This is a genomic window from Microbacterium sp. CIAB417 (genome assembly GCF_022788845.1).
The window spans coordinates 282,112-393,653 of the sequence record NZ_JAHZUT010000004.1 but is presented as its reverse complement, the minus strand read 5'-3'; the positions used below and the strand labels follow the sequence as shown (position 1 = coordinate 393,653).

General features: G+C 70.0%; 111 protein-coding genes (2 of these 111 only partly in view). 50 read left to right on the top strand and 61 right to left on the bottom strand.

What is annotated here, in order from left to right; genetic code table 11:
- The 10 genes from KYX17_RS19330 to KYX17_RS19285 all read right to left on the bottom strand — a co-directional run.
- A protein-coding gene (locus KYX17_RS19330) for a DUF4091 domain-containing protein (protein WP_243228662.1) crosses the window boundary here: on the bottom strand, positions 1-923 show its 5' portion. It extends 778 nt beyond the left edge of the window; only the first 923 of its 1,701 coding nucleotides appear in the window; it begins with the start codon at positions 921-923; its stop codon lies off the left edge, out of view.
- Between the two features lie 37 nt (positions 924-960).
- The gene (locus KYX17_RS19325; protein ID WP_243228660.1) at positions 961-1,845 is read right to left on the bottom strand and encodes a carbohydrate ABC transporter permease; all 885 of its coding nucleotides are present in this window, start codon (positions 1,843-1,845) and stop codon (positions 961-963) included.
- On the bottom strand, positions 1,835-2,728 hold the full coding sequence (locus tag KYX17_RS19320) for a carbohydrate ABC transporter permease (protein ID WP_243228658.1): 894 nt from the start codon (positions 2,726-2,728) through the stop codon (positions 1,835-1,837). Before KYX17_RS19320 ends, KYX17_RS19325 begins: the two co-directional genes overlap by 11 nt.
- Positions 2,729-2,786: 58 nt before the next feature.
- Positions 2,787-4,046 (bottom strand): sugar ABC transporter substrate-binding protein, encoded by a 1,260-nt coding sequence (locus tag KYX17_RS19315; RefSeq protein ID WP_243228656.1) that lies wholly within the window; start codon positions 4,044-4,046, stop codon positions 2,787-2,789.
- A gap of 160 nt (positions 4,047-4,206) precedes the next feature.
- Positions 4,207-4,983, bottom strand: a complete 777-nt coding sequence (locus KYX17_RS19310; RefSeq protein WP_243228654.1) for a DeoR/GlpR family DNA-binding transcription regulator — start codon at positions 4,981-4,983, stop codon at positions 4,207-4,209.
- On the bottom strand, positions 4,980-5,825 hold the full coding sequence (locus KYX17_RS19305; protein WP_243228652.1) for a class II fructose-bisphosphate aldolase: 846 nt from the start codon (positions 5,823-5,825) through the stop codon (positions 4,980-4,982). Before KYX17_RS19305 ends, KYX17_RS19310 begins: the two co-directional genes overlap by 4 nt.
- Positions 5,826-5,897: 72 nt before the next feature.
- Positions 5,898-6,815 (bottom strand): 1-phosphofructokinase family hexose kinase, encoded by a 918-nt coding sequence (locus KYX17_RS19300; protein WP_243228650.1) that lies wholly within the window; start codon positions 6,813-6,815, stop codon positions 5,898-5,900.
- Positions 6,812-7,762 carry an ROK family protein gene (locus tag KYX17_RS19295; protein ID WP_243228648.1) on the bottom strand — a complete coding sequence of 317 codons (951 nt, stop codon included), beginning with the start codon at positions 7,760-7,762 and terminating at the stop codon, positions 6,812-6,814. The genes KYX17_RS19300 and KYX17_RS19295 overlap by 4 nt, the downstream gene beginning before the upstream one ends.
- Positions 7,759-8,655, bottom strand: coding sequence for an SIS domain-containing protein (locus tag KYX17_RS19290; RefSeq protein ID WP_243228647.1), 897 nt, complete (start codon positions 8,653-8,655; stop codon positions 7,759-7,761). The genes KYX17_RS19295 and KYX17_RS19290 overlap by 4 nt, the downstream gene beginning before the upstream one ends.
- Positions 8,656-8,729: 74 nt before the next feature.
- Positions 8,730-9,734, bottom strand: coding sequence for an N-acetylglucosamine kinase (locus tag KYX17_RS19285; protein WP_243228645.1), 1,005 nt, complete (start codon positions 9,732-9,734; stop codon positions 8,730-8,732).
- 101 nt (positions 9,735-9,835) lie between these two features.
- Here KYX17_RS19285 and KYX17_RS19280 point away from each other — a divergent pair, with 101 nt between their 5' ends.
- Genes KYX17_RS19280 through KYX17_RS19260 form a run of 5 tightly spaced genes read left to right on the top strand, consistent with a single transcriptional unit; the run spans position 9,836 to position 14,893 of the window.
- A complete protein-coding gene (locus KYX17_RS19280; protein ID WP_243228644.1) occupies positions 9,836-10,765 on the top strand; it encodes a MurR/RpiR family transcriptional regulator in 930 nt (309 codons plus the stop codon).
- Positions 10,762-11,514, top strand: coding sequence for a sugar isomerase domain-containing protein (locus KYX17_RS19275; protein ID WP_243228642.1), 753 nt, complete (start codon positions 10,762-10,764; stop codon positions 11,512-11,514). The genes KYX17_RS19280 and KYX17_RS19275 overlap by 4 nt, the downstream gene beginning before the upstream one ends.
- Positions 11,515-11,553: 39 nt before the next feature.
- Positions 11,554-12,972, top strand: a complete 1,419-nt coding sequence (gene ngcE / locus KYX17_RS19270) for an N-acetylglucosamine/diacetylchitobiose ABC transporter substrate-binding protein (protein WP_243228640.1) — start codon at positions 11,554-11,556, stop codon at positions 12,970-12,972.
- The gene (locus KYX17_RS19265) at positions 12,969-13,994 is read left to right on the top strand and encodes a carbohydrate ABC transporter permease (protein WP_374208972.1); all 1,026 of its coding nucleotides are present in this window, start codon (positions 12,969-12,971) and stop codon (positions 13,992-13,994) included. The genes ngcE and KYX17_RS19265 overlap by 4 nt, the downstream gene beginning before the upstream one ends.
- Complete coding sequence (locus tag KYX17_RS19260; protein ID WP_243228638.1) at positions 13,991-14,893, top strand: carbohydrate ABC transporter permease; 903 nt, start codon at positions 13,991-13,993, stop codon at positions 14,891-14,893. Before KYX17_RS19265 ends, KYX17_RS19260 begins: the two co-directional genes overlap by 4 nt.
- A gap of 44 nt (positions 14,894-14,937) precedes the next feature.
- Here the strand turns inward: KYX17_RS19260 and KYX17_RS19255 are convergent, their stop codons facing one another.
- Together KYX17_RS19255 and KYX17_RS19250 are read right to left on the bottom strand one after the other, a co-directional pair.
- A complete protein-coding gene (locus tag KYX17_RS19255) occupies positions 14,938-15,507 on the bottom strand; it encodes a dihydrofolate reductase family protein (RefSeq protein ID WP_243228636.1) in 570 nt (189 codons plus the stop codon).
- 96 nt (positions 15,508-15,603) lie between these two features.
- Complete coding sequence (locus KYX17_RS19250) at positions 15,604-15,900, bottom strand: chorismate mutase (protein ID WP_243228634.1); 297 nt, start codon at positions 15,898-15,900, stop codon at positions 15,604-15,606.
- 58 nt (positions 15,901-15,958) lie between these two features.
- On the opposite strand from KYX17_RS19250, the gene KYX17_RS19245 reads away from it, so the two are divergent.
- Entirely contained in the window at positions 15,959-17,182 is a 1,224-nt protein-coding gene (locus KYX17_RS19245; RefSeq protein ID WP_243228632.1) for an AI-2E family transporter, read from the top strand.
- Between the two features lie 70 nt (positions 17,183-17,252).
- On the opposite strand, the gene KYX17_RS19240 is transcribed toward KYX17_RS19245, so the two are convergent.
- The 11 genes from KYX17_RS19240 to KYX17_RS32090 form a co-directional block, all read right to left on the bottom strand.
- Positions 17,253-18,170 (bottom strand): ABC transporter substrate-binding protein, encoded by a 918-nt coding sequence (locus KYX17_RS19240; RefSeq protein WP_243228630.1) that lies wholly within the window; start codon positions 18,168-18,170, stop codon positions 17,253-17,255.
- A 25-nt stretch (positions 18,171-18,195) separates the two neighbouring features.
- The gene (locus tag KYX17_RS19235; protein WP_243229204.1) at positions 18,196-18,918 is read right to left on the bottom strand and encodes an ABC transporter permease; all 723 of its coding nucleotides are present in this window, start codon (positions 18,916-18,918) and stop codon (positions 18,196-18,198) included.
- Entirely contained in the window at positions 18,915-19,592 is a 678-nt protein-coding gene (locus tag KYX17_RS19230; protein WP_243228628.1) for an ABC transporter permease, read from the bottom strand. The genes KYX17_RS19235 and KYX17_RS19230 overlap by 4 nt, the downstream gene beginning before the upstream one ends.
- Entirely contained in the window at positions 19,589-20,410 is an 822-nt protein-coding gene (locus KYX17_RS19225) for an ABC transporter ATP-binding protein (protein WP_243228627.1), read from the bottom strand. The genes KYX17_RS19230 and KYX17_RS19225 overlap by 4 nt, the downstream gene beginning before the upstream one ends.
- Before the next feature lie 172 nt (positions 20,411-20,582).
- Positions 20,583-22,004: an NAD(P)/FAD-dependent oxidoreductase gene (locus tag KYX17_RS19220; RefSeq protein WP_243228625.1), complete on the bottom strand. Its 1,422-nt coding sequence runs from the start codon at positions 22,002-22,004 to the stop codon at positions 20,583-20,585.
- Positions 22,005-22,145: 141 nt separating this feature from the next.
- Positions 22,146-23,549: an MFS transporter gene (locus KYX17_RS19215; protein ID WP_243228623.1), complete on the bottom strand. Its 1,404-nt coding sequence runs from the start codon at positions 23,547-23,549 to the stop codon at positions 22,146-22,148.
- Between the two features lie 148 nt (positions 23,550-23,697).
- Positions 23,698-24,819, bottom strand: a complete 1,122-nt coding sequence (locus KYX17_RS19210) for a beta-propeller fold lactonase family protein (RefSeq protein WP_243228622.1) — start codon at positions 24,817-24,819, stop codon at positions 23,698-23,700.
- Entirely contained in the window at positions 24,819-26,105 is a 1,287-nt protein-coding gene (locus KYX17_RS19205; protein ID WP_243228620.1) for an adenylosuccinate synthase, read from the bottom strand. Before KYX17_RS19205 ends, KYX17_RS19210 begins: the two co-directional genes overlap by 1 nt.
- A gap of 103 nt (positions 26,106-26,208) precedes the next feature.
- Positions 26,209-27,633, bottom strand: a complete 1,425-nt coding sequence (locus KYX17_RS19200; RefSeq protein WP_243228618.1) for a mechanosensitive ion channel domain-containing protein — start codon at positions 27,631-27,633, stop codon at positions 26,209-26,211.
- Position 27,634: 1 nt separating this feature from the next.
- Positions 27,635-29,791, bottom strand: a complete 2,157-nt coding sequence (locus KYX17_RS19195; protein ID WP_243228616.1) for an adenylate/guanylate cyclase domain-containing protein — start codon at positions 29,789-29,791, stop codon at positions 27,635-27,637.
- An 84-nt stretch (positions 29,792-29,875) separates the two neighbouring features.
- Complete coding sequence (locus KYX17_RS32090; protein ID WP_283818184.1) at positions 29,876-30,568, bottom strand: GntR family transcriptional regulator; 693 nt, start codon at positions 30,566-30,568, stop codon at positions 29,876-29,878.
- 83 nt (positions 30,569-30,651) lie between these two features.
- Between KYX17_RS32090 and KYX17_RS19180 the strand changes: the two genes are divergently transcribed.
- Complete coding sequence (locus tag KYX17_RS19180) at positions 30,652-31,386, top strand: Pr6Pr family membrane protein (RefSeq protein WP_243228614.1); 735 nt, start codon at positions 30,652-30,654, stop codon at positions 31,384-31,386.
- Here the strand turns inward: KYX17_RS19180 and KYX17_RS19175 are convergent.
- Positions 31,371-32,027: a response regulator transcription factor gene (locus KYX17_RS19175; RefSeq protein WP_243228612.1), complete on the bottom strand. Its 657-nt coding sequence runs from the start codon at positions 32,025-32,027 to the stop codon at positions 31,371-31,373. The genes KYX17_RS19180 and KYX17_RS19175 overlap by 16 nt on opposite strands.
- Position 32,028: 1 nt before the next feature.
- A complete protein-coding gene (locus KYX17_RS19170; protein ID WP_243228610.1) occupies positions 32,029-33,519 on the bottom strand; it encodes a cell wall metabolism sensor histidine kinase WalK in 1,491 nt (496 codons plus the stop codon).
- Between the two features lie 142 nt (positions 33,520-33,661).
- On the opposite strand from KYX17_RS19170, the gene KYX17_RS19165 reads away from it, so the two are divergent.
- Entirely contained in the window at positions 33,662-34,198 is a 537-nt protein-coding gene (locus KYX17_RS19165; RefSeq protein WP_243228609.1) for a hypothetical protein, read from the top strand.
- Positions 34,199-34,316: 118 nt separating this feature from the next.
- Positions 34,317-34,613, top strand: coding sequence for a DUF503 domain-containing protein (locus KYX17_RS19160; protein ID WP_243228607.1), 297 nt, complete (start codon positions 34,317-34,319; stop codon positions 34,611-34,613).
- 13 nt (positions 34,614-34,626) lie between these two features.
- Here KYX17_RS19160 and KYX17_RS19155 read toward each other — a convergent pair whose 3' ends face one another.
- Positions 34,627-34,818: a hypothetical protein gene (locus KYX17_RS19155; RefSeq protein WP_243228605.1), complete on the bottom strand. Its 192-nt coding sequence runs from the start codon at positions 34,816-34,818 to the stop codon at positions 34,627-34,629.
- Between the two features lie 184 nt (positions 34,819-35,002).
- Between KYX17_RS19155 and KYX17_RS19150 the strand changes: the two genes are divergently transcribed.
- From KYX17_RS19150 to KYX17_RS19105, 10 genes are all read left to right on the top strand, one after another.
- On the top strand, positions 35,003-35,704 hold the full coding sequence (locus KYX17_RS19150) for a hypothetical protein (RefSeq protein WP_243228603.1): 702 nt from the start codon (positions 35,003-35,005) through the stop codon (positions 35,702-35,704).
- Entirely contained in the window at positions 35,704-36,351 is a 648-nt protein-coding gene (locus KYX17_RS19145) for a polymorphic toxin type 15 domain-containing protein (RefSeq protein ID WP_243228601.1), read from the top strand. The genes KYX17_RS19150 and KYX17_RS19145 overlap by 1 nt, the downstream gene beginning before the upstream one ends.
- A 9-nt stretch (positions 36,352-36,360) precedes the next feature.
- A complete protein-coding gene (locus tag KYX17_RS19140; protein ID WP_243228599.1) occupies positions 36,361-36,921 on the top strand; it encodes a GAD-like domain-containing protein in 561 nt (186 codons plus the stop codon).
- 69 nt (positions 36,922-36,990) lie between these two features.
- The gene (locus KYX17_RS19135; protein ID WP_243228597.1) at positions 36,991-38,145 is read left to right on the top strand and encodes a MoxR family ATPase; all 1,155 of its coding nucleotides are present in this window, start codon (positions 36,991-36,993) and stop codon (positions 38,143-38,145) included.
- Between the two features lie 3 nt (positions 38,146-38,148).
- Complete coding sequence (locus KYX17_RS19130) at positions 38,149-39,036, top strand: DUF58 domain-containing protein (RefSeq protein ID WP_243228596.1); 888 nt, start codon at positions 38,149-38,151, stop codon at positions 39,034-39,036.
- Complete coding sequence (locus tag KYX17_RS19125; RefSeq protein ID WP_243228594.1) at positions 39,023-39,514, top strand: hypothetical protein; 492 nt, start codon at positions 39,023-39,025, stop codon at positions 39,512-39,514. Before KYX17_RS19130 ends, KYX17_RS19125 begins: the two co-directional genes overlap by 14 nt.
- A complete protein-coding gene (locus KYX17_RS19120; RefSeq protein ID WP_243228592.1) occupies positions 39,505-40,491 on the top strand; it encodes a VWA domain-containing protein in 987 nt (328 codons plus the stop codon). Before KYX17_RS19125 ends, KYX17_RS19120 begins: the two co-directional genes overlap by 10 nt.
- A complete protein-coding gene (locus KYX17_RS19115; protein ID WP_243228590.1) occupies positions 40,488-41,498 on the top strand; it encodes a VWA domain-containing protein in 1,011 nt (336 codons plus the stop codon). Before KYX17_RS19120 ends, KYX17_RS19115 begins: the two co-directional genes overlap by 4 nt.
- Positions 41,495-42,250, top strand: a complete 756-nt coding sequence (locus tag KYX17_RS19110; RefSeq protein WP_243228588.1) for a hypothetical protein — start codon at positions 41,495-41,497, stop codon at positions 42,248-42,250. Before KYX17_RS19115 ends, KYX17_RS19110 begins: the two co-directional genes overlap by 4 nt.
- Entirely contained in the window at positions 42,244-43,338 is a 1,095-nt protein-coding gene (locus KYX17_RS19105; RefSeq protein ID WP_243228586.1) for an LppA family lipoprotein, read from the top strand. Before KYX17_RS19110 ends, KYX17_RS19105 begins: the two co-directional genes overlap by 7 nt.
- A gap of 47 nt (positions 43,339-43,385) precedes the next feature.
- Here KYX17_RS19105 and KYX17_RS19100 read toward each other — a convergent pair whose 3' ends face one another.
- Both KYX17_RS19100 and KYX17_RS19095 read right to left on the bottom strand, forming a co-directional pair.
- Positions 43,386-44,087: a ZIP family metal transporter gene (locus KYX17_RS19100; protein WP_243228584.1), complete on the bottom strand. Its 702-nt coding sequence runs from the start codon at positions 44,085-44,087 to the stop codon at positions 43,386-43,388.
- A 49-nt stretch (positions 44,088-44,136) separates the two neighbouring features.
- Positions 44,137-44,673, bottom strand: coding sequence for a hypothetical protein (locus KYX17_RS19095; protein WP_243228582.1), 537 nt, complete (start codon positions 44,671-44,673; stop codon positions 44,137-44,139).
- 115 nt (positions 44,674-44,788) lie between these two features.
- Here KYX17_RS19095 and argG point away from each other — a divergent pair, with 115 nt between their 5' ends.
- Positions 44,789-46,237 carry an argininosuccinate synthase gene (gene argG / locus KYX17_RS19090; RefSeq protein WP_243228581.1) on the top strand — a complete coding sequence of 483 codons (1,449 nt, stop codon included), beginning with the start codon at positions 44,789-44,791 and terminating at the stop codon, positions 46,235-46,237.
- A gap of 125 nt (positions 46,238-46,362) precedes the next feature.
- Here the strand turns inward: argG and KYX17_RS19085 are convergent, their stop codons facing one another.
- Both KYX17_RS19085 and KYX17_RS19080 read right to left on the bottom strand, forming a co-directional pair.
- Complete coding sequence (locus KYX17_RS19085; protein ID WP_243228579.1) at positions 46,363-46,968, bottom strand: hypothetical protein; 606 nt, start codon at positions 46,966-46,968, stop codon at positions 46,363-46,365.
- Positions 46,969-47,026: 58 nt separating this feature from the next.
- Positions 47,027-49,612, bottom strand: coding sequence for an immunoglobulin-like domain-containing protein (locus tag KYX17_RS19080; protein WP_243228577.1), 2,586 nt, complete (start codon positions 49,610-49,612; stop codon positions 47,027-47,029).
- Positions 49,613-49,772: 160 nt separating this feature from the next.
- On the opposite strand from KYX17_RS19080, the gene KYX17_RS19075 reads away from it, so the two are divergent.
- From KYX17_RS19075 to KYX17_RS19060, 4 genes are all read left to right on the top strand, one after another.
- Entirely contained in the window at positions 49,773-50,396 is a 624-nt protein-coding gene (locus KYX17_RS19075; protein WP_243228575.1) for a TetR/AcrR family transcriptional regulator, read from the top strand.
- Positions 50,393-51,241 (top strand): hypothetical protein, encoded by an 849-nt coding sequence (locus KYX17_RS19070; protein WP_243228573.1) that lies wholly within the window; start codon positions 50,393-50,395, stop codon positions 51,239-51,241. Before KYX17_RS19075 ends, KYX17_RS19070 begins: the two co-directional genes overlap by 4 nt.
- Complete coding sequence (locus KYX17_RS19065) at positions 51,238-53,079, top strand: YhgE/Pip family protein (protein WP_243228571.1); 1,842 nt, start codon at positions 51,238-51,240, stop codon at positions 53,077-53,079. The genes KYX17_RS19070 and KYX17_RS19065 overlap by 4 nt, the downstream gene beginning before the upstream one ends.
- Before the next feature lie 118 nt (positions 53,080-53,197).
- Positions 53,198-55,855, top strand: a complete 2,658-nt coding sequence (locus tag KYX17_RS19060; protein ID WP_243228569.1) for a penicillin acylase family protein — start codon at positions 53,198-53,200, stop codon at positions 55,853-55,855.
- A 261-nt stretch (positions 55,856-56,116) separates the two neighbouring features.
- On the opposite strand, the gene KYX17_RS19055 is transcribed toward KYX17_RS19060, so the two are convergent.
- Positions 56,117-57,871, bottom strand: a complete 1,755-nt coding sequence (locus KYX17_RS19055; protein WP_243228566.1) for a heparinase II/III family protein — start codon at positions 57,869-57,871, stop codon at positions 56,117-56,119.
- A gap of 89 nt (positions 57,872-57,960) precedes the next feature.
- Complete coding sequence (locus KYX17_RS19050; RefSeq protein ID WP_243228564.1) at positions 57,961-59,286, bottom strand: MFS transporter; 1,326 nt, start codon at positions 59,284-59,286, stop codon at positions 57,961-57,963.
- 60 nt (positions 59,287-59,346) lie between these two features.
- Here KYX17_RS19050 and KYX17_RS19045 point away from each other — a divergent pair, with 60 nt between their 5' ends.
- On the top strand, positions 59,347-60,105 hold the full coding sequence (locus tag KYX17_RS19045; RefSeq protein WP_243228562.1) for an alpha/beta fold hydrolase: 759 nt from the start codon (positions 59,347-59,349) through the stop codon (positions 60,103-60,105).
- A gap of 129 nt (positions 60,106-60,234) precedes the next feature.
- Here the strand turns inward: KYX17_RS19045 and mnhG are convergent, their stop codons facing one another.
- From mnhG to KYX17_RS19015, 6 genes are read right to left on the bottom strand one after another with little or no spacing between them, the layout of a single operon-like run.
- Positions 60,235-60,624 (bottom strand): monovalent cation/H(+) antiporter subunit G, encoded by a 390-nt coding sequence (mnhG, locus tag KYX17_RS19040; protein WP_243228560.1) that lies wholly within the window; start codon positions 60,622-60,624, stop codon positions 60,235-60,237.
- Positions 60,621-60,890, bottom strand: a complete 270-nt coding sequence (locus KYX17_RS19035) for a monovalent cation/H+ antiporter complex subunit F (RefSeq protein WP_243228558.1) — start codon at positions 60,888-60,890, stop codon at positions 60,621-60,623. The genes mnhG and KYX17_RS19035 overlap by 4 nt, the downstream gene beginning before the upstream one ends.
- Positions 60,887-61,459: a Na+/H+ antiporter subunit E gene (locus tag KYX17_RS19030; protein ID WP_243228556.1), complete on the bottom strand. Its 573-nt coding sequence runs from the start codon at positions 61,457-61,459 to the stop codon at positions 60,887-60,889. Before KYX17_RS19030 ends, KYX17_RS19035 begins: the two co-directional genes overlap by 4 nt.
- On the bottom strand, positions 61,456-63,009 hold the full coding sequence (locus tag KYX17_RS19025) for a Na+/H+ antiporter subunit D (RefSeq protein ID WP_243228555.1): 1,554 nt from the start codon (positions 63,007-63,009) through the stop codon (positions 61,456-61,458). Before KYX17_RS19025 ends, KYX17_RS19030 begins: the two co-directional genes overlap by 4 nt.
- On the bottom strand, positions 63,006-63,632 hold the full coding sequence (locus KYX17_RS19020) for an NADH-quinone oxidoreductase subunit K (protein WP_243228553.1): 627 nt from the start codon (positions 63,630-63,632) through the stop codon (positions 63,006-63,008). Before KYX17_RS19020 ends, KYX17_RS19025 begins: the two co-directional genes overlap by 4 nt.
- Positions 63,632-66,562, bottom strand: coding sequence for a Na+/H+ antiporter subunit A (locus KYX17_RS19015; protein ID WP_243228551.1), 2,931 nt, complete (start codon positions 66,560-66,562; stop codon positions 63,632-63,634). The genes KYX17_RS19020 and KYX17_RS19015 overlap by 1 nt, the downstream gene beginning before the upstream one ends.
- Before the next feature lie 113 nt (positions 66,563-66,675).
- Here KYX17_RS19015 and KYX17_RS19010 point away from each other — a divergent pair, with 113 nt between their 5' ends.
- Positions 66,676-67,077 carry a phage holin family protein gene (locus tag KYX17_RS19010; protein WP_243228549.1) on the top strand — a complete coding sequence of 134 codons (402 nt, stop codon included), beginning with the start codon at positions 66,676-66,678 and terminating at the stop codon, positions 67,075-67,077.
- Between the two features lie 4 nt (positions 67,078-67,081).
- Here the strand turns inward: KYX17_RS19010 and KYX17_RS19005 are convergent, their stop codons facing one another.
- On the bottom strand, positions 67,082-68,398 hold the full coding sequence (locus KYX17_RS19005) for a hypothetical protein (protein ID WP_243228547.1): 1,317 nt from the start codon (positions 68,396-68,398) through the stop codon (positions 67,082-67,084).
- Positions 68,395-68,652 carry a hypothetical protein gene (locus KYX17_RS19000; RefSeq protein WP_243228546.1) on the bottom strand — a complete coding sequence of 86 codons (258 nt, stop codon included), beginning with the start codon at positions 68,650-68,652 and terminating at the stop codon, positions 68,395-68,397. Before KYX17_RS19000 ends, KYX17_RS19005 begins: the two co-directional genes overlap by 4 nt.
- Before the next feature lie 127 nt (positions 68,653-68,779).
- Here KYX17_RS19000 and KYX17_RS18995 point away from each other — a divergent pair, with 127 nt between their 5' ends.
- Together KYX17_RS18995 and purB are read left to right on the top strand one after the other, a co-directional pair.
- On the top strand, positions 68,780-69,304 hold the full coding sequence (locus KYX17_RS18995) for a low molecular weight protein-tyrosine-phosphatase (protein WP_243228544.1): 525 nt from the start codon (positions 68,780-68,782) through the stop codon (positions 69,302-69,304).
- Between the two features lie 14 nt (positions 69,305-69,318).
- A complete protein-coding gene (gene purB, locus KYX17_RS18990) occupies positions 69,319-70,701 on the top strand; it encodes an adenylosuccinate lyase (RefSeq protein ID WP_243229200.1) in 1,383 nt (460 codons plus the stop codon).
- A gap of 119 nt (positions 70,702-70,820) precedes the next feature.
- Here the strand turns inward: purB and KYX17_RS18985 are convergent, their stop codons facing one another.
- Genes KYX17_RS18985 through KYX17_RS18975 form a run of 3 tightly spaced genes read right to left on the bottom strand, consistent with a single transcriptional unit; the run spans position 70,821 to position 73,336 of the window.
- Positions 70,821-72,254 (bottom strand): MFS transporter, encoded by a 1,434-nt coding sequence (locus KYX17_RS18985; protein ID WP_243228542.1) that lies wholly within the window; start codon positions 72,252-72,254, stop codon positions 70,821-70,823.
- A 39-nt stretch (positions 72,255-72,293) separates the two neighbouring features.
- Entirely contained in the window at positions 72,294-72,707 is a 414-nt protein-coding gene (locus KYX17_RS18980; RefSeq protein ID WP_243228540.1) for a hypothetical protein, read from the bottom strand.
- Positions 72,704-73,336 carry an acyl-CoA synthetase gene (locus tag KYX17_RS18975; RefSeq protein WP_243228539.1) on the bottom strand — a complete coding sequence of 211 codons (633 nt, stop codon included), beginning with the start codon at positions 73,334-73,336 and terminating at the stop codon, positions 72,704-72,706. Before KYX17_RS18975 ends, KYX17_RS18980 begins: the two co-directional genes overlap by 4 nt.
- Positions 73,337-73,639: 303 nt before the next feature.
- On the opposite strand from KYX17_RS18975, the gene KYX17_RS18970 reads away from it, so the two are divergent.
- Entirely contained in the window at positions 73,640-74,539 is a 900-nt protein-coding gene (locus KYX17_RS18970) for a hypothetical protein (RefSeq protein WP_243228537.1), read from the top strand.
- 163 nt (positions 74,540-74,702) lie between these two features.
- On the opposite strand, the gene KYX17_RS18965 is transcribed toward KYX17_RS18970, so the two are convergent.
- The gene (locus KYX17_RS18965; RefSeq protein ID WP_243228534.1) at positions 74,703-75,539 is read right to left on the bottom strand and encodes a sulfurtransferase; all 837 of its coding nucleotides are present in this window, start codon (positions 75,537-75,539) and stop codon (positions 74,703-74,705) included.
- 475 nt (positions 75,540-76,014) lie between these two features.
- Positions 76,015-77,325: a DivIVA domain-containing protein gene (locus KYX17_RS18960; protein WP_243228532.1), complete on the bottom strand. Its 1,311-nt coding sequence runs from the start codon at positions 77,323-77,325 to the stop codon at positions 76,015-76,017.
- A 254-nt stretch (positions 77,326-77,579) separates the two neighbouring features.
- Between KYX17_RS18960 and KYX17_RS18955 the strand changes: the two genes are divergently transcribed.
- Positions 77,580-78,425 (top strand): PhzF family phenazine biosynthesis protein, encoded by an 846-nt coding sequence (locus tag KYX17_RS18955; protein WP_243228530.1) that lies wholly within the window; start codon positions 77,580-77,582, stop codon positions 78,423-78,425.
- 90 nt (positions 78,426-78,515) lie between these two features.
- On the top strand, positions 78,516-78,839 hold the full coding sequence (locus KYX17_RS18950; RefSeq protein WP_243228528.1) for a helix-turn-helix domain-containing protein: 324 nt from the start codon (positions 78,516-78,518) through the stop codon (positions 78,837-78,839).
- Positions 78,840-79,057: 218 nt separating this feature from the next.
- On the opposite strand, the gene KYX17_RS18945 is transcribed toward KYX17_RS18950, so the two are convergent.
- Both KYX17_RS18945 and KYX17_RS18940 read right to left on the bottom strand, forming a co-directional pair.
- The gene (locus KYX17_RS18945; protein WP_243228526.1) at positions 79,058-79,648 is read right to left on the bottom strand and encodes a ClpP family protease; all 591 of its coding nucleotides are present in this window, start codon (positions 79,646-79,648) and stop codon (positions 79,058-79,060) included.
- Entirely contained in the window at positions 79,645-80,259 is a 615-nt protein-coding gene (locus tag KYX17_RS18940; protein WP_243228524.1) for a ClpP family protease, read from the bottom strand. Before KYX17_RS18940 ends, KYX17_RS18945 begins: the two co-directional genes overlap by 4 nt.
- 142 nt (positions 80,260-80,401) lie before the next feature.
- Here KYX17_RS18940 and KYX17_RS18935 point away from each other — a divergent pair, with 142 nt between their 5' ends.
- From KYX17_RS18935 to KYX17_RS18920, 4 genes are all read left to right on the top strand, one after another.
- Positions 80,402-81,316 carry a metal ABC transporter substrate-binding protein gene (locus tag KYX17_RS18935; RefSeq protein WP_374208971.1) on the top strand — a complete coding sequence of 305 codons (915 nt, stop codon included), beginning with the start codon at positions 80,402-80,404 and terminating at the stop codon, positions 81,314-81,316.
- Positions 81,313-82,044: a metal ABC transporter ATP-binding protein gene (locus tag KYX17_RS18930; protein WP_243228522.1), complete on the top strand. Its 732-nt coding sequence runs from the start codon at positions 81,313-81,315 to the stop codon at positions 82,042-82,044. The genes KYX17_RS18935 and KYX17_RS18930 overlap by 4 nt, the downstream gene beginning before the upstream one ends.
- Positions 82,041-82,907 (top strand): metal ABC transporter permease, encoded by an 867-nt coding sequence (locus tag KYX17_RS18925; RefSeq protein WP_243228520.1) that lies wholly within the window; start codon positions 82,041-82,043, stop codon positions 82,905-82,907. The genes KYX17_RS18930 and KYX17_RS18925 overlap by 4 nt, the downstream gene beginning before the upstream one ends.
- A 151-nt stretch (positions 82,908-83,058) precedes the next feature.
- Positions 83,059-84,969 (top strand): M3 family metallopeptidase, encoded by a 1,911-nt coding sequence (locus KYX17_RS18920; protein ID WP_243228518.1) that lies wholly within the window; start codon positions 83,059-83,061, stop codon positions 84,967-84,969.
- A gap of 73 nt (positions 84,970-85,042) precedes the next feature.
- Here the strand turns inward: KYX17_RS18920 and KYX17_RS18915 are convergent, their stop codons facing one another.
- Entirely contained in the window at positions 85,043-86,236 is a 1,194-nt protein-coding gene (locus KYX17_RS18915; protein WP_374208970.1) for a PLP-dependent aspartate aminotransferase family protein, read from the bottom strand.
- A 114-nt stretch (positions 86,237-86,350) separates the two neighbouring features.
- On the opposite strand from KYX17_RS18915, the gene KYX17_RS18910 reads away from it, so the two are divergent.
- Both KYX17_RS18910 and KYX17_RS18905 read left to right on the top strand, forming a co-directional pair.
- The gene (locus tag KYX17_RS18910; protein WP_243228504.1) at positions 86,351-86,830 is read left to right on the top strand and encodes an Lrp/AsnC family transcriptional regulator; all 480 of its coding nucleotides are present in this window, start codon (positions 86,351-86,353) and stop codon (positions 86,828-86,830) included.
- Positions 86,831-86,857: 27 nt separating this feature from the next.
- A complete protein-coding gene (locus tag KYX17_RS18905; protein ID WP_243228503.1) occupies positions 86,858-88,555 on the top strand; it encodes an AMP-binding protein in 1,698 nt (565 codons plus the stop codon).
- Here the strand turns inward: KYX17_RS18905 and KYX17_RS18900 are convergent.
- Positions 88,523-88,936, bottom strand: a complete 414-nt coding sequence (locus tag KYX17_RS18900) for a hypothetical protein (protein ID WP_243228502.1) — start codon at positions 88,934-88,936, stop codon at positions 88,523-88,525. The genes KYX17_RS18905 and KYX17_RS18900 overlap by 33 nt on opposite strands.
- A gap of 199 nt (positions 88,937-89,135) precedes the next feature.
- On the opposite strand from KYX17_RS18900, the gene KYX17_RS18895 reads away from it, so the two are divergent.
- Positions 89,136-89,906, top strand: a complete 771-nt coding sequence (locus tag KYX17_RS18895; protein ID WP_243229196.1) for an alpha/beta fold hydrolase — start codon at positions 89,136-89,138, stop codon at positions 89,904-89,906.
- Here the strand turns inward: KYX17_RS18895 and KYX17_RS18890 are convergent.
- A complete protein-coding gene (locus tag KYX17_RS18890) occupies positions 89,845-91,350 on the bottom strand; it encodes an MATE family efflux transporter (protein WP_243228501.1) in 1,506 nt (501 codons plus the stop codon). The two genes, KYX17_RS18895 and KYX17_RS18890, sit on opposite strands and share 62 nt — an antisense overlap.
- 246 nt (positions 91,351-91,596) lie before the next feature.
- Here KYX17_RS18890 and KYX17_RS18885 point away from each other — a divergent pair, with 246 nt between their 5' ends.
- The gene (locus KYX17_RS18885; protein ID WP_243228500.1) at positions 91,597-92,646 is read left to right on the top strand and encodes an NAD(P)-dependent alcohol dehydrogenase; all 1,050 of its coding nucleotides are present in this window, start codon (positions 91,597-91,599) and stop codon (positions 92,644-92,646) included.
- A gap of 18 nt (positions 92,647-92,664) precedes the next feature.
- Here the strand turns inward: KYX17_RS18885 and KYX17_RS18880 are convergent, their stop codons facing one another.
- Genes KYX17_RS18880 through KYX17_RS18870 form a run of 3 tightly spaced genes read right to left on the bottom strand, consistent with a single transcriptional unit; the run spans position 92,665 to position 96,010 of the window.
- The gene (locus tag KYX17_RS18880; RefSeq protein WP_243228499.1) at positions 92,665-94,014 is read right to left on the bottom strand and encodes a hypothetical protein; all 1,350 of its coding nucleotides are present in this window, start codon (positions 94,012-94,014) and stop codon (positions 92,665-92,667) included.
- An 8-nt stretch (positions 94,015-94,022) separates the two neighbouring features.
- Positions 94,023-95,105: an NAD(P)-dependent oxidoreductase gene (locus KYX17_RS18875; RefSeq protein ID WP_243228498.1), complete on the bottom strand. Its 1,083-nt coding sequence runs from the start codon at positions 95,103-95,105 to the stop codon at positions 94,023-94,025.
- Positions 95,102-96,010 carry an MTAP family purine nucleoside phosphorylase gene (locus KYX17_RS18870; RefSeq protein WP_243228497.1) on the bottom strand — a complete coding sequence of 303 codons (909 nt, stop codon included), beginning with the start codon at positions 96,008-96,010 and terminating at the stop codon, positions 95,102-95,104. Before KYX17_RS18870 ends, KYX17_RS18875 begins: the two co-directional genes overlap by 4 nt.
- Before the next feature lie 153 nt (positions 96,011-96,163).
- Between KYX17_RS18870 and KYX17_RS18865 the strand changes: the two genes are divergently transcribed.
- Genes KYX17_RS18865 through KYX17_RS18855 form a run of 3 tightly spaced genes read left to right on the top strand, consistent with a single transcriptional unit; the run spans position 96,164 to position 97,579 of the window.
- The gene (locus tag KYX17_RS18865; protein ID WP_243228496.1) at positions 96,164-96,766 is read left to right on the top strand and encodes a cytochrome b/b6 domain-containing protein; all 603 of its coding nucleotides are present in this window, start codon (positions 96,164-96,166) and stop codon (positions 96,764-96,766) included.
- On the top strand, positions 96,759-97,367 hold the full coding sequence (locus tag KYX17_RS18860; RefSeq protein WP_243228495.1) for a molybdopterin-dependent oxidoreductase: 609 nt from the start codon (positions 96,759-96,761) through the stop codon (positions 97,365-97,367). Before KYX17_RS18865 ends, KYX17_RS18860 begins: the two co-directional genes overlap by 8 nt.
- On the top strand, positions 97,367-97,579 hold the full coding sequence (locus KYX17_RS18855; RefSeq protein ID WP_243228494.1) for a hypothetical protein: 213 nt from the start codon (positions 97,367-97,369) through the stop codon (positions 97,577-97,579). The genes KYX17_RS18860 and KYX17_RS18855 overlap by 1 nt, the downstream gene beginning before the upstream one ends.
- 43 nt (positions 97,580-97,622) lie before the next feature.
- On the opposite strand, the gene KYX17_RS18850 is transcribed toward KYX17_RS18855, so the two are convergent.
- From KYX17_RS18850 to KYX17_RS18840, 3 genes are read right to left on the bottom strand one after another with little or no spacing between them, the layout of a single operon-like run.
- Complete coding sequence (locus KYX17_RS18850; protein ID WP_243228493.1) at positions 97,623-98,306, bottom strand: bifunctional 2-polyprenyl-6-hydroxyphenol methylase/3-demethylubiquinol 3-O-methyltransferase UbiG; 684 nt, start codon at positions 98,304-98,306, stop codon at positions 97,623-97,625.
- A complete protein-coding gene (locus tag KYX17_RS18845) occupies positions 98,303-99,001 on the bottom strand; it encodes a DUF2064 domain-containing protein (RefSeq protein ID WP_243228492.1) in 699 nt (232 codons plus the stop codon). Before KYX17_RS18845 ends, KYX17_RS18850 begins: the two co-directional genes overlap by 4 nt.
- On the bottom strand, positions 98,998-99,660 hold the full coding sequence (locus tag KYX17_RS18840) for a glycosyltransferase family 2 protein (protein ID WP_243228491.1): 663 nt from the start codon (positions 99,658-99,660) through the stop codon (positions 98,998-99,000). The genes KYX17_RS18845 and KYX17_RS18840 overlap by 4 nt, the downstream gene beginning before the upstream one ends.
- A gap of 122 nt (positions 99,661-99,782) precedes the next feature.
- Here KYX17_RS18840 and KYX17_RS18835 point away from each other — a divergent pair, with 122 nt between their 5' ends.
- From KYX17_RS18835 to KYX17_RS18825, 3 genes are read left to right on the top strand one after another with little or no spacing between them, the layout of a single operon-like run.
- Positions 99,783-100,505, top strand: coding sequence for a response regulator transcription factor (locus tag KYX17_RS18835; RefSeq protein WP_243228490.1), 723 nt, complete (start codon positions 99,783-99,785; stop codon positions 100,503-100,505).
- 1 nt (position 100,506) lies between these two features.
- Positions 100,507-101,649: a sensor histidine kinase KdpD gene (locus tag KYX17_RS18830; RefSeq protein ID WP_243228489.1), complete on the top strand. Its 1,143-nt coding sequence runs from the start codon at positions 100,507-100,509 to the stop codon at positions 101,647-101,649.
- 53 nt (positions 101,650-101,702) lie between these two features.
- Positions 101,703-102,620, top strand: coding sequence for a DUF808 domain-containing protein (locus KYX17_RS18825; protein WP_243228488.1), 918 nt, complete (start codon positions 101,703-101,705; stop codon positions 102,618-102,620).
- A 112-nt stretch (positions 102,621-102,732) separates the two neighbouring features.
- Here the strand turns inward: KYX17_RS18825 and msrA are convergent, their stop codons facing one another.
- A complete protein-coding gene (msrA, locus tag KYX17_RS18820) occupies positions 102,733-103,260 on the bottom strand; it encodes a peptide-methionine (S)-S-oxide reductase MsrA (RefSeq protein WP_243228487.1) in 528 nt (175 codons plus the stop codon).
- Between the two features lie 171 nt (positions 103,261-103,431).
- On the opposite strand from msrA, the gene KYX17_RS18815 reads away from it, so the two are divergent.
- From KYX17_RS18815 to KYX17_RS18800, 4 genes are all read left to right on the top strand, one after another.
- Positions 103,432-103,944, top strand: coding sequence for a GNAT family N-acetyltransferase (locus KYX17_RS18815; protein WP_243228486.1), 513 nt, complete (start codon positions 103,432-103,434; stop codon positions 103,942-103,944).
- 60 nt (positions 103,945-104,004) lie between these two features.
- Positions 104,005-104,907, top strand: coding sequence for a J domain-containing protein (locus KYX17_RS18810; RefSeq protein WP_243228485.1), 903 nt, complete (start codon positions 104,005-104,007; stop codon positions 104,905-104,907).
- Positions 104,908-104,999: 92 nt separating this feature from the next.
- Positions 105,000-106,661, top strand: coding sequence for a SulP family inorganic anion transporter (locus tag KYX17_RS18805; protein WP_243228484.1), 1,662 nt, complete (start codon positions 105,000-105,002; stop codon positions 106,659-106,661).
- Entirely contained in the window at positions 106,658-107,329 is a 672-nt protein-coding gene (locus tag KYX17_RS18800) for a GAP family protein (RefSeq protein ID WP_243228483.1), read from the top strand. Before KYX17_RS18805 ends, KYX17_RS18800 begins: the two co-directional genes overlap by 4 nt.
- A 59-nt stretch (positions 107,330-107,388) precedes the next feature.
- On the opposite strand, the gene KYX17_RS18795 is transcribed toward KYX17_RS18800, so the two are convergent.
- The gene (locus KYX17_RS18795; protein ID WP_243229194.1) at positions 107,389-107,775 is read right to left on the bottom strand and encodes an SHOCT domain-containing protein; all 387 of its coding nucleotides are present in this window, start codon (positions 107,773-107,775) and stop codon (positions 107,389-107,391) included.
- Between the two features lie 38 nt (positions 107,776-107,813).
- Here KYX17_RS18795 and KYX17_RS18790 point away from each other — a divergent pair, with 38 nt between their 5' ends.
- Complete coding sequence (locus KYX17_RS18790) at positions 107,814-108,857, top strand: FUSC family protein (RefSeq protein ID WP_243228482.1); 1,044 nt, start codon at positions 107,814-107,816, stop codon at positions 108,855-108,857.
- Here the strand turns inward: KYX17_RS18790 and KYX17_RS18785 are convergent, their stop codons facing one another.
- The 3 genes in view from KYX17_RS18785 to KYX17_RS18775 are tightly spaced (at most 27 nt apart) and all read right to left on the bottom strand, a layout consistent with a single transcriptional unit that may run on beyond the window.
- The gene (locus KYX17_RS18785; protein ID WP_243228481.1) at positions 108,858-109,037 is read right to left on the bottom strand and encodes a hypothetical protein; all 180 of its coding nucleotides are present in this window, start codon (positions 109,035-109,037) and stop codon (positions 108,858-108,860) included.
- 27 nt (positions 109,038-109,064) lie between these two features.
- Entirely contained in the window at positions 109,065-111,482 is a 2,418-nt protein-coding gene (locus tag KYX17_RS18780) for a TIM-barrel domain-containing protein (RefSeq protein ID WP_243228480.1), read from the bottom strand.
- Positions 111,483-111,484: 2 nt separating this feature from the next.
- A protein-coding gene (locus KYX17_RS18775; protein WP_243228479.1) for a carbohydrate ABC transporter permease crosses the window boundary here: on the bottom strand, positions 111,485-111,542 show its 3' end. The gene runs 758 nt beyond the window's last position; the window shows 58 of its 816 coding nt (coding positions 759-816); its start codon lies beyond the right edge, outside the window; its stop codon occupies positions 111,485-111,487.

Sequence of the window (111,542 nt, the reverse complement as noted above, 5' to 3'; positions counted from 1 at the left end):
GCGACGTGCCACCCGAACCGGTGCTCCAGCCGGTCACCCGTCGTCACGTAGATCGCGGGCGTCGTCTTCGCCCCCCATTGTGAGAAGAGGTGGGCGATCTCGAGGTAGCGGATGCCGTTGCTGCGGCAGAGTGCGATCCACCGGCGCAGCAGACGGAAGTCGAACGCGTACCGTCCGTCGCCGGCATCGCTGATCCCCACGAGCTGCGTCGGTGTGCGCACACCACCGACCTCGGTGTCCAGGGGTGGAGTCCACACCGGTGTCAGAACGGCGTTGATGCCCGCTCGGGCCGCGGAGCCCAGGAAGCGATCGATGGCGGCCCAGTGCTGTTCGTCGAACACCTCGTATCCGTAGTGGTCGGCCAGGCCGTCGCAGTGGAACCACTCGGCATGCGGGATGTCCAGGTCCGGGAGGCCTGCCTCCGGAACGTGCAGGGCGAGGCTCGACGGGTCCGCGACAGCCTCCCCCGTGACCTCGGACAGCACCCGGACACCGATCTCGTGCCGGCCGCTCTCAGCCCCGGCCTCGATGCGCAGGTCGATCCAGGCGGCCCGCCACTGACCGGGGACCGGGGCGATCGTCGCTTCCGCGACGGGACGAAGGAGGTCGGGATAGAGGCCGGGGGCGGTGCGCAGGTAGTGGTCGTCCGCGTCCTCGAACGCCGGCAGCTCGACCGGGACGAGCTCCACGCTGCTGACGGCTGCGCGCACACCCTCGGGCAGCTGCAGCTCCAGCCGCACGCCTCCCAGTCGCACGGCATCCGCGAGGTACGGCGGAAGCACGGCGACCTGGAACGACGCGACCTCGCCGCGGAAGCCCACGAGCGGTATCGAGCGATCCAGCTCGCGCGGAGGCGCGTCGGGGAACACCTTCTCGAGCGAGTCGCACAGGACGACGGACCATGCGGGGCGTTCGGATGTCATCGGCTCTCCTGGAGTCTTGTCGATCGGTCGCAGGCGCTCAGCCCTTGACGCTGCTGGATGTGACGCCCTCGACGAACTGGCGTTGAAGGATGAGGAAGAGGACGAGCGGGACGATGAACGACAGGGTCGCGCCCGCCATGACGAGCCCGTAGTCGGTCGCGAACCGGCCCTGCAGCTTCGCGACCGCGAGCGTCACCGTCTGCAGCTGGTCGTTGGTGATCGAGACGAGCGGCCAGAGGAAGTCGTTCCAGGTCGTGAGGAACGTGAAGACCGTGAGGGCGACGATGACCGGCCGCACGACCGGCAGGACGACCTCGAGGAAGATCCGGAACTCGCTCGCGCCGTCGATGCGCGCCGCCTCGATCATCTCGTCCGGGATCGACGTCATGAACTGGCGGATGAGGAACACTCCGAAGGCGTTGATCACCGGGAGGAAGAGCGACACCCAGGTGTTCAGGAGGCCGATCTCGCGCATCATCGTGAAGAGCGGGATCAGGGTGACCTGTGCGGGGACCATCATGGTGGCCACATACAGCCAGAACAGTGCTTCCGACCCCGGAAACGGCTTCTTGGCGAACGCATAGGCCGCGAGCGAGCACACGATCGCGTTCACCACGCAGGCGAGGATCACGACGCCCAGACTCGTCAGCAGGGCGGCACCGAAGCCGTTCTCGGTGAACAGGCGCACGTAGCTGGTGAGGTCGATCCTGTCGGGATCGATCGCGATCGTGATCGTGGTCGTGCGCTGGATCGACGTCACGGCCATGAACAGGAACGGGACGATGGCCAGCAGTGCGAAGGCCGACAGGACGATCGCACCGCCCGCATCGCCGAGGCGCTCCCAGGGCCCCTTCCGCGCGGTTCGGCGCGGTCCGGACGGTCGAGGGCGGGATGTCGTGACCGTGTAGGTGTCAGCGACCATTGCTCTTCACCACCTTGCGCTGGATGATGGCGATCGCGAGGATCAGCACGAACAGGATGATCGCCATGGCGCTGGCGTACCCCATCTGGAAGTTCTTGAACCCCGCTTGGAAGATCATCATGACGATCGTCGTCGTGGCGCCTCCCGGCCCGCCGCCCGTCATGACGTAGACGAGATCGAACACCTGGAACGACCAGATCGTTCCCAGGATGATCACGAGCAGCGTGACAGGACGCAGAGCGGGAATCGTGACGTGCCAGAGCTGCTGTCGACGAGAGGCGCCGTCCAGCGCGGAGGCCTCATACAGATCGGTCGGGACCTCCATGATTCCCGCGTAGTAGATCACCAGGAAGTAGCCGATGTTCTTCCACACGGTGACCAGCGCGACCACGAGCATCGCCAGGGTCGGGTCTCCGAGGAAGTTCGCCCGGTCGAAGCCGAGGACGTCGATCACGTTGTTGACGACGCCGTCGTTCGTGCCGAGGATGGTCCGCCAGACGACGGCGACGACGACCATCGACGACATCACGGGGATGAACAGGGCCGAGCGGACCACGGATCCGAACCTGTTGCGGAACCGCTTCGCGATCAGATCGGCCAGGACGAGCGCGATGATCGTCTGCAGCGGCACGGCGATGACCGTGTAGACCAGGGTGTTGACCAGCGAACGCAGGAACGCGTCATCGTCCAACAGCTTGAGGTAGTTGTCTGCGCCGATCCAGCTGGGGCTGCCGAGCACGGAGTACTTGGTGAAGCTGAAGTACAGCGACATCACGATCGGGATGATCACCACGAGCAGCAGGATCGCGAAGCTCGGGATGATGAAGGGGACTCCGCCGAAGGACTTCAGCGGAGATCGGCGCTTCGGGCGCACGTCTGTCATCGGTCTTCTCTCGTCTGTGGTGCGGGTCCGCCGCCGCGCGACGGACCCGCGTCCCGGATCACTGAGCTTCGGCCAGGGCCGCGTCTCCGGCGTCCGCAGCATCCTGCAGAGCCTGCTCAGGGGTCTTCTGCCCGAGCAGCATCTGCTGGAGGTTCTGGTACAGGGAGTTGTAGACCGCGGCCCCGCCGGCAGCGATCGGCAGCGAGTGAAGGACGTCGGCCTTGTCCTGGTACGCCTGGGCGAACGCCGAGCTCTCATCGGGTTCCTCATCCGTGGCGATCGGCGGATAGGCGACGATCTCGTCGTGGAAGACCGCCATCTGGTCGCCGTCGAGGATGTACTCCACGAGATCCGTGCACAACTGCTTGTCGGGGCACGCCTCGAGCATCACGAGAGCGTCGCTCGCGACGAACGTGCCCTCCTGCTCACCCTTCAGCGACGGGACGAACTCGGCGTTGATGTCGGTGCCCTCGAGTTCGGGGAGCGTTCCGTCGCTGCCGTACATGAACGCGGTCTCACCGCCGAGGAACGCGGCCTTGACCTCGTCGGTGCTGAGCCCCAACACCGTGTCCGGCATGTAGCCCTCGTCGAGCAGGGTCATGAGGTACTCGGCCGCCTCGAGCCCTTCGGGACTGTTGAACGCCGTCTTCGAGCCGTCCTCCGTGAGGATGTCGCCGCCTGCCTGCCACAGCAGCGGGAAGAAGGTGGAGTTCATCATGCCGCGGTCCGGCGCGCCCCACTCCTGGAGCAGCGGCGTGATCCCGGCGTCCACGAGCTTCTGGGAGTCTGCGAGGAAGTCGTCCCAGGTCTCCGGGAGCTCGGTGATCCCCGCCTGCGCCAGGAGGTCCATGTTCGCCCACAGGACGCGCATGCCGCCGACGACGAAGGGCATCGCGTACTGCTGCCCGTCGACCTGCCCCTGCGGCAGGTACAGCATCCGGTCCTGGACGTCGTCGGAGAGGTAGTCGTCGAAGGGCACCAGCGCACCGTTGGTGACGTAATCACCCATCATCTCGGTGTACATGTAGCCGACCGCAGGTCCCTCGCCGCTGGAGACCCCGGTGAGGTACTTCTCCTCGTAGCTCGCCCAGGGGATCAGCGTGACGTTGAGCTCCACGCCGTGCTCCTCCTCGAACGGCGCGAGGATCTTCTCCCACGTGGCCTTCTCGTCATTGCTGCTGGCCGAGGCGAACGCGGTCGGAAGCCAGACCTCGAGCGAGTCGGCGTCCCCTCCCGCTCCGCTGCCGCATCCGGTCAGAGACAGGATCAATCCCGCCGTGACTGCGGCTGCACCGAGGGCAGTGTGCTGTGACTTCATCGTTTTCGCGCCAATCTCTCCGTCGAGTCGTCCTGCGGAATCTCTTGCACGGCCGGCGTCAGCGTCGGCGTGTTCTGACTATATACGAGTTTCTTGCATCATTTCGAGCAATATCAATCATTTTTTGCGGGCACACGTCGTCGTGCCCGAGGAGCGCTCCTCAGCGGGCGATCAGCACCTCGTAGCCGGCGGTCTCGAGGGCCGCACGGGTGTCGTCATCCAGTCCGGAATCCGTGATGACGGTCCGGAAGAGCTCGGCATCCCCGATGGCGGCGAAGGCCGAGTGACCGATCTTGCTCGAATCGGCGACGATGACCGCTCGGCGCGACCGCAGCGCCATGAGGCGGTTCACGGCGGCCTCGCGTTCGTCGTGGGTGCTGGCGCCGACCTCGGCATCCAATCCGTTGATCCCGATGAACGCGATGTCGAGTTGGATGCCGCTCAGCAGCTGCTCCACGAAGGGTCCGACGAGCTCGTAGCTGCGCGAGTGGATGACACCGCCGGTCACGACCACCTTGATGTCCGGACGCGTCGCCAGCTGTGCCGCGATGTTCACGGCGTTGGTCACGATCGTGAGCCCGTGCAGCGCGACGTCCTCGCTCGCCGCCAGGGCAGCGGCGATCGCCGTCGTGGTCGTTCCTCCGGACAGCCCGACGACGGAACCCGGTGCCACCAGCTCTCGGGCCGCCTGGGCGATCATCGCCTTCTCGTGGGTGCGCTGGTGGCTCTTGTATCGGATCGGGAGCTCGTACGCCACCGACTGCGCCACCGCACCCCCGTGAGTGCGGATGAGCAGACGCTGCTCCGCCAGGCTGTCGAGATCCCGCCGAGTGGTCGCCGGCGATGCGTCCAGCTGCTCGACGAGCTGGTCGACAGACACCTCCCCCTCCGCCGCCAGCAGATCGAGGATGGCGCTCAGCCGCGCCGCGCGCTTCATCTCGCGTCCTCGAGGGCGAACAGACGCAGCATCCTGGCAGCCTCGGCCGCGACGGCGTCGCGTCCCGGTGCGATGTATCTGCGGGAATCGACGAGATGCTCGTCCGCGGCGAGACGCTCGCGGACCGCGCGGGTGAAGAAGCCGTTCAGGTGAGTCGAGACGTTGATCTTCGTCATTCCGGCGCGCACGGCATCCACGATAACGGCATCGGGAACGCCGGACGATCCGTGCAGCACCAGGGGGACGTCGAGGGCGTGATGCAGCCGTCGGATGAGGTCGAGGTCCAGCACGGCGCGGCGATCGGTCATCGCATGGGAGCTCCCCACCGCGACGGCCAGGGCGTCGACTCCGGTGGCCGCGACGAACGCCCGCGCCTGCGCCGGGTCCGTGCGGACTCCGGGCGCGTGCGCCCCGTCCTTTCCGCCGACCTCGCCCAGTTCTCCCTCGACGTGCACCCCGGCGGAGCGGGCGCGGGCGGCGACCTGAGCAGTGAGCGCCACGTTCTCGTCATAGGGCAGCGCTCCTCCGTCGAACATGACCGAGCCGAAGCCGAGGTCGATCGCCTCGTCGACCAGTTCCGGCCTCTCGGCGTGGTCGAGGTGGACCGCGACCGGCGTCTCCGCACGCCGCGCGATCGCGAGCGTCGCCAGGGCGATCGGTTCCAGCCCGCCGTGATACGCCGCGCAGTTCTGCGAGATCTGCAGGATGACGCCGATTCCGGCGCGAGCGGATGCCGCGACGAGCGCCTCGGCGGTCTCGAGGTGGATCACGTTGAACGCCCCGACCCCGCGACGGGCTGCGGCGGCGTCGGAGACGAGTTCACGGGCGGGGACGAGGGGCATGCGGAGTCCTTTGTACGGATCGGATGCCGGGAAACCGCTCCGCGCGCGAGAAACCGTCGCTGGGGCGGTTTCTCATACGGCCGGTGGTTTCTCGACGATGAGGGAGCGCTCGAGGTCCCGCCACCGCGGGGAGATCTCCCCGGCGAGCGGCATGAGCACGGCGGCGGCCGACCAGGCGGCGGCTCGGCGCAGGATGACCTCGGTGTCCCGGATACCGGCGTCCAGCAGACATGCTGCCGCGGCGACCGCCGCATCCCCGGCACCGGTGGGATTGCCGGCGAGCGGCGCGGGCAGCCGCGCGCGCCACTCCCCCGTCGAGGTGACGGCGCAGAGCCCGTCGGAGCCGAGCGAGAGGAGCACCACGCCGGCGCCGCGGCGCACCAGCTCACGCGCCCCTTCGGCCGGATCGACGATGCCGGTCGCCTCGACCACTTCGACGCGATTGGGCTTGAGGACGGCGGCTCCGGCATCCGCGGCCGCCAAGAGCCCGGGGCCGGAGGTGTCGACGATCACGTCGATGCCGTCCGCCGCGGCGATCAGAGCGGGCAGCAGATCCGCGGGAGCACCGGGCGGAAGACTCCCCGCGATGATGAGCACGGAAGCCGCGGCCGCCTCCTCCCGCACGGCGGCGATCACCGCCGCCCATTCCGCGGGTGACGGGTTCACGCCCCGCTCGTTGACGATCGTGCTGTCCCCGAGCGTCCGGTCCACCCAGGCCGCGCTGCGGCGCGTCGGAGCGTCCACCGGGATCAGCCGATGCGGCACTCCGCTCGCCTCGAGATCCGTGCGCAGCTCATCTCCGGTCCGTCCGCCGGCCGTGGTGAGGGCGAGCACCGGTGCCCCCTGCGCGTGGGCGACGCGGGCGACGTTCAGACCCTTTCCCCCGGCGCGGGCGGCGCCGGTGTCCGCGCGGTGCGAACCGCCGATCTCCAGGCGATCGACGACCCAGGTGAGATCCAGCGCCGGGTTCGGCGTGACGGTGAGGATCATGTCAGCTCCCTGGCACGCAGCGCCGCGCCGATCAGACCCGCGTCGCCCTGCAGCTGCGCCGGGATCACCTCCGGCATGCGGTGGAAGCTCAGCCGCGCGGCGAGGCGCGTGCGCAGCTCGCCGAACAGCGCGTCGCCCGCGCGCGAGAGTCCGCCCCCGATGACGATCGCTCCGGGAGCGACGACCGCGGTGAGCTGGGCGAGGGAGAGCGTCAGGGCGTCCAGCGCCTCCTCCCACACACGTGCGGCAATGCGGTCTCCCGCCGCCGCACGCGCGATGACGGCCCGCGCGCCGTCGAGCGGCGTTCCGGACTCCGCGGCGTAGCGGCGGGCGATCGCTCCGGCCGAGGCGACGGCCTCCAGGCATCCCCGCGCCCCGCAGGCGCACTGCGGACCGTCGGCGATCGGCGCGTGACCGATCTCGCCCGCGTAGCCGCCCGCCGTGTGGGGCCGGCCGCCGATGAGGATCGCGCCCGCGATGCCGGTGCCGATGATGAGGAAGACGACGTTCGCGTGGCCGCGCGCGCCGCCGAGGCGGTGCTCGGCCCAGCCCGCCGTGCGCACGTCGTGGTCGAACGCGACCGGCAGACCGAACGACTCCTGCGCCAGGGATCGCAGCGGCGCGTCGCGCCAGCCGAGGTTGCTCGAGAACACGCCGGTCCCGGCATCCGCGTCGACGATGCCGGGCACCACGAACCCGAGCGCCTGCGGCACGACATGGGGATGCCGCGAGCGCAGGTCCTCGGCGAGGACGCCGAGCTCCCGGATCAGTCGCCGGGCTGGGTCCTGGCCGGAATGCGGGGTCGGCGTGCGGCGCAGCTCGAGCGCCGCCCCGTGCTCGTCGAACAGCGCCGATTTGATGTCCGTCCCTCCCACGTCGAACGCGAGCACGGGTGCGCCGGCCCCGATCGCGACGGAGGCCTCGGCGGACGACGCGGAGGTGCTCACGCGTCCAGGATGACCGAACGGGTGAGGTTGCGGGGCTGATCCGGATCGAGGCCCCGGGCGAGGGCGCGCTCCAGGGCGACGCGATGCAGCCGGGCGAGGTCCGCCATCGGATCGATGTCCTGCTGCACGAACCGCCCGCCGGTCGCCCGCACCTGTTCCGCGAGACCGTCGGGGGCGCTGCCGAACTGCCACGTGATGCGACCGGGGGCCGCGATCGCGATCGGGCCATGACGGTAGTCCATCGACGGGTAGGACTCGGTCCAGCTCTGCGAGGACTCGCGCAGCTTCAGTGCGGCCTCGTGCGCCAGGCCGATGGTCCACCCGCGCCCGAGGAACGTGTACTGCTCGGCATCGGTGAGTGAGAGGTCGGGCTCCGCGGCCAGCACGGTCGCCGCATCGGCGATCGCGGCGCCGAGGTCTTCTCCGAGCGACGCGCGGAACAGGGCGAGCGCCGTCGTCGCGAAACGGGTCTGCACGACGGATTCCTCGTCCGCGAAGGGCAGCAGCACCGCATCGTCCGCGAGGTCGACCAGCGGCGAGGCCGGGTCGCCGATCACCCCGATCACGGGGATGCGGCCCCTCACGCGTTCGGTGAGCTCGAGCACCTCCGTCGTCGTGCCCGAGCGGGTCAGGGCGACGATCGCGTCGTAACCGCGGTCCACGAAAGCCTCGGATGCCGCGAAGGCATCGGTCTCGCCGGCACCCGCGGTCTCCCGCAGCGCCGCGTAGGACTGGGCGATGAACCAGCTCGTGCCGCATCCGACGACCGCGACCCGAGCACCGGAGCCCGGCAGCCGCTTCTGCTCGTCGCGCAGGTCAGCCGCGCGTGCCCAGGTCTCGGGCTGCGAGAGGAGTTCGGCGCGCATGTGCGCGCCGGCCGGCGTTTCGGTCATCGAGGAGCTCCTTCGAAAGAATGCGCAGTTGTGATTGTTTCTGCTGAATTAGATCATAGAGTAGCGGGAGGAGCTCAGAGAGGAGCACCATGCACGGAGGATCGACGCACCAGCGCCAGGGTCTCAGTGAGCCGGGCGAGTGCTTCTCGGGTCGGAGGCAGGCCACCGGCGCGCAGGGCGAGCAGCCCCGCCCCCACGACGCCGTCCTCCACGGGGATCACATCGAGACGGTCCGCCGAACCGCCCAGCCGACCGGTGAAGGCGTCGCGCACCGGACCGGAGCGGAACAGCACGCCACCGCCGACGACCAGCGGTCCCGGCTCGGTCAGCACTGCCAGCAGCGACTCGGCGAGACGCTCGCCCGCGCGGCGCAGGATGCCCGCGGCCACCGGGTCCTCGACGCAGCGGAACGCCAGCGGCGCGAGCGATGCCAATTCGATCGGCGGCAGGGCATACAGGGCGGAGACGAGTTCTTCGAGCTCCGGCGACCGCTCCGCTCCCGGGCGGGGCTGCGGATCGATGCCGAGATGATCCAGAACCGCGCGCGTCAGGGCGGTCATGCGGCCGACGCCGTCCAGGTCCCGGATCGCCGCCTCGGCGACGCGCTGCCCGATCCAGAATCCGCTGCCCCGATCGCCCAGCAGCCAGCCGAGGCCGTCGGCCGTCGCCTCGATGCGCCCCTCGGCGACCCGGATCGCGCACGCGCCCGTCCCCGACACCACCGCGTAGCCGTTTCCGGACGCCGTGGCGCTGAAGTACGTCGCGAGCAGGTCGGACTCGAACACCACCCGCCCGGTGAATCCGGCGGCGCTCAGCTCCGCCTGGAGCGACTCGGCTCCCGCGCCGGATGCCGGTTGCCCCGCCACGGCGGCGGCGATCACGGACACCTCGCTCAGCGCACGGCCCGCGGATACCGTCGCCGCGCCGACCGCCTCGAGCACCGCGCCGACGGCGCTCGGGCGCCCCGCGGAGACCGGATTCCCGCGTCCCGCGACGCCGTATCCGACGCATCGTCCGTCCAGCGTCGTGACCACGGCCCTGGTCGCCGTCCCACCGGCGTCCACTCCGATCGCCAGCATGTCGTGACCCATATGTTATGCGTCCTAACTTGACCTTGGTCGGCGGTGAGAATAGTTTTCACCCCAGCAGGAACTTTCAACGGCGAGTTCTGGAGGCAATGGTGCCACGCAGCCTGAGCGCCGACAACGGCGCGATCATCGGCCGCATCGCCGCGCGCCGGCGCGGCATGCCCGTGGCGCTGTCGAGGATCGCGGATCTGGTCAGCGCAGAGCCGACCGCCGCCGTGGAACTGAGCATCACCGAGCTCGCCGAACGGGCCGGCAGCTCGCCCGCGAGCGTCACGCGTTTCTGCCGCTCACTCGGCTTCGACGGGTACACGCAGTTCCGCGTCGCGATCGCGACCGAGCTGGGGCGCGGCAGTGCCGAGCAGACCTGGCGCACCGACATCGGCGCGGAGTTCGCGCCCGACGATTCGCCCGAGAAGATCCTGCGCACCCTCCTGAGCGCGCACGTGCGCGGGCTGGAGACGACCGCGGAGGGCATCGACCTGGAGGCCGTCCGCCGGGCCGCGCACGCGGTCACGGCCAGCCGGCACGTCGACATCTACGGGCTCGGCGGCAGCGCCGGCATCGCCGAGGAGTTCCAGCGCCGTCTGCACCGGATCGGGATCAGTTCGCACGCCTGGTCGGACGTCCACGACGGGCTGGCCAGTGCGGTGCTCCAGGACGAGAGCTCGGTCGCGATCGGGGTGTCCAGCACCGGCCAGACCACCGAGACGGTCCAAATGCTCGACCAGGCCGGTGCCGTCGGCGCGTTCACCGTCGCCATCACGCACGACGATGAGAGCTGGATCGCGGACGTCGCCGAGGTGTCGATCACGACGGCCGCACCGGTGGGCTATCTGCGCCCGGACGACATGTCGGTCAAGCACGCGCAGCTGTTCGTGATCGACCTGCTCTACCTCTTCATCGCGCAGCGGATGTTCGATCCGGCCGCCAAGCGGCTCGCCGCGACGGCCATGGCGGTGTCGGGTCATCGACGCCCTCGCACAGCGCCTCGGCCGGATGAGACCCGGGAGGCCGTCGGATGACCGCGACGCCGTCCGACCTGTTCCGCGAGGCGCACGAGCGCCTGGCCCGCCTCACCGCGGATGCCGAGGCCGGCGCCCACGACGCCGCGATCGACCTGCTGGTCGCCTGCGTCGACGCCGGCGGCGTGATCCACGCCTTCGGGACCGGGCATTCCGAGGCGTTCGCCATGGAGATCTCCGGCCGCGCCGGCGGGCTGATCCCGACCAACCGCTTCGCACTCCGCGACCTCGTGATGCACGGCGATCGCGAGGCGGAGGTGCTCACCGGCGCCCTGGAACGAGAACCGTGGGTGGTGGACGAGCTCATGGCGACGGTCCCGGTCGGCGAGGACGACGTGTTCCTGATCGCCTCGAACTCCGGCGTGAACGGGTCGATCGTCGGGACGGCCCTGTGGGCGAAGGAACGCGGGCACGACGTCATCGCAGTGACCAGCCTGGAGCACACCAGGCGCGTTCAGCCGAAGCATCCGTCCGGCAAGCGGCTCAGCGAGATCGCTGACGTCGTGATCGACAACCTCGCCCCTTACGGCGACACGACGCTCGAACTCGCCGACGGCGTCGGCGCCGGAGCGATCTCGTCGATCACCGCCGCGTACATCGCGCAGCTGCTCACGCTCGGCGTGGCGGGCCGGATCGTCGCCCGCGGGGAGACCCCGCCGATGTACATCTCCGCGAACATCCCGGGCGGGGACAAGCACAACTCCGCCCTCGAGGACCGCTATCTCGGACGCATCCGGCGCGGAGCCTGACCGCTGAGAGCCGAAAGAACCCCTACGAAAGGTACGAAGATGGAACTCACCGAATCCTCCATCAGCCGCCGCACCCTGTTGCGCGGCGCGGCAGCGACGGCGCTGCTGCTGCCCTTTGGGCTGTCCCTCGCATCCTGCGCCGCACCGGGCGGCGGTGGCGGAGGCGGCGGTCCCGCCGGCGAGGTGACCTCGGACAACCCGTTCGGCGTCGCGGCCAACACGACCGTCGACGCGGTCATCTTCGACGGCGGGTACGGCGTCGACTACGTCGAGAACGCGGCCGAGATCATGTCGGGCAGCAAGGGGCTCGACGGCGTCACCGTCAAGGTCTCCGCCTCCACCAAGATCGCTCAGGAGCTGCAGCCGCGCTTCGTCGGCGGCAACCCGCCGGACCTGGTCGACAACTCCGGCGCCAACTCCATCGGCTGGAACACGATCCTCGACCAGCTCGAGGACCTCAGCGACGTGCTCGAGGCCGACAACCTGGAAGGGCAGAAGATCGCCGACACGCTGTTCGACGGCGTCAAGGCCCCTGGTACCTTCGGGGACAAGTTCGCCGCGATCAACTACGTGTTCACCACGTACGGCGTCTGGTACTCCGGCAGCCTGTTCGAGGAGAACGGCTGGGAGCCGCCGCAGACCTGGCAGGACCTGAAGCCCCTCGGCGAGGCCGCCAAGGCGAAGGGCAAGTACCTGTTCCTGTGGGGCAAGGAGGCGGCGACGTACTACCAGACGTTCGTGGTCGACTCCGCGGTCATCCAGTCCGGTGACGACGTGCGCCTTCCGCTGGAGAACCTGGAGGAGGGCTGCTGGTCGCACCCGACACTGCAGTCGATCCTGACGATCCTGCACGACCTGATCCAGTCCGGCTACGTCAAGCCCGGCGGCGGCGGCACGCAGTTCACGCAGGCGCAGGCCCAGTGGAGCCTCGACCAGGAGGCGCTGCTGTACCCGTCCGGGTCGTGGATCGAGAACGAGATGAAGAAGACCACGGCCGAGAACTTCCAGATGAAGGGCGTCCGCGAGATGCCGCTCGACGGCAACGCCACGACGCCTGCCGGATTCATGCGGGCCGAGGCCGGCGAGCCGTTCATCGTCCCCTCCAAGGCGAAGAACGTCGCGGGCGGCAAGGAACTGCTGCGCACGATGCTCTCCAAGGAGGCGGCGTCGGCCTTCTCGAAGTCGAAGCTCGCCCCGACCGTCGTCAAGGACATCGTCCCCGAGGACGGCTTCGGCTCCACGGCGCTGGTGTCGCAGGTGGAGATGATCGCGGCCGCCGGAACCGGCATGTTCACGATCAAGTCCTTCAACCTCTACGGCATGAACTCCGACCAGCTGCCGATCTGGAACTCGTTCCTCGACGGCAAGATGACGGTCGCCGAGATCACGTCGCAGCTGCAGGCGCTGACCGACAAGATCCGCGAGGACGACTCCATCGAGAAGATCGAGATCAAATGAGCCTCAGCGCTCCTCCTCTCGACGCGGCTCCCGACACCAGGGCCGTCGTCACCACCCGCACGGGGCGCCGCAAGGCGCCCCGTGCGGGCCTGCGCAGGAGGATGACCTTCGACTACGTCTCGTTCCTGCTGGTCTTCCTCGGGCTGCCGGTGGCGATCTTCCTGGTCTTCGTCATCTCGCCGTTCGTCCAGGCCGTGTACTACGCCATGACGAACTGGACGGGCTTCTCGCCGACGATGGACTTCATCGGCGTCGACAACTTCGTGAAGCTGTTCCAGGACCCGACGTTCCTGCAGGCCATGGGCAACAACATGCTGCTGGCGATCGTCGTGCCGCTGATCACCATCGTGATCGCCCTGATCTTCGCGAGCATGATCACCGTCGGCGGGCCGAGCCACGGCCAGGTGCGGGGGCTGCGGGGGTCGAGCTTCTACCGGGTCGTCTCGTTCTTCCCGTACGTCATCCCTGCGATCGTGATCGCGATCCTCTGGAACATGATCTACACGCCCAGCGGCCTGCTGAACGGCCTGCTCGGCGCGGTCGGGGTCGACACGAACGGCTTCGCCTGGCTCGGCGACGAGCGCACCGCGATGGGCGCGACCATCTTCGTCATCGTCTGGAGCATGGTCGGCTTCTACATGGTGCTCTTCATCGCCGCGATCAAGGGCATCCCCGCCGAGACCCTCGAGGCCGCACGGATCGACGGAGCCGGACGCTTCCGGACGGTGACCTCGATCGTCCTCCCGCAGATCCGGGACAACGTGCAGACGGCGTACATCTACCTCGGCATCCTCGCCCTGGACGCCTTCGTGTACATGGCCGGCCTCAACTCCACCGGCGGCCCGGGCAACAGCACTCTGGTGATGAGCCAGTACCTGTTCCGCACCGCCTTCGAGAAGGGCCAGTTCGGCCTGGCCAGCGCCATGGGCGTGGTCTTGGCCGTCATCACCCTGCTGTTCGCCGCGATCGTGATCGGCGTGTTCCGCCTCATCGGCGGCAAGGACGAAGGAGGTCGCTCATGACGCTCGACACACGTGCGGCGGTCACGATCGACCCCGCGGCGAAGAGCCGGCCGACGACACCGAAGTCCACGACCGGCGACAAGGCCGTGGGCGGTGCGTCCCACGTCGTCCTGGCCGTCTGGTCTCTCGCCGTGATCCTGCCGATGCTGTGGACGTTCATCGGCTCCTTCAAGACCACGACGGAGATCTTCGCCTCCCCGTTCGGCCTGCCGGCGAACTGGAACTTCGACAACTACATCAACGCCTGGGTAGGCAACAACTTCGGCGGGATGTTCCTCAACACCGTCATCGTCGTCGGCGTCTCGCTCGTGCTCGTGATGGTGCTCGGGGCGATGTGCGCCTACGTGCTGGCCCGGTTCTCGGTACCCGGCAGCCGGGTCATCTACTACCTGATGCTCGCCGGACTCACCTTCCCGGTGTTCCTGGCGATCGTGCCGTTGTTCTTCATCCTGCAGAACATGGGGCTGCTCAACACCCTTCCCGGCCTGATCGTCACCTATGTGGCGTTCGCGCTGCCGTTCACCGTGTTCTTCCTGTTCTCTTTCTTCAAGTCCCTGCCCTACGAGATCCAGGAGGCCGCATACGTGGACGGGGCCAGCGAATGGCGCACGTTCTTCCAGGTGATGCTGCCGATGGCCAAGCCGGGGATGGCGGCCGTGGCGATCATGAACTTCCTGGGACTGTGGAATCAGTTCCTGCTGCCGATCTCGCTGAACACGGACCAGAGCAAGTACGTCCTCTCCCAGGGCATGGCGTCCTACGCCTCGTCGGCGGGCTACGCGCTCGACTTCGGCGAGATGTTCGCGGCCGTGATCATCACGATCGTCCCGGTCCTGATCGTGTACATCCTGTTCCAGCGCCAGCTGCAGGGATCGGTGTCGCAGGGCACGTCTAAGTGACCTGTGATGCGGGCCCCGGAACGCTCAGCGGTCCGGGGCCCGCATCACTTCGGGGACGTCGCCCGATAGGTGATCCCGATGTGGCCGCTCGGGTGCGAGACCACCCGGACGAGCTCGAGGCGCCGCTGGCTCAGTGCTGCCGGAGTGAACGAGCGTCCCTTGCCGATGAGCACCGGCACGACGCGCAGGCGCAGCTCGTCGACCAGGTCGAGCTCGAACAGCGCGTCGGTCAGAGCGAGGCTGCCCCAGACGACGATCCGGTCGCAGCGCTTCTTGAGGTCGGTGACCGCGTCCCTCGCGTCGCCCGAGAGGATCTCGATCGAGCCGTCGCCCCAGGGCGCCTCGGTCAGCGTGTTCGAGAAGACGAACTTCGGCAGTCGATTGATCGGCTCCGCGACGACTTCGACCTCCGGATCGGCCGTGGGCCAGTACTCCGCGAACATCCGGTACGTGTTCGCGCCGAGCAGGATCGCATCGACGTCCCGGAGGAACGCGAGCTGGTCGTCGTCGTTCGCGTTGCCGACGTCGGCGGCGTCCATGAAGTCGATGCCGCCGTCCGGTTCCGCCGCGTACCCGTCGACGCTCACGATCTGCTCGACGGTGAGGATGCCCATCCGAGTGCTCCCTGAGAGTCGGTGAATGACTCAACTATGCGCTCGGGTCGACCGCGCATCAACCCCTCCCGCTGAGCCCGGGTCGACAGGCGCTCCTCAGCGCCCTTCGGCCGCCTCGGTGTGGTGGCGGATGACCTCGGCGACGACGAAGTTGAACCACTTCTCCGCGAACTCGGGATCGAGGTGCGCCTCCTCGGCGAGGGCGCGCAGCCGGGCGACCTGCTGCTCCTCACGCGACGGGTCCGAGGGCGGCATGGCGTGCTGCGCCTTGAGCAGCCCGACCTGCTGTGTGGCACGGAAGCGCTCGGCGAGCATGAAGATGAGGGCGGCGTCGATGTTGTCGATGCTGGCGCGCAGGCGCAGCAGTTCGCTCCGGGCGGCGTCGTCGTTCATGCCCCCACGATAGCGTTCCGCTCCGTGCCGGCCGGCGGGCGCCCTCTAGAGTGAACGCATGAGCACCGACGACACCGCGTCCGCGGCATCCGATCCCGTCGACGCGCCCGAGCCCGTCGTGACCGGCGAACGTCCCCGCAAGCGCCGCCGTCGGGCCGAGCGGCCGGAACCGGAGCCCGAGCCGGAGCTGACCGCCCGGCCCGTCGTCGAGCCGGCGCCCTCGACGCGCTCGTTCTGGACCCGCATCGACAGGCCCTTCGTGTTCGGCTTCCTCGTGACGCTCGGCGGCCTCGCCGCGATCGCCCTGGGACTGGCGATCTCGAACCTCTCGACGGTCCTCATCTACATCGCCCTCGCGCTGTTCGCCGCTCTCGGTCTCGATCCGGCGGTGCGGTTCCTCGAGCGGCACCGGATGCCGCGGCCGTGGGCCCTCGTCACGGTGCTCGTGTCGCTGCTCGTGCTGCTGGGCCTGGTCATCTGGGCGGTCGTGCCGGTCGTCGTCGAACAGATCGCGAGCTTCATCCGCGACGTCCCGGCCATGATCGCGGACTTCCAGAAGAGCGACGTGTACGCGACCCTCGAGGCGCAGTTCGGTGACAACTTCGAGGACCTCGTCGCGGACGTCCAGGCGTTCCTCACGAACCCGAGCAACATCGCCGCCATCGGCGGCGGCGCCCTGCAGGTGGGCGCATCCATCGCGAACGGCATCTCCGGCGCGATCATCGTGCTCGTGCTGATCATCTACTTCGTCGCGACGCTGCCGAGCATCAAGCAGGCGATGCTGCGTCTCATCCCGGCACGGGACCGCGCCAACACCGAGATCATCACCGATCAGATCACGGACTCGGTCGGCGGCTACGTCATGGGCATGGTCACGCTGGCGTTCATCAACTCGCTCGTGGTGCTGCTGCTGTACTCCGTGCTCGGACTGCCGTTCCCGCTGCTGCTGGCCGTCACCGCGTTCCTGATCACCCTGATCCCGCTGGTCGGATCGGTGCTGTTCTGGATGATCGGATCGGTCATCGCGCTGTTCACGGACCCGATCCTGGCGCTCGTGTTCGCCGCGATCTACCTCGTCTACATGCAGTTCGAGGCGTACTTCCTCACTCCGCGCGTGATGAGCAGGGCCGTGTCGGTCCCTGGTTCCCTCGTCGTGATCGGCGCGATGGTCGGGGGGACGCTGCTGGGACTGCTCGGCGCCCTGGTCGCCGTTCCCGTCACGGCATCCATCCTCATCATCATCAAGAAGGTGTGGGTGCCGCGTCAGGACGCGCGCGTCTGACGCGAGCCTCGCACAGATACGAGGCCCCGGGAGTCCGTCGACTCCCGGGGCCTCGTCGGTTCACGCTGCTTCAGTTGAGCCCGGCCTCCTCGAGCCACTGCGACGCGATGTCGTCGGGCGACATCTGCTCCTCGGTGCTCTGGACACCGAGCGCGACCAGATCCTCGGCGCTCAGCTCGGCGCTGACCGCGTTGATGACATCGGCGATCTCCTCCGCGACGTCCGCCGACGCGATCGGCACGACGTTCGAGGCGAGGATCAGGTTCTCCGGGTCCTCGAGCGCGACGATGTCCTCGGTCTGGAACGCGGGCGCCGCCGTGTAGATGTCCGCGACCTGGATCTCACCGGCCAGCAGGGACTCCAGCGTCGTCTCGCCCGTGGCCGAGAACTGCAGGTCCACGCCGTAGACCTCCTTGGCGCCTGCCGGTCCGTACGGCCGCTGCTCCAGCTCGGGAGCCCCGCCGAGCGTCACCGGTCCGGTGACCTTCGCGAGGTCGCCGATCGTGGTGAGGCCGTTCGCCTCGGCGAACTCCTTCGTGACCGTGTAGGTGTCCTGGTCGCTGGCCTCGGCGTAGTCCAGCGCGGTGAGTCCCTCGGGGAGCGCCTCCTTCAGGGCGGCGTAGACGTCTTCGGGACTCGTCGCGTTCGCCTCCGCGTCGTAGAACTCGAGAAGGTTCCCGGTGTACTCCGGGAACAGGTCGACGGCACCGGACTCGAGCTCGGGGATGTAGGCGTCGCGCTGCCCGATGTTGAACTTGCGCTCGACGGTGAAGCCCTCGGCCTCCAGGGCCTGGGCGTAGATCTCGGCGACGATCTCGTTCGAGTAGTAGGCCTGCGAGCCGACGACGATCGTGTCGCCGCCTGCTCCCCCGCCCTCGTCGGTCGGTTCTTCGAGCGGGTTGGAGTTCGAGCATCCGGCCAGGACGAGCGACGCGGCGAGCGCCGCGACGCCGCCGAGCGCGATGCGGGACTTTCGTGCGGTGAACATGGTGTTCCTCTCTGGGTTTCTGGCTTCAGGCGGTGGCGGATGCCGCGGCGCGAGCCCGGCGTCCGGTTCGGGCGGTCTGCTGGACGCGGATGCCGGCCGGCACCGCCGCGTGCTGCGCGAGGGCCATCAGCAGGTCGGCGATGAGGGCGAGGAGCGCGACGAGGATCGCGCCTCCGAGCACCTGGTCGAATCGCTGCAGCGGGATGCCCTGGATGATCGGCCAGCCGAGTCCGCCGAGGTTGACGTACGCGGCGATGGTGACCGTGGCGATGACCTGGAGCAGCGCGGCACGGATGCCGCCGACGAGAAGAGGCATGCCGAGCGGCACCTCGACCTTCCAGAACACCTGCCAGGCGGTCATGCCCATCGCCCGCGCCGCGTCGACGGTGCGCCGATCGATCGCCTCGAGGCCGGTGTACGCGCCGGCCAGCAGCGACGGGATGGCGAGCACTACGAAGGTGATGACCGCCGCCTCCGGGACGCGCAGGACGCCGAGCAGCAGGACGAGCAGGATCATCAACCCGAAGGACGGGATCGCACGCGCGGCGCCGGAGATCGCGACCGCGATCTCGCGCCCCCGGCCGGTGTGCCCGATGATCCAGCCGGCCGGGACCGCGATCGCCGCCGCGATGAGCAGCGAGACGATCGTGTAGTACAGGTGCTGCCCGAGCAGGATCGGCAGGGAGTACGGCCCCTCCAGCCGCTCGGGGGAGAACAGCCAGGCCAGCGCGTCCGCGAACAGGTTCATGCGGCCGACCTCATCGGCATCGTGACGCGGCGCGTCGAGGCGACGGCGCGCGTCCACGGCATCAGCATGCGTCCTGCGAGTACGAGGAGCAGGTCGATGATGAGGGCGATCAGCACGACGGCGAGGATCCCGGCGAACACCTCGGCGATGATGCGCCGCTGCAGGCCGTTGGTGAACAGGTAGCCGAGGTTCTCGACGCCGATCAGGATCCCGACCGTGGCCAGCGATATGGTGCTGACGGCCGTCACCCGCAACCCGGCCAGGATGACGGGGCCCGCGAGCGGGACGTCGACCGTCCAGAATCGACGGGCGCCGCCGAAGCCCATCGCCGTGGCCGCCTGCCGCACGGCGGCGTCCACCGAGTCCAGGCCGTCGGCGACCGAGCGGACGAGGATCGCGACGGCGTAGATCGTCAGCGCGACGATGAGGTTGGGCGGGCTGGTCGCCGAGTATCCGAGCGACGCGGGCAGCAGGATCAGGAGCGCCAGGGACGGGATCGTGTAGAGCAGCCCGGTGAGCACGATGACCGGGCCGCGCACGAGGCGGTACCGCCACGCCACCCACCCCAGCGGCAACGACAGCACCAGCCCGAGCACGATCGGGATGATGCTCTGCCGCAGGTGCTCGACGCTCAGCGCGAGGATGAGGTCGAGGTTGTCGAGGACCCAGGTCATATGCCGTCCTCGATCAGCGCGCCCTGAGTCCGCCCCTCCGAATCGACGACGACGGTGCCGCGGCTCGTCTTCTTGAGATGCAGTGCGCGCCTGCCCCGCTCAGCGCCGATGAAGGCCGAGACGAAGTCGTCCGCAGGGTTCTCGATGATCTCGCTCGGGGTGCCCACCTGGACGATCCGCGCGCCCTTGTCGAGGATGACCACCTGATCGCCGAGCAGGAACGCCTCGTCGATGTCGTGCGTCACGAACACGACGGTCTTGTCGAGCTCCTGCTGCAGCCGGATGAGCTCCTGCTGCAGGTCGGCGCGCACGATGGGGTCGACGGCGCCGAACGGCTCGTCCATGAGCAGGATGTTCGGGTCGGCCGCGAGCCCGCGGGCGACACCGACGCGCTGCTGCTGACCGCCGGAGAGCTGACTCGGGTAGCGGTCGGCCAGCGCACGGTCGAGGCCGACGGTGTCGAGCAGCTCGAGCGCGCGCTCGCGCGCCGGCTTCCTGGCGACGCCCGTGAGCCGCAGCACGGTGGCGACGTTGTCGATCACGGTGAAGTGCGGCATCAGGCCGGAGTTCTGCATGACGTACCCGATGCGGCGGCGCAGGGCCACCGGGTCGCCGTCCAGCACGCTGTCGCCATCGATCTCGACGTCGCCGGAGGTCGGCTCGACCATCCGGTTGATCATGCGCAGCAGCGTCGTCTTGCCGCATCCTGAGGAGCCGACGAAGACCGTCGTCCTGCGGGAGGGCAGCACGAGGCTGAAGTCCTCGACGGCGAGGGTGCCGTCGGGGAAGCGCTTGGACACGGAACGGAACTCGATCATGCGGTGATGTCTCCGGTCGTTCGGATCAGGTTCTGAGCGTAGGGGACGCCGCCGACACCCGGAAGGCGGGTTCGTCGGCGCGTCATGATGTGGTCCATCCGTGCGTGAATCCCCTCACCTGTCACTTCGCCTTCGGAGCCGGCGCACGATCGGATGGATCCCGCGCAGCGTCTCAGGCCGCCTGGCGTCCGTATCCTTCGAGCAGACGGAGCCAGATCTCGCTGACCGTCGGGTAGGCGGGGACAGCGTGCCACAGTCGCGAGATCGGGATCTCGGCCGCGACCGCGATCGTCGCGGCATGCAGCAGCTCGGCGACGTCGGGGCCGGTGAACGTGACGCCGAGGATCACGTCCCGCTCGGGATCCACCACCATCCGGGCCTGCCCGCGGTAGCCGTCCTCGTGCAGGCTCGCACCGGCGACGCGCCCCAGGTCGTGGTCGACGACGTCGATCTCGAACCCGGCGTCGCGGGCGGCCTGGGCTGTCAGGCCCACCGCGGCGACCTCCGGTGCGGAGAAGACGACCTGCGGGACGGCGCGGTGATCGGCGGTTGCGACGTGACGACCCCAGGCGTCGTCGCGGACGTCCTCGCCGCGTGCCCGGGCTGCGATGACATCGCCCGCCGCGCGAGCCTGGTACTTCCCCTGGTGGGTGAGGAGCACCCGCCCGTTGACGTCTCCGACGGCGTAGAGCCAGTCGTTGCCGGGCACCCGAAGGGTGTCGTCCACGTCGATGTACCGTCCCGGTTCGAGCCCGACGTTCTCCAGTCCGATGTCCCCGCTGCGGGGGCGCCGGCCGGTGGCGGCGAGGACCTCGGCCGCCGCGATCTGCTCTCCGTCGTCGAGGGTGATCGTGACCCCGTGGTCGTCGCGGTCGACGCGCTTCGTCCCGGTCCTCATGCGCACGTCGACCCCCAGCGCACGCAGGCCGACCGCCACCTGCTCACCGGCGAACGGTTCGAGCGCGCCGAGGATCTCGCCGCGCGCGATCACGGTCACGCGCGATCCGAGCGATGCGTAGGCGGTCGCCATCTCGACCGCGACCACTCCGCCGCCGATGATCGCGAGGGATTCCGGCACCTCCTGCGCACTGGTCGCCTCCCGGCTCGTCCACGGCTTCGCCTCCGCGAGCCCTGGGATGCCGGGGATCACGGCATCCGTGCCGGTGCTGATGGCCACGGCGTGCCTGGCCCGGAGCACGCGGGTGCCGCCGTCCGCATCGGTGACGGTGACCTCGCGTTCGCCGGTGATGCGTCCGTGCCCGCGGGCCAGGTCGATCCCGGCCGACTCGAGCCAGTCGACCTGCCCGGCATCCGACCAGTCGCTCGTGAACGCGTTGCGTCGTGAGAGGACGGCCGCGGCATCCAGCTTTCCCGTCACGGCCTCGGCCGCGCCGGCGACGTGCTGCGCCGCGCGCAGCGCCTGTCCGGAGCGCAGCAGGGCCTTCGACGGCATGCAGGCCCAGTACGAGCATTCGCCGCCGACCAGCTCGCCCTCCACGATGATCGCGGTGAGTCCGCCCTGCACCGCCCTGTCCGCCACGTTCTCGCCCACGGGGCCCGCGCCCACGACGATGAGGTCGTACTCGTCTGTCATCCGCTGCACCTTCCTCAGTCTTGCCGATGTGCAACGCCGAGTCACGGGAATTGTTCCTGGCGGCGCGTTCGCGATTCCTCATGGCGGGTCCGCGATCGACGCGGGCCCCGCATGATCACGCGGGTCGATGCACCTCCGCGCTCAATCCGCGACCTCCTCGGATGTCGGGACCTCGCCTGCCGGGGGCCTCACCCGAGGCGCGAGCAGAGCGGCCGCGGCCGCGAGTCCTGCGGCCAGCGCGAACACCGCCGTGAACGGATCGAGCAGCGCCGCCGCGGATGTGAACACGGTGCCGGTGATCGCGAGGGCCAGGGCGCTTCCGAACGAGTCGGCGACCGTCATGGCCGAACTGTTGAAGCCCTGCGTCTTCGGTGTCGACATCGCCAGTGTCAGCGCGCTGGTCCTCGGGCTCATCAGGCCCATGCCGAGCCCTGCCACGACCCACGCGACCGCGATCACGGCGGCATGAAGCGCCAGTGCTGCGGTCAGGAGCACGAGGGCGACGCCGATGAGCACGAAGATCGTCCCGGCGCGGACCGCCGCCACGCTCGACAGGCGCGCCCCCCAGCGCCCCTGCACCGTCGCGGCGGCGGACCAGGCCAGAGCGCCGCCGGTGAGCGCGAGCCCGGCGAGGGTGGGCGTCAGCGCGTACCGATCCGTCAGAAGGTAGGGCAGGTACACCTGCGCGCCGAAGAAGGCCGCCGCCGCGATTCCCCGGACCAGGATGACGGACGGCAGACCGCGCCGGGCCCTCAGGGTGCCGCGCGGGACCAGCGGGCGGACGGCGATCAGAGCGATCGCCGCGGCGAGGAACGCCAGCGCGGGTCCGGCGCCGGGGATGTCGCCGAGCAGGTTCAGTCCGAGCACGGCGATCGCGGCGAGCACCGACCAGCCCAGGCGTCCGATGGCCCACGGCGTCGCCGGGTCTCCCCCGCCGGACAGGCCGCGCAGGGCCGGAATGACCATCAGCAGCGCTGCGAGGACCAGGACCACCACGCCGAGGAAGACCCACGGCCAGCCCCAGAGCTCCGCCACCAGACCCGCGATGGTCGGGCCGACGAGCGAGGGGATCACCCAGGCCGCGGCGAACCCGGCGAAGATCGCGGGGTGGAGCTCCTGCGGGTACACACGGGCGACGACGACGTAGAGCGCGACCATCAGGCCTCCGCTGCCGAGTCCCTGGGCGAACCGCCCGGCGACGAGAACTTCCATGCTCGGCGCGAGCCCCGCGACGAGCAGGCCGAGGACGAAGACGGTCACGGCGGTGTAGAGCGGCGCCACGGGGCCGCGGCGATCCGACCAGTTGCCGACCACGACCATGCCGATCACACCCGTCGCGAGCGGTCCGGCGAAGGCGAGCGCGTACAGCCGCTCCCCGTCGAGATCCGCGCTGACGGCCGGCATGACGGTCGTGACCGCCAGCGACTCGAAGGCCCCGAGGAACACCAGGGCGCACGCGCCGATCGTGATCCACAGATGGGTGCCGCTGAGGATGCCCGGCGAAGAGGCCGCGGTCGTCGGCGTCGTGTCTGTTCTCGATGTCATGATGAGGACGCTAGGACCTCAAGGTGACTTGAGGTCAAGCGACGGGACATCCGCAGGGAGATGTCGCGGATATCGGAGCATCCGCCCACGCCTCGCCGGACATCCGGGCGATCGCCCGACATCTGTCCCGCGCGCGCGGCGCCCGCCGTCAGCGCACCGGCAGGAAGCAGGTGGGCGTCGGCGCCTGCGTCGTGCGGCGGACGCCGAGGGGAGCACCGGTGCGCTCATCGAGGTCGAGCAGCGTCACCGAGTCGGAGCGCTGCCCCGCGACGAGCAGCTTGCCCTCGAACACGAGGTGATGCCGCGGCCAGTCGACGCCGGAGTCGGCGAGGGCGAAGGGGGCGAGGCGCTCCCCGGAACCCTCGACGCGGAGCGCGGCGATGGTGTTGCTGCCGCGCAGCGCCGTGTAGAGGGTGCGGCCGTCGCGGCTGCGTGCGAGCTCGGCCGGGAAGTCCGTGCCGACCGAGGCGGCGGGACTGACGAGCGTGGCCGACACGATCGACCAGCTGCCGTCCGCAGCGGATGCCAGCGTGAACACCTCGCAGGAGTACTCCGTGACGATGTGCAGGTGCCCGCTCGGATGCACGACCATGTGCCGCGGCCCGGTCCCCCGCGGCAGCGCGACCTCCTGGTCGAGCTCGAGCCCGGACGCGCTCTGCCGCCAGATGCGCACGAGGTCGAACCCCAGGTCGGTGGTCGCGACACGGCCGTCGGGCAGGAAGGCGGCCGCATGAGCGTGGGAGACGCGGGGCTCCGCGCCGGCAGGGGTCGGGTACGGATCGGATGCCGCGGCACCCCGCCCCGGACGGCCGGAACGCCGACCGGTCCCGGAGTCACCCTCGCCCTCACCGAACAGCGCCTCCCGAAGTGCGGCGGCCTTGTCGGCGGCGGGCTCCACGAGACGCCCGTCGGCGGCGATGCCGTAGCGGATCACCTGCCCGTCGCCGTAGCAGGACGCGATCACCGCCGACCCATCAGCGGAGACGGCGAGATGGCAGACGGCTTCCCCGGCGGCGACCGGGTCTCCCAACGGCGCGAGGCTCGCCTCGCCCGTGCGGGCGAACGCCTGCACCGCGGCATCCCCCTCCAGCGCGGCGTACACCACGTCCAGCCGCGGATGCCGAGCCAGCCAGGACGGCGACGGCGCGGCCGCCGCCGTCCCCCGGAACGCGAGCGCCGTCGCCGCCTCCTCGTCGCCGGCGAGCAGGCCGATGCCCTCGGCCGAGCCCTCCATGCCGGCGCCGTAACCGCCGAGCCAGAACCGCGTCATCAGTCCAGCAGGTCGTGGCGCACGATGACCTCATCGCGGGCCGGGCCCGTTCCGATCACCGAGATGCGCGTGCCGCTCATCTTCTCCAGCGCCAGCACGTAGTCCTGCGCGTTCTGCGGCAGTTCTTCGAAGGTGCGCGCGGTCGAGATGTCCTCGGTCCAGCCGGGGAAGTACTCCAGGATCGGCTTGGCGTGGTGGAAGTCGGTCTGGTTCACCGGGACGTCGTCGAAGCGCGTGCCCTCGACGTCGTACGCCACGCACACCGGGATCCGCTCGAGCCCGGTGAGGATGTCGAGCTTCGTGAGCACGAGGTCGGTGATGCCGTTGATGCGCGTGGCATAGCGCGTGATCGGGGCGTCGTACCAGCCGACTCGGCGCGGGCGTCCCGTGGTGGTGCCGAACTCGAAGCCCTGCTTGCGCAGCCACTCGCCCTGTTCGTCGAACAGCTCGGTCGGGAACGGACCCGAGCCGACGCGCGTCGTGTACGCCTTGACGATTCCGACGATGCGGTCGAGCGCCCCCGGTCCGACGCCGGAGCCGGTGGAGGCACCGCCCGCCGTCGCCGAGGAGGAGGTCACGAAGGGATAGGTGCCGTGGTCCACGTCGAGCATCGTCGCCTGGCCGCCCTCGAAGACGACGACCTCGTCGCGGCCGAGCGCCTGATCGATGAGGTGCCCGGTGTCGGCGACCATGGGACGCAGCCGCTCGGCATAGGACAGCAGGTCCTCGACGATCTCGTCGGCGGTGATCGCACGGCGGTTGAAGATCTTCACGAGAAGGTGGTTCTTCTGATCGAGCGCTCCCTCGACCTTCTGACGCAGGATGTTCTCGTCGAACAGGTCCTGCACGCGGATGCCGACACGGTTGATCTTGTCTGCGTAGGCGGGACCGATGCCACGGCCCGTGGTGCCGATCTGACGCTTGCCCAGGAAGCGCTCGGTGACCTTGTCGAGCGTGCGGTGGTACTGGGTGATGATGTGCGCGTTCGCGCTGACGCGCAGCCGCGAGACGTCGATGCCCCGCGCGGACAGCGCCTCCAGCTCGCTGAAGAGCACTTCGAGATCGATGACCACGCCGTTGCCGATGACCGGGGTGACACCGGGAGACAGGATGCCGGAGGGCAGCAGATGCAGAGCGTACTTCTCGTCGCCGACGACGACCGTGTGTCCGGCGTTGTTGCCGCCGTTGAACTTCACCACCCAGTCGGTGCGCTCACCGAGCAGATCGGTGGCCTTCCCCTTGCCCTCATCGCCCCACTGGACGCCGACGATAACGATTCCTGGCATGGGTGTACCCCCTTGCTTTCGCCGGGTTTGCACCGGCCGATGAGCTGGCCCGCTTCGGGCGGCTCCATCCTATCGAAGGCGACCGACGCGCCTTCCGGCGCTCCTACCTCTCCGAGATCACGCGCGCGGAGAGGTTGAGCTCGGCGAGGCGCTCAGCCGCCATGCGCCGCTTCAACTCGAGCGACTCGCCGATCTCGGCGGCCAGCCGCGGCCGCGCGCGGATGAGTTCGTCGACGGTCTCGAGCGGCACGATGACGACGGTGAGGATCTCGGCCGCGACCGTGACGGCCTGCGACCGCTCCCGCGTGAGCGCGGTGTGGCCGATGATGTCGCCGGCCTCCGCGCGCGCGAACTCGACGCGCCCGCCGTCGACGTCGAGAGCGAGGACCGCCTGACCTGTCAGGATGACGGACACCTCCTCGGGGATGACTCCCGCCGGAAGCACCACCTCGCCGACGCCGTATCGCGCCAGGCGTGCCGTCGCCGCAAGCTGCTCGACGTCGTCGTCGCGCAGGTGCAGCGCAGGGGCGATCTGCGTGATCGCGGCGGCGAGACGATCCGGTTCGGTCAGCGGATCGGTCGCGTCGCCGTCCAGCGCGAAACCCTGACGGCGCGCGGCGTACCAGAGCCACGAGAGGTACATCGACAGCGCCGTCGAGGCGTCCGCGGGACCGGGCACCAGGATCGAGACGGTGTACGAGCCACCGCCGCCGTACGAGACGGTCGCGCGCTCGCCCGCGATGCGCATCGGCAGGGCGTCCGCCACGTCGATGAGCAGCGCCATCACCTCGTGAGGCGGATCGTCGGTCGAGAAGGTCACCGACGTCGACGCCGTGTACGGCCCGGCCGGCTCGGTCAGGTTCGTGAAGGATGCCCCCGACAGGCTGGAGTTCGGGACGATCTGGATGCCGGAACCGGTGTCGATGTGCACGGCGCGCCAGTTCACCTCGACGACCCGACCGCGCACACCGGCGGCGTCCAGCCAGTCGCCGATCTTGAAGGGCTGCTCGAACAGGAGGAGCAGTCCGGAGATGACGCCACCGACCGCATTCTGCAGGGCGAGACCGATCACGATGGACGTCACGCCGAGGGCCGTGATCAGGCCGCCCACATCCGCATCCCACACCCAGGAGAACAGCAGAGCCAGGCCGACGACGACCAGGGCGAGCCGGGCGATCTCGACGAAGATCGTCGGGATCCGATCCCGCCACGATCCGGGCGCCGCATTGGCGAACAGGGCGACGTTGAACGAGGACAGCACCAGCAGGATCACGAGGAACCCGAAGACCGTCGCCACGACGCGCACCCACACCTGATCGGCCGGGGACTGGATCGCGAAGGCCAGCAGGGCGAACAGCGCACCGGCGGGCACCACCCAGTTGCGCAGCAGCTTGAGGGGCCCTGCCACGGGATTGCCGCGGCGGCTGAGCGCACCGATGAGCTCGGTGAGCACGACCAGCAGGACCGGAACGCCGACCGCGAGTCCGATCACCCACCAGGCCCAGCCGTCCTGGAACGCCTCGGCCATGTCAGGCGACCTTCCACACGGTCTCGGTGCGTCCCTGCGCTTCGACCGTGCCCGCTTCGACGTAGGTGAACAGCTCCTGCGTGCGATCGCGGACGGTCTGGCTGACAAAGATGCCCGGCTCACCGGTCACCGAACGCACCCGGTAGGCGAGGTTCACGGCATCGCCCCACAGGTCGTAGGCGAGGTTGGTCCGTGCGACCAGACCGCTCGTCACCGTGCCGGAGTCGACGCCGGCGCGGATCGCGATCGAGCTGCCGTTCTGGGCGTTGAACCGCTCGACGGCGTCGCGCAGCCCGCGTGCGAACTCGACGCTGCGGCGGACGTTGTCGACGCGCGGCACCGCCAGCCCCGATGAGGCGAGGTACCCGCCGCGCAGCGTACGGACCTTCTCGACCCCCGCCTTCTCGGCCGCTTCATCGAAGCCCCGCATCAGGGTGTTCAGCAGCGCGATCTCCTGCTCGGCCGTCAGGTCGCGGGCGAAGTCGTCGAAGCCGACGAGCTCGGCGAACACGACCGACACGTTCTCGTGCGCCTCGGTGATCGTCTCGTCGCCCTGGCGATACTTGGCCGCCACGCTCTCCGGCATGAGCGTGTGCAGCAGCTTCTCATTCTCCTTCTGCTGCTCCTCGATGAGATCCTGCTTGATGCGCAGGCTCGAGGCCATGTCGTTGAAGGCGTCGCCGAGGTCTCCGAACTCGTCCCGCGACCCCTGGGGCACCTGCACGTCCAGATCCCCTTCCGCCACGCGGTGCACCGCGCCGACCAGCCGGTGGATGGGCCGTGTGAACACCTGCGCCAGCGCGAGCGACAGCAACGAGACGGCGAGGATGATGCCGAGCAGCGTCAGCAGCACGTTGCGGGTGAAGTCCGCGACCGGGGCGAACGCCTCGGCCGAGTCGATGCGGGCGATGATCACCCAGTCCAATCCTTCGACCTCGAGTGGCGCGTACGCTGTCACGCTGTCACCGCCCAGATAGTCGGTGCCCGTGGTCGTCCCGCTGCGCCCGGCCTGCGCCTCGCCGACCGCCCACGTGTTGACCGGCTGCAGCAGGACGGTGCCCCCGACCTCGACGATCCGCTCGGCGACCGTCGGCGGGGTGCCGCCGCTGATCGCCCGCTGCGCATAGGAGTCGGGGTCCTCGATCAGGCGGCGCGAATTGCTGCGCATGAGATCGTCGAGGCCCACCAGATACACCTCGCCGGTGTCACCGAGCCCCTGGGCCTTCCAGCCCTCGGACCCGGTCGTGACGTCGTTGATCGTGTCGAGGGACATCTGGAAGGCGATCGCCCCGGTGATGCGCTCGTCGTTGCCGACCGGGGACACGACCCAGAACGTGGGGACGTTCAGGGACGGAATCCAGCGCTCGAAATCGGTGAGCACGACCGTGGTGACGGAGTTCGTGGCGACGGCCTCCGTGTACGCCTGCGCCAGAAGCGAATCGCGGTACGGTCCGGTCGAGAGGTTCGTGCCGAGGTCGATCCCCTTGTAGGCGCTGAAGACGACATCGCCCTCGAGGTTGAGCAAGAGCGCGTCCTCGTAGCCGGCCTCGGTGATCAGCCGGGTGAAGTAGTCCCCGTAGCGCTCGGTCGCCGCGGAGTACGTCGAGCCGTCGCCGGCGTCGTTCCGGGCCAGGACCGTGTCGTAGTCGGCGTCGAAGTCCTGATTGCCGAGCGTGTAGTGCAGCTGCGCGTACTGACCGGCGGTCGACTCGGGGATGAAGGCGACGTCGCCGTACTCCTCGCCGGCGCGCGTCTCGAGTTCGGGAATGAAGGTGTCGGTGTAGTACGCCTCCAGCTGAGCGCGCTCATCGGGGGTGAGTTCCTGCTGCTGGAGCTGCTCGAAGCCCTCGTTGATCGCAACGGACATGTTCTGCGCACTGAGATTGCGCGAATTCAGCGAGGCGTCGCGCCGGACGCTCTCGATCGCGTCCGAGACCTCGGCCGCCCGCATCGACCGGATCGTGATCAGCTGGTCCACCGCCGCGTCATGGAGAGACTGCCGGCCGTTGATGAAGCCGATCGCGCCGACGACGATCGAGGAGAGGAGACTGACCGCCAGCAGCATGATCAGGAGTTTGGACTGGATGCTGAGGCCGCCGCCGCGCCGCAGCCACCGCTTCCTCGTCTTCCCGCCTGCCGCTGTCGTTCCGTCGCTCATGCGCCCTCCCTCGCCGTGCGTCATCCCGCTCGGCACGACTCTAGCGATATACCGGTCTGCCACGGAACCCCCGGGACTCCGCGATCACCGCGACCGGATGCCGCGGTCATCCGCCGGCACGCCCACACCGTGCTGAATGCGGAACCAGTGCTCGGCCGCGTCCGCGTCCCGCGCCAGCATCGCTCGGCGCATGCGCTGGTAGCAGTCCCGGCGCAGCTCCCTGGTGCCGAGCTCGACGCGCGACCGCCGCAGAACGCGTTCCAGCACCTGCCCGGCCTCGTGCATGCTCCGCCCGAGCACGGGGTTCCCGGATCGCTGCGCGAGGCAGCCGACGAAAAGGCGCGACGCCAGCATGAGAGCCGCGGCGTCGCCCGCGTCGCTGGCGGCGATCATGCGGTCCAGCAGCCCGACGGCCTCGGCGAGCTCGGCGTCGCCCATCCGCTGCACCGCGAGCTGCAACGCGATCCCCGCCTGCAGGCCCGTGAACTCGAGCGCGGCGGAGACCAGCTCCTCGTCGATCTCGGTCACGCGCGTGTACCGGCTGGGCGAGACCTCGACGAGGCCCGCCCAGGCGAGCCGCTGCAGCGCCTCGCGGACGGGCGTGCGCGAGACGCCGAGGGCCTCGGCGATGTCCTTGTCGTTCAGGTGCTCGCCGGGCGCCAGCCGTTCGTCGAGGATGGCGTCGGAGAGGGCCTCGTGTACGCGCTCACCCAGCGGCACCGGAGCGTCCGGCGGCATCCGGAGCCGCTCTCGCAGCGAGCGCGTGTCGTTCCCCATGTCCGAACTCCCGTTCCGGCTCCAGGTATACCGATATATCCTTCCGCGCGGAAGTCCCGCTACGCTGGCGCCCGGAGGAACATATGACCTGGTGGCCCTACGTCCGTCTCGCCGCGGCCGCACTCGGTGCTGCTGCGATCATCCGTCAGGCGACGATCGCGATCGTCAACGCGCTCGCGGCCGACTCAGCGTGGGCGAGGGATCTGCCGACCGTCATGACGAACTTCTTCAGCTACTTCACGATCCTCTCCAACCTGTCGGCGGTGGTCGCGCTCATGATCGGCGGGATCTGGATGCTGGCGACTCGACGCCGGTCTGACGCCGAACCCGCCTGGCTGGCGACGCTGTTCGTCTGCGCGAGCACCTACATGATCGTGACCGGGATCGTGTACAACGTGCTTCTGCGTCACATCCCGATCGCCGGCATCTCGGACGCCTGGACGAACGAGACGCTGCACGTCGTGATGCCCGTGATCATGCTGCTCGACGTGCTGTTCGCGCCGCGGAGACGGGCCCTGCCCTGGCGCTCGCTGTGGGTCGTCGTGGCGTTCCCGATCGTGTGGGCGATCTACACCCTGGTGCGGGCGGAGTTCATCACCTCGCCGCGCACCGGAACGCCGTGGTGGTACCCGTACCCGTTCCTCGACCCGCACCAGGTGCCGGGCGGCTATCTCGGCGTGGCCGGGTACGTCCTCGCCATCGCTGCGGTCATCGTCGGCATCGGGGCCTTCGTCGTGGGGATCGGGCGCCGCCGTGGTCGCACCCCGGAGCGGATCGCGCCGGAGCCGGCGGCCGCGCAGGGTCACGGCATCCGATAGCCCATCCCGCGGACGGTCTCGATCCGCTCGGCCCCGAGCTTGCCCCGCAGATGCCCGATGTAGACGTCGACGACGTTGGATCCGGGATCGAAGTCGTAGCCCCAGATGCGGCTGAGCAGAACCTCGCGGCTCAGCACCTGACCCGGGTGCCGCACGAACTCCTCGGCGAGCGCGAACTCCCTCGCCGTGAGGTCGATCTCGACTCCGTCGATGCGCGCGCGACGCGCCGACAGGTCGATCGTGAGGTCGCCGTGGGTGAGCTCGGTCACGGCGGGCGTGCGGCTCTGCCGCATGCGCAGCCGGATCCGCGCCAGCAGCTCCTCGAATCGGAAGGGCTTGGCGATGTAGTCGTCGGCGCCGCCCTCGAGACCGGTGAGGGTGTCGCGCAGCTCGATGCGCACCGTGAGCATGATGATCGGCAGCTGCGAGCCGGATCCGCGCAGCTGCTCGAGCACCTCGAACCCCGTCAGCTCGGGCATGTTCACATCGAGCACGAGCAGATCGAACTCGTCCGTGAGCGCGAGCTCGAGCGCCTGCCGGCCCGTGCGGGCGACCCGCGTGGTGAACCCGGCCGCGCGCAGGCCCTTCTCCAGGAACCCGGCGATGCGCGGTTCGTCGTCGGCGATGAGGATGGACGGCATCTCACTCGCCTCCTGTCGGTCGATCGGGCCGATCCAGCGTAACGCCGTCCTCGGAGACGTCCGGCGACAGCGGGATGTCGAGGACGAACACCGAACCGCCGCCGGGCGCGTCGGCGACCCGGACCTCGCCGCCGTGCTGCTGCGCGATGAGCTGCACGATGCTGAGGCCGAGACCGCTGCCGTCCGGACCCCGGCCGCCCTGCTGGAGTCGCTGGAAGCGTTCGAAGATGCGGTCCTTGTCCTCGTCCGGGATGCCGGGACCGTGGTCGCGCACCCGCAGCAGCAGCCGACCGCCCGCCACCGACGAGGACAGCTCGATGACGCCGCCGCCGTGCGTCGCTGCGTTCTGGATCAGCTGCAGCATGGCCTGCGTGATGCGCGGGGCGTCGATCTCGGCATCCACCTCGGCCGCACCGGCGACGACGATCTCCGTGCCGGCGAGCATGCTCGCCTTCTGCGCGATCGTGCGTAGCAGCGTCCCGGCCGGGACGTGCGCGCGCAGCAGGCCCTCGTCGTCGAGGAGAACGGCGACGTCCACGAGATCCCCGACGAGGCGCCCCATGCGCTCGATCTCGTCGATCGCGAGGCGACGCGTCTGCTCGATGTCGATCGGATCCCTGGCATCCATGACGTCGAGGTAGCCGTGCACGATCGTCAGCGGCGTCTTGAGCTCGTGGCCCACGTCGCCCAGCAGACGGCGCTGCGCCGCCATCGCTTCGTCGAGGCGGTCGAGCATGCCGTTCATGGTGCGCGCGAGCCCGGACACGTCGTCGCGGCCGCGCAGCGGCAGGCGCTCGTCCAGCGAGAGCGCCGACACGCGCTCCGCCATCTCGCGCATGTCCCGCAGGGGGCGCAGAAGCCGGGTGGCGACGAACCAGGACACCGCGGCGATCACGGCGACCGCGCCGACCGCCGTGATCAGGTACGCCCTGGCCGAGAGCTCGAGTCCGCCGAACTCGAGATCCAGGTCGTAGACCATGACGAACAGCGCCTCGGCATCCGGATCGGAGGAGACCTCGACAGGGGCGACGAGATACGACCAGTTCGCGCCGTTCTCGCGGTAGACACCCGACACGAGGTCGCCGTTCGACGCCTCGGAGACGACCCGGTCGACGAACGCGCCGTCCTCACCGGGTTCCACGCTGCGCCCGACGCCGGGCACGAGCGCGACCGTCCCGTCGATGATGCCGACGGCGCCGCTGGTCTTGCCCGGGACGAGCACGCGCATGATGCTCGCGAGGGCCTCGGTGGCGTCCGCCCACCCGCCCGGTGGGGGCGTCCCGACGATGAGGCGCGCCGACTCGAGGTCCGCGATGAGCTGCTCCTGCACGGCCTCGGTGATGCGGTGCCGCTCGACGGCGTAGACGACGCCGCCGACGACGAGCATGCCCAGGGCCGCCACGAGCGTGATCACGATCGTCAGACGCGCCCGCACCGAGAACCCGGCGGCGTCGGTGCGCGCGTCGGGTGCGGGCTGCGCACGCGAGGACATGGCATCCATTGTCCGGGATCCGGATGCCGCGACAGCAGTCGTGTCTAAAGGATCTTTCATGTTCGTTTACCGTCCGCCTTAGAAGCGTCCCGCATGCTGGGACGCGGACCGAAGCGCTTCAGCGCGGCCCGGGGAGGAAGCGATGCAGAAGAGGACCGTCGTGACGGCTGCCGCCGTCGGCGCGCTCTGCCTCGGCGTCGTTGCCGCCCCCGTGGTGGCGTTCGCGGTCGTGTCGAACGAATCCAGCAGCCAGGTCATCCCCGGCGGCGTCGTCACCGATGTCGTGACGGTCGATTCGGCCGTGACCGACAAGGAGACCGTGCTGGACGCCACGTCCGAGCCCGACGTCCCGGCGACGGCCGCTCCGATCCCGCCGTCCCCGACGCCCGAGCCCGTCGTCCAGGACGACGACCAGCAGGGCGCTGTCGAACCGGCTCCTCCCGCACCGCCGGCGCCTCCGACGAGCGACGACGACGACTGGGGCGAATGGAAGCAGTGGCTCGAGGACGAGGGCAGGGGCGACTGGGCCGATTGGGACGACTGGAAGGAATGGGTCGACGATCACGACGGCCCGGCCCGGGTCGATCCCGCCGACCCCCGCCACCCGGACGGCGACAAGCACCGCGACGACGATCGTCGAGACGGTCGAGACGAGCGCGACGAAGACTGGAGCCGCTGAAGGACTCCCCCAAGCTCGGCGGCCGACGTTCGCCCCTCCCCAATGCGCGAATCCCCCGTTCGCGTGAACGTCGGCCGCCGGATCTCCTCTCCGCCCTCCGGCCTGCCATACTCGACGCGTGTGGATCGGCTGGATCGAGTTCGACCTGCTTCTCGGCGACGTGCACTCGCTGAAGGAGAAGCGCGCCATCCTGCGTCCGCTGATCGCCGATCTATCGCGTCGCACCGAGGCGGCAGCCGCCGAAGTGGGGGCGCACGACCTGCATCGTCGCGCTCAGCTGGGCGTGACCGTCGTCGGAGCGGATGCCGCCCACGTCCGGGACGTGCTGGATCGCGCCGAGCGGCTGCTCGCCGAGGAGCACCTCGAGGTGACCCTGCTGTCGGCGCGGCGGCGCCTTCACTCCAGCGAGGACTGACCCTCGCCGGGGTTCAGCGCTTGAGCGAACGGATCGCGGCGATCAGGATGCCGAACGCGATGATCGGCAACCCCGTCAGGAATGACCGCGGATTGCCGTTGAGCAGCGGCGCGGCGATGGCCGTCCCCACCCCGATCACGAAGATCGCGACGATCGTCACGCGCCAGAGCGTGTCGCTGCGTGTAGGGGTCGGCGTCGTGCTCATTTCGCTCTCTTCTCGTTCGCGCCGGCGCTGCGGATCCGCGGCGGCTTCCCCACGTTAGACGCCGCCGGCATCACCGTCTGTCGGCCGTTCGGGGGACAGACGGCGGTTCGCATGGGTCCTACTACCCATGGGCAGCGACCGACTTTCGACGTATCGTGCTCGCTGGAGGTGGTGCGTTGTGGGGATGATGTTGCCGAACGAGCTTGTCTGGGTGATGGAGAAGCTGGGGTTCGAGTGGCCGGACATCGATGAGGATGAGGTTCGCAAGGGTGCCACCCTGGTGCGGAACTTCGGGAGCGATCTCGAGGACGTGATCCAGGCTGTGGATCGGAAGATCAACGGTGACGTGGGGTCGGCGATGCGGGGTCAGGCAGGGCCTGCGACGATGTCGGCGTGGAACACGAACCGGTCGCAGAACCTGCAGAAGCTGATCGACATCATGCCGCCGGCGGCGACGGCGATGGACATCGGGGCGGATGCGATCTTCGCGTTGAAGATGAAGGTGATCGTCGATGTCACCTCCACGATGATCACGCTGGTCGCGATGCTGACCAACCCGATCACCGCGGCCGGGGCGGGTCCGATGCTGCTGATCAAGAAGAAGCTGCTCAACGCGGCCGTCGACATCGCCGTCGAACAGTTGCTCAACCAGCTGGCGCCGATGGCGATCGAACCGCTCGCGGAGCAGCTGCCGGCCGTGATCGACGCGATCCTGGACGCCCCGATGGTGGAGGCCACCGCAGGTGACTCGGACGAGTTCTACGCCGACCTGCAGGCACTCGAGGACGCCCGCACGACGATGCAGGTCCACGGCGCCGACATCCAGTCACTGACATCGACGTTCTTCGCGGACTTCTCCGCACTCGACTTCGGAGGAGACGACTGATGAGCGCGATCAAACCGATCATCCGAGAACTCAAGCAGGCCGCCTTGAAGGGCTTCGCCCACGCCGACCACAAGCTCCACCAGCTCACCGCCAACATGGACGGTCACCTCGACACCGTGATCCGCGAGGTCCGTGACCGTGACAACTACGACGGCAAGGTCGACGTCAGCCTCAAGAAGTTCAAGAAGAACAAGAAGCACGACTCGGACGAGTACAACCGTCAGTACGACGAGCAGATGGACACGCTGCAGAAGATGCCGCTGTCCGACTGGCTGAAGAACCGCATCGAGTATCTCGAGAACGGTCGCACCTCGGACTCGCTGCGGGCCCAGCAGGACGCTCGGGACAACGCGCTGAAGGACAAGATCAATGAGCTGCTCGACGCTGACGACGACCTCGACTACGACGACGCGAAGGACCTCGCGTCCGAGTGGCTGAAGGGGCAGGCAGCGACGCATCGTCTCGACGGCATCGCAGGCGGTGACGTCACCGACATCTCTGGCGTCGGCGACACGCGCATCAATTCATCTCTCGGCTCCCAATGGCGCTCTCGCGTCGGGGACATCGACGCCGCCGTCATCGATTTCCTCAACGCCAATCCCGGCGTCGATCTCGACAACACCTTCATCAACGTCGTCCTCCGATAGGTTGGTGCCATGGTTCAGATCGCTGATTTCGTTCCGCACGCCCCGGTTCCGGCGGAGATCATCGAGGAGTACCGGGGTCGCGTTCCGGACGAGTTGATCGAGGTCTGGGAGAACTACGGGTACGGGACCTTCGGTCAGGGTTTCATCCGTCTCATCGACCCGAAACTGTACGAGGCCGAGGTCGGGGACTGCATCGGCAAGACCCAGGGCGACGGCATCGCCATCCCGTTCGCCGTCACCGGACTCGGTGACCTCATCACGTGGGAGCCCAGCCACCCCGGCGTCATCGCGATCATGTATCGCATCGGCGACACCAAGGGGCAGGGGTCCATGAAGACGTTCTTCAACCTGGTCAGACGAGGCGGCGCGGCCCACCTGTCCGACTCCTACGACTGGGACATCTTCCCCGAGGCCGTGGCCGCGCACGGAGAACTGCCCTACGATCAGTCGTTCATCTTCGTGCCGCTGCTCTCCCTCGGCGGGGCTGCGAAGGTCGAGAACCTGCACAAGCGCGAGACGATCACCGCGATCAAGGTGGCGGTCGACCTCCAGGGCGTCATCGGCCACTGACCCGCGGGTTACGCTGTTTCCCGGGGGAACGGCATCGACGTGTCCCCCGGCGCGATCGAGGAGACAGTGATGAACCAGCCCCATCCCGCGGCCACCGGCGGACCAGCGATCCCTCCGCCTCCGCCCGCGCCGGCTGCGCCGATCAGCAGCGTCCCGACGAGCTCGCCGACGTCCCCCGCGGCGCCTCCCGCACCGGCGGCATCGCCTCCGGCATCCCCGGTCGCCGCGGCATCCGATGCCCGGACCACGGACGCCGAGCTCGCCCGCGCGACCGAGGTGCTGCGGGTCATCTCTGAGGCGTACTCGGCCAAGATGGTCGGCCAGGAGCGGTTGCGTCTGAGCCTCCTCATCGCTCTCATCGCCGGCGGCCACATCCTCCTCGAGAGCGTGCCCGGCCTCGCGAAGACCACGGCGGCCAGCACCCTCGCCGACACGGTCCGCGCGCAGTTCAAGCGCATCCAGTGCACGCCCGACCTGCTGCCCAGCGACATCACCGGCAACCAGATCTACGACGCCGCGACCGGATCGTTCCGCACCGTGCTCGGGCCGGTGCACGCGAACTTCGTGCTGCTCGACGAGATCAACCGCTCCAGCGCCAAGACCCAGTCCGCCATGCTCGAGGCGATGCAGGAGCACCAGACGACCATCGGCGGGGAGGTGCATCACCTGCCGCGCCCGTTCCTCGTCATCGCGACCCAGAACCCGATCGAGCAGGAGGGCACCTACGAGCTGCCCGAGGCCCAGATGGACCGATTCCTGCTCAAGGAGATCGTCGAGTACCCGAGCCCCGCCGAGGAGTTCGAGATCCTCAGCCGCATCGACTCCGGCGTGCTCGACCCCGATCGTCACGTCTCCAGCGCGGTCACGCTCGCGGACATCGAGCAGCTGCAGGACATCGCGAGCCGGGTCTACGTCGACGCGTCGATCCGCAATTACATCGTCCAGCTCGCCTACGTCACCCGCAATCCCGCCCCGTACATCGGCGAGGAAAGCGCCCGGCTCATCAAGTACGGCGCCAGCCCCCGGGCATCCATCGCCTTCCTGCAGGCCTCCCGCGCGCTCGCCCTGCTGCAGGGCCGCACGCACGTCGTGCCGGAGGACATCCGGACGCTCCGCCACCTCGTGCTGCGCCATCGCGTGCTCCTGACCTTCGAGGCGGATGCCGAGGGCGTGCGCAGCGAGGACATCATCGATCTCATCTTCGCCGCGGTGCCGACTCCCTGACGCATGCCCTCCCTGATCACCCGGGTGAGGGCGAAGCTCTTCATCCACTCGTCGCAGAAGTCGATGCATGCGCTCGACGGGGCGTACGCGTCCCTGCTGCGCGGCCGCAGTCACGACTTCGAGGACCTGCGCGCCTACGAGTACGGCGATCAGGTGCGCGACATCGACTGGAGGGCGACGGCCAAGCAGGGCTCACCGCTCGTCAAGAGGCATCGCGCGACCCGCATGCACACGGTGATGTTCGTCGTCGACACCGGGCGCGGCATGACCGCGCTCGCCCAGGACGAGCGGCCGAAGAAGGAGCTCGCGATCCTCGCGACCGGAGCTCTCGGCATCCTCACGCTGCGTCACGGCGACGACTTCACGGTGGTCCACGGCGATGCCTCGGGCATCCGCCGGATGGCCCCGGCGCGCAGCGAGGGCGCCCTCGAGCACGCGCTGCGCCGGATCGACCACGCGATCGACACCAGCACCGCTCCCGGGGACCGCGACGGGCTGCTGAGCTACATCGCGCGCACGATCCCCCGACGCATGATCCTCGTGGTCGTCACGGACGAGGCCCCGGTCACGGACGAGACCGAACGCCTGCTGCGCCGGCTGCGCGTGCAGCACGACGTGCTCTGGATCGCGCTGCGCGACGCCGACCCCGTGCTGGACCACACCACCGGGCGCGTGCGGGCCGACGTGTACTCGCGCTGGCAGGTGCCGGACTTCGTCCAGGGCGACGAGGGGATCGTCCGCGAGCTCGCGGCGCGTTCGGCCGCCGAGGCCGCGCACCGCGACGAGGTGCTCGATGCCCTGGAGATCAGCCGGGCGGACCTGGACACCCAGGATGATGCCGTCGGCGCCCTGCTGCGCATGCTGAACCGGAGGGCGAATGTCCGGTTCTGACGAGCTCTACCCGCCTGCCCAGTACGGCTGGGGCTGGCTGCTGCTGGCTCTCGGCATCCTCGCCGTCCTCGTCCTCGCCGCCTGGATCGTCATCGCGCTCACGCGCCCGAAGCGCCGGATGGAGCTGTCGGGCTCCGCGCCGCTCGGCCCCACCAGGATGGACGAGGTCCTCGCGGTGCTGCGCGGGGAGTACCTGCAGCAGATCGACCGCATCGAGGCGGCGTACGGCGAGGGGCGCATCGACGCCAAGCGTGCGAACCTCGAGCTCAGCCGGACGGTCCGAGCCTTCGTGAACGAGTACAGCGGCATCGAGGCGCCCGTGCTCGCGCTCGACGATCTCATCGCCCTGGGCGTCCATCCGGCGCTCATCGACGCGCTGCACCGGCACTACTACCCGAGCGTGTTCCGGCGCGGCCCGGCGATCGACCCGGCACTCGGCATCGAGGCCGCCCGCAGGGTGGTGACGGCATGGAACTAGCGAACATCTGGATGCTCGCGGGAGCCGTCGTCGCGGTGCTGATCGCGGCCGGGGTCGGCCTCGTCGTCGGTCTGCGCCGGCATCGCACGGATGCCGCGGCCGATGCTGCCCCGATCGCTCGCGCGGAGCGGCTGCGCACGCTGCCGTCGTTCCGGCAGGCGGTCCGCCGCAGGGCCCTCGTGCTGTCCGGACTCGTGGCGCTCGCCTCGGTGACCGTTCTGCTGGCCGGCGCGGTCGCCGCGCGGCCGATGTCCTCGCAGACCGTCCAGCCGGTGAACACCAGCCGCGACATCATGCTGTGTCTGGACGTCTCCGGCTCCATGAGCGACGTCGACGTCGAGGTGCTGACGGTGTTCGAGGAGCTGCTGGACGGGTTCGAGGGCGAGCGCATCGGGTTGACGATCTTCAACAGCTCCGCCGTGCAGATCTTTCCACTGACGGATGACTACGACTTCGTCCGGGAGCACCTGGAGAGCATCCGGGCGAGCTTCGACTATGGCGCGGACGTGCCCGAGCACTGGGTCGGCACCCTCAACGGGCCCGGCGCCTCCTTGATCGGCGACGGGCTCGCGTCCTGCGCGATGGGGTTCGACCAGGAAGGCGACGAGCGCAGCCGCTCGATCATCCTCGCCACGGACAACGAGGTCAACGGCGCCTCCATCGTGACCCTGGAGGAGGCCGCGGCGTACACGGCGTCCAAGGGGATCCGGGTCTTCGCGCTGAATCCGGTCGAGGGCAAGGACACCGAGCCGAGCGCGGCGCTCATCGCCGCCGCCGAGGCGACGGGCGGAGCGGCGTACGGGCTGCGCGAGACGGCGACCGTCGCGGACATCGTCGCGGAGGTCCAGGAGGAGGAGGCCGCCGAGCTGCGCGGGCAGGCGCAGGTGGTGTGGAGCGACGATCCCGACCTGTGGATCGTGCTGCTGGTGATCCCCGTCCTGGCCCTCATCGTGGTGCTGTGGAGGGTGCGGCTGTGATCCTCGACCCCGTCCTGAACCCGTGGCTGATCGCCCTGATCTGCCTGCCGCTCATCGCGCTCGCGGTGTTCTGCGTGATCCGGCCTCCGGGCGCACGGGGGCGGATTCTGTGGGCGATGCGGCTCGTCCTCGTCCTGGCGTGCTGCGTGCTGCTGCTGCGTCCCGGCGTCCCCGGTGGGACCAGCCAGACGCTCGCGACGGACACCGACGTCGTCCTCGTGGTCGACACGACGGCGAGCATCGTCGCCGAGGACTGGGACGATGACAGCCCTCGGCTGGACGGCGTCCGCGAGGACGTGCAGGCGATCATGGACGAGTACCCCGGAGCACGCTTCGCCCTGATCACGTTCGATGCGGCCGCCGAGGTGCGGCTGCCGCTGACCACCGACACGACGGCGCTGGCGTCCGCCATGGAGGTGCTGCGGCCCGAGGTGACCGCGCAGTCGCACGGCAGTTCGATCGGCATCGCGAACACGGTGCTCCAGGAGACCCTGCAGGGTGCCGCCGAGTCGTCGCCGGAGCGCTCGCGCATGGTGTTCTACCTCGGGGACGGCGAGCAGACCGCCTCCACCGAGCCCGAGTCGTTCGCGGCGAGCGCCGAGTTCACCGACGGCGGTGCCGTGCTCGGCTATGGCACGACCGAGGGCGGGCCGATGAAGGACACCAGTCTCGGCGGTGCGGGTGGCGCCTACATCCAGTACCAGGGCGGGAACGCCCTGTCGGTGATCGACGAGCAGAACCTGCAGACGATCGCGGATGAGCTCGGCGTCCCCTACCAGCACCGGAGCGCGGATGCCGTCGTCGAGTTGCCGGAGGCGCCCACCACCACGACGAACTATGCCGAGTCCGGCGAGGTCGGCGACGTCATCGAACTGTACTGGGTCGCCGCCGCGCTGATCGGGCTGCTTCTCGCGATCGAGCTCGCCGTGGCGACGGCACGGGTCGCCGGCCTGCGCGGACTGTCCGCGCGGACTCCCCGGACCTCGGGCGAAGGGGGCGCGCGATGACCGAGCCGACTCCCGCCGACGCCGCGGCGGCGCTCCTGGCCGCGAACCGCCGGCGCCGCAGCATCCGCCGCTGGATCGCCATCGGCACGCTTCCGCTCACTCTGGCCGCTGTGCTGTTCGCCGGCAAGCTGCTGAGCATGTACGCCTTCGCCCACCAGGCCATCACATCCCACGCGGTCGGCGATGCCGAGGGGACGATCCGCGCAGGTCAAGGGCAAGAGGTCCTGAACTGGTTCGAGCCGTACAAGGCGCCGTTCAACGTGGGCGTGGGGCTGGCCGCCTCCCAGCAGCTCCCCGAGGCCCGTGCGAAGTTCGAGGAGGCCCTGCCTCTCGCCCACGGGCTCGAGGTCTGCGGCGTGCGGGTGAACCTCGCGCTCGTGATCGAGCAGATGGGCGATGCCGCCCGCGACGAGGGCGACGGTCCCGGGGCCGCCGCGCTGTACGCCGAGGCGCTCACGGTCACGCTGGAGACGCCCGAGGAGTGCGGCACTCCGGAGGCGGACGAGCAGTCCTCCGATCCCCAGCGCAGCATGGGCGACACGCTGGAGCAGTTGGAGGACCGGCTGCAGCAGAAGCAGCAGGAGCAGCCGAACGGCGGCGAGGGCGAGCAGCCTCAGGAGCAGCCCGAGCAGGAGCAGCCGAGCGAGGACCAGCTCGGGGATCTCGAGGAGCGGCTCGACCAGGGCCGCGAGGAACGGCAGGACAACCAGGACGGCGACGGATCCGGCTCGGGGACGGACAGACCATGGTAGATCCCGAACAGCAGCGCGCACGATACGTGACCCACTCGGACGGTGCTCCCCCGGTGCCCCCGCCCGGCGGCTACCGCGGGGCCCGGCGCACGCCGGATCCGGCCGCGCTCGCGACGGAGAACGCGGTGGCCACCCTGGACGCACCGAAGCAGCCGGCCGATGCTCTCGGCTGGATCGCGCTGGTGTCCGGCATCCTGTTCGCGGTCGTCCTGCTCGGCGCCGTCGCCTCCGGCGGCACCGACATCGTCTACGGCGTCACGATGCTCGCCGTGCAGCTGCTCGTGGTCGCCGTGGTGATCGCGGCGCTCCTCACGCCCCGAGGTCGAGCGCTCGGAGCCGCGGCGCTGACGATCACGCTGCTGTTCAACGTCGCGACGGTCGGCGCCCTGGGAGCCGTGCAGACCTCGGCATCCGGGAACTACGAGGGCGCCAAGTCCGAGGAGCAGAAGCACGAGGAGGCCTACCCGGGGATCAAGGACACCCCGAGCGCGGACATCCTGTCCCGTCCCTCCCTCGAACAGGTGCGGGAGTCGTCCGAGGCGGCAATGGCCGACATCAAGGAGCGGCTCAGCGCGGAGTTCGGCTACACGTGGAGTCCGGCGGGCGACGAGGATCTGCGCCCCGAGCGCAACGGATACGGCGGGGAGTCCATGCTCGTGCAGTACACGTCCCAGAAATGGGGCACGAACGAGCCGATCCAGGATCACGATCGCAAGCTCGCCGTCATGGACGTCATCGACGACGTGCTCGCCGAGCACGACATGTGGGGCATCATCTCTCTGAACGACGCCTCGTCCGGACTCGACGCCACGATGCGCGAGAAGCTGTACGGATCGGCGGATCCGCGCACACAGGACGTGTGGGAGTGGTACAGCGACGACTACCCCGGGCCGCGTCGGTTCTACGCCACGATCTACGACACCTCCCAGGACGACTCCGGCGAGTTCCGGCGCTCGCGCGAGGCGCAGGCGGCCCGCACCGGTGAACCGGTCGAGGGTCTGCAGATCATGTTCCTCGCCCCCGAGCTGCTCAGCGAAGCCGACCGGGCCGAGTTCGAGCAGCGGCTCGAGGAGTATCCGGGGTCCTAGCCGTCTCGGGTGCTCGCGTGCGCGTTCCGCCGGCCCAGGGGCACGGGTCAGGACACCATCGACAGTCCGGCCGCGAGGGCGAACCCGAGGACCGTCGCGAGGCCGGTCTCGTCCTTCGCCTTGGACTGGGCCTCCGGCACCATCGAGTCGACGAGCATGACGAGCAGGGCACCGGCGGCGAAACCGCTGGCCGCCGCCCGGAACTCGGGGCCGACGGCATCCGCGAGGGCGAAGCCGGCGATCGTCGCGAGCGCACACGCGACGGCGACGATCGCCCACAGGCCGATGACCCGCGAGCGCCGCATGCCCCCTTCGAGCAGATCGGATGCCGAGCCGATCGACTCGGGCAGGTTCGACACGAGGATCGCGATCACGAGCGCGACGCTGACCCCTTCACCCGACGCGAGGCCGATTCCGAGCACGAGCTGCTCCGGGACGCCGTCGAGGAGAGCCCCGACCGCCAGCGGCGCCCCCTGCCCCGCCGAGGACGTCGCGCGCTTCTCGACGATCCGGTCGCCGATGTAGTAGCAGACCGCCCCGGCCGCGACGCCGATCGCGAGCGGGAGGGGGCCGCCGAGCTCGAGTCCCTCCTCCCACAGTTCGAAGGCGATCGAGGCCATCAGAGCGCCGGCGCCGAAGCCCAGGACGATGCCGAGCCACCTCGGCGGCCAGGGACGCCAGAGCGCGAGCAGCGCGCCGACGATGAGCGGTGACGCCGCCACGGATCCCCACAGCACCGCCTCGCCCATGTCGCACCTCCGAGAACACTCTGGCGCGGCGAGCCGGGCGCGTCCAGTCTCAGCGCGTCGGGCAGGTGTTCGTGCCGGTCACACGGTTGCCGTCGCCGTCGGCGCTCACGCCCTCGCAGCGGAGATCACCGGCGACGGTGTTCTGGACGAGCGCGGCGTGCTCGGCGTCCGAGAGCACGAGCGATCCCGCGACGTCGGAGAGCTTGATCACGACGCCGTCGACGCCGGTGACGGTGAGGTCCGCGCCGAATCGCGTGTTCGTGACCACGAGCTCGCCCACGCCGTCGACGGTGACCGCGCCCTGCAGGGTGGAGTCGACGATCTTCACGACCTCGTAGCCCGCGAAGGAGAGATCCTCCGCGGCTGTCTGCGCGGTGATGACGCACGCGTCCCCGCCGCCCTCGCCCGACGCGCACAGGGCGTCGGCGGCCTCGGCGCCCGGGGATGCCGGAGCCGAGGTCGGGGGCGGGGCCTCCGAGTCCGCGGGCACCGGTTCCGGCGCGGCGCAGGACGTCATCCCGAGGGCGAGAAGCGCGGTGGCGAACAGGGTCCCGACGACGCGGCGCATGATCCTCCCGATCTCCATGACTCGTCAGCCAGGCTAACCGACCTGCTCTTCCGCCCCTGCCCCGACCAGGGCAGCGCCGGAGCCCGCCGCCATCGGGCAAGGCGACACGCCGCGCGCCGATAGACTGGGAGCCATGTCCAAGGTCCTTCAGTCCCTCCCCGTCGGCGAGCGCGTCGGCATCGCATTCTCCGGGGGCCTCGACACCTCCGTCGCCGTCGCCTGGATGCGCGACAAGGGCGCCGTGCCCTTCACGTACACGGGCGATCTCGGACAGTACGACGAGGATGACATCGCTTCGATCCCGGGCCGCGCCCTCGAGTACGGCGCCGAGGCGTCGCGGCTGATCGACTGCAAGACGGCCCTCGTCGAGGAGGGCTTCGTCGCCCTGTCCTGCGGAGCCTTCCACATCCGCTCCGGCGGCAAGACCTACTTCAACACGACGCCGCTGGGACGCGCCGTCACGGGCACGCTGCTCGTGCGCGCCATGAAGGAGGACGGCGTCGACATCTGGGGCGACGGCTCCACCTACAAGGGCAACGACATCGAGCGGTTCTACCGCTACGGCCTGCTGGCCAACCCGCGTCTGCGCATCTACAAGCCCTGGCTGGACGCCGACTTCGTCACGGAGCTCGGCGGGCGGCAGGAGATGAGCGAATGGCTCGTCGCGCACGGCTTCCCGTACCGCGACTCGGCCGAGAAGGCCTACTCCACGGACGCGAACATCTGGGGCGCGACCCACGAGGCCAAGACCCTCGAGCACCTGGACGTGTCGCTCGAGACCGTCGACCCGATCATGGGCGTGAAGTTCTGGGACCCGCAGGTCTCGATCGAGACCGAGGACGTCACGGTGACCTTCGACGGCGGTCGACCGGTCGCGATCAACGGCGTCGAGTACTCCGACCCGGTGGCGCTCGTGCAGGAGGCCAACGCGATCGGCGGTCGCCACGGCCTCGGCATGAGCGACCAGATCGAGAACCGCATCATCGAGGCGAAGTCGCGGGGCATCTACGAGGCCCCGGCGATGGCCCTGCTGTTCATCGCGTACGAGCGCCTCGTCAACGGCATCCTCAACGAGGACACCCTGGCGACCTACCACGAGCAGGGCCGCCGCCTCGGACGCCTCATGTACGAGGGTCGCTGGCTCGAGCCGCAGTCGCTCATGCTGCGCGAGTCGATCCAGCGCTGGGTCGGCTCGACGATCTCGGGCACGGTGACGATCCGCCTGCGCCGCGGCGACGACTGGACGATCCTCGACACGGTGTCGCCGAACCTGTCCTACGGTCCCGAGAAGCTCTCGATGGAGCGCGTCGGCGACGCGGCCTTCGGTCCGATCGACCGCATCGGCCAGCTCACCATGCGCAACCTGGACATCGCCGATTCGCGCGCGCGCCTCGAGCAGTACGCCGGGCTCGGCCTCGTCGGCGGAGCCACGGGCGAGCTCGTCGGCCGTGTCACCGCGGGCGAGTCGAGCGAGATCACGGATGCCGTCGAGGGCACGACGCTCGCCGAGACCGAGGAGACTCTCGCGGATGCCGTGGACGCGGCATCCGAGGGGGCGGCGTTCGACTCCGGCACGGACTGAACCCAGCACGCCTGCGCGTCCCCGGCCTTCCTGCCGATCCGCGCTGCTGCGTCGCCTTCTTCCCCCGAACCGAAGCACCACTTCGGGGGCCGACTCGGACGCCTGCCGGGATGCCGCGGCGGGGGTCAGTCCAGGGCGATCACGTGTCCGGCGAGGCCGGAGGCGAACGCCGCGAGTCCGGTCTCGATCGCCTCGGCGGCGAAGGTCTCCGCTCCGCTGAAGTCCAGCTCCTCGTCGGCGAACACCGCCCGCTCGTCGGCCCCGGGCCAGACCACCGCGACGACGTTCTCGGTCGGCTCCGCGAGCTGTGTGCCCAACACGAGGAACGAGGTGTCCAGGTTCGCGGCCGAGGCGAGGTCGATCGCACCGACGACGGCCGGACCGATCCCCACGATCACGTCGGCCTCGGCGCGCAGCGCCTGATCCACTGCATCGGGCGGGCTCTGATCGAACACGAGCACGGTCCCGTCGTGCCCGGTCGCGAACTCCCGTACCGCGGCGAGCGCGATCTGCTCCTCCTCGCCGGCGGAGGTCGCGGCGACGACGGCCAGCGTCAGCCCGTCCGGGGCGGGCGAGGGCGCCGCCGACGGATCCAGCGTCGATCCCGGCACCTGCTCGGGCGCGACCGTCGTGCTCGGTGAGGGCGGGGAAGCCGCCCCCGCACCGGAGCATCCGGCGAGCGCCAGGGTCATGGCGGTGGTGAGGACGATGACGGACGAGCGCACGCGCATGGGAGTCTCCGAGGAACGGGGATGCCCCGGACCCGCCGGCCCGGGGCATCCGATGCGATCAGTCGCGAGCGGCGAGGCTGCGCCGACGGGCGACGAGGACGCCGCCGGTGACGAGCAGCGCCAGGGCGAGGCCCCCGATGGCGAGGGGCAGCTCGGCACCGGTCGTGGCGAGGTCGCCCTCGGCGGACGCGCCGCCTGCTCCCGCGGCTGCCGTCACGGTGAACTCGGCCGTGACGGTGCTCCCGTCGGCGAGCGTCACGACGATCGAGTGCGCCCCGGCCGCGAAGTCCGCCGGGATCGTCCAGCTCGCCGTCAGGGTGCCGTCGTCCGCAACTGTGAAGGTGCCGAGGTCCACGGGATCGGAGTGCACCGTGATGTTCACCGCGTCTCCTGCCGTGAAGCCCGCGCCCGCGATCTCGATCGAGCCGCCCTGGACCAGGTCGCCGGAGACCGACACCGACGCCTGCTCCGCCGGAGGCGTGACCGACGCGGGGACGACGGTGACCGTGCGGGTGATCGAGGTCTCGTTGCCCGCGGCATCCGAAACCGTGTAGACGAGCTCGTACGCCCCGAGTGCGTCCACGTCCACCGACCCGGTGACCTCGATCGACGCCGTCAGGTCGCCGTCGCGGTCGTCCGTCGCGGTGACGCCGTCCAGCGGGTCGAAGGCGGTGCCCTGCTCGACCTCGTTCGAGTCCGGAAGCGTGATCTCGGGCGCCGTGACGTCGTCGCGCACGAGGGTGACCTCGTCGACGACGCTGTTCACGGGCGAGTTCTCGCCGTACGCCTCACTGCGGAGCGTCGTGACGGTGATGGCGTCGTCGGTCACCTCGATGTGCGAGTAGTTGCGCACCTTCTCCTGGTTGATGACCGAGGCGTACCAGGCGTCCGGCGCCTTGACGTTGTAGTACTTCGAGCCGCTGGCGGAGTTCGCCGTGACGTACAGGACCTCGCCCTCACCGGCCGAGACCTCGGACTGGCCCGCGACCTCGGTGGCGTCGGCGAGTTCGCCGTCCTCGATCAGGAACGACCGGGTGTAGCTGTGGTCGTGCCCCTGCAGCACCAGGTCGAAGCCGAGGTCGGAGATCGTCTGGGGCAGCGCCGCGCGCAGGTTCTCGATCTGCGTGTCGTAGACGTGCGAGGCCACGGAGTAGATGGAGTGGTGGAAGGCCAGCACCTTCCACGTGGCGTCGGCGCCGTGCTCGGCGACGACCTTCTCCATGAACGCGATGTGGCTCGCGTAGTCGGAACTGTTGGAGTTCAGCACGACGTACAGGACGTCCTTGTACTCGAACCAGTAGTCGCCTCCCGAGGAGGAGCCGCTCGTGGCCGCCCCGGCGGTGGGGTCGAGGTTCGGCACCGTGTAGTGCTGCTCGTATGCCTTCGATCCCACGTCGTGGTTGCCGTTGACGGGGACCAGCGCGATCTCACCGAGCTGCTCGGGGGCGAGGAACTGCTCGTAGTGCGTCTCGTTGCCGGCGGATTCGACCTGGTCACCGGCGGAGAAGAGCAGCTCGCTGTCCGGATAGGTCTCGGTCGCGATGTCGAGCGTCTGCGCCCAGCCGGCGCCGTCGTTCTGCGCGTTCCCCGAGGCGCCGATCTGCGGGTCGCCGAAGAACAGGAAGTCGTAGTCCCCCGAGAAGGATGCGGTCGAGAACGTGCGCACCTCGGACCAGCCGTCCGCCTCCGACCCGACCCGGTACACGTAGGATGCGTTCTCGGTGAGTCCGGTGATCGCCGCACGGCGGTTGTACTCGCCACTCGTGGTGACGTCACCGGCGGCCTCGACCGTGCGGACCCCGGATGCCGGGAACGCCGTCGTGTCGGATCCGACGGCGTACTGCAGGACCTGCGCGCTGTCGGTGTCGGTGTACCAGGTGACGTTGCGCGCCGAGGCGTCCGCGCCGATCGTCAGGACGACGTCGGTGTAGGCGGCATCCCCCGCCTCGCCGGGCAGGATCGGCGTGAGGCTCGCGAAGTCGAAGTAGATGTCCGAGCTCGTGGCGCGGTCCTGGTGCAGGGCGACCGCGATCGTGTTCTCGCCGGCGACGAGATCCTCCGGATCGATCGTGAAGGTCGAGGTCACCGGATCGCCGTTGCTGTTCCCGGCGTACATGAGGTTGCGCTCGGACTCCGGAGCCGCCTCCACGGCGTCGTCGATGAACCCGGCGACCTTCTCGCCGTTCACGAAGACCTGGAGCGCGTCGTCGTACACGACCTCGGCCTTCAGCCCTTCGATGGCCGCGAGCTGCTCGGCGTCGATGTCGATCGTGGTGCGGAAGTGGAACGTCGGGACGTCCGTGGACGTGCCCTCGATGTACTGGTCGAGCAGCGTGGTGATCGGGAAGTCTGCTCCGATGCCGGTGGGCTGGCCGTTCTTCGCCCCGAAAGCGCCGGTGGCGGTCTTCCAGGCGGTGTCGTCGTAGGCGGGCTGGGTCCAGATCAGCCGGTCAGCGGCTCCTGCCGCCGGGTCGGAGTTGTCGTCGGAATAGCTCCAGACCGTGGATGCGGTGCTGAGGAAGGTCTCGGGGATCTCCGCCGCGGTGGCCGCGGTGGCACCGAACGAGACGGCTGCGCCGCCGGCGAGGGCGGCAGCGACGAGTCCGGCGCACGCGCGCCGGCCGGTGAGGGTGGGTCGGGACATGGAAAAGGCGCACTCCTTAAGAGAGTTCTTAGACGGGTTGTCGTCAGGCTAGGAACCGTCGGAGCCTTTTGGCTGACGCGCGGATGACCACGCGGTGAACGACGAGTCGACACGGGGTTTATCTTGCACATGTGTGTGCAAGATAGGTACACTGGATGCCGTGACTCAGACCTCTCCTCGTGCTCCGCGCCGCGACGCCCAGGCGAATCGCGACGGCATCCTCGCTGCCGCGCGCGAGGCGCTCGCGATCGACCCGAACGCATCCATCGACCTCATCGCCCGCACGGCCGGCCTGTCGCGACGCGCCCTGTACGGTCACTTCGAGGACCGCGGCGCCCTGATCCGCGAACTGATCGCGACCGGAACCCACCGGTTCAACGCCATCGCCGAGCGGCCCGTCGACGCGCACGCTCCCCTCGCGCTGGCCGAACTCGCCGCTCGGCTGTGGCGCGAGGCCGCCCACATCCGCGTGGCCGCGAGCATCGCCCTGGACGACGCACACGTCGCCGATACGGCGGCCGCCCTCGCCCCGGTCCGCGCCGTCGTCGTGGGAATCGTCCAGCGCGGGCAGCACGACGGCACCCTGCGCACCGACGTCGGTGCCGCGACGCTCGCGCGACTGATCGAATCCACCGCCCGCATGGTGGTGCGCGACGACCTGGTCACCGAGGACGAGGCCTCGGTCGCCGTCCGCGCCGTCCTCGGCGTCGCGGGACTGTCCTGGCAGCAGACCGACGCCCTGCTCGCCGAGCATCCGGAGCTCACGGACGAGGAGGCCGAATGAGAGTCGCCCTGCACGAGGTGAGCAAGGGCCGCGCGGGGCAGGCACTGCCTCCGACGAGCCTGGAGTTCCACACCGGCGCGGTGCGCTACGCGCTCGCCGAGACCGAGCAGCGCCCGACGGTCCTCGGCCTCATCGCGAGCGGACGGATGCGCCCGGAGACCGGTCGCGTCACGATCGACGGCGCGACCGACGCGAAGGCGCTGCGCCGCACGGTGGCGCTGGTCGACGCCCCGGACGTCAGCGATCCGCATCCGGACATCGCGCTCGCCGGGGTCGTCGCCGAGGAGCTGATGTTCGCGGGCCGGCCCGCCACTCCCCTGCACGCCCGCCGCTGGCTGGCGCAGCTCGGCTTCGACGAGCTGGCCTCGGCGCCGATCGGCACTGTGGATCCGGCGGCGCGCGTGCGCATCCTGTGCGAGCTGGCCGTCCTGCGGGAGGGCGTCGAGGCCATCGTCCTCGTCTCCCCCGACCGGCACGGCGGCAGTCCGGACGGCTGGTGGCGCATCGCCGGAGAGTTCGCGGACCGCGGCTTCGCCCTGCTGGTGATCGTCGGCGGCTCCGCCGCCATCGCGCTCGAGCGCGTCCGCGAGCTCGGGGCCGTCAACGCTTCCGGGCCCGTCGGGGATCTGACTCGCTCCTCGGCAGGGGATGACGGGTCTGGAGGAGACCGCGTTTCGACTCGGTCGGCTCCGCCGTCCCCGCTCGACCAGCGAGGAGAAGAAGACGAGCCGCTGTCCTCGCTCAACGAGCGAGAAGAAGATGCCCAGCGAGAAGAAGAGGACGAGCGAGAAGAAGACCAGCGAGAAGAAGACAAGCGAGAAGAGGACGGGGAGGAGGCGCGATGAAAGTCCCCGCCATGATCGCCGCCGAGCTGCGGCGGCTGACCGCGAGCCGGATGGGCGTCGTCGCACTCCTCGCGCTGATGTGCGTCCCCATCCTCTACGGCGGTCTCTACCTGTGGGCCAACCAGGATCCGTACGGCAAGTTCTCCGAGGTTCCGGTGGCCCTCGTCGTCGAGGACACCGGCACGGATTCCGCGAACTACGGCGAGGACGTCGCCGAGAACCTCCTCGACGGCGGCGCGTTCGACTGGCAGGAGATGTCCGCCGGCGACGCCGCCCAGGCGCTGCACGACGGCGACGTGGACTTCACCGTCACGATCCCCGCCGACTTCTCGGAGGCGCTCTCCTCGGCATCCGGAACCGACCCGCACCAGGCGCGGATCGAGCTCGAGACCAACGACGCCAACAACTACCTCGCGTCATCCATGGGCACGCAAGCGGTCGAGAAGATCCGCAGTTCGGTCGCCCAGATGGTCGGCTCCGAGGCCGCCGAGAAGCTCCTGACCGGACTCAGCGACGTCCGCGACGGCATGATCGACGCCACGGACGGGGCGACCCGGCTCGTCGACGGGGCGGGGGCCGCGGCGACCGGCAGCTCGACACTCGCCGACGGAACCGCGCAGCTCGCCGACGGCACCGCCCGGCTCGCGACCGGTGCCGGCTCGCTGGCGACGGGAGCGGCGACCCTCGCCGACGGCGCCCAGCAGGTCAGCGACGGCAACCGTCAGCTCGCCGACACCGCTGACCGCGCGGGCACCGCCGTGCAGCACGCCGTCGACGCCCTCCCCCAGGCGCGCAGCGACATCCAAGCGCTCCTGAGCGAGCAGGGCGTCGCACAGGAGCAGATCGACCGGGTCCTCGCCGAACTCGATCCGCTGGCGCAGCGCCTCGAGGACGGCAACGCGACCGTGCAGTCCGCCGTCGACAGGATCGACCAGCTCGCGTCGGGCTCCGCCTCGGTGGCCGCCGGAGCCGCCGAACTCTCCTCCGGAGCCTCGACGTTCTCCAGCGGAGCGGACACCGTGGCCACCGGAGCCGCCTCGGCGAACGAGGGCGCGGCGCAGCTGCGCGACGGGCTGGCGACGCTGTCGGCGGGAACCGTCGAGCTGCGCGACGGCCTGCAGGACGGGGTCGATGAGATCCCGGCATCCACCCCCGAACTGCGTACGGCCCAGGCCGACACGATCGCGGATCCGGTCGCGGTGTCCAGCGACAAGGTCGCGTCGGCCGAAGACTACGGCGCGGGCCTCGCCCCGTTCTTCGCGGCCCTGGCCGCGTGGATCGGCATCTACGCACTGTTCCTCATCGTCAAGCCGATCTCGCGTCGCGCGGTGACCGCCCTGCACTCCCCGATCCGCGTCACGCTCGCCGGGTGGCTGACGCCCGCCGCTCTCGGCGCCCTGCAGATGGTCGGCCTGATGGGCATCCTGTCGGCCACGCTCGGGTTCCGCTTCGACAACCTGCTCGGCACGCTCGGCGTGCTGATGTTCGCCTCGGCGACGTTCGCGGCGATCATCCTGGCGCTGAACGTCTGGCTGGGCTCGGTGGGACAGTTCCTGGGGCTCGTGCTCATGGTGCTGCAGCTCGTCACGGCGGGAGGCACGTTCCCCTGGCAGACGCTTCCGGCGCCGTTGGCGGCGCTGCACCACGTGCTGCCCCTCGGCTACGTCGTGGATGCGATGCGTCAGCTCATGTACGGCGGGAACCTCGCCCGTGCCGCCTGGGATCTCGCCGTCCTCGCGATCTGGCTCGTCGCGGCCCTGCTGCTCGCGATGATCGGCGTGACCCGCATGACGCATCGGCGCACGCTCCGGGACCTCCAGCCCAGCCTGATCGGGTGATCGCGGAACTCGGTGGGAGGGCTCCCGGCGGGATAGGATGCCAGGGCGCGCGACCCGAAACGCGTACCTCGATCCGGTGACACCGGGTCTCACAGCCCTACCCGGAGGAACTCTGACGATGACGACAGAAGATGCCGCATCCGCCGCACCGCGCCGTTCGATCGGCCGTCGCATCGGCGCGATCGCCCTCGCCGTGATCGCCGCGATCGTCGTGATCGTCGTCGCCGCGGGCTTCTTCCTCGCCTGGACGATCGGACGCTCCTTCCCGCAGACCTCCGGCGAGGTCGAGCTCACCGGCCTCGAAGCGCAGGCGACCGTGCAGCGCGATGCGTCCGGCATCCCGACGATCACGGCCGACAGCTCGCACGATCTCTTCTTCGCGCAGGGCTTCGTGCACGCCCAGGACCGGTTCTTCGAGATGGACTTCCGCCGGCACGTCACGAGCGGACGCGTCGCCGAGATGTTCGGCGAGTCCCAGGTGGCGACGGACTCCTTCCTGCGCACGCTCGGCTGGCGCGTCACGGCCGAGGAGGAGGTCGCGGCGATGGACGAGACGACCCTCGGCTACTACCAGGCCTACGCGGACGGCGTGAACGCCTACCTCGCCACGCGCAGCGGGGCCGACCTCAGCCTCGAGTACGCCGTGCTCGGCATCCAGAACCCGGACTACGAGGTCGAGCCGTGGGAACCCGCCGACTCGGTCGCGTGGCTCAAGGCCATGGCCTGGGACCTGCGGACCAACGTCGAAGCAGAGACGGAGCGCGCGATCCTCGCCGCCCAGCTGGAGGCCGAGGGCGACAGCGCGGATGCCGCCACGACCCAGGAGACGCTGGAGAAGCTGTACCCCGCCTATCCCTTCGAGCAGAACCCCGTGATCGTCCCGAAGATCTCGAGCGTCCCGGCGCTGAGCACGTCGACGGATGCCGAGGCCGCCGCCTTCACGGCCCCGACCGAGGATGAGGCCGACGCCCAGGCCGCTGTCGCGTCGATCGACTGGCAGGAGGCGGACTCCGTCATCGAGGCGGCGAGCCTGCTCATCGGAGACGTCGGCGAGGGCATCGGGTCGAACTCGTGGGTCGTGTCGGGGGCTCTCACCGAGTCCGGGATGCCGCTGCTCTCGAACGATCCGCATCTCGGCGCCTCGCTGCCGAGCGTCTGGTACCAGGTGCAGTTGAAGTGCTCGGAGGTCACCGAGGAGTGCCCGTTCGACGTCGGCGGGTTCTCGTTCTCCGGCCTCCCGGGCATCGTGATCGGCCACAACGCGCAGGTCGCGTGGGGCTTCACGAACCTCACGACCGATGTCACGGACCTGTACGTCGAGCGGGTGGACGGCGATTCGTACTGGCGCGACGGCCAGCTCGTCCCGCTGGAGATCCGTGAGGAGACCATCAAGGTGGCGGGCGGCGAGGACGTTCCGCTGACGGTGCGCGAGACCGTCCACGGACCGATCATCTCCGGCCTGACGGATGACTTCACAGCGATCGCGGACGACCCGGTGGTCGGCACCGGGGGAACCGTGCTGCCGCTGGAAGGTGCGCCGGAGATCCCCGAGGGCGAGTACGCCGTGAGCCTGCGCTGGACGGCCCTGGATGCCGGGACCACCTCGACCGCGATCTTCGCGCTGTCGACGGCGCAGAACTTCGAGGACTTCCGCCGCGCGGCGTCGCTGTTCGACGTGCCGGCGCAGAACCTCATCTACGCCGACGTCGAGGGCAACATCGGCTACCAGACGCCCGGTCGGCTCCCGGTGCGCGGCAGCGGGGACGGCTGGCTACCGCAGCCCGGATGGGACAGCGCCTACGACTGGACCGGGTACATCCCGTTCGAGGACCTTCCGGTCTCCTACAACCCGGCATCCGGATACATCGTCACGGCGAACAACGCGATCGTCACGGACGACTACGACTACTTCCTGTCCCGGGACTGGGACTACGGGTACCGCGCCGCGCGCATCGCGCACCTGATCGAGCGTCGCGCGGCGGCCGCACCGCTGACCACGCAGGACATGCAGGCGATCCAGATGGACAACGAGATGTGGATCGGCAAGCAGCTGGCCACGGCGATGGGCGCGGTGGAGGTCGACGGACGCGGCGCGCAGGACGCCGTCGCGCTGCTGCGCACGTGGGACGCGCAGAACAACCCGTCCTCGGCGGCTGCCGCCTACGCGAACGTGCTGTGGTCGAACCTGGCGCAGAACATCTTCGAGAACCGCGAGACGCCGCTGCCACTGGGCAGCCAGAGCCGGCTGTTCGCCGTGATCGGCGCGATGCTCGACGACCCGGAGGATCCGCTGTGGACCAATGAGGCGATCGACGTGGACGGCATGGACGCCATGCTCGAGCTCTCCGCAGAGCAGGCCTATGACGAGCTCGCCGCCCTGCAGGGCGAGACGCCCTCGCGCTGGAACTGGGGCGACCTGCACGCTCTGACGCTCACCAGCGAGACGTTCGGCTCGAGCGGTATCGCGCCGATCGAATGGCTGTTCAACCGCGGACCGTATCCCGTGGGCGGCGGCGCCTCGGTCGTGAACGCGACGGGATGGGAGCTGGGCGAGTCCTACGCGACCACCACGGTTCCGTCGATGCGCATGGTCGTGGACCTCGCCGACTTCGACGCGTCGAGCTGGATCCACCTCACCGGAGCCTCCGGACACGCGTTCTCGGACCACTACACCGACCAGACCGCGGACTGGGCGGCCGGCGTGCAGCGGGACTGGGTGTTCTCGGCGGATGCCGTGGACGCCGCGGCCGTCGACACTCTCGTGCTGCGCCCGTAACGCGTTTCGACTCCTCGCTGCGCTCGTCGCTCAACGAACGAGAGGGGACGCCCGCACCCCGCACCCCGCTAATCGCTCCCCACCACTCGCTCGTTGAGCGAGCGAAGCGAGTCGAAACGCGGTGACACCCGAACACCAACAACCCCGTTTCGACTCCTCGCTGCGCTCGTCGCTCAACGAACGAAAGAGGGGTGCCCCGCACCCGCACCCGATCCCCGCCACCCGCTCGTTGAGCGAGCGAAGCGAGTCGAAACGCGGTCCTCAGCGCAGGACATCCGCCTTGATCGTGCACTGCGCGTCCGCCGCCGTGCGCACGAGATCCAGGAAATGCGCGGTCGCGGGATCGCCGTCGTGCGTGCGGAACTCCGTCGCGCCGAGACGCGGCTCCCATCCCTCGGACCACGTCACGCGCACTGCCCCGCGCTCACCGCGGATCACGGCGGCATCGCCGTCGAGCGCGATCGGGAACAGGGACACCAGACGATCGACGGTCTCCGCGTCGTGTTCGAGAGCGAACGCATCGGAGATCGTCAGTGTCCCGCCCGTGAACGTCAGCGCCCGGCGCACCGAACGAAGGCCCGCGACGTCGTAGCCGGACGTCAGATCCACGACCAGGCGCCCGTCCTCGGCCGAGACGTCCTCGACGACCGCCCGAGCATCCCGCCCACTTCGCTGACGCACTCCGGCGACTATCGGCACGCTGTGCCCCTGCGATCCGGCCGACGGGTTCTCGTAACGCGTCTCGACCCGGAAGTAGGACGCGTCGTAGTAACCCATGCCCAATTCGCTCAGCAGCGGTTCGCCGTTCACCGCCAGCACGAACGACCCGAGGTCGTTGTGGTTGTGCGGCTCGTCATTGTGGCCCGCCTTCGCGGCGAAGCCGACCTCGTGGTCCCCTTCGCGGGTGCGGACCACCAACCACTCGGCATCCGGGAACCAGGTGGCGGATGCCGCGGCATCCGGAGCCTCGTCCGCGGCGTCGCGCGCCCAGACGAACTGCCGGATCACGGGTCCCCAGTTGTGCGACCACCCGGCGGTCGACCAGAAGTCGCGCGAGACGGCGTTGCTCTCGTCGACGGCTTCGAGCAGCCCCGCCAGCGCCGGGGCGACGGCGCCGAGCGGCTCCGCATCCGAGAAGGCCGCGACCGCCCGCCCGCCGAGCGAGACCCCCAGCGGATAGCGCGCGATCGCGGCGAGCTTGTCGCGGTGCGGGCCCGCCCAGAGGTCGATGCTGGTGCGCTGCCGCAGCGCCTCGGCGTAGTAGGCGAAGTGGCCGAACCCGTAATTCCAGTAGTTGAGTCCCTCGACGCACACGCCGTCGTCGCCGTAACCGGCCAGAAGGGCGTCCATGGCGGCGTTGCAGCGATCGAGGATCGCCTCGAGCCCCTCGGTCTCGAGATACATGGCCGCGATCCCGACGCTCGCCGCGCACACCGACGACCAGTTCGTCTCGACGCTCTCCCAGAACCAGGTGCGTTCACGGAACGGCGTGAGCACCCGCCGCTCGATCTCACGGCGAACGCGCGCCAGGACGAGCGGATGCAGGCGATCCTCCAGAAGTGCCGAGATCTCGGCGAGCGCGAAGGCGGTCTCGGCCGCGAACAGGTCGATGACCTCGTCATGCGGGATCTCGGGGTCCGGGGAGGAGAGATCGGGGATGTGCGCGGGAAGCGCCCACACGTACTCATCGCAGATCGCCCACAGGACTTCTTCCACGGCCGAGATCGGGACGTCGTCGCTGAGCAGCGCGCCGATCGCGGCGGCGAACAGGCGCTTGCGGAGGCCGAAGTAGGCGTCGCTGTGCTCGGTCCGGTCGCCGTCGACGTCGAAGCGGCGGTAGACGCGGAAGGACGGCCACGGGATCGGCGTGCCCGCTTCGGCGATCGCGCGGTCGAGGTACTCCTGCGCCCTGGCGGCGATGCGGTGATTGCGGATGGGGTCGCGCCAGCGCTGCGGGTCGCGGCCCTCGGCGAACACGGCGGCGAGGGAGCCGCCGTCCAGGGTGGTGTGCGTCATCCGGAATCTCCGATCGTCTCGGTAAACGTATACCGCGCCGGCCGATTCCTCGGACATGGCACGCCCTCAGGCACACCCGCACGATTCGCTCATGCCGCCTGCTCGGCCGCCCGTCGTGCGATCCACCAGATACCCGCCGCCGACGCGAGGAAGACGGCGCCGAGCATGATCCAGCCGACGAGCCCGAACGTGATCGCCGTCGCGTTGACCACGATCGGCGCGGCGAGAGCGCCGACGGAGAACCCCATGCCGAACACGCCCTGGTAGGCGCCCGCGCGCACGGGATCGGCGAGTTCGAAGCTCAGCCCCCATGCTCCCGCCTGAGACAGGATCTCGGCGAAGGTGTGCAGCACCGCGGCCACCAGCAGGATCACGATCGCGGACCAGGCCGGCAGTCCGGCAGCGAGCGCGTAGACCACGCAGGCGGCCGCCATGAGCCAGCCTGCGACCATCGTGACACGGCCGGCGGTGCGCACGTCGTGCGTCCCGCGTGAGGCGCGCACCTGGAACAGCACGACCAGCGTCGTGTTCACGATCAGGATGACCGCGACCACCACCTCGGGCGCGGACGTGCGCTCGGTGATCCACAGCGGGACGCCGAGCTCGGCGACCCCGAACTGCATGCCGAAGACGGCCGACAGCAGCGTCAGCAGCAGATAGCGGGGGTCGCGCCACGGCGAGCGACGATTCCAGTCGAGTCGCGCTGCGCGCGCAGCATCCGCGGTGTTCACGGTGTCGATCGACCCGGTCTCGGTCCGCACCGGCTCCACGGCGCGCGTCGGGGCGTCGACCGAGGCGGGCAGCCGCAGCAGGGGCAGCGTCCCGAGGACGCCGATGACCCCGGCACCGACGATCACGACCCGGTAGGCCTCCGGCGTGCCGATCGCGAGCGCGACGGCCGCGATCCCCGACCCCAGCGCGATCGACAGGTTGGTGACGGTGCGCAGCACGGCGCGCGCGTGCACCCGTCGGTCCGGAGCGAAGCCGCGCGCGATGATCGCCGATCGCGACGAATGGCCGATCGTGTCGAAGAACCCGGCGAGGGTCGCGATCACGAGGGCGGCCACGAACGTGTCCGCGAACGCGTAGGTCGCCAGCAGCACCGCGCCGAGTGCCTCGAAGACGAACGTGAGCCGGCGGGCGCTCCACCGATCGGCCAGCCATCCGCCGAGGAACGACGCCAGCACGCCGAAGGCGCTCGACACCGCCAGCACCACGGCCGCCTCCGCTGCGCTCAGGCCGATGATGAGCGTGAAGAAGAGCACCGTGACCGACAGGAAGACGCCGCGGCCGATCCGGGAGACCGCCGTCGATGCGACAAGTGCCCGCAGCACCGGGTCGGAGAGCGAGCGCGCGATGCGCTCGGCGAGGTTCGGGTTCGTCGCGGTCGTATCCGTGGGGTCCTGCAAGGTCACACACCAGTCTCACACGCGCCGGGGACATGGTCCGCCCGGCGGGACGGGTATCGTCCTCTTATGCCGACTCGCCTGCTCGCCCCCGAGGGGGTCTCCGCGACGGTCGAGGAGTTCTCCCACGCGGGGGCGACCCTGGTGGTCGAGGCCTTCGGGACGGGCCGCCCCCTCGTGCTGCTTCACGGCATCGGCATGGGCCGCAGCGTGTATCTGGATCTCACCGATCGGCTGCGCGGACGGGTGATCGCCCTCGACCTGCCCGGCTTCGGAGAGGCGCCAGAGCCCGAGCGGACCCTGACCATGGCGCGCCACGCCGATCTCGTCGCCGCCTACCTGCGATCCGCCGGAGCGACGGATGCCGTCATCATCGGCCATTCGATGGGCAGCCAGATCGCCGCGGAGCTGGCCGCGCGGCATCCGGAGCTCGTCGCCGGGGTCGTGCTCGCCGGGCCGACGGTGAACAGCGCGTCGCGCAACGTCGGCGCCCAGGCGCGGTACCTGCTCGTCGACCTGTTAGGCGAACGTCCGCTCGTCCTCTGGCGCGGGGCCAGGGAGTATCTCCGCGGCGGCCCGCATCTGATCCGGAAGATGCGAGCGACGATCGTGCACGAGCCTGAGGACGCCTATCGCCGCATCCGCTGCCCTGTCCTGATCCTGCGCGGGGAGTCCGACCCCCTCGCGCCGATGAGCTGGTGCCGCGAGATCCTCGAATGCATCCCCGGGGCAGAGCTCGAGGTCATCCCCGACCACGGCCACGGCACGCTCATCAGCGACGCGGCCCCCGCAGCCGCGCTGATCCAGCGCTTCGCCGAGCGTCTCTGACCCGCCCGGGGTTCTGCCACACCTTTCGGCTTTCGCGACACGAACGAACTGGCGCATTCGCCGAAAGGTGTCGCAGAACCCGAGCGATCGGAGGGAGCACAGTGCGGTGCCCGCCGACCGGCGGGACGACTACCCGGCGGCGGGCGGGGTCTGCTTGGAAGCGGCCAGGTCGTCCACCACGAGGTGCCGCTGGTCGGTCGTGCCGTTGCGGTACGCCTGACGCCCGACCATGTGCGCCGACAGGGGCGCGGTCGCGAACTGCATGAGCACGACCGGCACCACGAGCGCCGCGCCCAGCAGGATGCCTCCGATCGACCGCTGCGACAGCGCGATCGCGATGCAGATCAGCAGCAGACCGAGCACCTGCGGCTTCGTCGCGGCGTGCAGTCGCGAGGGGACGTCGCGGAAGTGCAGCAGACCGACCGCGGCCGACAGGCACAGCACGGCGCCGATGAGGATCAGCACCAGCACCGCCCAGTCGATGACGACGTCGGGGATCTCGATTCCGAACACGTTCATGATGTCGTGTTGTCCCTTCTCGCCACGTAGCGCGCCACCGAGATCGAGCCGAACACGCCGACCGCGGCGATGATGAGCAGCACCGGAACACTGCGGGTGTGCCCGTTGATCGCCATCTCGGCCCCGAGCACGCACATCACTTCGGTCAGCAGCACATCGGAGGCCACCGCACGGTCGAGGATCGACGGCCCGCGGACGATCCGGACGAGGGTCAGGACGGCCGCGATGCCGAACACGACCATGATCACCAGCAGCAGGATGTTCATCGCGCACCTCCGGCTCGCTCGTCGTCCCTGAGAGCACGGTACTGCGCGGGGCTGCCCAGCGCGCGCACGATCCGCCGCTCCCAGCGCAGCACGTTCTCGCGCTGCCGATCGACGTCGGCCTGCGTGCGCACCCCGATCACGTGCAGATAGAGGATGCGGCGGTCGCGGTCCGCCTCGACGATCAGCGACCCGGGGATGAGCGAGGCCGTCACCGCCACGTGGGTCATCACGAGATCGTCCGCGTACCGCAGCGGCACGGCCATGATGGCGGCGCCCGGCTGGTGACGGAAGTCGAACACCTGCACGGTCACGCTGAGCGCGCCGCGCAGCACCGCGAACAGGAACTGCACGAGGAACAGCGCCCCGTACCAGAGGTTGATGCGCCCGCTCAGCTCGATCGTCGGCAGGCGGAACACCCGGGTGACGAACACGGCGACCACGAGTCCGGTGAGGAACGCGAGCACGGTGAACTGCCCCCACAGCAGCATCCACAGCACGACCAGCCACGCCAGGAACGGGAGCTGGAGCAGGAAGGCCTGGAACAGGCCGCGGCGCGTTTCGGGGGTCACGGCGTCACCTCCTCCTCCAGTTGGACGAGACTCACCGGCTGCAGCAGCGCATCGCCGATGCGGTCGCACAGCGCATAGAGGGGCCCGGCGAACACGGTCAGAGCGACCGTGACGGTCACCATCCCGCCGGTCGCGACCGTCATGATCCGGGGGATGCGGCGGCGCTCCTGCTGCTCGTCGGCGGCCGGCGCGTTGCCGAGGTAGGAGATGCGTCCGTCGGTCTCGGTCGAGTCCTCCTCCTCGCGCCAGAACGCGAGGTTCCAGGCGCGCATGAGGGCGTAGAGCGTCAGCAGCGAGGTGACGATGCCGCCGATGATGAGCACGATCATGATCGGCGTTCCGACGGACGCCGCCGCGTCGAACAGCGCGAACTTCCCGATGAATCCGGAGAACGGCGGCAGACCGCCCAGGTTGATGGCCGGCACGAAGTACAGCACCGCGAGGATCGGCGCGGCCTTCATGAGCCCCTTGACCCGCAGGATGCTGGTGCTGCCGGCTCTTCGCTCGATCAGTCCGACGGCGAGGAACAGGGTCGTCTGCACGACGATGTGGTGGACGATGTAGTACACCGTCGCGCCGATCGCGGCCGGCGTCGCGATCGCGAGGCCGAAGATCATGTAGCCCACGTGGCTGACGAGGGTGAACGAGAGGATCCTCTTCAGCTCGGCCTGCGCCACGGCGCCGAGGACGCCCACGATCATGGTCGCCAGCGCCACGATGAGCAGCAGCGTGTCGATGCTGTTCTCGGCGAACAGCTGCGTCTCGGTGCGGATCAGCGCGTATACGCCGACCTTGGTCAGCAGGCCCGCGAACACCGCCGTGACGGGCGCCGGCGCCGTCGGATAGGAGTCGGGCAGCCAGAAGGACACCGGGAAGATGGCCGCCTTGATGCCGAACGCCACGACGAGCAGCAGGTGCAGCACGAGCTGGGTCTCCTGCGGCAGCTCGGTCATCCGCTCGGCGATCTGCGCCATGTTCACGGTGCCCAGGGCGCCGTAGATCATGGCGATCGAGGCGAGGAACAGGATCGATGAGACCAGCGAGACGACGATGTAGACGGCGCCGGTGCGGATGCGGGATTCGGTGCTGCCGAGCGTGATCAGCACGTACGAGGCGACCAGCAGGATCTCGAATCCGACGTACAGGTTGAACAGGTCGCCGGCGATGAAGGCGTTGAAGATCCCGGCCGCAAGGATCAGGTACGAGGGGTTGAAGATCGAGATCGGCGTCTCGTCCGTCCCGTCGGCGGCACCCTGACCGATCGAGAACAGCAGGACGGCGAGCAGCACGATGCTCGAGACGAGCACCAGCAGGGCAGCCAGGCGGTCGACGTACAGCACGATGCCGAAGGGCACGGGCCAGCCGCCGACCGAGACCGCCAGGGGCGTGCCGCCGTCCACGACCACGAGCAGGACCGCGGCGATCACGGCCACGGCGGCGAGCGTCGCGACGGAGACGAGGATCTGCAGCCGCGGACTGCGCCCGAACACGAGCGTGATCGCCGCGCCGAGCAGAGGCAGGGCGACGAGCAGGGGGACGAGCGCGCTCACGGGCGGTCCTCCCCGTCGGGCTCATGGGATTCGTCGGCGGGGCGTTTCGACTCGCTGCGCTCGCTCGACGAACGAGCGGAGGGCTCGCCCGACGAACGAGAGGAGGGGTCGCTCGACGAGCGGGGAAGGGGAGAGTCGAACGGGGCGTCGTCGTGGATCGCCGGATGGTCGCGCATGTGCAGCACCGTGATCGGGGCGGTCTGGACGCCGACGAAGTCCGTCGTGACGTCCTCGTCGCCGACCGCGCCCTCGTCCTCCAGCACGTCCTCGTCGGCGTCCGTCCGCTCGCGCAGCGCGATGTCGGCCTCGTCGTCCTCGACCGTGTCGGCCTGTCCGAGCTGCCAGGAGCGGTAGATCAGCGCGAGCAGGAACGCCGACACCGCGAACGTGATGACGATCGCCGTCAGCGTGAGCGCCTGCGGCAGCGGGTCGCTGACCCCGGTCTCGCCGTAGAACGGCGCGCTACCCGGCACACCCATGACGATGAGCAGCAGCAGGTTCGTGGCATTGCCGAGCAGCAGGAACCCGATGAGCACGCGCGTGAGGCTGCGCTCGAGCATCGCGTACACGCCGCACGCGAAGAGCACCGCCATGACGAAGATCAGGGTCAGCGAGACATCCATCAGACGCTCACCCCCCGAGCGCGCATCTCGAGCGCCTGCTTGTCGACCTCCGCGCCGAGGCTGCGCAGCACGTCGAGCACCAGGCCGATCACGACGAGGTACACGCCGATGTCGAAGATCGTGGACGTGACGAACTCCATGTGACCGATGATCGGGATCTCCCACTCCCAGAAGGTGCTCGTCAGAGGAGAGAGGCCGAAGAACAGGGGCACGACCGCGGTTCCCACGGCGATGATCAGGCCGGCGCCGAGCAGGCGTCCGGCATCCGTGGGCGCTGCGGCGCCGAGCTCCCAGCGGCCGCCGGCGATGTAGCGCATGACGAGCGCCATCCCCGCGACGAGTCCGCCGGCGAAGCCGCCGCCCGGACTGTTGTGACCGGCGAAGAGCAGATAGATGGACACCACGATGATCGTGTGGAACAGGATGCGGACGACGACCTCGAGCAGGATCGACCGGTTCTCGGGCTTCATCCTCTGCCCGCCGATCAGCCAGGCCCGAGGCGCGCTGCGGTTCTCGGCCGTCTGGAACCGCACGCCGTCCGTGGTCTCGACGAGCGGGTTGAGCCGCGCCTTGCGCTTGGTCGACCGCGGCAGAGTGCGGGTGGCGGCCAGCAGGTCTGCGCGGTGCGTGACGAACACGAGGGAGGCCACGCCGGTCGCTGCGAGCACGAGCACCGACAGCTCGCCCATGGTGTCCCAGCCGCGCAGGTCGACCAGCGCGACGTTGACGACGTTCTTGCCGTGACCGATGTCGTACGCGAGATCGGGGAACAGGAGCGAGATCGGATCGGCGACCCTCGACTGGGTCGCGACGACCGCGATGAGCGCCATGGTCGCACCGACCCCGATGCCGAGGATCGCCCGCGGGAGCCGTCCGACCGACGCGTTGTGCTCTCCCATGCGTGCCGGCAGCCGGCGCAGGACGAGCGCGAACGTGACCATCGTGACCGTCTCGACGAGGATCTGCGTGAGAGCAAGATCCGGCGCGCCGCTGGTGGCGAAGAGCACCACCATGCCGAGACCGGTGACCGACACCAGCACCACGCCCGTGTACCGCTTGCGCGCCTGCACGGCGACGATGCCGGCCGCGGCCATGATCGGCGCGACGACGACCTGCGTCGGGGTGTGCCAGGCGGACAGGGTCATCCGGTCGACGTCGGCCGCGAGCAGGGCCGTGATCTCGGCCACGACGAGGACGATGAAGATCGTGCCGACGTACACCGGCAGCGAACCGCGCTGGGTGAGCGAGGTGGTGAGGACCGAGAGCCGGTCGATGCTGCGAGTGACCAGGTAGTACGCGTCGGATGCCGTGAACGGCAGGATCCGGGACCGGCGGTCCCATCCGGTGCTCCGGGCCAGCAGGAACACTCCGAGGCCCAGCAGGATGGACAGGATCGAGATCGCCAGCGCCGGCTCGAAGCCGTGCCACAGCGCGAGATGTCCCGTTCCCTCGCCGTCGAGCCCCGGCCGGGCGGTGGCGGCGTAACCGTGCAGGGCGACGTCGAGTGCGGGGGCACCGATCCCGGCGGCGACCGTGACGCCGGCCAGGATGATCGGCGCCGAGAGGAAGCCCACGGGAGGGTCGGGCCACGCGGTCTCCGGCATGCGGTCGCCCTGTTTGTCCCGCTTCGTCCAGAACGCCCCCCACAGGAAGCGGATGCCGTAGGCCGCGGTGAAGACGGCGCCGAGCGAGACGCCGATGAGGGCGACCCACCCCCACGCGGATCCGGCAACGGCGTCGTCGACGAGTGCGGTCAGAGCGGATTCCTTCGCCACGAAGCCGATCGTGGGCGCGACTCCCGCCATGGATGCGATCGAGATGAACGCGGCCGTGGCCATCACCGGCGCCTGCCGGCCGACTCCCGAGAGCTCGGTGATGTCTCGTGTGGACAGCTGGCGGTCGATGACGCCGACGATGAGGAACAGCGCCGATTTGAACAGGGCATGCGCGATCACGAGCGCGAGTCCGGCGAGCGCCGCCGCCTGCGTCCCGTAGCCGACGACGATCGTGAAGAAGCCGAGCTGGCTGACTGTGCCGAAGGCGAGGATGCGCTTCAGGTCGGTCTCGCGCAGCGCCTGGATGCCGCCGAGCAGCATCGTCAGCACGCCCAGGGAGATGACGATCGGACGCCAGGGTTCGCTGAACGCGAAGATGGGCGCGAAGCGCGCGATGAGGTAGATGCCGGCCTTCACCATGGCGGCGGCGTGCAGGTAGGCGCTGACCGGCGTGGGTGCGGCCATGGCTCCGGGGAGCCAGAAGTGGAACGGGAAGATCGCGGATTTGCTCAACGCCCCGACGAGCAGCATCACGATCGCGGCGTTCACGAAGGGACCCGTGGGCGGGGCGGCGAGCATGTCCGAGATGCTGGAGGTGCCGGCATCCACGACGAGCAGGACGACACCGACGAACATGACGAGGCCGCCGAGCGTGGTCACGAGCAGCGCCTGCAGGGCCGAGCGACGGCTCGCGGCACGGCGATGGTAGTGGCCGATGAGCAGGTACGACAGGATGCTCGTGGCCTCCCAGAACATCACGAGCATGACGAGGTCGTCCGTGAGCACGAGACCGTACATCGCGCCGGCGAAGCCGAGCAGGACGCCCGCGAACTGGCCGAGGCCCGCGGCCTCGTCGTGGAAGTACCAGCGGCAGTACAGCAGCACCAGGGCGCCGACGCCGGTCACGATGAGCGTCATGACCCACCCGAGCACGTCCATGTGCATCGAGAGGTTGAGGTCGAGCTGGGGAATCCACGCGAGGGATTCGAACGGGGCCTGGTCGGGATCGAGGACCTGCGGCGTCAGCACCAGGGCGTGGACGAAGGCCGCCGCGGGGACGAGTGCCGCGATCGCGAAGGCCTGAGCGCCGAGCCAGCGCACGAGAGCGGGGAGGAGGAGGGAGCAGAGGAGGAAGACGCCGAGGAGTGTCAGCATAGGCGGCTCCTCAATGGCTCGTCGGCCTTGCGGCTCAGGCGGGCGGGTCCGTGCCAGTCTACCGGCGGAAACCGTGGCCGGCCCCGGGGTCGGCATGCGAGACTGGTCGGATCATGCGCTTCATCGTCAAGGTCGTCATCAACGCCTTCGCCTTCTGGGTCGCAGCTCTCATTCCCGCGCTGGAGATCGAGATCACTCCGTTCCCGCCCGGCGGGGACCTGCAGCTCGTGCTGACGCTGCTCGCCGTCGGTGCGATCTTCGCACTCGTCAACACCATCGTCGGCACGATCGTGAAGATCGTCGCGTTCCCGCTGTACATCCTGACGTTCGGGCTGATCGGCTTCGTGATCAACGGCTTCCTGCTCTGGCTGACCGCGTGGATCACCTCCGGCTTCGGCTGGGGCGTCTCGGTGGGGAACTTCTGGTGGGTGATCGTCGCCGCGCTGGTGATCTCGATCATCAACGGCATCTTCGGCTTCATCCTGCGTCCGCAGAAGAAGGCCGCGCGCGGCTGACCGGTCACGGCTCCCGCCCGGTCCGATCGGCGGCGTACTCGGTCGACTCGATGCTCACGGCGTCCGCGAGGACCCGGAGCCGGTCGCGGTAGGCCTCGAGGCGCACATCGCCGGAGGCATCCGCCAGCTCGGCCGTCTCGACGTAGTTCTCGATCATGTGCGGTTCGAGGATCAGGTCCTTCACGCTGAAGCCGGGATCACCCTCCCGTCGGATGACGAGGCTGTCGTCGGACCCCGTCCCGGCCGGCCAACCGCCTCCGGCGAGCGAGTTCACGACGTCGTCGGTGTGGCTGAGCCTGATGAGCGTCTGATCGGCGTCCAGCGCCGGCACGTTCGGGCTGCCCGCGAGCACCGTCGTCCGCACCTCGAACTCGTCGCTCATGGCAAGATTCGCCGCGACCATGCCGCCCTGCGAGTAGCCGTAGACGTCGACGACGTCGCCGGGCTCCGCGCCCGCCTGACGCAACGCGTCGAGCGTTGCCTGATACGACGCCGAGACACGGCCGGTGTACAGCTCGGTGTTGGACTTCATGTCCCACGGCTCCCCTGCCCCGTACAGGCCCGACTGGGTGCCCTTGATGTACGCCGCGTACTGCTTGCTGCCGTCTGCGAAGGTGTAGGTCTCAACTCTGACCTGTGCTCCCTCGGACTGCGGGAACCGTCGCATCGCGTCGGCGAGCGACGCCGGCGGCGCGACCGGCTGGGACGTCTGCACGGGCGCGACGCGCACCGGGTCGGCAGTGCCCTTCAGGGTCGACCCCGGCGGCAGGACGCCGAAGCGCGCCGAAGTGCCCAGCGCGGCGGCGATCGCCGTGATCGCCCCGAAGTTCGCTCCGGTCACCGTGGTCGCGAGGTCGAACTGGCTGTCCAGCCCCTCGAATCGCGCCTGCTCCCACTGCACTGCGAGGGCATCGGCCATGGTCGCGAGGCGCTCATCGGTGGCTTCGAGGTCCTCGATCCGCATCTGCACCGCATCGGCGGCCGCGGCATCCGTCAGCAGCAGCGCGTCGTGCTCGGCGCGCAGCTCGACCAGCTCGTACACGTCGGCCATGAGTCCGGTCCCGGAGGCGACCTCGTCGATCCGGGTGCGCAGGGCCGCGAGCCGATCGGCCACAGCCCAGAGCTCGGCGGTGTCGACCCCGGCGGACAGACCCGTGGTCTGGACGATCCAGCGATGCGCCTGGCGCGCGGCGTCCGCGGCCGCACTGACGCCGGCGGCGATCGGACCGAGGCGTACGGCGACGTCGCGCAGCGCCTCGGTGTCCACCGCGATCGCGCCACCGCGCAGGATCTCGACACCGGCGTCGTCCTCGTCGCTCATGCCGCCGCCTCCAGCTCCCACAGTCGTGCGCGCAGGGTCGCCGCCGCGCTCGCGCACTGCGCCGAGAAGGACTCGATCTCGACGTGCAGGGCGCGCACCCCCTCGGCCTGCCATTCGGTGTCCGCGATGAGCGGGAGCAGAGCCGCTCCGACCTCGTCGAGAGCCGCGAGCGCGTCGGACACGGAGCGCCGCGCACTGTGCCAGCCCCACAGCTGCTCCGGTGTCCACGCGGCGGCCATGTCGATCGAATGCATGGCCACAGCCTGCCCCGACCCTCCCGCGTCGCGAGGGTCGGCTGCCGCGGCATCCTCGGGATCCGGGGAGAAGCGCCCGGGAATCGCCCCTGTGCAGGACGAGTCGCGCGTGGGCAGAATGGAACCCATGACCGACCCGGAACCGTTCCGCGTCATCTTCGTCTGCACGGGAAACATCTGCCGCTCCCCGATGGCCGAAGTGGTCTTCCGCGACCTCGCCGAACGGCAGGGCCTGGGACACCGGATCGTGTCCCGCAGCGCGGGAACCGGCGACTGGCATCTGGGCGAGCGCGCGGACCATCGCACGCTCGCGGCGCTCGAACGCCGCGGATACGACGGATCGCTGCACCGTGCACGGCAGTTCACGGCGGCGTCCTTCCGCGAGAACGACCTCGTCGTGGCGCTGGACAGGACGCACGAGCGCAATCTCCGGGAGTGGGCGCACGACGAGGACGAGGAGGGCAAGGTCACGCTGCTGCTGTCGTTCGACCCGGCCACGGACGCCTCGGACGTGCCGGATCCCTACTACGCGGGGCCGGACATGTTCGATGCCGTGCTCGGTATGATTGAGGCGTCGACCCGGGGCCTGTTCCGTCAGCTCGAACCCGCCCTGCGCCAGCCCGCACGACGCCCCGCATTCGAGGGGCCCTGATCAGGAGGACTCCCCTGACTTCGCACGCCTCTCTCCCGCCCCAGCCGCTCAGCCCCCTCGACGGCCGCTATCGCGCCGCTGTCTCGGGCCTGGCGGACTTCCTGTCCGAGGCGGGCCTCAACCGGGCCCGCGTCGAGGTCGAGGTCGAGTGGCTGATCGCGCTGACCGACCGGTCGCTGTTCGGGACCTCGCCCCTGTCGGATGCCGACAAGGAGCGTCTGCGTGCTCTCTACCGCGACTTCGGCCAGGCCGAGATCGACTGGCTGGCCGAGAAGGAGGCCGTGACGCAGCACGACGTCAAGGCGGTCGAGTATCTCGTGCGCGACCGCCTGTCGTCCCTGGGCCTGGATGACATCGCCGAGCTCACGCACTTCGCGTGCACGAGCGAGGACATCAACTCCGCCTCCTACGCTCTGACCGTCAAGCGCGCGGTGCTCGGGGTGTGGCTTCCCGCCCTGGACGGCGTCATCGCCAAGCTCCGCGAGCTCGCGGTCGAGCATGCGGATGCCGCGATGCTCTCGCGCACGCACGGCCAGCCGGCGACCCCGTCGACCATGGGCAAGGAGCTCGCCGTGTTCGCGTGGCGCCTGGAACGCGTGCGCGGGCAGATCGCGGCATCCGAGTTCCTCGCGAAGTTCTCCGGCGCGACCGGCACCTGGTCGGCGCATCTCGCCGCAGAGCCGGACGCCGACTGGCCCGAGATCTCGCGCGCGTTCATCGAGTCGCTCGACATCGACTTCAACGTCCTCACCACCCAGATCGAGTCGCACGACTGGCAGGTCGAGCTGTACGACCGGGTGCGTCACGCGGGCGGCATCCTGCACAACCTCGCGACCGACATCTGGACCTACATCTCGCTCGGCTACTTCGCGCAGATCCCGGTCGCCGGGGCCACCGGCTCGTCGACCATGCCGCACAAGATCAACCCGATCCGCTTCGAGAACGCCGAGGCGAACCTGGAGATCGCCGGCGGCCTGCTCGCGACCCTCGGGCAGACGCTGGTCACGTCGCGCCTGCAGCGCGACCTCACCGACTCGACCACGCAGCGCAACATCGGCGTCGCGTTCGGGCACTCCCTGCTTGCACTGGACAACCTGCGCCGCGGACTGAACGCCATCTCGCTGCGCCGTGACGTGCTGCTGGACGACCTCGACGGCAACTGGGAGGTGCTCGCCGAGGCGATCCAGACCGTCATCCGTGCCGAGGTCGTGGCGGGTCGATCGACGATCACGGACCCGTACGCATTGCTCAAGGAGCTCACGCGCGGTCACCGTGTGGGCGCTGCGGAGCTCGCGGCATTCGTCGAAGGGCTCGAGATCGGGGATGCCGCGAAGCAGCGCCTGCTCGCCCTGACCCCGGCGACGTACACCGGCATCGCGGAGCAGCTCGCGCGCTGAGCCGGCTCCGCCACGGACGCGAGGGCACGACCTCGCGCCGGATGCACGGCCTGCCGGCATCTGCCTCCCGTGCACTCGGCGGCATCCCGTGCACTCGCGGAGCGCGGGGCACCGAGATGTCAGGCGGCGGGCTCTCCGGAGTGAGCGGCGGGCGCATCCCTCGGCATGAAGGCCGCGGCGAGCAGCGTCAGCAGGGCGACGACGGCGGCGCCCGCGAACACCCAGACGGATGCCGAGACGATGGTCGCCGGGTCCTCCGGCCCGGCTCCCCGGGCGATCACCGCGTTCGAGATCGCGCCGAACACGGCGACACCGACCGCGCTGCCCGCTGATCGGGCGAACGCGTTCATGCCCGTGACCGCACCGCGCTCTCCCCATCCGACCGATGCCTGAGCGGCGATCAGTGTCGGCGCGGCCGTCCAGCCCAGGCCGAAGCCGAGGACGAACGCGATCACGGCCACGACGTACGGATTCGGCCACGACGCCGCGGACGCCAGCGCGATCGCCGCGATGGAGGCGATCGCCATGCCGATGAGCGCCGTGCGGCGGAACCCGATCCGCAGGAACAGCCGGCCGGCGTTCGCCGCCGAGATCGGCCAACCCAGCGTGAGGGCGGCGACGGCGAGGCCGGACAGCAGCGGCGCGATCCCGATGGAGCCCTCCAGGTACGCGGGCGCGAAGCTGGTGACGCCGGTCATGAGGGCTCCCACGCCGAGCGAGACGAGCGTGGTCGTGAGGATCAGGCGGCGCGACGCGAGCCTCAGGTCCACGATCGGCTCCGCGGCACGCCGCTCGACGAGCCCGAAGGCGACGAGCGACACGGCGCCGAGACCGAAGCACAGCAGGCTGGGCAGCGACAGCCACGCCCAGGCGTTGCCGCCCTCGAGCATTCCGAGAATGATCCCGGTCAGGCCGATCGTGAGCAGCACGGCGCCCGCGTAGTCGATGCGGTGACGCTGGGTCTGCTTCTGCTCGTGGTACCGGCGAACGAGCATCCATCCGGCGATCAGGCAGAGCGGGATGTTGACCCAGAAGATCCAGCGCCACGCGTCCAGCTGGGCGAAGATGCCGCCGAGCGCCGGGCCGACGACCGACGAGATCGCCCAGACGCTCGCGATGTACCCCTGGACCTTCGCCCGTTCGGCGACCGTGTAGATGTCGCCGACGATCGTCATCGACATCGGCGCCACGGCACCGGCGCCGAGCCCCTGCACGATGCGGAAGATGATCAGTGCGGTCATGCTTCCGGCGAAGCCGCACAGGATCGAACCGGCCAGGAACAGCCCGATCCCGATCAGGATGATCGGCTTGCGTCCCACCGTGTCCGCGAATCGCGAATAGATCGGCACGCTGACGGCCTGGGCGAGCAGGTAGACCGAGAACAGCCAGGGGAACTCCTGGTAGCTGCCCAGATCCCGGACGATGCTCGGCACGGCCGTCGCGAGGATCGTGGCGTCGATCGCGATGAGTCCGGTGGCGAGCATGAGCGCGCCGAGCACCGGTCCGCGCTCGGATCGGAGTCCGACGGAGGCGCGATCGATCGAGGTGGTCACCACAGGGACAAGTCGCCGCGGCGCCGGACTATTCCGCGATCAGGACGCGTCGCCGTCCTTGGCGTCGGTTCCCCGGTCGCTCTCGGCGTCCGCGGGATCGGCGTCGGCGGGGGTGTCCGGCGACGCGGCGTCGGGTGCGGCATCCGACTCCTCGTCGTAGAGGACGGGTCGCACGAGCTCCTCGTCCTCGTACTGAGCGGGGTCGACCGCGAGCATCAGCATCGCGATGCCGAGGAGTGTGACGATGAACGCTCCGCCGCCGACGACGAGGCCGAGCGCGATCGGGCTCAGGCCCTCGTACGTCCCGTTCGCGATGGCCTGGTTCACGCGTGCCGTGAACGCGCCCGTCGACACCAGCGTGACCGCCGCGGCGAAGACTCCGGCGGCGAGGGCGATGCCCAGCAGGTGCAGCGGGCGCAGCAGCTCTCGGCGTGTGGGCTTGTCGTCGGTCATGCCGCACCTCCGGAGAGCGGGGCCGCGTCCGCGGCGGGCGTCTTGGCGTCGCGCGCGGGGGTGAGCCCCGCGATGCCGAGGAACACCGCGACGAGAGCGGCGTATCCACCGAGCATCCCGACTCCCAGGATGATCCCGGTCAGCTGGAACGTTCCGGCGTCCTCGACCGTGTAGTCCGAGGTGAATCCGGCCGGGATCAGCAGGAGCGCCACGGCGAGCAGGATGCCCAGACCGCCGATGAGGAGCGCGTCTCGAGCGAGGGGGTCGGCGTCGCGACGACCCCGTATGCCGGCGATGATCTCGACTGCGCCGGCGAGGATGGCCCAGCTGATGACGAGCGCGAAGAAGGTGTCGTCCGTGCGCAGCATCGGGATCCCGGCGATCATCCCTGCGAGGATGTCGATCACGGCGAGCAGGACGTACGACCAGCGGCGCCCCTGCGGGACGGCCAGCCAGGCGCTGAGGGCGAGGACGAATCCGGTCACGATGGCGAAGCCGCTGAACACGGCCAGCCCGACGGCGGCGGAGTGGTCGGAGGAGAACGTGATCATCAGGGCCGCGATCGCCGCGAACGCCGCGCGCAGCAGTTGGATGTGTCGCACCGTGAAGGCGCGGGCGGGGGCAGACATGACGAATCCTCGGTCCTGATGGTGGTGCGTCCAGTCTACCGGGGCGTGCCGGGGCGTCCGGCGGGCCCCGAGGGCGCAGCGTCGGAGTCCGACGGCCCTCCCCAGAACAGCCGTCGGACTCCACGCTTAGCGCAGTACGGGGCATCACTGCGCCGGACCGTCACGCGTCCGTGATCGGGCTTCCTCCCGGGGCGCGAGGTCCAGCGACCCCGCGCTCCCCGCCTCGAGCCCCCGAGGGGAAAGCGCCTGGTCGTATGCTCGAATCTACGAGACGAGTGTTCACATACCTGGGGGAGGTCTGTGATGGCGAACGAGGACACCGGGGGCGGAAGCTTCGCCGACGTGCTCAGGGACGCGATCGTCGCCAGGGGGGTCACGCTCGCCTGGCTCAACAAGCGGCTGCGCGAGAACGGGAACCCGGTCTCGATGGCGACGCTGAGCTATTGGCGATCGGGGGCGCGCCGCCCCGAGGGCGCCCAGTCCCTGGCCGCGGTCGCGGACATCGAGGACCTGCTGCGGCTGGAGAGCGGGACGCTGTCCGACCTGGTGGGGCCCACGCAGCGCATCGGTCCGGTCGGCATGCCGATGTTCCCGCTCAATGAGAACGCCATCGAGGAGGCCGTCACCGAGGTGTTCCACGCACTCGGCGCCCCGCAGTTCGATCTGGCCCGGGACGTCAGCACCCACTCCGTGACCGATGTCGGTCCGGACGGGAACGTCGTCTCACGCACGACGAGGACCCTCGTCCAGTCCATGTCCGGACTTCTCACCCACGTTCCCTACGTCGACATGACGCCGGGTGTCCGCACGCCGCCGCCCGTGTTCCGGGCGATCGCCGGCGGCCGCATCGCCGCGCTGCACTCGCACGAGTCGGGAGAGGTCCACGGGTTCTCGCTGGAACTGGATCAGCCGGTCGACAGCGCGCAGTCCACCATGATCGAGTGGGCGTTCGAGGTGCCGCCCGGCTATCCGCCGGTGCGCGAGACCGGCCACGGCGTCGCCCGCCGGGCGCGTGACCTCGTGCTGTGGACGAGATTCCACCCGGATGCCCTGCCGGACTGGATCGACGAGGTCGAGGAGTCCCCGCACGGCATCGTCCGCACGCCCGTGACGATCGATGCCGGATCCAGCGTGCTCCAGGTGCGACGCCGCTTCGGACCGGGGATGCTGCTTCTGCGGTGGGGCTACGGCGAGCGCGAGTGACGGGCGACCGTCATGCGCGTGTCTCCGCCATGAGCGTGTCTCCGTCATGAGCGTGTCTCCGTCATGAGCGTGTTCTGCGACACTTCTCCGCAAATGCGCCAGGAAACAGCTGTCGCAACCGCGGAAAGGTGTGGCAGAACCGCCCGCCGCAGGTCAGCCGAGGTCAGCCCGGCTGCGGGCCGGTGGCCGCGGGACGGCCGAGGGTGTTCGACCACTGGCTCCAGGACCCGTGGAAGATCTTCGCGTCCATGCCGACCTCGGCGAGCATCAGCGCGGTATGCGCGGCCGTGATGCCCGAGCCGCAGTAGGCGGCGACCGGCGTTCCGTCCGCGACGCCAGCGGCAGCCAGGTTCGCGCGGATCTCCTCGCGGCTGCGCGCCGTCCCGTCCGCCGCGAGGTGCACGGCTGTCGGCAGGTTGATCGCACCGGGGATGTGCCCGGCGACGGGATCGTACGGTTCCGTCTCGCCGCGGTATCGCTCGGGAGCTCGGACATCCAGCAGGACTCCGGATGCCGGGAACGCCGCGACCTCGTCGATCGTGAGGCTGCCTCCGCGGATGTCGGACAGGGCCGCTGATCCCGATTCCGGAGCGACCGCACCCGCCTCGACCGGCTCACCGGACGAGACCCACGCCGGCCACCCGCCGTCCAGAACGCGCACGTCCATGCCGCCCTGGCGCAGGATCCACCACGCCCGCGCCGCTGCAAGTCCACCGTGATCGTCGTACACGACGACCGGGTCTCCGTCGTCGAGGCCCCAGCGGCGGGCGGCGTCCTGGACCGTCGCGGTGTCCGGAAGCGGATGCCTTCCCTCGTCCGGCCGGCCGTGGCGGGACAGCTCGTTCTCGAGGTCGACGAAGACCGCTCCCGGCACGTGCGCCTCGAGGTACTCGGGGCGGCCGTCCGGGCCGCCGAGACGCCAGCGCACATCGAGGACCCGCAGACGCGGCTCCTGGGCGATGAGTTCAGACAGTTCCGCGACGCTCACCAGATGGGACATGTGCCCAGCGTAGGACCCACCGCTCGCCGTCCCGCGTCCGCCGTCCGTTGAGCGAGGGGCGGAGTGACGAGGCGGAACGCACCAACCGCCGCACAGCCATCAACGCGTTTCGACTCGCTCCGCTCGCTCAACGAACGACGGGGCGCCCCACCCCCATCCCCCGCTCGTTGAGCGAGGAGCGCAGCGACGAGCCGAAACGCACCAACCGCCGCCGGCCATCAACCCGTTTCGACTCGCTCCGCTCGCTCAACGAACGACGGGGCGCCCCACCCCCATCCCCCGCTCGTTGAGCGAGGAGCGAAGCGACGAGTCGAAACGCAGCAACCGACGCGCAGCCGTCAACCCGTTTCGACTCGCTCCGCTCGCTCAACGAGCGAGGGGGTGTGCGCCCAACGAACGAGCGGGTGCGCGCTCAACGAACGAGGGGGCGTGCGCTCAACGAGCGAGGAGCGAAGGGGACGCGCTCAACGGAGGCTCAGTCCTCCTCGGCGGGCTCGAACTCCTCCGCGACGTCGACCGCCTCGGTGAGCTCGGTCTCCTCGTCGTCCTCGGCATCCACCTCGACCGCGTCGGCCGTCAGCACGCCGTCGGGGCGGATCAGCTCGCGCACCTCGGCCATGAAGCTGTTCAGCTGCTGCTGCTGCCAGCGCAGCTGGCGCGTGCGGTCCTCCGCGTCGCGCAGCACTTCGGTGGTGTGCCCGATCACGGTGTCCACGATCTTCTGCGCCTTCACGCGAGCCCGATCGAGGGTCTCGCGGGCACGCACCTGAGCATCCGCTTCGATCGTCTGCGCCTGCGAACGCATCAGACGCTCGTAGTCGTCGGCCTTCGCCGAGATCCGCTGCGCGTGCTCCAGGGACGCCTGGACCTGCTCGTTCGCATCGTTCGTGATCCGCTCGGCATGCGCGACGGCCTGATTGTGCAGGGTGAGGAACTCCTGCTGCGCGTCGTTCTGGCGACGCGTCAGGCTCTCCTCGAACTCCAGCACCCGAGTGTTCATCTCGCGGACCTCGCGCTCGGCATCCGCACGCTGCTGCTGCGTCTCGCGCGTCACCATCGACCGCAGCGCGGCCGATCCCTTCTCCGCCTCGGCGCGAACGGCCGCCGCCTCCTGTTCGGCCTGCGTCACCTTCTCGGCGGCGTGCGCGGCCTCGCGGGCGATGCGGGCCTCGTGCGCGGTGTACTCCGTGTCGATGCGCAACCGCACCTGGTCCGCCTCATGCTGAGCCTCGGCCGTGATGCGGGCGACGTCCGCCTCGAGCTCGACGCGCTTCGCCTCGGCCTCCTCGCGAGCCGCCTCGAGCAGACGCTCGGCCTGCACCGCGGCGTTCTGGATCAGGACGCTCGCCTGCTCCTCCGCCACCCGCAGCACCGCCTCGAACTGCAGACGGGATCCCTCGTCGTCGCCCTCCCTGGCGGGCGCTTCGACGAGCTCGCTGGTCAGCGTGGCCACCTGCTGCTCGGATTCCGCGACCTGCGCCTGCGCGGCCGCCAGCTCCTCCTCCAGCTGCGCGATGCGCTCCTGGTCACCGGCGCGCGCGGCCTCGGCCTCGGCCCGGACGGCATCCGCCTCGCCGCTCGCGCCGTTGCGGGCGAGCTGAACGTCGGTCTCGGCGCGCTGCAACTGAGCGCGAAGCGTGGCGATCGCGGCATCCACCTCGCCCTTGTCGTACCCGCGGAACGCCTGCGTGAACGAGGTCTGTGCCTGCGCGGCTGCACCTCCCTGGACGAGCTGATCGAAGAAGTCCGGCTCTCGTGCGTCGCGGTTGTCGGCGTTGTCGCTCATGGTGAGCCTTTCTGACGGTCTCGTCCGGCGACACGATCGAGGGCCGCGGGGGGCGAGGAGAAGGAGAGGAGGATGGCGCGAAGCTCGCGACACATCCTAATCCGTTCCGATGTGCCCGGACCCAGGAGATCTCTCCGGATGCCGTTCGAACCGGATCGGCCGAAGCATGCGCCACTCGCAGCCGATTGGCCCGCGGATCCCGGCTCGGCGCTGCCGCGTCCCGTCTAGGCTCGTGCCACGAGAGAGGATCCCGGATGCCCCGCACCCATGATTTCGCCCAGGTCGACGTTTTCTCATCGACCGCTTACCTCGGCAACCCCGTCGCCGTCGTGCTCGACGCCGCAGACGTGTCGGACGAGCAGATGCAGCGCCTGGCGCGCTGGACGAATCTGTCGGAGACGACGTTCCTGCTGCCGTCCTCCGACCCCGCGGCCGACTACCGTCTGCGGATCTTCACTCCCGGAGGCGAACTGCCGTTCGCCGGGCATCCCACGCTCGGTTCCGCAGCCGCGTGGCTCGCGTACGGCGGCACACCCGCCGACCCGGACGTGATCGTGCAGGAGTGCGGCGCCGGCCTCGTGCGCATCCGCCGCGACGGCGACACGCTCTCGTTCGCGGCGCCGCCGACACTGCGCTCGGGCCCGCTGGACGAGGAGCACCTGACGCGGATCGCCCGCGGCTTCGGCATCCCGCGCGACGCGATCATCGATCATCAGTGGGTCGACAACGGTCCCGGCTGGGCCGTCGTCCGGCTCGCGAGCGCCGAGGAGGTGCTGGCGCTCGAACCCGACTTCGCCCTCATCCCGGACGAGATGGTCGGCGCGACCGGGTCGTACCCGGATGGCTCCGCTCAGGCCATCGAGATCCGCAGCTTCGCGCCGCGCATGGGCGTGAACGAGGATCCCGTCTGCGGCAGCATGAACGCCAGCGTCGGACAGTGGCTGACCTCGACCGGCGCGCTGCCGACGGAGTACACGGCGTCGCAGGGACGGCGTCTGGACCGTGCCGGCGTGATCCAGATCAGCGTCGACGACGCCGGCCAGGTGTGGGTGGGCGGCCCGACGACCGTCGGGATCCGCGGTTCGATCGAACTGCAGTAGTCGCCGTCCCCGTCGAACGGCGCAGGAGGGCCGTTCTGCTGTGAGCAGAACGGGGTGACCGGAATCGGAGAGGCGGATTATCGTGAGCGCATGGCCGACATCGTCCCGTTCCCGCGTCCTGTGAATCGCGATCCGGAGCCGCTCTGGCGCGAACTGCTCGGCGACCAACTGCGTCGCCGTCGGCACGAACGCGAGGAGATCCTCGCGGAGACGGCGGAGAAGGCCGGCGTGTCGCCGCAGTACCTCTCCGAGGTGGAGCGCGGGCTCAAGGAGCCGTCCAGCGAGATGATCGCCGCGATCGCCGGGGCGCTGGACACCAGCCTCATCGAGTTGACGAGCGCCATCGCGGACGAGCTGCGGACGGTGCCGGCATCCGTCCCGGCATCCCGCGGAGCGTTCGCCCTCGCCGCCTGACCCTTCGGCCCGGGCTCGCACTCCCGCGCGGGCTGTGCGCCCGCTCGGGTTCTGCGCCCGCTCGGGTTCTGCGCCCGCGCGGGTTCTGCTGCACCTTCTGACATCTGCGCTAGTAGTTTTCTGGCGCATTCGCTGAAAGGTGTCGCAGAACCCGCGGGCGCGACTCGCAGGCCCCCGGGACGGACCCGCGGGCGCGACTCGCACGCGCAGTCGGACGGTCAGCCGCGTGCGCCGAGCACCGTGTCGATGAGCCCGTACTCCTGGGCCGCGGATGCCGTGAACACCCGGTCCCGATCGGTGTCGGCCCTCAGCGTCTCGACGGATCGGCCGGTGTGCCGCGCGAGCACGGCCTCGAGGTCCGACCGCACCCGGACGACCTCGTCGGCGGCGAGGATGAGATCCGGGATCGCCCCGCGCGACTGCCCTGCCGGCTGGTGCAGCACGATCCGCGCGTGCGTGAGCGCGGCGCGCTGGCCGTCGGCGCCGGCGGCGACGAGCAGCGCCGCCGGTCCGATGGCCTGCCCGACGCAGGTCGTCGCGATGGCGGGCCGGATGTGCTGCATGGTGTCGTAGATCGCCAGCGCTGCGCCGGGATCCCCGCCCTCGCTGTTGATGTAGAACTGGATGCCGGTGTCGGGAGCATCCGCATCCAGGTGCAGCAGCTGCGCGATCAGGGCGTTCGCCACCCCCGCATCGATGCCGGTGCCGAGGTAGATCACCCGCTCGGCGAGCAGGTGGGAGTAGACGTCCATGACGCGCTCTCCCCGTGGGTGCTGCGCGATGACGTTGGGGATCGTGTAGCTGCTCATGACTGCCCTCCCAGTCCGACCCGCGCGCGCCGGCGCGGGAACACCTCGGCGGTCGAGGTGATGATCTCGTCGATGAAGCCGTAGTCCAGCGCTTCGGATGCCGTGTACCAGCGGTCGTGCAGCGAGTCCTCGAAGATGCGCTCGGCCGACTGACCGGTGTCCTCGGCGATCAGCCCGAGCACGGTGTCGCGCATCTGTCGGAGATCGTCGGCCTGCACCTCGATCTCGACGGCCGATCCGCCGATGCCCGCCGAGCCCTGGTGCATGAGGATCCGCGCATGGGGCAGCGCGCGGCGCTTGCCCCGGGTGCCGCCGGACAGCAGGAACTGCCCTGCGCTGGCCGCCATGCCCAGCACGAGCGTCGAGACGTCGTTGGGGATCAGGTGCATGAGATCCCTGATCGCGAGCATCGCCGGGACCGAGCCTCCCGGCGAATGGATCCACAGGGCGATGTCGGCGACGGGGTCCTCTGCGGAGAGGGTCAGCAGCTGCGTCATCAGCAGCGTGCCGTTGTCGTCGTCGAGGGCGCCGTCGAGCACGATCACGCGCTCGTGGAACAGGGCGCGTCGGGCCTCAGGACCGAACTGCGGGATGGGGTTCTCTTCGCTCATGACTCCAGCGTGCGCCGCCGGCTCCCCGTCCGTCTCGGGAATCCGCCGTGGGCGGATCTGCTGTGAGCGGCGCGGCGAAACGGCCGGGGCGCATGCTCGAGGACCGGTTGTTTTAGGCACACCGAAAAGGTAGGTTTTCGGTGTGCCTAAAAATCTTCGCCTCGCCGTGGCATCCGTCGCCGTCGGCCTGATCGCGCTGACGGGATGCGCCACGGTGTCCGATCCCGCCGACGATCGTCCCGTGGTGTTGACGACGTTCACCGTGCTCACGGACATCGCCCAGAACGTCGCCGGCGAGCACCTGCGCGTGGAGTCGATCACGAAGCCCGGCGCGGAGATCCACGGGTACGAGCCGACGCCGGGCGACGTCCGCCGGGCCTCCGACGCCGACCTCATCCTCGACAACGGGCTGAACCTCGAGGTGTGGTTCGCGCAGTTCGTCGAGTCGGTCGACGTCCCGCACGTGGTGGTGTCCGAAGAGGTCGACGTCATCGACATCACCGGCGACGCCTACGCCGGCAAGCCCAATCCGCACGCCTGGATGAGTCCGTCCAACGCCCAGCTCTACGTCGACGCCATGGCCGAGGCCTTCGCGGACCTGGATCCCGATCATGCCGATGACTACGCCGCCAACGCCGAGGCGTACAAGGCCGAGCTGCAGCAGGTGCAGGACGAGCTCGTCGACGCCCTCGCCGGACTGCCCGCCGAACAGCGCGCGCTGGTCACCTGCGAGGGTGCGTTCTCGTACCTCGCGAGGGATGCCGGTCTGACCGAGGCGTACATCTGGCCGGTGAACGCCGAGCAGCAGGCGACGCCGCAGCAGATCGCCGGGGTCATCGAGTTCGTCGAGGACAACGACGTCCCCGCGGTGTTCTGCGAGTCGACGGTCTCCGACAAGCCCATGCAGCAGGTCGTCGAGGCGACGGACGCCGAGTTCGGCGGCACCCTCTACGTGGACTCGCTGTCCGAGGCCGACGGCCCCGTGCCGACCTATCTCGACCTCATCCGCCACGACGCCGCCCTGATCGTCGACGGTCTCACCGGGGGTGCCGGATGAGCGAGATCGCGGTCGACGGCGTCACCGTCCGGTTCGGGGACGTCCTGGCGCTCGAGAACGTCTCGCTCGAGGTCTCGCCGGGGCGGGTGACCGGATTGATCGGCATGAACGGCTCGGGGAAGTCCACGCTGTTCAAGACGATCCTCGGACTGGTCCGGCCCGAGCGCGGAACGGTGGCCCTTTCCGGTTCCGACCCGACCTCCGCCCGCCGCCGCGGTCTCGTCGGCTACGTGCCGCAGAGCGAGGAGGTCGACTGGTCCTTCCCTGTCTCGGTGCGGGACGTCGTCATGATGGGACGTTATGGTCACCAGGGCCCCATGCGACGAGCGCGGGCCTCCGATCGCGCAGCCGTCGACGAGGCGCTCGAACGGGTCGAGCTCGCCGACCTCGCCGACCGCCAGATCGGCCGGCTGTCGGGCGGGCAGCGCAAGCGTGCGTTCGTCGCCCGCGGGATCGCGCAGGACGCCGGCATCCTCCTGCTCGACGAGCCCTTCGCGGGCGTCGACAAGCGCAGCGAGGCGACGATCGTCCGGCTCCTGCGTGAGCTCGCCGCCTCCGGACGCACCGTGCTGGTGTCCACGCACGACCTGCACGCCCTGCCCGACCTGGCCGACGACGCGGTGCTGCTGCTGCGCCGCGTGCTGTTCCACGGTTCGGTCGCCGACGCCCTGCAGCCCGCACAACTGGCGCGGGCGTTCGGTCTGGATGCCGAGGGGGACGCCGCATGATCTGGGACTGGATCCTCGAGCCGCTGCAGTACGACTTCATGGTGCGGGCGCTCGCCACCACCGTCATGGCGGCGGTCGTCTGCGCACTGCTGTCCTGCTGGCTCGTGCTCGTCGGGTGGTCGCTGATGGGCGACGCGGTGTCCCACGCCGTGCTGCCCGGAGTCGTGATCGCCTACGTTCTCGGCGCGCCCTTCGCGCTCGGCGCGCTCGTGTTCGGATTCCTCGCGGTCGCCCTGATCGGGGCCATCCGCGGCACCAGCCGCGTGAAGGAGGATGCCGCGATCGGCATCGTGTTCACGACCCTGTTCGCGCTCGGCCTCGTGCTCATCTCGGTGACGCCCAGCCAGACCGATCTGAACCACATCATCTTCGGGAACATCCTCGGGGTGTCCGCGGCCGACCTCGTGCAGGTCGCGATCCTGGCGGCCGTCGCCTTCGCCGTGCTGCTCGTCAAGCGCCGCGACCTCACCCTGTACGCGTTCGATCCGACGCATGCGTTCGCGATCGGCCTCTCTCCACGGATGCTCGGGGCGCTGCTGCTCGGCGTACTGGCGCTGACGGCGGTGGTGGCCCTGCAGGTGGTCGGGGTCGTGCTCGTGGTCGCGATGCTCATCATCCCCGGCGCGACAGCCCAGCTCCTGACCGACCGCTTCGGCCGGATGCTGGTGATCGCGCCCCTGCTGTCGGCGGGCTGCAGCGTGACCGGCATCTATCTCAGCTACTGGATGGATGCCGCCCCCGGCGGACTGGTCGTGGTCGTGCAGGGAGCGGCCTTCGCCCTGGTGTACCTGTTCGCCCCGCGTCAGGGCCTCATCGGCCGGCGGATCTTCCGGCGGCCCACCGCGCCGTCCCGGCCGGCCTGAGCCGGCCACGCCCCGCACCCCACCCCAGCCCGTCTATTTGGCGCTTGTGCACGCTCGCGTCGGCGTGTCGTGTGCACTCACGCCATATAGACGGGCTGTGAAGCGTGGACGGGCGGCGGTGGGGACGGCGGCGCACCATAGGCTGAGGCGCATGGCCCTGGAACCTCTCGCCCTGCCCGCCGACGACTGGAGCGCGTTCATCGAGAAGCGCGCGGGAGACGCGCTCGCGACCGCGCGCGACGTCGTCACGCGTCTCAAGGACGGTACGAGCCGCTCAGCGGTGGAGACCCTGGAGCTGTGGAATCTCGGCGAGATCGCGACCGCGAACGCCTCCAGTCTCACGCAGCTGCTTGCCGAGGTGCATCCGGACGCCGCCGTGCGGGGACTCGCCGAACAGCGCCTGCAGGACGCATCCGCGTTCGTGACCGAGCGCGACCAGGACCGCGAGCTGTTCGAGGTGCTCTCCGCGCTCGACGCAACAGAGCTCGACGCCGAGGCGACGCGGCTGCTCGATCGGGTGCTGCGGGATTTCCGGCGCGGCGGCGTGGATCGCGACGACGCCACCCGCGCACGACTCGCCGCGATCAGCGCGCGCATCACGGCGGTCGACCAGGAGTTCTCGCGCCATGTGCGCGACGATGTGCGCAGCATCCGGATCGCGCAGGACCGGTTGGAGGGCCTGCCAGAGGACTTCATCGCCGCGCACCCTGCCGGACCCGACGGGCTCGTGGAGATCACGACCGACTATCCGGACGTGCGCCCGTTCCGCAACTACGCGCAGGACCGCGCAGCACGCGAAGAGCTCACGCGCGCCTTCAACTCGCGCGGCTGGCCGGAGAACGACGCCCTGCTGCACGAGCTGCTGGACCTGCGCGCCGAGCAGGCGCATCTGCTCGGCTACGCATCCTGGCCGGATTTCGATGCCGAGGTGAAGATGATCGGCACCGGCGACGCGATCGGCGAGTTCATCGACCGCATCGCCGACCTCGCAGATGCCGCGGCCCGTGAGGAGGCCGATGCCCTGCTCGCCCGCGCCCGTCAGGACGACCCGTCCCTCACCGGCATCACCACGGCCGACTCCGACTACTACGAGGAGCTCATCCGTCGGGAGCAGTACGACGTCGACGCACAGGATGTGCGCCGTTACCTGGACTTCCCCCGCGTGCGCGAAGGACTGCTCGCCGTCACGGGCCGGCTGTTCGGGCTGACGTATCGCGAAGTGCACGGGGTCGCGACCTGGGCCGAGGACGTCACGAGCTACGACGTCCTGCGCGGCAACACCAGACTCGGGCGCATCCATCTCGATCTGCACCCGCGAGAAGGCAAGTACAAGCACGCGGCGCAGTTCGACCTGGTCACCGGCGTGCGCGGCATCCAGCTCCCGGAGGGCGTCCTGGTGTGCAACTTCCCTCGCGGGTTGATGGAGCACGAGCAGGTGAAGACGCTGTTCCACGAGTTCGGGCACCTGCTGCATCACGTGCTCGGCGGAGATCAGAAGTGGGCGAGGTTCTCGGGCGTCGCGACGGAGTGGGATTTCGTCGAGGCCCCGTCCCAGATGCTCGAGGAGTGGGCATGGGATGCCGACATCCTGCGGTCCTTCGCCGTGGATGCCGCGGGCGAGCCGATCCCCGCCGAGCTCGTGGCGCGGCTGAGAAGGGCCGCGGACTTCGGACGAGGCATCTGGGTGCGCCGGCAGATGTTCTACGCCGCCGTCTCGTATCGGCTGCATCTCGAGAACCCCGCCGATCACGACGCGGCCGTGCAGGAGCTGTCCGAGCGCTACGAGGCCCTCGGTCGGGTGCCCGGCACCCACATGCAGGCCGCATTCGGGCACTTGACCGCATACAGCTCGGCGTACTACACGTACATGTGGAGCCTCGTGATCGCCAAGGACCTGTTCAGCGCGTTCGACCCGAGCGACCTGTTCGCGCCGGCGGTCGCCGGACGGTATCGCGACGAGGTGCTTGCGCGTGGTGGAGCTGCCGACGCGGCAGACCTCGTCGCGTCGTTCCTCGGCCGCCCGTACTCCTTCGACGCCTACGGCGCCTGGCTCCGTTCCTGACGCGGTATCCGCCCAGCGCCCGAGCCCCTCCATATGGCGCTTGTGCCCGCGCGCGTCGGCGTGTCGCGGGCATTCACGCCATATAGGCGGGCTTCGACGTGGCGGAGGGGACGGCGGCGAAGGCCTGTGCCAGGTCGGCGATGAGATCGTCGGGATGCTCCAGACCGATCGAGAGCCGCAGCACGTCGGCGCCCGGTCGCGCCTCGGCCGGCACCGGCCGGTGCGTGAGGGCGGCCGGATGCTGGATCAGAGAATCCACGCCGCCCAGCGACACCGCGTGGGTGAACAGCCGCGTCGCCGCGGCCACCGCGCTCGCGGCCGCGTACCCGCCGCGCACGCGCATCGCGACCATGGCCCCGGTGCCCCGCATCTGCCGATCCAGGATGCCGCGCGGATCGCCGTCCAACCCGGGGTAGAAGACCTCCTCCACCTCGGGACGGTCGATCAGCCACTGCACGATGCGCCGCGCGCTCTGCTGCTGCCGCTCGATCCGGATCGGCAGCGTCGTCAGGCCGCGATGCAGGAGGTACGCGCCGAGCGGGTGCAGCAGCCCGCCCGTCACCGCGCGCACGCGGCGCAGCGCCTCAGCCGTGGGCTCGCGGCACGCGATCACTCCCGCGATGACGTCGCCGTGCCCGCCCAGGTACTTCGTCGCGCTGTGCAGCGACAGAGCCGCGCCATGATCGAGCGGGTTCTGCAGGATCGGCGTCGCGAAGGTGTTGTCCACGAGCACGGGCGCGTCGCCCGCAGCCGCCACGAGGTCGCCGATGTCGACGAGGTCGAGCGTGGGGTTGGCCGGCGTCTCGACGATGACGAGCCCGGTGTCCGGGCGCACGGCGGCTGCGACCTCGGCAGGGTGGCAGTAGGTCGCCTCCACCCCCAGCATCCCCGATCCGAGCAGGTGGTCCGTCCCGCCGTACAGCGGACGCACGGCGACGACGTGACGCCGCCCGGACTCCCCGCACAGGGCGAGGACGGCTGCGGTCATCGCCGCCATGCCGGAGCCGAAGGCGACGGCGGCCTCGGCGTGCTCCAGCTCGGCGAGAGCGCCTTCGAACCGCGCGACCGTCGGATTCCACAGCCTCGCATAGACCATGCTGCCCTCCGACGGCGGCCGGCCGCCCGTGGCCATGGCCTCGTAGGACTCTCCGCCGCGTTCGACATCGGGCAGCGGATTGGTCGTGGACAGATCGATCGGAAGGGCGTGCACGCCCAGGGCGGAGAGGTCCTCCCGCCCGCTGTGCACGGCAAGGGTCTCGGGATGCATGCTCGCCATCGTTGCGGACTTCGCAAAAGAAGTGGGACGATTCGACAGCATCCGCAGAGCTGACTGCCGATCCTGCGATTTCGAGCGAGATCGGATGCCGGAAGGAGCACGACCTTGACGAAAACGCCACCGCCCGCGGCATCCCTCGACCACCTCGACCTCGAGATCCTCGCGGCCCTCGGCGAGCGCGCCGACATCACGAACAAGGCGCTCGCGACGCGCCTGGGTCTGGCCGAGTCCACCTGCGCGCACCGCGTCCGATCGCTGCGCACACGCGGGATCATCCGCGACATCCGCATCCGTGTCGACGAGGCGGCGCTCGGGTTCCCGCTGCAGGCGATGATCAAGGTGCGCCTCGCCAACCACACCGGCGCCAAGGTCACCGCGCTGTTCGACGCGCTCGTGGCGATCCCTCGCGTGCTGCAGGTCTTCCACGTCGCGGGCGTCGACGACTTCCTCGTGCACGTGGCCGTGCAGGACGCCGCGGCGCTGCGCGACATCGTCCTCGAGCACATCACGATCCACCCGGTCGTCCGAGGCACCGAGACGCAACTGGTCTTCGAGCTCCGGGACGGCCGCGGCCTGCTGGGCTGACGCGACGCGGGGTGCAGGATGGAAGGCATGAGCCGTCCTGCCACCGCCGCCACGACCGCGATCCGCGAGATGCGCGATCTCCTGTTCGATCACGCCACCGACTACGAGGGCGCCCGCGCCGGATTCCGCTGGCCGCGGCTCGACGAGTTCAACTTCGCGCTGGAGTGGTTCGACGTCGTCGCCGGCGAGCACCCGGAGCGCGCCGCCGTGCAGATCGTGTCCGCCGACCTCAGCGTCCGGACCTGGAGCTACGGCGAGCTCTCCCGGCGCAGCGATCAGGTGGCGAACTGGCTGACCGGCCTCGGCATCCGGCGCGGCGACCACGTGATCGTGATGCTGAACAACTCGATCGAGTTGTGGGAGGTCATGCTCGGCATCACCAAGGTCGGCGCGGTGTCGATCCCCACCTCGACGCTTCTCTCGGCATCCGACCTCGCCTACCGGATCGAGCACGGCGAGGCCACGGCGGTCGTGACGCTCGGCCCGCTCGCCGACCGCGTCAGCGGAGACGTGCTGCGGATCGCGGTCGGCGACGTCCCGGACGGCTGGATCGACTTCGCCGATTCCGCCGCCGCATCCGACGTGTTCGAGCCGGACGCGCCGACGCCGGCCTCCGACACGAGCCTGCTCTACTTCACCTCCGGGACCACGAGCCGCCCGAAGCTCGTGCAGCACACGCACGTGTCGTATCCGGTCGGTCACCTGTCGACGATGTGGTGGCTGGGTGTGCGGCCCGGGGATGTGCACCTGAACATCTCGTCCCCGGGATGGGCCAAGCACGCCTGGTCGAGCTTCTACTCGCCGTTCCTGGCTCAGGCGACCGTGTTCGTGTACGACTACGCCCGCTTCGACGCGAACGCCCTCATGGAGGTCATGGACACGCATCACGTCTCGACGTTCTGCGCACCGCCCACGGTCTGGCGGATGCTGATCCAGGCCGACCTCGCCCGCCTCACGCACCCGCCGCGCGAGCTCGTCGGCGCGGGCGAGCCGCTCAATCCCGAGGTCATCACCCGGGTGCGCGACGCATGGGGCGGCACGATCCGCGACGGGTTCGGCCAGACCGAGATGACGGCCTGCGTCGGCAACTCGCCCGGGCAGGTCGTCAAGGACGGGTCGATGGGACGCCCGCTGCCCGGCTACCCGGTCGTGCTGCTGGACCCCGTGACGGGGCAGGTGGTCGATGACGAAGGCGAGATCGCCCTGGATCTCACGGAGGAGCCTGTGGGCCTCATGGCCGGTTACTACCGGGATGCCGCCAGGACGGCCGAGTCCCGCGCGGGCGGGTTCCATCACACCGGCGACATCGCAGCGCGCGACGCGGACGGGTACCTGACCTACATCGGGCGGGCGGACGACGTCTTCAAGGCCTCGGACTACAAGATCTCGCCGTTCGAACTCGAGTCCGTGCTGCTGGAGCACGAACTCGTCGTCGAGGCGGCCGTCGTCCCGAGCCCGGACCCGACGCGGCTGTCGGTCCCGAAGGCCTACATCTGCCTGCGCCCGGATGCCGGGGACGAGACCGCCGCGGCCGGAGCGATCTACGCGTTCGCTCGGGAACGGCTCTCGTCGCACCTGTGGGTGCGGATCATCGAGTTCGTCCCGGAGCTCCCGAAGACGATCTCGGGGAAGATCCGCCGTGTCGAGCTCCGCACGCGCGAGGCCGAGCGCGTGGCGGCCGGCGCGGATGCGTCAGGGCAGCACCTGGACCGCGACCACCGTTGACGTGACCGGCTTGGCCGTCGCGACCGAGGCTGCAGGGACCGCGGGCTTGGCGGGAACCGTCTGCTCGTCCGCGCGTTCGGGCACCGGTCGTTCCGGTCGCGCGGACAGCACCGCCCGCACGATCCCGCCGATCACCAGCGCGGCGACGAGCGCCACCCCGGACACCAGCAGCGGCATCCACACGGTCGCGAACACCGCGGCGACGCTCAGCAACGCACCCACGATCCAGACGCCGATCGCGCCGCCCGCCATCCCGTTGGACCCGCGCGCGATCGTGACGGCCGCGACGAGCGCGCACAGCACCGCGATTCCCGCCCCGACGATCCCGATCGGCACGAACAGGCCGGCCAATCCGTTGGCCACAGCCGTCGATGAAACCATCTTGCACCCCCCGATGCACTCTCCTTGCTGACAAGGCTAGGCGAGCATCGGCGCGTGCGCATCCATCGATAGGACGATCCGTCGTCATCCCCCGGTCGGATCCCCCGCGGACTGCTCGACCCGCGTTTCCGACGGCTCCGCTCCCCCGCCCCGGGTCCATGATGGAGGGGTGGCCGTACGTCTCTCGGAACTGAACCGGATGCCCGAACCGCAGCACGTCTTCGTCGGCGAGGGCGTGCGTCTGGCGACCTACACGTGGGGGGATCCGGACGCTCCGGCTGTCGTCATCGTGCACGGCTTCGCGTCCAACACGCGCGACAACTGGGTTCTGACGGGCTGGACCCGGATGCTCGAACAGGCGGGCTACTTCGTGCTCGGCGTCGATCAGCGCGGCCATGGCCTCAGCGACAAGCCGCACGAGGCGAACGGGTACGACGTGCGCACGCTCGCGTCGGATCTGGAGACCGTCCTCGACACCTACCTGGTCGAGGAGGCGCGCTACGTGGGCTACTCGCTCGGCGCGAGGGTCGGCTGGCAGGTCGCTGTCGACCTGCCGGACCGGATCACGCGCGCCGTTCTGGGCGGCGTGCCGGAGGGCATCCCGCTCGCCCGGCTCGATCTCGACCAGGTCCGCCGTCACATCACGGACGGCGCGGAGGTGACGGATGCCGCGACGCAGAACTACATCGCCCTGACCGAACGGGTCCCGGGCAACGACCTGCGCGCCCTGCTCGCCCTCGCGGAGGGCATGCGCGCATCGCGCACGATCGATCCCGACACGGCTCAGGCACCGCAGCAGCCGGTGCTGTTCGCGACGGGATCGCAGGACGCCATCATCGAGGGGTCACGTCATCTCGCGTCCGCTGCCCCGCAGGGCCGGTTCCTCGAGATCCCCGATCGGCACCACTTCAACGCACCCGGGTCCCGCGCCTTCCGCGAAGCCGCGCTCGCCTTCCTCGCGGAGCGTTGACCGCACCGGGCAGCGGGATCGGCGACGTGACGACCGCATCCACGACGAGGGAGCTGTTCGTGGGTCCCACCACGGGGATGGGCGTGGTCTCGGTCACGACAGCCGCAGTGATCGGCATGCGCGCCAGGCGGCGGTGCTCGCGGACGTAGGCCGGGACGAGGATCACCACCGCGCCGATCCAGGCGAGCGGGTTGCTCCACGCCACGCCCACGAAGCCGAAGAGCGCCCCGAACACCACGGCCGCGACCACGCGCATCACGAGTTCGACGACGCCCGTGACCGTGGGGATCATGGCGTGGCCGAGACCCTGCAGGGCCCCGCGGAGCACGAACAGCACGCCGAGCACGGCGTAGCAGGACGCGTTGATGATCAGCATGAGATGCGCGAGGTCGACGACGTCGGGAGCCGCGTCGCCGACGAAGACCTGCACGATCGCGGACCCCGTCACCACGAGCAGCACGCCGAGCGCCACCGATCCGATGATCGCGATCCACGTCGCCTGCACGACGCCGCGGCGGATGCGGTCGGGCCGGCCGGCGCCCACGTTCTGCGCGACGAACATGCTGGTCGCCAGACCCAGGGACGCCAGCAGCGCGCTCGCGAGGCTGTCGACGCGCGAGCCGGCCGTCCAGGCGGCCACGGCATCCGCGCCCTGCTCGTTCAGGGCGACCTGGACCGCCAGCGTGCCGATCGCGATGATCGACGCCTGGAAGCCCATCGGGAGACCCAGGCGCAGGTGCTCCCAGATCTCTCCGCGGGTGACGCGCCAGTCGTCGCGCTTGACGTGCAGGTCATGCAGTCGACGGCGCAGATACTCCAGGCACAGCGCGACGGAGATGCCCTGCGCCACCACGGTCGCGAGCGCGGCTCCGGCGACGCCCCAGCCGAGCGGTCCCACCATGAGGATGACGAGGCCCACGTTCAGCAGGCAGGCGAGGGTGAGGAACCACAGCGGCGTGCGCGAGTCGCCGATCGCACGGATGATCGCGGCCAGGTAGTTGAAGAACATCGTCGCCGCGGCGCCGAGGAAGCTCACCTGGGCGAACACGACGGCGTCGTCCATGAGCTCGGGCGGCGTCTGCATGGCCTCGAGCGCGGGCTGGGCGAGCAGCGGCGCGGCGATCGTCAGCACGATGCTCATCGCCCCGGTGAGGATCGTACCCGTGGCCACCGAGCGCCGGACGCCGCGGGCGTCCCCGGCGCCGAAGGCCTGCGCCGTCGGGATGGCGAATCCGCTCGTCAGACCCCAGGCGAATCCGAGCAGCAGGAACAGCAGGCTGCCCGTCGCGCCGACAGCGGCGAGCGCGTCGACGCCGAGCTGACGGCCGACGACGATCGTGTCGACGAACTGGTAGAGCTGCTGGACGACGTTGCCGATGAGCAGCGGGACGGAGAAGGCGAGGATGACGCGCCAGGGCGCGCCCGTGGTGAGGGAAGTGGACACAGTCGCTCGACAGGCAGATGGGGGCGGATCGGGAGGAGCACACGCAGAGGTGCGGATCCGATTGTATCGAATCGATTCGAGCCCGTCGAGCAGGAAGTGCCGCCCGCTTCGCGGATGCTCAGATCCGGAGCTTGGCGCGAGATCCGGAGGATTCGCCGCGATTCTTCCGGATCCGGGGCGGTTGTCCGGATCTCGGATGCCGGTCGATGGCGGTCTCGCGGGCGGTTCTCCGCGTACGCTCGTCCTATGCCCACCACGATTCCCGCCATCGTCGCGCCCTCCGCCACCGCTCCGCTCGCCACCGGCACGATCGAACGCCGCGACGTCGGACCGCGCGACGTGCGCATCGACATCCGCTGGGCGGGCATCTGCCACTCCGACATCCACACCGTCCAGGGCGACTGGGGTCCGCAGCACTACCCGCTCACGGTCGGTCACGAGATCGCGGGAGTCGTGGCGGAGGTCGGCTCCGAGGTCACGAAGCACGCGGTGGGCGACCGTGTCGGGGTCGGATGCCTCGTCAACTCCTGCGGCGAGTGCGCGAACTGCCTGGCCGGGTCCGAGCAGTACTGCCTGAACGGCGCGATCGGCACGTACGGCGCCACGGACGTCGACGGCACGATCACGCAGGGCGGCTACGCCACCGGCGTCGTCGTGACCGAGGACTTCGTCCTGCGCCTGCCGGAGGAGATCCCGTTCGAGAAGGCCGCCCCGTTGCTGTGCGCGGGGATCACCACGTACTCGCCCCTGCGGCATTGGAACGCGGGCCCCGGCACGCGCGTCGCCGTCGTCGGTCTCGGTGGGCTCGGCCACATGGCCGTCAAGCTCGCACACGCGATGGGTGCTGAGGTCACCGTGCTCACCCGCACCCTGGCCAAGAAGGAGGACGCGCTGTCGCTCGGCGCCGACCGCGCGTTCGCGACGAACGACCCGTCCACGTTCCGCGACCTGCGCGGTGCGTTCGACCTGATCATCAACACGGTCTCCGCGCCGATCGACCTGGACGCCCACCTCAAGCTGCTCGCCCTCGACGGGACGCTGGTCAACGTCGGCGCCCCCGCGGAGCCGCTCAGCCTGCACGTCGGCACGCTCATCGGCGGGCGTCGCTCGTTCGCGGGATCCAACATCGGCGGCATCGCGGAGACCCAGGAGATGCTGGACTTCTGCGCCGAGCACGGCATCGCCCCGGAGGTCGAGATCATCGCGGCATCCGAGGTGAACGAGGCGTGGGCGCGGGTCCTGGCCTCGGACGTGCGCTATCGCTTCGTCATCGACACGTCGACGCTCAGCGCCTGATCGCGTCGACGCCGCCGGTCACCACCCGGTGTTCAGCAACGTCTGCACGAGAAGTGCGAGGGCGATCTGGATCGCGAGCATGGTCCGTCGCGCCCGCTGCGCGAACAGGGCCAGGCCCAGAAGCGCCCACGGGACGAACGGCAGCCAGATGCGCTCGACCTCCGCACGGCTCATCTGCGACAGGTCCGCGAGCGCGATGCTCACCCACGCGGCACCGACCAGCAGCACGATCGTGCGGACGGCGTCGCGTTCGGGGGCCGAGAGCGTCCGCCGGGCGGGACCGAACCGGGCATCCACGGCGCCCGCGAGGGATGCCGCGACCATCGGCCCCGCGCTGATCGCGAACGCCGCCAGATTGCCCCACATCCAGTACTCCGGAGGACGCCGCGACGCGACCCCGTCCCAGTACCGCTGCTGCAGCACCGGGAACGCCTCCCACCACGCGAAACCTCCGGCGGCGAACAGCAGCACGACGAGAAGCGCTGCAGCGGCGGCGATCGGGATCGGCCACCACGACCGCCCGGCGGCGAGGACCGCCACCGCCAGCACCCCCAGCAGCGGCAGCCCGTAGGACAGCATGACGCAGTAGCCGAGCAGGAGCCCGGCGAGCACCGACCAGGCCGTCATCGCCAGGACTCCGCCGCCTCGCCGTCGCACGGTCGCGGCCCGGGCGAGCGCCCACAGCCCCCAGGCCGCGAACGCGGTGAACATGCCGTCCCCGGAGACTCCGATCCAGATCGCGGCCGGAGTGAACACGAGCACGGGCGCGGCTCGGCGCGCGAGGAGCTCAGCCCCCAGCGCCCGCACGGCGCCGAGCACGGCGACGGGGATGGTCGCTCCGACCAGGATCACGACGAACCCCGCCGCCAGGCCGCTGCCCAGCCCGATGCGCACGAGCAGGTAGAAGAACAGCAGCGCACCAGGCGGGTGACCCGCGATGTGCACGGGCCAGTTGTCCTCGTGCGCATACGGGATCCGGTCGACGTACTCGCGCAGGGTCGCACCGAAATCCGTGACCTCGCGCGCGGTGCCGAGGTACTCGTAGCGATGGTTCAGGATCGTGCCGATGCCGTCCAGGCCGTCGACGAGCGCGAGCGACAGCAGCCACGCCAGCGCCGCCGCGAACACGGTCGCCTGCAGCGGAACCCAGCGCATCCGCCGAGCGAGCCTCGGGGCGAACACGACCGCCAGCGCACCCAGCGCCACGGCCGCGGGAAGACCGGGCCCGATCCGCGGCATCCATTCCGCGTGAAGAGGCGGCGTCGAGACCTTCACGACCCAGCCGGTCAGCGCGGGAACGGCCATCGCGGCCGCGATCAGCACGGCGGCGGCGACGCCGCCCCACACGGCCACCCGTGCGCGCGCCATGGTCGCGCTCATCCCCCGGAGACCGCCGAGCGCAGCGGATCGTGCGCGAACCGGGAGACGCCGTCCACGAATCCCACCACGGGAGCCCACCCCAGTTCCGCGCGGGCGCGGGCGGACGAGGCCGTGATGTGACGCACGTCCCCGAGTCGGTACCTCCCGGTGATGCGGGGTTCCGGGCCGCCCATCGCCCCCGCCAGAGCACGGGCGAGATCGCCGATCGTCCGGACCTCGCCGCTGCCGACGTTGAACGCCCGCGCCGAGCCCGCCGGACCGGCCTCGTCCGCTGTCCAGTCCAGGGCGGCGATGTTCGCCGCCGCCACGTCCGACACGTGCACGAAGTCGCGTCGCTGGAGGCCGTCCTCGAACACCTCGGGCGCCTCGCCGTGCTCCAGCGCCGAGCGGAACAGCGACGCGACGCCCGCGTACGGCGTCCCCTGCGGCATCCACGCCCCGTACACGTTGTGGTACCGCAGCAGTGCGGCACGGCCGCCGGTGCCGCGCGCCCAGTCCCTGGCCAGGAGCTCCTGCTCGAGCTTCGTCGCCGCGTAGGTGTTGCGCGGATCGCAGGGCTGGTCCTCGTCGATGAGCTCCGGACGCAGCGGCCGCCCGGTCTCCGCAGAGCGCGGGTCGAAGACGCCGGACTCGAGGTCCGCCCTCGTCCGCGGCGGTGCCTGACCGACCCAGGAGCCGTCCCGGTACAGACCCTCGCCGTAGACGACCATCGAGGATGCCAGCACGAGGCGCCGGACGCCGGCGTCGCGCATCGCCCGAAGCAGCACCGCGGTGCCGAGCGAGTTGGACGACACGTAGTCGGGAGCGTCGCCGATGTCGACGCCCAGTCCGACCTTCGCGGCCTGGTGACTGACCGCGTCGACGTCCCGCAGGCACTGCGCGACGGCATCCGGATCGCGGACGTCCCCCTCGACGACCTCGACGTCCGCGGAAACCGGCCGCCCGGTCCCCTCAGACCCGTGCACGTCGGGGCGCAGCGAATCGAGCACCCGCACGGTCCACCCGGCCGCGAGCGCCTGATCGACGACGGCCCCGCCGATGAAGCCGCGTCCGCCGGTCACGAGCAGCCGCCGGGTCACGGGGCCCCGCCCCCGTTATCGTCCGCCCGGCCCGGCGCTCCGGGCCCCGCCCGGCGCGCTTCGTCGTCGACGACGCTCCGGCACAGGATGCCGCGGACCACGTCCTCCGGCAACGCCGACGGCTCGGCGTAACCGGCGGGGATCGCGGCGACGACAGCGGCGATCGCGGCGTTCAGCCGCGGACCCGCCTCCGCCATGACGCGGAACACCCTCTCGGCGGTGGCGGAGCGGTCCTGCTCCCCGTCGCCGTGCTCGGTGTCCGTGTCGGTGATGATCGCGATGTTCACGTGCGCGAGTCCGAGTTCGGCGGCGAGCGCCGCCTCGGGCAGCTGCGTCATGTTCACGATGTGCGCCCCCATCCGCCGGTGCCAGGCGGCCTCGGCGCGGGTGGAGAACCGCGGTCCCTGGACGACCACGCTCGTGGCCGACTCCCGGGGATCCTCGCCTTCCGCTCGCAGCGCCGCGGCGGCGATGGCACGCAATGAGCTGCTGTACGGCTCGGCGAACGGCAGATGCTGGACTCCGCCGGCCGGGTCCTCGCCGTCGAAGAAGGTGTCCGCGCGACCCCACGTGCGATCGATGAGCTGGTCGGTGAGAACCAGGTCTCCGGGATGCGCGTCCTGGTCGAGACCGCCGACGGCGTTGGTGGAGACGAGCACGCGCGCGCCGAGCGCCGCGATCGCCCACAGCTGCGCACGGGCGTCGATCCGGTGCGGCGGGACGCGGTGACCGGCGCCGTGCCGGGCCAGGAACGCGATGCGACGTTCGTCGAGCCGACCGACGACGATGCCGGTCACCACGCCGTAGGGGGTGGGGACGGCTTCCAGGGTGCGGGCGTCGTCGACCGCCAGGGACGCGAGCCCAGAGCCGCCGATCACGGCGATCTCGACGTGTTCGTGCTGCATGCCCTCAGACTGCGCTGTCGGGGCGCGCGGCGCCGCCCGGATTTCCTTACGCCTCCGTGACAGCTGTTCCCGGCAGGGGCCGGCGGCACGGCCGTCACCATCCTGTAAGACGCATGGCGGGCACGACGGTCCCCGCCCGCGCAGACTGAGGCCATGACGGAGCATGTCCCCCGCACCGCGCTGGTCGATCGGCTCGACGCCGCGATCCGGCCGCGCGCGGCGCACGTGCAGCGCGCTCTCGCCTCGCCCGTGCGGAACACGCGGATGGCGGTCGTCGTGGGTCGGGTGCTCGGGCTCGCCTTCGTCGTGTGCTTCCTCACCGGGCTGTACAGCCACGTGCTGCAGAGCCCGCTGGACGGAATCGTCACTCCGACGCGCCCCGAGCACCTGTACGGCTGGACGCAGGGGACCCACGTCGTCGTCGGCAGCATGCTGCTTCCGCTGCTGCTGGCGAAGCTGTGGGTGGTGTATCCGCGACTGTTCCGGTGGCCGCCCCTTTCGGGCGTGCTCAGCGCGCTCGAGCGCGGTTCGGTCGCCGTTCTCGTCGCGACGGCCCTGGTGCTCCCGGTGACCGGAATCCTCAACATCCTGGAGTGGTATCCGTGGGAGTTCTCCTTCCGGCGCACGCACTTCGCGCTCGCCTGGATGCTGATCGGCGCCCTGGCCCTGCACATCGCCGTGCAGCTCCCGGCGATCCGCGCGCACTGGCGCCGAGACGACGGGGACGTCGTGGACGGGGGTGTCCGGGATGACTGATCCGGAAGACCTCTCCCGGCGCTGGTTCCTCCTCGGTGTCGGCGCCGGTTCGGCGGCGATGGGGGCTCTGGCCGTCGCGCACGCGATCCTCCCCGTCGGACCGTTCAGCCTCGTCGAGGACCGTCGTCGCGTGGACAGCCCTCGGGCGCTGCCGGTCAACCGCTCCGCGCGACAGGCGGATGTCACCGCCCTCGCCTCCGACCCGGACTGGCGGCTCGCCGTCGAAGCCGGCGGACGGCGCCGCACGCTGAGCCTGGCCGAGCTCGACGCGCTCCCTCAGCACCGGGAGGTGCTGCCCATCGCCTGCGTGGAGGGATGGACGGTGGACGCGCGCTGGCAGGGCGTCCGGCTCGCCGATCTCCTGGACCTGGTCGGAGCCCCCGAGGACGCCACCGTCCGGATGCGCAGCCTGCAGCGGCGGGGCGCGTTCGCCACCACGACCATGCCGCCGCAGTACGCCCGGGACGCGAAGACGCTGGTGGCGCTGCACGTCAACGGCGAGCGCCTGGACCTGGACCACGGATATCCCGCGCGGATCATCGCACCCGGACGTCCCGGCGTGCTCCAGACCAAGTGGCTGTCGGCGATCGAGGTGGTCTGATGCGCGGGGTGCGGATCGCGCTCGGAGCCGCCGGCGCCGGCGGACTCCTGTGGGGCGCCTGGCTGCTGGTGAGCACGCAGCGACCGGACCAGTTGCTGAACGTCGTCGTCTGGCTCGCCGCGGCGGTGATCCTGCACGACGCCGTCCTGGTGCCGGCGATCACCGTGCTCCGCCGGCGGAGGCGAGCGCCGTCCGCACCGGAATCGTCCTGAAGCCGAGTCCCGCGGACGGCAGGCCACTGCGCAACGCCGGGGACTATCGTTCAGCGGAGGCGCACCGCAGAGCCGCGAAGGTGCGGACGTCCTGCGACCAGGTCTCGACGAGGACCAGTCCGGCCGCGACAGCACGACGGCGCAGTCCGTCCAGGCCGAGCTCGTACCAGGGGAACGGCAGGCTGGCACGGCCCTCGTGATCGATCAGCGTGGCGCGGAAGGCCCGGTCGCGGCGCGGATCGTCGTGCACCTCGACGAACACCGTGCCGTCCGCCCGCACGAGCCGCGCGCACCGCGACAGCAGGGCGGTCGGGTCTCCGCCGATGCCGATGTTCCCGTCCAGCAGCAGGGCGGCGCCCCACTCCCCTTCCCGCGGGATCGGATCGAAGACCGAGCGATGCAGCACCGGCAGTCCCTGCGCGTGCGCGTGGGCGACGGCGGCCTCCGAGACGTCCACGCCGAGGCTGAGATGACCCGCGGCGATCGCCGCGCGCACCATGCGGCCGGGGCCGCATCCGATGTCGAGGACCGCTCCGTCCGCGCGTTCCAGCACCGAGCGATCCGCGTCGTCCGCGGCCGCGAGGAAGCGGGCGAGCTCGATCGGCGCGCCCGGGGCCCCGTCGTGGTCGACCATGCGCAGGACTCCGCCGCCGCTGCGCAGGGCGGTGGCGTAGGGCGATCCGCCTCCGGCGTCGAAGTGCGGCACTGTCGCGATCGGGGCGGTCATCGGACGGCCTCGATCCGGTCGGCCCCGGATGCCGCGGGCACGATGTCCCGGTGATGGGCGGCGAGCCTGCGCGCCAGAGCACTTGCGGGTGAGAGCTCCTCGGCCACGGTGCGGAGGCTGTCGACGTCGTCGACATCCGTGAGCTCCGGCAGGTCCGCGACGCTGAGACCGGCGGCCGTCAGCCGCGCGCGCTGCACGGCGCCGGTGTCGTCCCGAGACATCGCCACCCCGCGCACCAGATCTCCCCGGGCGCCGCTGCCCACAGCGCCTCGCAGCTCGTCGACGCCCCGAAGCCCCAGCAGCCAGAAGCCGCCGTCGGCGGCGGGGCCGAACCAGGCGTCGACGCCGAGCGGCCAGCGGCGGGCCACCGCGCCGAGCAGCGCAGGGTCGAGCTGCGGCGTGTCCATCCCGATCAGCAGCACGGGACCGTCGACGCGGTCGAGGGCGTCGGCGATCCGTTCGTCGAGATCCCCGGTCGACTGCGGCATCTGCTCGAACCCAGGGATCGGGTCGAGGCTCCCCTGCACGCACAGCAACCGCCGCGCATCGATACCCGCGACCGCCGCCAGCGTGTCGTCAAGGCACGCGCTCGCGATCCCGGCGGCGTCCTCGAGGCTGAACGGCGGATGCAGCCGGGTCTTGACGCGGCCGGGCACGCACTCCTTGGCCATGACGATGATCGTGACCCCGTTCATGCGTACCTCCGCAGCATCCGCAGCATGTCGCCGACCGCCTGGACCGTCCCGCTCACCGTGCCGGTGACCTTGGATCTGCCCACCCGCGGGCGATAGTCGACCGGCACCTCGTCGATGCGCCAGCCCGCTCGTCGCGCGCGGAGCACGAGCTCCAGCGGGTAGCCGCTGCGCCGGTCGACGATGCCGAGGCGCACGAGCCGCTCGCGATCCGCGGCCCGCATCGGACCGAGATCGCGGAGCCCCACCTGCATCCTGCGTCGCACGAACCACAGCAGCACGGCGTTGGCGACGCGGGCGTGCACCGGCCATGCGGAACCCGTGACCGCCACTCGCCGCCCGAGCACGAGGTCGGCCTCGCCGCGGCGGACCGGATCGACGACCCGCTCGAGCTGGCGCATGTCGAACGATCCGTCCGCGTCGCAGCAGACGACGATCGGTGCCGTGGCCGCCAGGAGGCCGGCGTGTACGGCGGCGCCGTAGCCGCGGCGCTCCGCCGTCACGACGGTGGCCCCGAGCTCCGCGGCGATCCGGCCCGAGCCGTCGGTCGAGCCGTTGTCCACGACGATCGCGCGGTACGAGGACGGGATCTCGGCGAGCAGCGCCGGAAGCGCCTCCGCCTCGTCGAGGCAGGGCAGGATCACGTCAACGGATGAGCTCATATCCAGAATGTAGGAACCCCGCCGCCCTCGCGCCGCCCCCAAGTCCTTACGAACCGCGGAAGAGTCGGCGCGGAACCCGGGATCCCCTCTCCGCCGCGCACCCGCGGATCTACCCTGGGACCATGACGTCGTCGCTGTCCGCGGAACCGGCCGACGACCTCGTGGACCGCCGGGTGCTGATCGTCGAGGACGACCCCATGGTGTGCGAGGTCGCCGAGGCCTACCTGCGCGCGGCGGGCTTCCTCGTCGACGTCGCGTCGGACAGCTTCTCGGGCTTGGATGCCGTCACCCGTGTTCGACCGGACCTCGTCGTGCTGGATCGCATGCTCCCCGGCATCGACGGCGTCGAGGTGTGCCGCCGCATCCGTCGGACCTCGCAGGTGCCCGTGATCATGCTCACGGCGCTGGGCGCCCCCGAGGACCGCATCGACGGACTCGAGGCCGGCGCGGACGACTACCTGCCCAAGCCGTTCTCCCCGCGCGAGCTCGTGCTCCGCGTCCGCTCGGTGCTCCGGCGGAGCCTCGCGGCGTACGCGCCGGAGGCCCCCTTCGACCTCGGGGAGTTCCGGCTCGACCCGTCGGCGCGCATCGTCACGGCGTCGGGGGTCGCGCTGGAGCTGTCGGCGCGCGAGTTCGACCTGTTCGCGTTCTTGCTCAAGCATCCGCGGCAGACGTTCGACCGTCAGACCCTGCTGCGCGCGGTCTGGGGATGGGAGTTCGGCGACCTGTCGACGGTGACGGTGACCATGCGCCGGCTGCGCGAGAAGATCGAGGCCGATCCCGGCCGTCCGCAGATCCTCGTCACCGTCTGGGGCGTGGGCTACCGTCTCGACCTGGGGGGCTGACATGCCGCTGCCCGATCTCCTCATCATCGTGGGCATGTCGCTCGCCTGCGCGCTCGTCGTCGGAGCGCTGGGCCTGCTCGCCCTGAGACTGCTGCACCGGCGCCCGCTCATCGTGCAGCTGTGCGTCGTGGTGCTGGCGTCCGTGGTGTCGCTGGCCGCCGGGGTGCTGGCGGTGGCGCTGGCGATGTACATCTCGCCGCACGACTTCCTCGTGGTCGTCACCGTCACGAGCGTCTCCGCGGTCGTCTCGGTCGGCGTCGCCCTGCTGCTCGGGCTGCGCATCGCCCGCGCGGGAGACGAGCTGCGCCGACTCACCCACGCGATCGGCGACGGCGCGCTCGTCGACGAGCATCCCTCGGTGTCGCCCAGCGCGGAGTTCGAGGCACTGGCCGACGAGCTCGCGGAGACCAGTCACCGCCTCGCCCAGGCACGCGAGGAGGTGCAGGCGATCGATGCGTCCCGCCGCGAGCTGGTGGCGTGGATCTCGCACGACCTGCGTTCCCCGCTCAGCGGCCTGCGCGCCATGACCGAGGCGCTCGAGGACGGGCTCGCCGCGGACACGGCCCGGTTCCACCACCAGATGCGACTTCAGGTCGACCGGCTGACGTCGCTCGTGGACAATCTCTTCGAGCTGTCCAAGATCTCCTCCGGAACGCTCGTGCTGAACCTCGAGCCCCTCTCGCTGCACGACCTCGTGAGCGACGCCGCCGCGGAGCTCGCGGCCGTCGCCCAGGCGAAGAGCATCGTGCTCGTCGAGCGCACCAGCCCCGACCACACCCTCGTCGGCGACGCACGCGAACTGTCCCGCGTGGTCTCGAACCTGCTCATGAACGCCCTGGAGCACACGCCGACGGGCGGCGAGGTGCGGATCAGCACGGTCCAGGATGCCGAGGGCGTGACGCTGTCGGTCCAGGACTCGGGCACCGGGATCGCCGAGGAGGACCTGCACCGGATCTTCGACCCCGGCTGGCGGGGGACGCACGCCCGCACTCCGATCGACGGCATCGTCGGCAGCAGCGGCGCAGGACTCGGACTCGCGATCGTGCGGGGCATCGTCGAGGCGCACCAGGGGCGCATCAGCGCGACGAACGAGACGACCGGATGCCGGTTCGACGTGCGGCTTCCGTCCGGATCGGCGGGATGACGGTCATCCGGCCCCGCTAGAGTTGCTCTCCGACATCACACACAGGGGGTCCCATGTCGGTTGGTCTGCTCGCCGTCGTCGACGACATCCTCAGCGCGGCCCTGAAGGCCTCCTCCAAGGCCGCCGGGGTCGTGATCGACGACGCCGCCGTGACACCCCAGTACGTGCAGGGCATCACGCCGGCGCGCGAGCTGCCCGTCGTGCTGAAGATCGCCCTGGGCTCGCTGATCAACAAGTTCGTGATCATCATCCCGATCGCGCTGCTGCTGACCGCGTTCGCACCCTGGGTGCTTCCCTATCTGCTCATCATCGGCGGCACGTATCTGTGCTTCGAGGGCGCGGAGAAGGTGCTGGAGTGGTTCGGGTTCCATCACGGGCACGGCGAGGAGAGCGCGAGGGACGAGAACAAGCTCGTCTTCGGCGCCGTGCGCACCGACCTCATCCTCTCCACGGAGATCATGCTCATCTCGCTTGCGAACCTCGAGGCGGGACTGAGCATCTGGATGACCCTGGCGATCCTCGCGGTGATCGCCCTGCTCATGACCGGCATCGTGTACGGCGCCGTCGCGCTGCTCGTGAAGATCGACGACATCGGGCTGAAGATGGCGAAGAACCCCGACCGCCGGGTGCGCCACACCGGTACGCGGATCGTCCGGTCGATGCCCGCGGTGTTCCGGGTGATCTCGGTGGTCGGGACCGTCGCGATGCTCTGGGTCGGCGGTCACCTCGTCCTGGCGAATCTCGGCGAGGTCGGGCTGGTGTTCTTCAGCGACTTCATCCACGGGGTCGAGCATCTGCTCGAGCCGCTCGGCGGCTTCGTGGTGTGGTTCGGCGACACGCTGATCTCGGCGATCGCCGGACTCGTCCTCGGACTCGTGATCGTCGGCGTCGTCCTGCTGATCGGCAAGCTCGTGGGCAAGCGCCCGAGCTTCACCGAGGGCGGCGAGTCGCCCGCCGACGTGCACGCCTGACCCCCCGCGGCGCCGCGAGACTTCCTTTGCGGAGCGAGACTTGGGCACGCAGGCCAAGTCTCACCCCGCAGGCCAAGTCTCGCGAGCCCGGCGGGCGGGGGCGACGGGGCGCTCAGCGCCGCGGCAGCACCCATCCGGCGCGGGGGAAGTGGCAGGTGTAGCCGTTCGGGATGCGCTGCAGGTAGTCCTGATGCTCCGGCTCCGCCTCCCAGAACGGCCCCTCGGGCTCGATCGTGGTGACGGCCTTGCCCGGCCACAGGCCTGACGCGTCGACGTCGGCGATCGTGTCGCGCGCGACCTGCTCCTGCTCCGGTGAGAGCGGGAAGATCGCGGAGCGGTAGCTCGAGCCGATGTCGTTGCCCTGGCGGTTGAGGGTGGACGGGTCGTGGATCTGGAAGAAGAACGCCAGGATGTCGCGGTAGGTGGTCTTCGTCGGGTCGAAGACGATCTCGACCGCCTCGGCGTGACCGGGGTGGTTGCGGTACGTGGCGTGGTCGTTCTCGCCGCCGGTGTATCCCACCCGCGTGTCCAGGACTCCGGGCTGGCGGCGGATGAGCTCCTCCATGCCCCAGAAGCAGCCTCCGGCGAGGACCGCGGTCTCGGTGCCGGGGGTGCGGGTGATCGTTCCTGTGTCCGTCATTTCGTGTGGCTCCTTCTCCGACGCGATCGCGTCTCCAGAGACAACAACGCGGAGTCCGGTTTTGGTCCCGTTCGCCGCCGCCCCTGGAGCGATGCCGGATTCCAGCCTACGCTTGCGCCTTCCGGTCGCACCGCGCCGGAGAGGCCGCGCGCCGCTGATAGCGTCGACGACGTGCAGATCCGGGATGCCCAGGCCGTCGACCTCGCGACGATCACCGCCATCTACAACCACGCGGTGGAGAACACGACGGCGATCTGGAACGAGGACACGGTCGACGTCGCCGACCGCGCGGAGTGGCTCGCGGCCCGCACCGGACAGGGGTACCCCGTGCTCGTCGCGGTGGACGAGCAGGGCGTGCTCGGCTATGCCACGTTCGGCGCCTGGCGCCCGCACAGCGGGTACCGCCACACGGTCGAGCTCTCGGTCTACGTGCATCCCGACCAGCAGGGCCGGGGCATCGGCAGCGCGCTCATGACAGCGCTGATCGCCCGCGCCAGGGAACGCGGGACGCACGTCATGGTGGCCGCCGTTGAGAGCGGGAACACCGCATCGATCCGGCTGCACGAGAAGCACGGCTTCCGGCGGACGGGCCTGCTGCCCCAGGTCGGCATGAAGTTCGGCGCGTGGCTCGATCTCGCGTTCCTGCAGCTCGTCCTGGACGAACGGCCTTCCCCGGCATCCTGATCCCGGGCCACGGGATTCGCGCCGGGGATCGGCGCGCTCCGCGCGGAGTAGCCTGAATCGGTGTTGGACAGTCCGCTCTCCGCCTCGGCGTACGAGGTGCTCGGCGTCGCCCCCGACGTGGACGACGACGGCCTGCGCCGTGCGTACCGCGTGCGGCTGCGCGAGACCCATCCCGACACGGGCGGGGATGCCGCGGCGTTCATCCGCGTCCAGCACGCCTGGGACCTGATCGGCACCCCGCAGGGACGCCTCGACTACGACCGCGACCGTGACGACGGATCGCGACTGCAGTGGAGCGGGCGCGCCGCCGGCTCCCGATCGGGGACGCGCCCGCGCACCGCGTCCTTCGGGCAGGCCGGCGCCTGGCGCCGCGCGCAGTATCTCCGACTCGCGCGGGAGTGGGCGGAGGGCGACGTCGCCGACCCGTACGCCCCCGCGTTCGTCCGCTCCGCCCCCTGGCAGCTGCGCCGGCTGCTCGCCGACGCCCTCGCCGAGGAGGACACGGCGCGAGCGATGGACGATCTGGGCATCGGGTTCACGGTGTGGCACGATGTCGCCGCCGGCGGGGACGACGACGTGCTCGATCACGTCGTGCTGAGCCCGACGGGCCTCTACGCGCTCGTGTCCGAGGACTTCGGCGGGCCCGTCGGCTTCCGACGCGACGAGGTCACCGGCCCCGTCGTCCGTGACCGGATGCCGGTGGCCGAACTGCTGAGCCGTGTCCGCGTCGTCGCGCGGGCGGCCCGAGTGCGCTTCGGCGGCGCGATCCTCGTCTTCCCGGACGACGACCTCGTGGAAGCGGTGACGTCTCTCGGCACGGTCGGCAGGATCCCGGTCGTCGCCGTGCGGCGCAGCGCGCTGCGCCCGTTGCTGCGACGCGGCGTGCCCGGCGCACGCATCGTGGGCGGCACCGAGCTCTTCGACATCCGCACCCGCCTGAAGCAGGCCGCACGCACCCGATGAGGCTCATCCTTCTCGTGTGATCTTTCGCTCCGGCTCTGGCCGCGACGGCCCTGTGATGCCAATGTGGGACGGGACGACCGGGAGGAACACCGATGCAGCGCCCCTTGGCAGGTCTCACGCCGAAGAACCTGGCGTCCGAGCTCACGGCGGGCGTCACCCTGCTCGCGATCGCGATCCCGCTGAACATCGGCTACGCCCAGATCGCCGGGCTCCCCCCGACCGCCGGGCTCTACGCGTTGATCGTCCCCACGGTGATCTACGCCCTCGTGGTGTCCTCGCGTCAGCTCGTCGCCTCTCCGGATGCCGCGGCCGCCGCCCTGGTCGCCTCCTCGGTCGGGGGTCTCGCCACGGCGGGGAGCGCCGACTACGCGACGCTCGCCATGGCGCAGGCGATCATCTGCGGCATCATGTTCGTCCTGCTGGCGGTCTTCAAGCTCGGATTCCTGGCGAACTTCCTCTCCAAGCCGATCCTCGTCGGATTCGTGGGCGGCCTTGCTCTGGACATCATGGTGAGCCAGATCGCGAAGATGCTCGGGGTGAAGATCGAATCGGGCGGGGAGTTCCCCGAGAAGGTCGTCGGCCTGGTCACGGGCATCGGCACGCTCAACGGGTGGTCGGTGCTGATCTCGGCCGCCTCCGTGGCCGTGCTGCTGATCGGACGCCGCTACCTGCGCGCCGTGCCCTGGGCGCTGATCGTGCTCGTGCTCGCCACGGTCGTCGTGGTCATGAGCGGCCTGGATCAGAAGGGGGTGGACGTGCTCGGCGAGGTGCCGGCCGGCGCCCCGGCGTTCACCTGGCCGATGATCGACTGGACCACGTGGCTGGCGCTGATCCCCTCGGCGATCGCGCTGACCCTCGTGACGACGGCCGAGGGTCTGCTCGTCTCGCGCTCGTACTCCGAGAAGCACGGCTATCCCTTCCACGCGAACCGCGACCTGATGGCGTTCGGCGTCGCCAACATCGCCGCCGGCGCCCAGGGCAGCTTCGCGGTGGGCTCCTCCACGTCGCGCACCGCGGCGATGGATCAGGCCGGCTCGCGGACGCAGCTGCCCTCTCTCGTGCTCGCCGTCGGCACGCTCCTGCTGCTTCTGTTCGGCACCGAGCTGCTGGCGGACATCCCGTCGCCCGTCATCGGTGCCATCGTCGGGGTCGCGGTCATCCCCCTGCTCGGCATCCGCGAGTTCATCGACCTGTGGCGCGCCGACCGCTTCGAGTTCATCATCGGCACGATCTGCTTCCTCGTGACGCTGTTCGTCGGCTCGATCCCCGGCATCCTCGTCGCCTTCGTCCTGGCGCTCATCAACATCGCCAAGCGGGCCGCCAACCCGGCGATCGACGTGCTGGAGACCTCGGGAGACCCTGCGGAGTCGCTGCTCGAGGACGCGCCGGCCGGCACCGTCACGGCCCCCGGTGTCATCGTGATCCGGATGGCTGCTCCGCTGTTCTTCGCGAACGGAGCGGTGTTCACGACGGCCGTCAAGGACGCGATCACCGCTGCGGGTGACGGCGCGGTCGAGCATCTGGTGATCGACATGGAGGCCGTCACCGACATCGACGTGACCGGGGCCGAATCGTTCACCGCCCTGAAGGAATGGCTGGCCGACGAGCGGATCACGCTCGCGTTCAGCCGCGTGCGGCCGAGCACGAGGCGGCGCCTGGCTCGGCTCGAGCTCCTCGACGACGAGAAGGTCTACGCCACCAACCGTGCGGCGATCGTCGATCTCACCGGCACCGTCCCGGAAGGCACGTCGTGAACTCCGTCATCGGCGAGATCCTGCCGCTCGCGCTCGGTGTGGCGATCAGCCCGATCCCGATCATCGCCGCGATCCTCATGCTGCTGTCGCCGCGGGCGCGCGTCACGAGCGTGGGCTTCCTGCTGGGCTGGCTCGTCGGCATCGTCGCCGCCGTCACGGTCTTCACGCTGCTGTCCTCCGTCCTCCCGGATGAGGATCCGGATGCCTCGCGACCCATCCGCGGCGTCATCCAGCTCGTCCTCGGCGCCCTGCTGCTCCTGCTCGCCCTGAAGCAGTGGCGCGGCCGGCCCCGGGCCGGCGAGGAGCCGAAGCTGCCCGGATGGATGCAGGCGATCGACAGCGTCTCGTTCGTCGGCGCCGCAGGCCTGGGTCTGCTGCTGTCCGCGCTGAATCCGAAGAACCTCATCATGGCCGCCGGCGCCGGCACGGACATCGGCTCGGCGGATCTGTCCACCGGCTCGATCGTCGGCGTCATCGCGATCTTCACGGTGATCGCGGCATCCACCGTGCTGGTCCCCGTCGTCGGCTATCTCATCGCGGCCGACCGGCTGGGGCGGGTGCTGGATGCCCTGCGGGACTGGCTCGCGAAGGAGAACGCCGTGATCATGGCGGTCCTGCTGCTCGTCATCGGCGTCTCGATGGTCGGCAAGGGCATCGGGAGCTTCTGAGCCGGAGACGACCGAGGGGGCGATCCGGATCGGATCGCCCCCTCGTCTCGTCGCTTCGGTCAGCTCAGAGCCTTGGCCTTGAGCTGGGCGTAGTCCTCGGCGGTGATGGCTCCGGAGTCGAGCAGCGCCTTCGCCTTGGCGATCTCGTCGGCCGCGCTCGAGCCCGCGACCTGCTGGATGTACGCGTCGGTCGCGTCCTTCGCCTGTCGGGCCTCCGCCGCGCCGCGCTCGGCCATGCCGCTGCCCCGCGCGATCAGGTAGACGAGCGCGGTGAGGAACGGGACGAAGATCAGGAAGAGGATCCAGACGGCCTTCCACCACCCGTTCAGCTTCCGGTCCCGGAAGAGGTCTCCGATGATGGCGAACAGCGCGAACAGGTAGGCGATGAAGGCGAATGCCCAGACGAACCACCAGATGATGTCCCAGAAAGAACTCCAGAAGCCCATGATGAACCTTTCGATCATGCCGCCGCGGTTCGCAGCGGATGCTCGAACGCTATCGTTTCCGCACGCTCCGCGTCCACGGTTCGCTGCGCGTGTATAACGGTCTCATGCGGATGCCGGCCGGGTTGACGTGGCAGTGGTCGCGCTTCGTGCTCGGTGCGCTGTTCGCCCTGCCGGGCATTCTCGTGGCGCCGTTCTCGCCCACCGCGGGACTCGCACTGGCGATCGGCGTGCTCCCGGCCGCGGCGTACGGCCTGCCGTCGCGACGCCGCCGGCGGGCCGTGCTCCCTCTCGTCGGCGTGCTGAGCGCTCTGGGGCTGCTGCTGGGCTCGACGCTGACCCGCGCGCCGGCCGTCGCGGTCGTCGCGCTGCTGGTCCTGTCGGTCGGCGCAAGCCTCAGCACCGCCCGCGGCCCGTTCGGACGCCTCCTGCTGGCGCTCGTACTGCCGCTGGTCGGGATCGGGCTGAGCTTCCCGGATCTCGGGCTGACCCTCGTGGCCGCGGGGTGCATCGTGGCGGGGTCTGTCTACGCCTGGCTCGTGTCGCTGCTGTGGCCGGAACGCGACGAACCACTGCCGCCGGCGCCGGAGACCGCCAGGGGTGCGGACCTGCTCGGCTACGGGATCCTGCTGGGGCTCGCCGCCGCCATCGCCGCCGCCATCGGTTACCTCCTCGGTCTCGAGCACGTCGGGTGGGCGACCGGCACCGTGCTGCTCGTCATGCGCCCGGCGCGCGGGCAGGTGATCCTGCGCAGCGCGGGACGTTCGGCATCCGTCTTCCTCGGCGCTCTCGCCGCGATGGTGGTGACCCTGTTCGACCCGGGCGGAATCCTGATAGCCGTGCTGATCGCGGTGGCGATCGGCGCCATGAGCGCCATGCGGGAGAGCCGGTGGTACGTCGCGCCGGCGTTCACCACGATCGTCGTCCTGACGCTGATCCTGTCGACGTCGACCTCGTCGCCGGGCGCGCGGTTCCTGGAGCGCACGGTCGAGACGCTGATCGGCGTCGGGCTCGCACTCACCTTCGGTGCCGCGATCCCGTCGCTGGTCGCGCTGCTGCGCGCGCAGATCTCGCGGCGGCGGTGATCAGTCCTCGCTCTTGGCGAAGACGTTGCGCAGCACGAGGAAGACGACGAGAGCGACGACGGCGACGATCGCGAGCTTGGCGACGAACCAGAGCACCGAGAACAGGACGCCGACGAGCCACCAGGCGATCGCGACCGCGACGATCACGCCGAGGATGGTCCAGATCGTGTTCTTGGTCATGGACTCAGCCTAATCGTCCGCCGGCGGTCACCAGGCCGGGAGCGCCGCCAGCTGCTCGGTCAGCGCGTCCCGCAGTTCGCGAGGGATGTCCTCTGCCGAGATCGCGTCCGCCGTGCCGCCCTCGGTGACGGCCCGCCACAGTCTCCGCTTGGTCTCGTAGCCGATGCCCGCCTGCTGCAGCAGGCCGAAGACGCGCTGCGGATCGAGAGGATCGGCAGGCACGGCGCCGCGGATCTCCAGACGGAACCCGGCGTCGAGCTCCACTGTTCCGAGGTCGATCCCCAGCCCGGCGGGGGCGAGGTCCTCGGCCTCGGCGTCGACGACCTCCGACCCGAGTCGCCGGCCGTCCTGCATCGTCACCGAATCGGCGGATCGGACGCCGGGGATCCGGACGCGCATGCGACGGGAGGACATCGGAGCGCCGGAGTGCACCGCCACCAGGGTGATGTCCGCGCGTCCGTCGTCGTGCACGTCGAGTGTCTGCGTGAACGTCACGAGCCCTCGTTCGGGTGCCGCCGCACCGTCGTCCTCGGCGAGCGCGGAGGATCCGGTGCCGGGGATCACGAGCAACTCCATCGAGGTCGGAGCGTCCCCCGCGTGCGACAGCGGTTCGGCGTCCAGGGGCACGACGGCTCCGGCCCGCGCCAGCAGCGGATACTCCTCGAGCGGACGCGTGAGCAGCGCCTCGCGCGAACCGCGGTATCGCAGCCCCGTGAAGACGTCGACCCATTCGCCCTCCGGCAGCCACGCGCGCACGGTCGCGAGCTGAGACGCGCGCTCGCGCGGGACCGTGATCGGCACGACGAGCAGGTGCTCGCCGAGGAGGTATTCGTTCGGATGCTCGTACGCGCCGTGGGCGCGGGGCGCATCGTGGTAGAGCGGACGCACGACGCTGACGTTCTCGGCGTGCGCCGCCCACGCGGCGGTGTACAGCATCGGGATCAGCCGGTGCCGCAGGCGCAGATACCGCCGCATGATCGTCGCGGCCGGCTCACCGTACGCCCACGGCTCCTTCGAGCTGAACGGGTTCGTCGAGGAGTGCAGCCGGTTGATCGGCGACAGCACGCCGAACTGCAGCCACCGCACGGCGAGCTCGACGTCGTGCTCGCCGTGCATGTGCCCGCCGATGTCATGGCTCCACCACGTGTAGCCGGCGTTCGCCGCGGTCGCGGTGAACTCGGGCTGGAACGCCAGCGACGCCCAACTGACGATCGTGTCCCCCGAGAATCCGACCGGGTACCGGTGGCCCGCGCGCTCGGTGTACCGCGAGAACGTCAGGGGGCGTCGGCCGTGCCGCGCCGAGGCGTGGAAGTGCGTGTGGTTCAGCATCCACAGCGGGTCCAGGCCGGGCAGGTGCGAATGCTCCCCCGACTGCCAGTCGATCCACCAGAAGTCCACGCCCTGGTCCTCGAGGGGGCCGAGCACGTGCTCCTGATAGGCGCTCATGAACCGGCGGGAGGCCACGTCGAACTCGATCGCGGTCCCCGCGTCGGGATCGCGTCCCATCGCCGTCGCGACAGCCGCGTAGGCGGCCTCGTGCCGACGGATGCCGTCGGCCGGATGCAGGTTGAGGGTCACCGCGAGGCCATGCGCATGCAGCTCGGAGAGGAAGCGCTCCGGATCGGGGAACAGCTCGCTGTTCCAGGTGTAGCCGGTCCATCCGGTCCCGATGGCCGGATCGACGTCCACGAGGTGCCAGTCCATGTCGATCACGGCCACGGACAGCGGGATGCCGTGCGCGCGGAACTTCGCCATGAGCGCCAGGTACTCGGGTTCGTCGTAGGCCCAGTACCGGCTCCACCAGTTGCCGAGGGCGAAACGCGGCACGAGCGGGATGGGTCCGGTGAGCGTGTGGAAGTCCCGCAGCGCCGCGGCGAAGTCGCGACCGTATCCGAAGAAGTAGAAGTCCTGACCGGCCCCCTCCCGGGGGCGGATCCAGCCGTCCTCGGCGAGGACCAGCGAGGCCGAGTCGTCGAGCACCCCGAAGCCGAACGTGGACAGGATGCCGGGTGGGATCTCGATCGCCCCGTCGACCTCGTCGAGCGTGCGCGCCGTGCTGCCGAGGTTTCCCCGCAGCGGCAGGGTCTGCGGGTAGACCTGCCCGGGCCGCCACGTCGTGTAGTGCACGTCGGTGGCTCCGGCCAGCAGGGTGATCGAGAGTCCGGCCGTGCTCGGCATCCGCTCGTCGTACCGCAGCCGCAGGCTGTCGGTGATGATCTCGATGCCCTGCTCGTCCCGCACCGTATCGAAGCGCGCGACCGGGAAGCTCCGGTTCACCACCTGCTGCGTCTTCTCGTCGACGAAGTGCTCCTCGGGATCCCACTCGACCCGGATCAGACGGTCGGTGAGCACGGTGATCCGGTATCCCGGCCCTGTCACCACCGCTCCGTCCGGGGCCGGCGCCGGGGCGCCGTCCGAGAGCGAGATCAACGATTCGTCCTGCATTCTCAACCCTTCAGCGCCGCACTCGCCGCACCGGCGATGAACCGGCGCTGGAACACGATG

Coding starts and splice junctions, on each gene's coding strand:
- KYX17_RS19315 (WP_243228656.1), bottom strand. CDS start 4,046: ATGAAGTCACAGCACACTGCCCTCGGTGCAGCCGCAGTCACGGCGGGA.
- KYX17_RS18950 (WP_243228528.1), top strand. CDS start 78,516: ATGGCCGACATCGTCCCGTTCCCGCGTCCTGTGAATCGCGATCCGGAG.
- KYX17_RS19180 (WP_243228614.1), top strand. CDS start 30,652: ATGACCTGGTGGCCCTACGTCCGTCTCGCCGCGGCCGCACTCGGTGCT.
- KYX17_RS19275 (WP_243228642.1), top strand. CDS start 10,762: ATGACCGCGACGCCGTCCGACCTGTTCCGCGAGGCGCACGAGCGCCTG.
- KYX17_RS19000 (WP_243228546.1), bottom strand. CDS start 68,652: ATGCATTCGATCGACATGGCCGCCGCGTGGACACCGGAGCAGCTGTGG.
- KYX17_RS19130 (WP_243228596.1), top strand. CDS start 38,149: ATGCCCTCCCTGATCACCCGGGTGAGGGCGAAGCTCTTCATCCACTCG.
- KYX17_RS19250 (WP_243228634.1), bottom strand. CDS start 15,900: ATGAACGACGACGCCGCCCGGAGCGAACTGCTGCGCCTGCGCGCCAGC.
- KYX17_RS19305 (WP_243228652.1), bottom strand. CDS start 5,825: ATGCCCCTCGTCCCCGCCCGTGAACTCGTCTCCGACGCCGCCGCAGCC.
- KYX17_RS19055 (WP_243228566.1), bottom strand. CDS start 57,871: ATGACGCACACCACCCTGGACGGCGGCTCCCTCGCCGCCGTGTTCGCC.
- KYX17_RS19240 (WP_243228630.1), bottom strand. CDS start 18,170: ATGTTCACCGCACGAAAGTCCCGCATCGCGCTCGGCGGCGTCGCGGCG.
- KYX17_RS18920 (WP_243228518.1), top strand. CDS start 83,059: ATGGCCCTGGAACCTCTCGCCCTGCCCGCCGACGACTGGAGCGCGTTC.
- KYX17_RS19325 (WP_243228660.1), bottom strand. CDS start 1,845: ATGGTCGCTGACACCTACACGGTCACGACATCCCGCCCTCGACCGTCC.
- KYX17_RS18780 (WP_243228480.1), bottom strand. CDS start 111,482: ATGCAGGACGAATCGTTGATCTCGCTCTCGGACGGCGCCCCGGCGCCG.
- KYX17_RS19015 (WP_243228551.1), bottom strand. CDS start 66,562: ATGCTGACACTCCTCGGCGTCTTCCTCCTCTGCTCCCTCCTCCTCCCC.
- KYX17_RS18995 (WP_243228544.1), top strand. CDS start 68,780: ATGACCGACCCGGAACCGTTCCGCGTCATCTTCGTCTGCACGGGAAAC.
- mnhG (WP_243228560.1), bottom strand. CDS start 60,624: ATGAACGTGTTCGGAATCGAGATCCCCGACGTCGTCATCGACTGGGCG.
- KYX17_RS19210 (WP_243228622.1), bottom strand. CDS start 24,819: ATGACGCGGTTCTGGCTCGGCGGTTACGGCGCCGGCATGGAGGGCTCG.
- KYX17_RS19045 (WP_243228562.1), top strand. CDS start 59,347: ATGCCGACTCGCCTGCTCGCCCCCGAGGGGGTCTCCGCGACGGTCGAG.
- KYX17_RS18900 (WP_243228502.1), bottom strand. CDS start 88,936: ATGGTTTCATCGACGGCTGTGGCCAACGGATTGGCCGGCCTGTTCGTG.
- KYX17_RS19065 (WP_243228571.1), top strand. CDS start 51,238: ATGAAAGTCCCCGCCATGATCGCCGCCGAGCTGCGGCGGCTGACCGCG.
- KYX17_RS18880 (WP_243228499.1), bottom strand. CDS start 94,014: ATGGCGCGCGCACGGGTGGCCGTGTGGGGCGGCGTCGCCGCCGCCGTG.
- KYX17_RS19220 (WP_243228625.1), bottom strand. CDS start 22,004: ATGACAGACGAGTACGACCTCATCGTCGTGGGCGCGGGCCCCGTGGGC.
- KYX17_RS18965 (WP_243228534.1), bottom strand. CDS start 75,539: ATGTCCCATCTGGTGAGCGTCGCGGAACTGTCTGAACTCATCGCCCAG.
- KYX17_RS18975 (WP_243228539.1), bottom strand. CDS start 73,336: ATGTCTGCCCCCGCCCGCGCCTTCACGGTGCGACACATCCAACTGCTG.
- KYX17_RS19020 (WP_243228553.1), bottom strand. CDS start 63,632: ATGGATGTCTCGCTGACCCTGATCTTCGTCATGGCGGTGCTCTTCGCG.
- KYX17_RS19145 (WP_243228601.1), top strand. CDS start 35,704: ATGAGCGCGATCAAACCGATCATCCGAGAACTCAAGCAGGCCGCCTTG.
- KYX17_RS19205 (WP_243228620.1), bottom strand. CDS start 26,105: ATGCCAGGAATCGTTATCGTCGGCGTCCAGTGGGGCGATGAGGGCAAG.
- KYX17_RS19165 (WP_243228609.1), top strand. CDS start 33,662: ATGCAGAAGAGGACCGTCGTGACGGCTGCCGCCGTCGGCGCGCTCTGC.
- KYX17_RS18785 (WP_243228481.1), bottom strand. CDS start 109,037: ATGACCAAGAACACGATCTGGACCATCCTCGGCGTGATCGTCGCGGTC.
- KYX17_RS19120 (WP_243228592.1), top strand. CDS start 39,505: ATGGAACTAGCGAACATCTGGATGCTCGCGGGAGCCGTCGTCGCGGTG.
- KYX17_RS18850 (WP_243228493.1), bottom strand. CDS start 98,306: ATGACCGCCCCGATCGCGACAGTGCCGCACTTCGACGCCGGAGGCGGA.
- KYX17_RS19135 (WP_243228597.1), top strand. CDS start 36,991: ATGAACCAGCCCCATCCCGCGGCCACCGGCGGACCAGCGATCCCTCCG.
- KYX17_RS18970 (WP_243228537.1), top strand. CDS start 73,640: ATGGCGAACGAGGACACCGGGGGCGGAAGCTTCGCCGACGTGCTCAGG.
- KYX17_RS32090 (WP_283818184.1), bottom strand. CDS start 30,568: ATGGGGAACGACACGCGCTCGCTGCGAGAGCGGCTCCGGATGCCGCCG.
- KYX17_RS19175 (WP_243228612.1), bottom strand. CDS start 32,027: ATGCCGTCCATCCTCATCGCCGACGACGAACCGCGCATCGCCGGGTTC.
- KYX17_RS18980 (WP_243228540.1), bottom strand. CDS start 72,707: ATGACCGACGACAAGCCCACACGCCGAGAGCTGCTGCGCCCGCTGCAC.
- KYX17_RS19290 (WP_243228647.1), bottom strand. CDS start 8,655: ATGACCGAAACGCCGGCCGGCGCGCACATGCGCGCCGAACTCCTCTCG.
- KYX17_RS19285 (WP_243228645.1), bottom strand. CDS start 9,734: ATGCTGGCGATCGGAGTGGACGCCGGTGGGACGGCGACCAGGGCCGTG.
- KYX17_RS19195 (WP_243228616.1), bottom strand. CDS start 29,791: ATGAGCGACGGAACGACAGCGGCAGGCGGGAAGACGAGGAAGCGGTGG.
- KYX17_RS18835 (WP_243228490.1), top strand. CDS start 99,783: ATGACGTCGTCGCTGTCCGCGGAACCGGCCGACGACCTCGTGGACCGC.
- KYX17_RS18960 (WP_243228532.1), bottom strand. CDS start 77,325: ATGAGCGACAACGCCGACAACCGCGACGCACGAGAGCCGGACTTCTTC.
- KYX17_RS19310 (WP_243228654.1), bottom strand. CDS start 4,983: ATGAAGCGCGCGGCGCGGCTGAGCGCCATCCTCGATCTGCTGGCGGCG.
- KYX17_RS19225 (WP_243228627.1), bottom strand. CDS start 20,410: ATGATCGAGTTCCGTTCCGTGTCCAAGCGCTTCCCCGACGGCACCCTC.
- KYX17_RS18870 (WP_243228497.1), bottom strand. CDS start 96,010: ATGCAGCACGAACACGTCGAGATCGCCGTGATCGGCGGCTCTGGGCTC.
- KYX17_RS19105 (WP_243228586.1), top strand. CDS start 42,244: ATGGTAGATCCCGAACAGCAGCGCGCACGATACGTGACCCACTCGGAC.
- KYX17_RS19035 (WP_243228558.1), bottom strand. CDS start 60,890: ATGAACATCCTGCTGCTGGTGATCATGGTCGTGTTCGGCATCGCGGCC.
- KYX17_RS18790 (WP_243228482.1), top strand. CDS start 107,814: ATGCTCGAACGCTATCGTTTCCGCACGCTCCGCGTCCACGGTTCGCTG.
- KYX17_RS19005 (WP_243228547.1), bottom strand. CDS start 68,398: ATGAGCGACGAGGACGACGCCGGTGTCGAGATCCTGCGCGGTGGCGCG.
- KYX17_RS19150 (WP_243228603.1), top strand. CDS start 35,003: ATGATGTTGCCGAACGAGCTTGTCTGGGTGATGGAGAAGCTGGGGTTC.
- KYX17_RS18860 (WP_243228495.1), top strand. CDS start 96,759: ATGACTGATCCGGAAGACCTCTCCCGGCGCTGGTTCCTCCTCGGTGTC.
- KYX17_RS18845 (WP_243228492.1), bottom strand. CDS start 99,001: ATGAACGGGGTCACGATCATCGTCATGGCCAAGGAGTGCGTGCCCGGC.
- KYX17_RS18840 (WP_243228491.1), bottom strand. CDS start 99,660: ATGAGCTCATCCGTTGACGTGATCCTGCCCTGCCTCGACGAGGCGGAG.
- KYX17_RS19255 (WP_243228636.1), bottom strand. CDS start 15,507: ATGGGCATCCTCACCGTCGAGCAGATCGTGAGCGTCGACGGGTACGCG.
- KYX17_RS18945 (WP_243228526.1), bottom strand. CDS start 79,648: ATGAGCAGCTACACGATCCCCAACGTCATCGCGCAGCACCCACGGGGA.
- KYX17_RS19080 (WP_243228577.1), bottom strand. CDS start 49,612: ATGTCCCGACCCACCCTCACCGGCCGGCGCGCGTGCGCCGGACTCGTC.
- KYX17_RS19230 (WP_243228628.1), bottom strand. CDS start 19,592: ATGACCTGGGTCCTCGACAACCTCGACCTCATCCTCGCGCTGAGCGTC.
- KYX17_RS18825 (WP_243228488.1), top strand. CDS start 101,703: ATGTCGGTTGGTCTGCTCGCCGTCGTCGACGACATCCTCAGCGCGGCC.
- KYX17_RS19070 (WP_243228573.1), top strand. CDS start 50,393: ATGAGAGTCGCCCTGCACGAGGTGAGCAAGGGCCGCGCGGGGCAGGCA.
- KYX17_RS18895 (WP_243229196.1), top strand. CDS start 89,136: ATGCCCGAACCGCAGCACGTCTTCGTCGGCGAGGGCGTGCGTCTGGCG.
- KYX17_RS18925 (WP_243228520.1), top strand. CDS start 82,041: ATGATCTGGGACTGGATCCTCGAGCCGCTGCAGTACGACTTCATGGTG.
- KYX17_RS18830 (WP_243228489.1), top strand. CDS start 100,507: ATGCCGCTGCCCGATCTCCTCATCATCGTGGGCATGTCGCTCGCCTGC.
- KYX17_RS19235 (WP_243229204.1), bottom strand. CDS start 18,918: ATGAACCTGTTCGCGGACGCGCTGGCCTGGCTGTTCTCCCCCGAGCGG.
- KYX17_RS19300 (WP_243228650.1), bottom strand. CDS start 6,815: ATGATCCTCACCGTCACGCCGAACCCGGCGCTGGATCTCACCTGGGTC.
- KYX17_RS18885 (WP_243228500.1), top strand. CDS start 91,597: ATGCCCACCACGATTCCCGCCATCGTCGCGCCCTCCGCCACCGCTCCG.
- KYX17_RS19155 (WP_243228605.1), bottom strand. CDS start 34,818: ATGAGCACGACGCCGACCCCTACACGCAGCGACACGCTCTGGCGCGTG.
- KYX17_RS19200 (WP_243228618.1), bottom strand. CDS start 27,633: ATGGCCGAGGCGTTCCAGGACGGCTGGGCCTGGTGGGTGATCGGACTC.
- KYX17_RS19140 (WP_243228599.1), top strand. CDS start 36,361: ATGGTTCAGATCGCTGATTTCGTTCCGCACGCCCCGGTTCCGGCGGAG.
- KYX17_RS18955 (WP_243228530.1), top strand. CDS start 77,580: ATGCCCCGCACCCATGATTTCGCCCAGGTCGACGTTTTCTCATCGACC.
- KYX17_RS19095 (WP_243228582.1), bottom strand. CDS start 44,673: ATGGAGATCGGGAGGATCATGCGCCGCGTCGTCGGGACCCTGTTCGCC.
- KYX17_RS19265 (WP_374208972.1), top strand. CDS start 12,969: ATGAGCCTCAGCGCTCCTCCTCTCGACGCGGCTCCCGACACCAGGGCC.
- KYX17_RS19320 (WP_243228658.1), bottom strand. CDS start 2,728: ATGACAGACGTGCGCCCGAAGCGCCGATCTCCGCTGAAGTCCTTCGGC.
- argG (WP_243228581.1), top strand. CDS start 44,789: ATGTCCAAGGTCCTTCAGTCCCTCCCCGTCGGCGAGCGCGTCGGCATC.
- KYX17_RS19010 (WP_243228549.1), top strand. CDS start 66,676: ATGCGCTTCATCGTCAAGGTCGTCATCAACGCCTTCGCCTTCTGGGTC.
- KYX17_RS18805 (WP_243228484.1), top strand. CDS start 105,000: ATGCAGCGCCCCTTGGCAGGTCTCACGCCGAAGAACCTGGCGTCCGAG.
- KYX17_RS18915 (WP_374208970.1), bottom strand. CDS start 86,236: ATGCATCCCGAGACCCTTGCCGTGCACAGCGGGCGGGAGGACCTCTCC.
- ngcE (WP_243228640.1), top strand. CDS start 11,554: ATGGAACTCACCGAATCCTCCATCAGCCGCCGCACCCTGTTGCGCGGC.
- KYX17_RS19125 (WP_243228594.1), top strand. CDS start 39,023: ATGTCCGGTTCTGACGAGCTCTACCCGCCTGCCCAGTACGGCTGGGGC.
- KYX17_RS18795 (WP_243229194.1), bottom strand. CDS start 107,775: ATGGGCTTCTGGAGTTCTTTCTGGGACATCATCTGGTGGTTCGTCTGG.
- KYX17_RS19060 (WP_243228569.1), top strand. CDS start 53,198: ATGACGACAGAAGATGCCGCATCCGCCGCACCGCGCCGTTCGATCGGC.
- KYX17_RS19245 (WP_243228632.1), top strand. CDS start 15,959: ATGAGCACCGACGACACCGCGTCCGCGGCATCCGATCCCGTCGACGCG.
- KYX17_RS19110 (WP_243228588.1), top strand. CDS start 41,495: ATGACCGAGCCGACTCCCGCCGACGCCGCGGCGGCGCTCCTGGCCGCG.
- KYX17_RS19170 (WP_243228610.1), bottom strand. CDS start 33,519: ATGTCCTCGCGTGCGCAGCCCGCACCCGACGCGCGCACCGACGCCGCC.
- KYX17_RS19100 (WP_243228584.1), bottom strand. CDS start 44,087: ATGGGCGAGGCGGTGCTGTGGGGATCCGTGGCGGCGTCACCGCTCATC.
- msrA (WP_243228487.1), bottom strand. CDS start 103,260: ATGACGGACACAGGAACGATCACCCGCACCCCCGGCACCGAGACCGCG.
- KYX17_RS19215 (WP_243228623.1), bottom strand. CDS start 23,549: ATGACATCGAGAACAGACACGACGCCGACGACCGCGGCCTCTTCGCCG.
- KYX17_RS19260 (WP_243228638.1), top strand. CDS start 13,991: ATGACGCTCGACACACGTGCGGCGGTCACGATCGACCCCGCGGCGAAG.
- KYX17_RS18930 (WP_243228522.1), top strand. CDS start 81,313: ATGAGCGAGATCGCGGTCGACGGCGTCACCGTCCGGTTCGGGGACGTC.
- KYX17_RS18905 (WP_243228503.1), top strand. CDS start 86,858: ATGAGCCGTCCTGCCACCGCCGCCACGACCGCGATCCGCGAGATGCGC.
- KYX17_RS18855 (WP_243228494.1), top strand. CDS start 97,367: ATGCGCGGGGTGCGGATCGCGCTCGGAGCCGCCGGCGCCGGCGGACTC.
- KYX17_RS19085 (WP_243228579.1), bottom strand. CDS start 46,968: ATGCGCGTGCGCTCGTCCGTCATCGTCCTCACCACCGCCATGACCCTG.
- KYX17_RS18865 (WP_243228496.1), top strand. CDS start 96,164: ATGACGGAGCATGTCCCCCGCACCGCGCTGGTCGATCGGCTCGACGCC.
- KYX17_RS18940 (WP_243228524.1), bottom strand. CDS start 80,259: ATGAGCGAAGAGAACCCCATCCCGCAGTTCGGTCCTGAGGCCCGACGC.